Raw genomic sequence first — 111,035 nt, 5'->3', positions numbered from 1 at the left:
ACCCGTTCGGATCCACACTGCAGGAGAATTTGTTTCGGGACGCAGTGTGGCGAAAAGCTCCTTTCGCCATGAAGTGTTTCATTGGGGTGGGTGGCTCGGCGATACTAATCCTTCAGCGCGATAAGTATGTGAAGGGTTACGCGCTTTCGGCGATAGTGTCCACCGGACACTATCGTGCCTTTGGTTTCAGGGCTTGAGCGCAAGAAGCTTTACAACTTTACATAACTCGACAATTCCTAACTATCGCCTCATTGTGTTACAAAATGATAAGTATTTAGCTTGGAGTACGAGAGTAGGTGCTTCGATAAGAATTTTTAATGGGTTGTTGTGATTAAAAGGCCCTGAGCTTTAATAAAGGCAATATAATAATTGAAGAAAGAATATTTAGGAGATTAAAAAATTGGATGCAATTATCAATGGGAAAATAATAATTGGAAATGAACTGGAGACAGACAAGGTAATTATATTCGAAGATAAAATTATTGATATAATACCAAGATCTGAAATCCACAAATACTCAATCAATAATTTAATTGATGCTAAAGACAACTATGTTTCATCCGGTTTTATAGATATCCATACACACGGGGCTATGGGGCATGATATCATGGATGGCGATCTTCAAGGAATTAGAGCAATATGTAAAAGATTTGTCTCCTATGGTGTTACCGGATTTCTTGCAACTACCATGACTATGGATTGGGATAAAATAGAGTCTGCTCTAAGGGTAATCAAAAAAGCGATGGTCGAAACCTCAGGTTCAAATGTATTAGGGTGTCATCTGGAAGGACCCTTTATAAGTTCAAAAAATCCAGGAGCTCAAAACCCAATTTATATGCGGCATCCAGATTTTGAGCTGTTGAGAAATTATAAGAACCTTATTAAAGTGGTCACAATAGCTCCAGAGCTTGAAAATACAGAGTGTTTTATAAGAAAATGTGTGGATAGCGACATCGTTATCTCTCTAGGGCATAGTTGCGGGACCTATGAAGATGCAATAAATGCCATTGAAAACGGTGCACGAAGCATTACCCATACTTTTAATGCAATGACCCCTCTAAACCATCGGGAGCCGGGAATTGTTGGGGCAGCGATGTGTAGTTCTGAAGTATATTGTGAATTGATTGTTGACAACATCCATATACATCCTGCAGCACAGCGGATATTACTACAATCCAAAGGAATTGAGAAGATTATTCTTGTAACTGATTCAATGCGGGCCAGTGGCCTGGGAAATGGCCGCTATGAACTTGGAGGTCAATGTGTTGTAGTTGAAAATAATAGTGCTAGGTTAGAGGATGGCACACTTGCAGGCAGTATTCTAACCATTGCCAATGCGTTAAGAAATTTCAAACGAAATACAGGAATAAGTATTATTAATGCGGTTAAAACTGTAACTGAAAATCCTGCAAAGTTATTAGGAATGGAAGAAAGCATAGGACATATAGGAATAGGTAAACGATCGGATATTGTTGTTTTTGATGATAATTTTTCAATACTATACACGTTTGTTAGCGGTCATTTATGCTATATCGCTGAAAATACTTAATGAAAGTTTTTGGGAAATGCTACCGAGAAAGTGAGTCACTTTAAAAAGCCTGAAAAAAACTAAATATTTTGGTATTTTCCTCCTGTAAAGCTATAATGTAACTGGTCAGACCATCAGACGATATGGTATGATATGAGGAGACGGCTTACTTGAAATGGAGAGCTAGAGTATGGTGTGGAAGCTTAGTGAAAATATTGCTCAAAAGATAGTAGAATTTATTAATGGACAATGTGGCTATGCTGTTATTGTCTGCGATGGGACAGGGACGATTATTGCTGATTCTGCCCGAACGAGAATAGGTATGCAGCATAATGGGAGCAAACAAATATTAGCGACGACTAGTGATTCTGCTATTATTACAGATTCAGACGCTGAAGCATCCGGGGGTCGACTTAAGGAAGGGATTAGTTTAGCAATTAAAGCAGACGGTATAAAGATTGGTACATTTGGAATCGCAGGACCGTTGGCAATTGTTAAGCCAGTTGCGAAGATCGCAGCGGGCATGGTCGTTATGATGTTAAGAGATGAAGACTTGAAAGTTGTCATTCGCAAGCAGGTCGAGATTCTAAGCACTTCGCTGGAACAAGCGGTTAGTGCAGTGCAACAAACTGCTGCTTCTGCCCAAGAAGTAGTTTCTATTAGCAATTCGATCGCAGAGGAAGCTCAGGAAGGAAACAATCATCTTCAGTATACTTCGAGTATATTGGAGCTTATACGAAAAGTTGCTAAACAAACTAATCTGTTAGGATTGAATGCCGCAATTGAAGCTGCTCGAGCAGGGGAACAAGGTCGTGGTTTTTCGGTGGTCGCAGGGGAAGTGCGCAAATTGGCGGAAGAGAGTAATCGCTCAGCTAATGAGATAAGTGGGATTTTGCTGCAATTTCGAGCCATTATCAGTAAAATTACGGAGAGCTCTCAACGTAACTGTGCAGTTACTTTAGAGCAGGCCCAGGCCAATCAGGAAATTGCTTTCTTAGTTGAAGGGGTCCAACAAGTGAGTCGTGAATTACAAACTTTGGCTTCTAATTTATGACCCCAAATATATTTTTTCCAAGTGTGTTTTAGAAAAACTAGAAAAACTATAAAAACCTTGTTAATTGGGAAGAATCTTTACTTATAATAAATAATGATTAAGGAGATGTCACAATGGAAGTTAGTTTGGCTTATGGAAAAAATGGATTGAAGGTTAACGTTCCTGAAAATTCGAAGATTATTGAACCAACCCACCAGCAGCCACCAGAGGATGATCATGAAGTTGTATTGAATGCTCTGCGCAACCCTATCGGCACCAAACCTTTAAAAGAAATGGTCAAATCCAGTGATCGTGTTGTCATTGTGATTAGTGATATTACCAGACCGACGCCAAATCATAAATTGATTCCCTGGATACTTGAGGAACTTCCTCATGTCCCTATAGAGAATGTTACGATTATTAACGGGACAGCAACCCACCGTGACCAAACGAGAGAAGAATTTGTAGAGATGTTAGGGGAAACGGTTGTAGATACCGTTCGAATTATCAATCATCACTGTCACGACAAATCTGAGCTAACGCATCTCGGAACAAGTCGCTTCGGCTGCGAGGTATACCTCAATAAAGAATATGTTGAAGCCGACTTTAGAATTGTCACAGGATTCATTGAACCTCATTTTTTTGCGGGATTTTCTGGAGGGCCAAAGGGGATTATGCCAGGGATTGCGGGTATCGAAACCATTCTTACGTTTCATAACGCCAAGATGATTGGGCATCCAATGGCTACTTGGGGGGTCTTGGAGAATAATCCCCTCCAAGAGATGACTAGAGAAGTTAACACCTTTTGCAAACCGGATTTTCTCTTGAATGTTGCTTTGAATGGCAAAAAAGAGATCACGAATGTGTTTGCTGGCGAGTTAGCTGCAGCTCATGCAACAGGGTGTGCTTATGTAAAAGAACATGCTATGATTAAGTGTGATCAACGCTTTGATGTCGTCATTACGACGAATTCCGGCTATCCGCTCGATCAAAACTTATATCAAGCTGTAAAAGGTATGAATGCTGCTCAAAAGATTGTCAAACAGGGAGGGACTATTATTTGTGCAGCAGAATGTATTGAGGGTATGCCCGAACATGGCAATTTTGTTAAGATCTTAGACATGCGTGACACGCCAAGCAAACTCTTAGAAATGATTAATGAACCATCTTTTCAAATGTTTGACCAATGGGAAGCTCAAAGACTGGCAATGATTCAGGAATGGGCGGATGTCCATATCTTTTCAACGTTGCCGGATGAGTCTGTTAAAATAGCCAAACTGACACCGATTAAGAGTATTGAACAAACCCTGAAAGAACTTACAGATAAATATGGCGATAAGATGAGTATTGCAGTATTGCCTCTGGGTCCCCTGACGATTCCCTACGTAGAAGAATAACATTGTAAGGCCGTAGTCAGTTATTTTGAGGATATTCTATAGTAAGCTCTATAGGTATTTGAGCGGGTTCTATTTGTTTAAATAGAGTGCCCGCTCTTTATTTTTGGAAAATAAGTGCCAAGAGAAAACCAGTAAAGATATGATATAAAAGAAATTAAATAACCAATACAACAAACATAAAATAACAAAAAAGCCTCCACCAACATACATGAAAATAGGAAACGGGACGAACGTTTGTGTACGTTCGTCCCGTTGTGGGCATATTAGAAAAATAGGTTTTGAGTCTATAAGGTTTGGAGGGAACAAACTCGTACTTGTAAACAATTAAATTGGACGACAGTTGTCTACAAAATATAGTTAGTCCATTATATCGGCACCCTGTTCTGCCATTTCCTTTTCAGCAAAAGTAACCATCTTTTTGACCATGTTTCCGCCGATTTGACCTACTTCACGGGTAGTCATATTGGCGAACCCTTTTTCTTGAATATCATCATCTAAATGAAGTTCTTCAGCTACTTCCCACTTTAGTTTATCCAACTGTCCTTCGGATTCAGGAACTTCAGGTGTATTACGGCTCATTTAACCATCCTCCTTTTTCAGTTGTTTTAGTGAACGCATTATTATATTATCCATCTCGATGGACTCTATACACGGTTATAATACACATAATTATACAGATTTTAAGTAAAGAATACCCAGGAAGGGATACAGTATGTTTGTTACTTAGTGCCACGAATTTATAAATTTTAATGTGGGGTTCAAAGAGTGCCTGCGCTTAGTTTGATCCTCCACCTTCACAAAGGGATATTTGCTTCTCCTGTCGAATTAGACATAGTACCAATGTATCCGTTCAAAATGCTCAGAAGTTCATCTATGACCGAGAAGTACAACGGGAACAGGACACTTAGGATTGGGGATAGTTACTTCATAATACGAAGGGGTGATGATTTGCACGAGATGTCTTTAATGGGTGGAGTATTTGAGGTCATCGAACAGACCCTTTCTTTACATGAAGTTAAGCGCGTACTTCAGGTTAAACTAAAAGTTGGAGAGCTTACGAATGCAGAACCAGATGCTTTGGACATGGCGTTTGAAGCATATAGCAAGGATACCATATGTGAGGGGGCAGAGCTAATTATAGAGCGTGTTCCTGTGCGCGCTCAATGCAGGAGTTGTCAACATGTGTTTGCCGTAAAAACTATGTTTTTTCTTTGCCCGAACTGTCAAAATACGGGCATTGAAGTGATTCAGGGAGAGGAACTTTTACTTGAAAGTCTGGAGGTTGAATAGTATGGATCATACTCGCCGAGAAATTGAAGTGATGGCAAATTTACTTAGTGCTAATGATATGCAGGCTGAAGTAAACCGTACCCACTTCCGCAAGAATAATTGTCTAGCCATTAATGTCATAGGCTCACCAGGAGCAGGGAAAACGACACTGTTGGAGAAGACGTTGCCCCATTTAACCTTGGATCTCCAGGTGGGGGTTATTGAGGGAGATATCTTTACAAGTAAAGATGCTGATCGCATCGCTGTTCACGAGATTCCAGTCATTCAAATTAATACTGGCGGAGGTTGCCATCTTGATAGTAAGATGGTAAATAAAGTTTTGCCTGAATTTGATTGGCAGGCAACGGATCTCATGATTATTGAAAATGTCGGAAATTTAGTTTGTCCAGCTGATTTTGATTTAGGGGAAGCGTTTAAGATCATTGTTTTAAGTATTGTCGAGGGAGATGACAAGCCAGCAAAATACCCAGTGATCTTCCGCAATGCCAAAGCAGTTGTTCTCAATAAAATGGACCTTGAGCAGTTAACAGATGTGAATATGGCGACTATGAAACAAGATATCCTAAGCATTAATCCTGAAATTAAGATCTTCGAGGTATCTTGTCGCTCAGGGAATGGTCTTATAGCTTGGACAAGCTGGTTAAAGCAAGAAGTCAAAGTCTATCAGGAAAATATAGGGTAATTTCGATAAAGAAAACTTGGCTGGCGCCAAGCTTGCGAAGGCGGCCGCCTTAGTTGAACTTATGCTTAGACGAAGGCACTGTCTTCGCACGGATTAGCCCTACTTGCAGTATATAACGAAGTTTATACTTTCTGATAGTATACAAAAGGGCACGACGTATCGTGCCCGAAAACATTATCTATATAGGCGAATACCATGATAGATATCTAAATATCGTCAGAAACTTTTAGCTAGGGAGACAAAAGTTGAAGAAAATAAAACAGACTTATAAGGTGCATTAGTTAATGAACCTTATAAGTCTGTTTTATTCTGATTTTCTGTGAGAGGTAGGTTTTTAGACTCATCAAGTCGTCAAGGTCGAAGCAAATTTTCCTTGATGTTGAATGGAGTCAATTTCTTGGAGAACGAATTCTTTAAGACGGGGAAAGAGCGCTTGGATTTCTGGGCTGATCTCCATTCCCCATTCCAAACTTTTGGGCTGAAGGCCAAAAATTAAGGTTTGAGGAGCTTGCCCCAAGACATTGGCCATGGCAAGCACCTCAATGATCCCGATTTGATGAAATGAAACCTCGAACTTTTCCGGGAAGATTTGAATATCTTCCGGTGTGAAGCGAAACAATGCCCCGGGTTCATCTTTGGCGTCTATGGCATCAATAATAATTAGAAAATCGACTTCTTGAATGAGGTGTACCAGTTCAAGTCCGGCTGTGCCCCCTTCAAGGAGCTCCACGTTATTCGGAAGTGGCATTTTAGCCATTTCATCCAAAAAACGAACGCCTAAACCTTCATCGGATAAGAGGATGTTGCCTACCCCCATCACCATAATTTTTGGTGAATGCATGATTACATTCCCTTCTCATTTCTCATTTTGCCAAAGAACATGAATAGAAATTGTTCATAGGCTGCTGTAAAGACAAGATAAATATGAATGCCAACGACTGCTATAAACAACCACATAAAGACGTAGTGAAGGCCACGAACAGCAGCTAAACCGCCAAAATAGCCTGCGAGATTTGCCAGTTGTTCTGGCTTGTAGAGTATAGCTCCAGTAATTGCTTGGGCGACAGCCATTATTGGCAGGGCGATATAGGCCATTTTCTGAAGAGGATTATACTTCCCTACTTTTGGGTGTTTGCCGATGAACAGATAATACTTAATTTGGGGCCAGATAGTTTTAACATCTTGGGTATTGAGTAAAATATTATCATAATCCTTATGCTTTCCAAAAAAGGAATAGTAGAAACGTACAATTCCATTAATAATTAAAGAATACATAAAGATAAAGTGTAAGTTGCGAACTAGATTCATGGGCATTCCAGGATAAGGGGAGTGTATAAACCAACCTGTGAGGCCTAACATCAGAAAATTAATTAAATTTATCCAGTGGCTAACACGCTGGAATAATGGGTGGTCAAGTGGGTCAACCATGTCCTTTCCTCCTTTTCTACCAGCCAATCCGGAATTTTTTAATGTCGTTGGTTACTGGATCGATGAGGTGAATTGCACATGCTAGGCATGGGTCATAGGAACGAACTACTCGTACGATATTGACCGGATTTTCGAGGTCGGGAACTGGGACGCCGATTAAAGCTTGTTCAACCGGGCCACGGACTCCATTGTCATCACGGGGTGAGAAATTCCAGGTAGTCGGAACAACCATTTGATAGTTCTCAATCTTATGATCGGCGACCTTGACAAAGTGGCCAAGCGAGCCGCGGGGTACTTCGGTCATGCCCGCACCTTGCCCAGTTACCGGAGCTTCCCAGTGCTCTGTATCATGGATGCGGAAATCCTTGGATCCCATTTCATTCTCTAAAGCATCTAACCAAGTGAACATATCCTTGACCAGAAGGAGAGTTTCATAAGCTCGAGCTGCATGACGGGCGACAGCACCTGGTTTGATATTATTCTTGGCGATAATGTCCAGAAGACCTTTTGGTTGCATGATAAGCATTCGGGCGAGAGGCCCAACTTCGATAGGTTTAGCATCATAGCGAGGCGCTTTAACAAAGGTGTAGGCACCCTTCTTATCCAGATCGGGTATTGTATCCTCAGTATAGGGCGTTTTACCATTAGCGCTGGCTTTATACCAAGAATATTGAACATCCTCCGTAATTTTCTTTTCATCCACAGGTAAGATATTGCTTAGATCCCCATTCATGATCAAACCCGCTTTGAAGAATAAATCTTTACTCTCATTATCTCGGGCGAAACCGCCATAAGACATGTAGTTCAGAGCTCCGCCACCAACGCCTGCTTGAGCCAAGGGGAGCAACGGACCAGTACCGAAGGTTAAAACATCTTGGAGATAGATCTTTTCAATAAAATCAAGCTGCTCAGAAAGCATCGAGCGGAATTGTTCAATTACTTCAATATTGGGAAGCATAGTAACACCACCAACAACTATGGAAGATTGGTGGGGCTGTTTTCCGGCAAACAAAGCGGACATCTTCTTGGCCTTTGCTTGCATCTCCAAAGCTTTGAGGTAGTGGGCGACGGCCATTGTCACTAACTCTGGATCATTGACACTGAAGGCATCAGGTTTGTAGCGAGGGGTTAAAGGAGCAGTATCTCCGGCTACAACGAGCTTAACAATTTTATCTTTAACAGCCAGAAGTCCGGGGTCTTTTCCTTGATATTTGGCGACAGCCATGACATCTAAGTAGTCTAGCGCGCTCAGATGATAGAAATGTAGCGGATGGTCATGTAAAAACATAGCCCCAATGATCAGGTTACGGATAATCCGACCACCAGCAGGAACGTTAGCCCCAAAAGCTTTGTCTAGGGCCATTGAGGATGCCCAACCATGGGAACCTGCGCAAACTCCGCAGACACGTTCTGTAACATACGTAGCATCCCGAGGATCGCGACCGCGGAGCATAGCTTCAATCCCACGGTACATGGTCCCGATGACATGTGCTTCAACAACTTTATCATTCTCGACTTCAACTTCAATCCTTAAATGCCCTTCAATGCGTGTTAAAGGATCAACAACTACTTTCGCCATCTACATATCCTCCTTACGATCATGATCCTTACTGCTCAATCTGCCGCTAGCTGCCGTGGCGATTAAGTGGGCACCAAGGCCAACGGCTGCTGCTCCTCCGATAACGGCTCCGACGGTATCGGCATTAATCTGACCGATGCCCGGTAGCTTAAACATTTCTTGTTTTGCATATAAGGGGCTAAATTCTTTATAAAAGCTTTTCTCTGAACACCCCGAACAAGGTGATCCGGCGTTAATACAGAAGTTAGCGTTGTCATTCCACCATACTTGAGCACAGTCTGTGTAGGTTTGCGGGCCTTTGCAGCCTTTTAACATAAGACAATACTGCTTCTGGAGAGGATCATTCCAATCTGTGAGGAATTCGCCATTTTCAAAATGGCCGCGGCGTGGACAGTTATCGTGTAATAGTGTGCCATAGAATGCTAGGGGGCGATTTTGCGAATCAAGGGGAGGAGCTTTATGATAAGTTAAATAATAGACGATAGTACCAATTAAGGTTGTGGGTTTAACGGGGCAACAAGGAAGATTGATAAGCGGTGTGGAAATTCCGGCAGTACTAAGGATTTCTCCTACCCCAACGGCACCAGAAGCACAAGCGCCCGGAATACCAGCCCCTTCAGATGCGCAACTACCTATGGCGATGATCGCCTGAGCTTTGCGGGCGGCTTCAATCAGGGTTGTGCGGAATGGCTTCCCTCCAACCATACAGAAACGGTCATACTCCTCTTTAGCTGGACAAGCACCCTCTACGATGAGAACGAAGTTCTCTTTCAGAGCTGATTGGTAGGCTTCCTCGGATGTTTGACCGGATCCGGCCATGATCGTTTCATGATAGCGAATTGAGAGCATGTCTAGAACGAGTTCGGCGGGTGAAGGGTTTAAGGTGGCTATGGCTGACTCGGTACATCCTGTACAGTCCATACCTTCCAACCATATAACAGGTGGCTTCTTAAGAGCTTGTTCTAGAGCCGAGGCTGCTTGGGGAACAAAAAGTTCAGGTAAGCCAAGTGCCGCGGTCGTTGCTGCTACTAACTTCATAAAATCTCGCCGAGAAACGCCTTTTGCTTTGAGCAAATCAAAATTTCCCATAATTTTCAGAACACCTCCTGTAATATGCGTCATCGCTTGTAATCAGAAATATTTATACCTAGAATATGTATTCGACTCAAACTATTGTATTCCTCCTTATATTTTAGAAGAATCTAAAAATTTTAATTATTATTTAAAATCTATTTATTAATTCCACTGAATTTGTCGAAATTTTAATAGTCTTATCATCCTCTTGAAGAAAATAGAGTTTGGCGTGTACAATATAAGGAAGTTAATAGGATTTTTGTCATCAATTAAACGCTCATTTTCATAGAAGCAGCGTCTTAGAACAGGAAGAATCAAGAAAGCTATTGAAAGCTGGTTGTTGTATCATATGAATCTTGAAGCAAAGACTATTTACTTCAATGGGATTGTTCAAGGGGTGGGCTTTCGGCCGTTTGTTTTCAAGCTCGCGGAAGAACTAGGTATTAAAGGGTGGGTGAATAACTCAAGCCAAGGTGTGACGATCCATGCAGAAGGTGCTAAGCTGGAGTTGTTCTATCATCGTTTGCTGGAAGAGGCCCCGCCTTTGGCTAAAATTGTGACGGCGCGATCCGTTGGGGCGGAGCTGGAAAATTATGCGACGTTTGAAATTGTTGAGAGTGAGGCGGGGCAAGAAGCAGATGTTTTAATTTCGCCCGACGTTGCAACGTGTGGAGATTGTCTTAAAGAAGTAGCCGATCCTGAGAATCGGCATTACCGATATCCTTTCACAAATTGCACGAATTGTGGCCCGCGCTATACGATTATCCGTGATGTACCTTATGATCGAGCACAAACGACCATGTCAGGGTTCCCGATGTGCAAAGCCTGTGCAGTAGAGTATAGAAATCCAAGAGATCGGCGTTTCCATGCTCAACCAGTGGCCTGTAAAGAGTGTGGGCCGATGGTCGAACTCAGAAATGATGTGGGTCACGTGCTCCCTGGCATAGGTGTCGCTCAGCTGTCCCAAGGAGGGATTATTGCGGTAAAAGGATTAGGTGGTTTCCATCTTGTTTGTGATGCTCGAAATGTGCAAGCAGTACGGCGCCTGCGTGAGCGAAAAGAACGAGGAGCCAAGCCTTTTGCAGTGATGGCTCGGACGGTAGCACGAGCGCGAGACGCGGTTGTTATTTCCCCTAAGGAGGAGGAACTGTTACGAAGTTCAGCCGCTCCCATCGTTGTACTTGAACGTAAGGTTGGACTAACTAATTCTTTACCAGAGGACATAACGCCGGGTATTCATACGTTAGGAATCATGCTTCCTTATACTCCCCTTCATCATCGTTTGTTTGAAGGACCGTATGATTTTCTAGTCATGACGAGTGCCAATCTCAGCGGCCGCCCTCTTGTTTATACCAATGATGAAGCCTTCGAAGAATTACAGGGAATCGCCGATTATTTTTTGATGCATAACCGGGATATTTATCATCCCTGTGACGACTCGGTTGTTCAAGTTATCGGAGATGAAGCAGTTTTTTTGAGGCGGGCTCGCGGTCAGGTCCCTTTACCGATTTTGATGTCATCAATTCATGTCAAGACCCCATTACTAGGTGTGGGCGGAGATCTGAAAAATGCTTTTTGCCTCGCCTCCGGCCAGCGGGCTTTTGTAAGTCAGTATCTTGGAGATATGCAAGGATATGAAAATCTCCAACGTTTTCACCAGGAACTTAAATCCTTTCAGCGAGTTGTCAATATTTCGCCGTTGGCGATTGCTTACGATAAGCATCCGAACTACCAGCTGACCCGATTTGCCCTGGAACAGCCTTGGTCGAAACGTTCAGTGCAGCATCATCATGCGCATTTAGTCAGCGTGTTGGGAGAGTGGGATCGCTCAGACCCGACTCTGGGGGTTATCTGTGATGGGACTGGTCTCGGAGAAGATCAGTGTATTTGGGGATTTGAATTTATATACGGTAATGCTTCAGGATATGAACGCAAGGCACATCTGGAGTATTTGCCACTTCCATCGGGCGATGCGGCTGCAAAACGTCCTTTGCGTATCGCATATGCTTATCTTAAAACGCTTCTTACCAGTGAGACTTGGCAAAAGACAGAACCTTTTTGGACAACACTTTCGGTCAATGAACGTCAAATCTTAGATCGCCAACTTGAAACAGGGGTTCAAATCTTCCAAACATCAAGTGCAGGGAGGCTCTTTGACGCAGTGAGCGGGTTGCTTGGTGTTTGTACAAAGGTAACCTACGAAGGACAAGCGGCGATCGAGCTGGAAAGTCTGGCAACGAGGTTTTGGCAGAATCGATGTGCTGAAGTTGCAGAGCATAAGGTAGATAAGATACGATTACTATATCCTTATGAGGTTAGAGTAGAACGGGCGGTATACATCCTTGGGGTAAAACCGCTCTTTGAAGGACTAGTCCAGGACATTATTCTTGGCGTGAGTCGGGGAGAAATCGCGTATCGTTTTCACCGAACCATTGCTCAGGCTATCGTAGATCTTGTGTTACAATTAAGAGTAGCGGCAGATCCTTTGGTTTTGAGCGGAGGGGTCTTCCAAAATAAACTTTTGACAGAAATCATTCTTAATCTCTGTCAAAACCACAAAATTGAAGTCTTGCGCTCTAAAGCGCTCCCTCCCGGAGACGGCGGGCTTGCCTTCGGACAACTATTAATTGCGAATGAGGTGTTGTAAATGTGTTTAGCTATTCCTGCTAAAGTTGTTTCGATGGATGGTTCGATTGCCAAAGTGGATATGATGGGGAATGAACGGGTTGTCAGTATTGACTTGGTTCCTGAGGTCAAAATCGGTGAATATGTTTTGGTTCACGCGGGCTTTGCCATTGGAATCATCGACGATGAGAGCGCAAAAGAGACTGAAGAACTTTTGTTGGAGGTAGCCAATGCCTATGAACAAGAGTAAGGAGCTTTTGACTAAGGCGGCTGACTATCTTGCGGAAATCCAGGCCTTAGCCCAAAGTACGTTTACAATTATGGAGGTGTGTGGAACACATACCGTAGCTATCGCTAAAAATGCGCTTCGAGAGTTGTTGCCGGAGACGGTTCGCTTAATATCAGGACCAGGTTGTCCAGTTTGTGTGACAGATAGCAGTGACATTGATCGCTACCTTTATTTAGCTGCGCAACCGAATGTGATTACCGCAACGTTCGGAGACATGATTCGGGTGCCGGGGACAGAGAAAAACTTGCAAGTTTTAAGAGCAGAAGGGGCAGATGTTCGAATTGTTTATTCGACCCAAGATGCTTTAGAGTTAGCCCGAAAAAACCGGGATAAAGAGGTCGTCTTTCTGGGAATTGGGTTTGAGACGACAGTGCCTACTGTAGCCGTAAGTTTAGAAACAGCAAAACATGAAGGAATAGAAAATTATAGCGTGCTATCTATGCACAAGGTCGTTCCTCCAGTGTTAAGACTGTTAGCTGAGGACGCTGAATTGGTTGTCGATGCTTTCCTTGATCCAGGGCATGTCTGCTCGATTATTGGCATTGAACCCATTGGTTTTATGGCTAAGGATTATGGCAAACCTGGCGTTGTGACCGGATTTGAAGCCCTTGATATATTAGAAGCCATTGTTATGCTTCTTCGTCAACGTGAGGAAGGGCGTTCAGAAATTGAAATCCAATATAAACGGGTCGCCAAACCAGAAGGGAACCCTCGAGCCAGAATGTTCATCGAACAAGTCTTTGAGCCGGTTGAGGCATCCTGGAGGGGTATAGGATTAATTCCCCAAAGTGGCTTGGGTATTCGAGAAGAATACAGCTTATGGGATGCGGCCAAGAAATTCTCGTTGCCGATTTTTCATTCCGAGGAAACCCCCGGTTGCCGTTGTGGGGATGTCTTGAAAGGTCGAATTTATCCAACCCAATGTTCTTTGTTTGCCCGTTTTTGTACACCTATGAAACCGGTTGGACCTTGTATGGTGTCTTCCGAAGGGTCATGTGCCGCTTATTACCGATACGCACAAAGGAGTGGGGATTAATGGAACGTATTATGATGGCTCATGGAAGCGGTGGGCGGTTAAGCCATGAATTAATTCGTACCCTTTTCCAGAAGTATTTAGGCAATCCCTACCTAGATCAGATGAATGATGCGAGCATATTACCGGGACGAGAGCAAATTGCAGTAACCACTGACTCATTCGTGGTTTCACCCTTGTTTTTCCGCGGCGGAAATATCGGTAAACTTGCCGTATGTGGCACCGTCAATGACCTAGCAGTGAGTGGAGCGACGCCTAAGTTTTTAACGCTGGCGCTTATTTTAGAAGAAGGCTTGCCCTTGGATGACCTAGAGCGGATCATTAAGAGTATTGCCGAAACAGCATCGGAAGCAGGGGTCTCGATCGTATGTGGGGATACGAAAGTTGTCGAACGGGGAAGCGTAGATAAAATTTTCATAAACACAACGGGGATCGGGTATATTACCAATCGTTTAGTCGGCCCAGAACGAATTCGGCCCGGCGACGAAATTCTGATTACTGGGACGATTGGGGATCATGGGATTGCAATTTTGTCTGAGCGAGAAGGACTTGAATTTCAAACCCCAGTGGTGAGTGACTGCGCGCCCTTAAATGGACTTATTGATGCCTTTTATTTGCCAGGAGTTAAATGTATGAGAGACCCTACCCGTGGTGGCGTGGCGACGACGCTTAATGAATTGGCCGGGCAAGCTGGAGTAAGTATTCTCTTAGATGAGAAACTATTGCCACTTTCTCCAAGTGTTGAAGGGGCATGCGAAATGTTAGGCTTAGAGCCCCTTTATTTAGCGAATGAGGGGAAAGCCTTGGTAATTGTTTCACCAGAAGTCGCGGACGATGTTCTGCAAAAAATACAGGCCCACCCACTGGGACGCTATGCGGCACGCATCGGGCGAGTTCATGAGGAAAAGCCAGGACTCGTCTTGTTAGAAACCCCTCTTGGGGGAAAACGTATTGTTGGCATGCTTGAAGGTGAGCATCTTCCCCGGATATGTTGAGAAGGAAGGAAGAGGGTATTATGCGGATAGCAGTCATTGATGGGCAGGGCGGCGGTATTGGCAAACATATTGTTGAGCAGTTACGCAAACGAATGCCCGAGTTGGATATCCTTGCTCTGGGAACGAATGCTCTTGCTACAGGAGCAATGTTGCGTGCTGGGGCTACAGAGGGTGCTTCGGGGGAGTCCGCGATTTGTTTTAATTCTGATCGGGTAGACATTATTGTCGGATCGATTGCGGTAATGATGGTCTATGGTCTGTTGGGAGAAATTACTCCGGCTATGGCTATGGCTATTTCTGCCAGTAGGGCAGACAAATTGCTGCTCCCAATCCAACGCGGGAATATTCAACTCATAGGAGTTGTCCGAATCCCTTTACCTCACCAGATTGAAGCTTTAGTTACTGAAGTGGAGGAACGACTCAAGGGCAAATAGTTCTATTTGACAAAAGGATTAATAGTTGCTACTATTAATTCATACTAATTTGATATGAATTGGGGGAATTGAACATGAAAGTTGTTGATTCTATTGCGGATTTGATAGGGCAGACCCCTTTGATCCGTTTACAGCGAGTGGTGAAGCCTGGCATGGCTAATGTTTATGTCAAGGCTGAGGCTTTCAATCCAGGCGGAAGTATCAAAGATCGGATAGCCTTGGGAATGATACGGGATGCTGAGGAACGAGGGGTGCTTAAACCGGGGGGAACTATTGTTGAGCCGACAAGTGGGAACACGGGTATTGGACTGGCGATGATTGCAGCCGCTCGAGGTTATCGTCTAATTGTCGTTCTGCCGGATACGATGAGCGTTGAGCGGCGGATGCTAATGGTCGCCTATGGCGCTGAATTCGTCTTAACGCCTGGAGCAGCAGGAATGAACGGCGCGATTGAAGAGGCAAAACGTTTGCTCCGCGAAAACCCGGATTATTTTATGCCTCAGCAATTTGAAAATCCTGCCAACCCGGAAGCACATCGACGGAGCACGGTCTTAGAACTTCTTGATCAGTTGAGCGGTATCGATGCTTTTGTCGCCGGAATTGGTACTGGGGGGACAATAACGGGAGTGGGTGAGATTTTGAAAGCCCGTCTGCCGGAAGTAAAGATCATTGGGGTTGAGCCTGCCTCGTCGCCAGTCATCTCTGGCGGAAAACCAGGGCCGCATAAAATCCAAGGTATTGGCGCTGGGTTTGTCCCTGCAGTTTTAAACCAAACAGTTATGGATCAACTTATTCAAGTAAGTAATGAGGATGCTTTTGACACAACGCGGCGTCTAGCACGTGAAGAAGGACTTTTGGTAGGTATTTCGTCTGGGGCTGCGGTAAGTGCGGCACTTCAAGTAGCCGCAACCTTGGGAGAAGGCAAAAACGTTGTTGTCATTGCTCCCGATACAGGGGAGCGTTACTTGAGCACTGAACTTTTTACCAGCCAAAGCTGATTCGATGTTCATGGTTCGATAACCCAAAAAGCTTGGAATAAGTTTTAAAACTAAACTTTTAGTGGAGATAGTAACTCCATTAAGAGTTTAGTTTTTCTATATATTTCTTTACAAGGGAATTTACCCTATGCTAAACTGTTTAATAGTCAATTAGCACAAGGAGGAGTTTGTCATGTCGGGACATTCAAAGTGGGCAAACATTAAACATAAAAAAGGCAAGGCAGATGCCCATAAAGGGAAAATGTTTACCAAACTGGGTCGGGAGTTAGTTGTTGCCTCCCGGGCATGTGGGGGAGACGTTAACAACTTTCGATTAAAAATTGCCATTGAAAACGCTAAAGCGGAAAATGTGCCCAATGAAAATATCCAGCGAGCAATTCTGAAAGGGATCGGCGGCCTAGAAGGCGCAGCTTATGAAGAACTGCGTTATGAGGGGTACGGTCCTGGCGGTGTAGCCGTAATGATTGATATTCTAACGGACAATCGCAACCGTTCGGCTGGTGAGGTCCGCCATATTTTTTCTAAGAATGGTGGCAACATGGGTGAGACCGGTTGCGTCAGCTGGATGTTTGAAGAAAAAGGTCAACTGAGAATCTTACGTGAGGGGCTTAAGTTAAACGACGATGATTTGATGATGATGGTCTTAGACGCAGGAGCTGAGGACTTAGATATAGATGAAGATGGTTTTGTAGTCTACACCGCTCCAGACGCCCTGGAAAGTGTTCGTCAGGCGCTTGTAGATCAAAAAATTTCAGTGGAAGAGTCTGTGATTAGCCCTATTCCTCAAAACACCATCGAAATAACGGATGCAGACCAGGCACGGAAGATTGTACGTTTGATGGATATCCTTGAGGATCATGACGATACTCAAGGGGTGTATTCTAATTTTGAATTGGCGGAAGCCTTGTCGGGTGAAGATTTTTAGACAAGACTAAGTTTCGAACATCATAACGATTAAACCATGCCCTCCTGGCAAGACTAGAGGTAAGAAGACATGTCAGGAGGGTTTTTCATTATGTCCAGATGTATTGTAATGAGTCTCGTCCTTATTATTGGTTTAGGAATTGGCAGCATTGTACCTACAGCAATGTCTTGGTGGGACAATATAAATCGTGCTTATGCCTTAAATTCAATCAGCTCAGAAACTACCTCATCGATGGATACCTTGGCTAATGGTGCTTCGCGTAGGGTTACCTATCATTTTGGCTTGGAGGATGGGGTGCTATCTGTAATCGAAGGGACTCCGGGAGCGAACGGCAGGGTCATCGTGACTGGACTAAATGTCCAAGCTTGGCCAAAGGAAATGCTGGATATTGCTCCTAAGGTGGAATTCTATTCCTTTGATGAGGTTCAGTCATTTATCGATACGGTCAACGAACCTCTGTGGCGAGAGTAGAAAGGTATTTTATAGGAGAAAGGGTATCGTCCGTCTTCTGTCGAAATCTACTATGTTGAAAGGAAGACGCGAGTATGATTATTTTAGGGATTGACCCTGGAACAGCGATTATGGGGTATGGATTAATTGAACAAAAAGGAAATCATTTAAGCCCACTTGCTTATTCTTGCTGGCGAACGCCTGCTCACACACCTCTGGCGGAGCGTTTGTTAATGTTATATCAACAAATTGACCCTTTTCTTCGGGAGTTCCCTCCAGATCACATGGCGGTTGAAGAGCTTTTCTTTAATCGCAATACCACAACCGCCCTAGCAGTGGGACATGCTCGAGGTGTCGTCTTACTGGCCGGTGCCCAGCATGGCATCCCGATTTATGAATATACTCCGCTACAGGTTAAGCAAGCGGTTGTAGGATATGGAAAGGCCGAGAAAACGCAGGTGCAACAAATGGTCAAGGGATTATTAAAGTTGGACGAAATTCCCAAACCAGACGATACAGCTGATGCTTTAGCCATTGCAATCTGTCATGCCCATAGTTTTGCATTGAATCGTAGAATGGAGGAATTCCGATGATTGGGATGTTGCGAGGCAAGGTCTGGGAAATCCAATCAGAACGTTTGGTGCTTGATGTGCAAGGGGTTGGGTATTTACTTACAGTGCCCTATGGACTCTTGGCGAAGTCTTCGCTGGGGCAGGAACTTGTTGTGTACACTCATGTGGTGATGCGCGAAGATGATTTATCCTTATATGGTTTCTCTTCCTTAGAAGAAAAACAACTCTTTCTGGAAATGTTGAGTGTTTCAGGCATTGGCCCTAAAGCGGCCATCTCACTACTTTCAACCTTTGGAGCTGTTCAAATTCAAAGTGCAATCGCAAGTGAAAATCTTAATTTATTAACTAAAGTTCCAGGAATCGGTAAGAAAACAGCTCAACGACTTATTTTGGAACTGAAAGAAAAATTCAAAGGGCATGTTTCTCTTCCCAGTGGTGGGGAATCATTTTCAGACACCTCTCCCCATACACACTCTGAAGCACTACAAACATTGTTAGCTCTGGGTTTTGGCTTGGAAGAGGCGAGACAAGCCCTGGGACATGCCGTTAAAGACAGTGGGGAATTAACAACGGAAGAGCAGGTGAAAAAAGCTCTGCGTTTGCTTGCGGGCGGTTAAGTCAAACAGAGAGTTTTAATATTTAAAGACAGACGAGAGGAGAGCTGGAAATGGAAGAGCGTCTGGTTGCTCCCCAAGAACAACCTGCAGATCATGAAGGGGAAGCGCTTCGACCCAATCGGATGGGTGATTATATTGGGCAGAGAAAAATTAAAGAAAATCTGAGTATCTTTATCCAAGCTGCATCCACCCGTGGAGAAGCGCTGGATCACGTCTTATTATATGGACCGCCCGGTTTAGGAAAGACGACGCTGGCGAATATTATTGCGGCAGAAATGGGCGTGAGTATTCGCACCACTTCTGGTCCGGCGATTGAACGACCAGGCGATTTAGCGGCTATTCTAACGGCCTTAGAGCCTCGTGATGTGCTTTTTATCGATGAAATCCACCGCTTAAACTCGACGACAGAAGAAATCCTTTATTCAGCCATGGAAGATGGGTGTCTAGACATCATGATCGGAAAAGGGCCCAGTGCCCGTTCAATTCGCTTGTCCCTGCCTCCGTTTACGTTGGTAGGAGCCACAACAAGAGCCGGACAGTTAACATCTCCCTTGCGTGATCGTTTTGGGGTTATTAGTCGTCTGGAATTCTATGAGGTTAAGGATTTAAAAGAAATTGTGCTTCGGGCAGCAAGTATCTTGAGATTGGACATAACGGATGATGGTGCGGAAGAAATTGCCTGTCGTTCTCGTGGTACACCGAGAATTGGTAATCGCTTGTTGAAACGAGTTAGGGATTTTGCCTTGGTCTGGGAAGATGGCGTCGTCACCCAATCAATAGCCCGAGAAGCGCTCAATCGCTTGGAGGTTGACCCGTTAGGATTGGATCAGATTGACCAAAAAGCATTAAAGACGATCATTGAAACCTTTACTGGAGGCCCAGTTGGTTTAGATACGCTCGCGGCAACCATCGGAGAAGAATCAGTAACGCTTGAAGATGTTGTCGAACCATTTTTACTCCAAATGGGATTTCTCCAACGTACTCCTCGTGGACGCGTGGCCACAGTAAGAGCCTATCAGCATTTTGGATATTCACTTCCCCAGAATCGGTCTGACAGCGGACTTTTCCCAGAGGATAAAGGACTATAAGGAAGTTTCTTAGCTTAGAGAACACTTTAGTGGAATTGCGTGATGAGCGCAGAGGATAAAGCGTTAAGAAACGCAACGGGACTTGTCCATGACTCGGACAGGACGTTCGAGGTTAGAGCATCGCCCGAAGACACTGTCTTCGCACGTATTAGCCTTCTTGCAGGATGGCTAGATGCCGTGATGGACTGATGGCGCGGTGCCAAGGATGCAAGGTGCGACGCACATGCGACGGAACAGGATGTATATCGCCGAAGGCGCAGAGCTATTAACGTACACTCTCGCGCCGTAGGATGACTATCGCCGAAGGCGCTGACCCACAACGAACACTTATCGCCGTAGGATGCTAAGACACTTCCTCTCGCGAGAGAGGAATGCAACTGAGAACCATCCCATCTCCTGTGGAAGTCGAAGAATTCTAACCACATTATCCCAAAGGAATCACGACATATAAGCCAAGGAAAAAGGGCAATCTGAACATGAAGGTGGTGTTGAGCATGCTTCAGATTGTTTATCGGTTCCTCTTTTTGTGTATGGCTTTATTCATACTCGTGTTGAGTCCAGCCACTCCGTGTCAAGCAAACGAGATTTCAGTTGAGCTTGTTTGGAAGTTAGGCCAGGCTTCATGGGTTGAAATAGATGTTGAACAAGGTGACTATCAACTCATTGTGGATACAACGACTCGTAAGTTTCCAACAGGTTCTACCATCCAGTTAGGTTGGGGTGGCTGGACTCCTATTTTGCGAATTAACCAGGAAGATTATCAAGTTTCCCAAGGATCTGTCTTAGAGCTGAGGGGGAACAACTTGGGCTGTCTGCGTGTTAAAACTCCGGAGGGCAATGATGTTGTTTATCGCGGAGGATTACAAATGAATTGGGAAAATGGTCATTGGCGGTTAATTAATCGAGTGGACAGTGAAGACTACCTTAAAGGGGTTGTGCCTATCGAAATGAGCAATGAATGGGCTCATGGAGGGATAGAAGCGCTCAAGGCTCAAGCCGTGGCTGCCCGAACCTTTCTTGTTAGACATACAGAGAATGGCCAAAAGACAATTACCGACTCTCCTGATATTGATCAGGCCTATGCGGGTAAGTTCGTGGAAGGAGAAGCTTCGGCAGCAGTCGACGCTACTCGAGGGCAAATTTTAGTGGACACCCAGAGCAAGCAACCAATCGAAGCGCTTTATTCGTCACATAGCGGGGGATATACCGAAGACGCTAAAAATGTTTGGGGAACTACGGATATTCACAATGTATCTCATCCAGATCCTTATTCAGAAGGAGTTGGCGGTGCGGTTGCTCATTGGCGATTTATTGTCTCTGCACCGCTCCTAGGTTCAACGTTTGGGGTAGGACCAGTCCGAAATGTTGAGCTTGACAAGTTTCCCTCGGGTAGGGTAAAAAGTGTAAGGATGGAAGATGGATTTGGACATTCCCAGACGGTTACCGGGCGTACATTTGTCAAAGCTTTTTACCCTTTTGGGCAACCGATTAGAACAGCCGCCTTTTTAGGAAGTTTGTTTGAAGCCCAGACAATTGCGCCCCAACTTGATTTGTACGGAAAATCAGGCTTATCTGTGTTTCTAAGCGCTGAAGCAGCTTCCTTAGTTTCAGGGACTAGTTCGGCTCAAAAGGAGCAAGGCCCCTTGCTTACTAAGGTTCTCAGTTCATCGTTAGGAACGAGTGCCACGTCCCAGCCGTTCGGGGTCTTTATCTTTGAAGGCCAAGGTTGGGGGCACGGTGTGGGGATGTCTCAATGGGGAGCTTATCATATGGCTCAAATAGGGTATACTTATAAAGAAATACTTTCGTTTTACTACAATAATACCCTTATTCAATGAATGAAATTCATGATCAGATAACCACGTGCTGATTTAAAGGAGAAGGATATATTGAACCTTTCGGAGTTTGACTTTGATTTGCCAGAAACGTTGATTGCCCAACATCCGGTGGAGCCTAGAGATGCTTCACGTTTAATGGTAGTCAAGCGTGATGGAGGAGTGATAGAACATCATACGTTCCGGGAGCTGGTGTCCTTTCTAAAAACGGGCGATGTGCTTGTGCTTAATAACACTCGCGTCATTCCCGCCCGTTTGATAGGAGAAAAAGAAGGTACTGAGGCCAAGATTGAGGTCCTACTTTTAAGAAGACTTGAACTTGATGTTTGGGAGGCTTTAGTGAAGCCTGGAAAACGTCTTAAGGTGGGGCAGAAAGTGTCCTTTGGTCAAGGAATTCTGACAGGTGTTCTTCAAGATATTCTAGAGAATGGAAACCGCAGGATCCATTTTTCCTATTCTGGTCTTTTTGAAACAATACTCGACCAGCTGGGCCAGATGCCTCTGCCACCGTATATTACAGCTCAGTTGGAGGATCAAGAACGTTACCAGACAGTGTATGCTAAAGAGCGGGGTTCAGTAGCTGCGCCGACAGCGGGGCTACATTTCACGCCGGAACTTTTAGGCGAACTGCAAAAAATGGGTGTCCAACTTGTGGAGATCCTACTTCACGTGGGCTTAGGAACGTTCCGTCCGGTTAAAGTGGACGATATCCGTGAACATGCCATGCATTCAGAGTATTATCGTGTGGACGTGGAAGCTGCCGAGCGAATTAATCAAGCAAAACAAGAAGGCCGCCGAGTCATCGCTGTAGGGACAACAGCAGCCCGAACCTTAGAATCCGCGGTTGATCAAGGGCAGGTTGTTCCTGGAGATGGGTGGACGGATATCTTTATCTACCCGGGTTATTCCTTTAAAGTTGTAGATGCTCTCCTGACAAACTTCCACTTCCCAAAGTCAACCTTAGTCATGTTGGTAAGTGCTTTGGCAGGGCGCGAACTTATTTTACAAGCCTATGAGGTTGCCGTAAGGGAGAGGTATCGGTTCTATAGCTTTGGAGATGCCATGCTCATTCTTTGAGCTGCTCGATAAAAAGAAGGAAGTGAAGGGTTTGAACGCAGTTCATTTGGAAATAATTAAGGAAGATTCTCGGACAAAAGCACGTTTAGGAAAGTTGCATACACCGCATGGTGTGATTGAGACACCTGTGTTCATGCCCGTTGGGACACAAGCGACTGTTAAAACAATTACGCCAGAGGAGATCAAAGAGATTGGGGCCGGGATCATCTTAAGTAACACATACCATCTTTTCTTAAGACCAGGGCAGGAGTTAATTCGCGAAGCAGGTGGGCTGCATCGTTTTATGAACTGGGACGGAGCAATCTTGACGGACAGTGGTGGATTTCAAGTGTTTAGCTTAGGAGATCTGCGGAAGATTAAAGAGAGCGGCGTAGAATTCAGATCTCATATCGACGGTTCACTCCAATTTTTAAGCCCGGAAATTGCGACTCAGGTCCAGATGGCTCTGGGATCCGATATTGTGATGGCCTTTGATGAGTGTGCACCGTATCCTTGTACCCACGAGTACGCTAAAGATTCTTTAGAACGGACTACGCGTTGGCTCAAACGATGTAAGGAGACTTTGACCACGACGGACACCCAAGCCTTGTTTGGAATTGTGCAGGGAGGTATGTATGAAGACCTGCGCCGTCAAAGTGCTGCCGAGGTTACAGAACTAGATTTACCAGGTTATGCTGTCGGTGGGTTAAGCGTTGGAGAACCGAAAGAAATGATGTTTGAAGTCTTAGATTATACTGTACCCTTGCTCCCCAGAGAAAAACCCCGTTATCTTATGGGAGTAGGTTCACCAGACGCTCTCATTGAAGGGGTAATGCGAGGAATTGATATGTTTGACTGCGTGCTTCCGACACGGATTGCTCGCAATGGGACAGCGATGACCCGTTATGGCAAGGTGACGGTTCGCAATGCTGGGTCTGCACATGATTTTGGTCCGATTGATGCAACCTGCGATTGCTATACGTGTCGCAATTATTCGCGGGCGTATATCCGGCATTTGATCAAAGCTGACGAGATTTTAGGTCTTCGTTTGATGACTATCCATAACTTGCGTTATCTCCAGAACTTAATGCGAGAAATCCGAGAGGCAATCAAAGAAAATCGTTTGCCAGAGTACCGTAAAAAGTGTTTTGAAGATTACGGGTACATGTAACAGAGGTCGGGAGTCAGATGCCAGAGGCCAGATATAAGAGTTTCTTCAGCAGAAAAGTAAGTGGCCTAGAAGGATTTTTGCCATAATGTGAGGAATAGTTTAGGTATAAAAAAAGGGGGATTTAATTATGAATCAAACGACAATGTCCATGGTCCTATATTTTGCGGTTTTTTTTGGTATTATGTATTTTCTCATGATCCGGCCGCAACAGAAGCAAGCAAAACAACGGAAGGCTTTGCTCAGCAGTCTTCGTGCCAAGGATCGGGTAATCACTGCCGGCGGAATCTATGGTAAAATCACAAAAGTGAAAGATAACTCTGTTATGTTACTAATTGCTGATAAAGTCGAGATTGAAGTGGCTAAGTCAGGAATTGTCAGCGTGGAAAATCGTGATGTTGTCGTCGAAAAGGATAAGAAGAATGATAAAGTAAAACTCGATAAAGATGAAAATGAAGTCTCAGCAGAGTCTTAACCTAAAGCTTAGAATCCCCAAAAACTTTAGTGATATCTTTCAAAGATTCAGTAGGTAGCTACATAGGTGACAAGGAGGATAATTCTTCTTAAAAGCAAGTGGTACAGTCCACTTGCTTTTAAGATTATCTTACCGTGAGAAGGAAAAAGAGCTGGGGGTGATCGCCTGTGCCCTTGTATAAAGATCCAATTTCTGAAGATCAGGCCTATGATCAGCATGTGCGAGCTGAATTGAACCGCTGGGTAAGAAGATTATTGCGACGACCGGGATTAATAGAACGAGCTTCGAAAGCGATGCAAAATAAATTCAATGATACGATAGTTCCTAAGAGAGTTCATACAGTGCTCACAGTAGCTGTCAAAGGGTTAATTAAAGCTGTCGTTATCGGACTTGATTTTATTCCTAAAAGTCCACCGCTTGATGAGGTTTCTCTACAAAAGCGTGATCAGTTGGCCGAGAGAGCCCTTGCAAAATATAAGAAGATTGCTGCTGCAGAGGGAGCAGGGACAGGCCTAGGCGGTTTTACACTGGGCGTAGCCGATTTTCCGGCGCTCATTGTAATTAAAATGAAATTTCTCTTTGAATTGGCGCATATTTATGGATTTTCTACTAAAGATTATCGAGAGCGTTTGTTTTTGCTCTATGTGTTTCAGTTAGCCTTTTCTAGTCAAGAGAAACGGCCTGAATTATTTAAGGTTATCCTAAACTGGGAAGAGAACATTGGCAGTTGGTCAGTTGAGGAAAGGTATGAACAACAGATTGATTGGGACCAGTTTCAACGAGAGTACCGAGATGCCATTGATTTTCGAAAAACACTTCAACTTATACCAGGTTTAGGAGCCATTATTGGCGCATGGGCGAATTACGGGCTGGTGGATGACTTAGGGACCGTTGGAATGAATTGCTTTCGGTTACGAATTGCAGGAGGAGTTTATCTTGAAAACGATCACCCTAAACGCTATTAAAACAGATCCTTATGTTCAGGCACTCATTGAAGCAGGGAATCGTCATTTGGCAGCAATCGGTTATACAGAGCATGGATTTCGGCATGTGGGTCTGGTAGCCCATATCGCTTCAAATATCTTAGAAAAAATGGGCCATCCCGTAAAGGAGTGTGAGTTGGCCTCGATTGCAGGTTATCTACATGACATTGGAAATGCCGTTAATCGTATTTCTCATGCTCAGACAGGAGCGATTCTTGCTGCAGGAATTTTAGAACGGCTAGGTATGTTTCCGGAGGATATTGCCAGCGTTATTGGCGCTATCGGGAATCATGACGAGCTTGATGGTAATCCGGTCAATAACATTTCGGCGGCCTTGATCTTGGCTGACAAATCTGACGTTCATCGCTCACGAGTCCGTAATTCTGATCTAGCAACGTTTGATATTCATGACCGGGTCAATTATGCGGTCAAACGTTCCTTTCTTAGAGTCTATCCTAAAGAACGGGTTGCTTTGGAGCTCACGATTGACACTGAGATCTGCCCAGTTATGGAGTACTTCGAGATCTTTCTAGCGCGCATGCTGCTATGCCGAAAGGCGGCGGAATTCTTGCAGACTAAATTTGAACTGAAGATAAATGACGTTAAATTACTCTGATAGATGGTTAGATTGACATTATAATCCTGAAAGTTTTATAATGAGGATTGGCATGGGCAAGTCCCAGCATAATAAAAGGGAGGAAAGCAGATGAGACGGGCAAACATCATCAAACTTGTGACGCTTGTGCTACTTGTGGCGGCAGCCGTAGCACTATCGATTAAACCCCTTGTGGATCCCGTGAAAGGTATCCCGTTGGGCCTTGACTTACGCGGTGGAGTACACTTAGTGTTACAAGCCGAGCCTAATAAAAACGGCACTCCGATCACGACTGATGACATGGACAAAGCTAAAGCGATTATCTCGAAGCGGGTCAATGATCTGGGGGTATCGGAACCTATAGTTCAGGCTGACTATGATAAGAAACGAATGGTTATTGATTTAGCGGGGGTAACGGATCCTGATAAAGCTGTGGATATCCTGAAAACTACCGCAAAGTTAACGTTTAGAGACCCCCAAGGAACAGTTGTGTTACAAGGGGATGAACTAAAAGACGCCAAGGGCGGGCAAGGCCAGGACCAAGGCTACGTTGTTAATTTAACCTTTTCATCTGACGGGGCCAAGAAGTTTGGTGATTTGACGACTAAATATATCGGTCAAAGAATTGGTATCTATCTAGATGATAAACTTTTGACGAATCCAACGGTTAACACACCCATTCTCAACGGACAAGCTGAGATCACGGGGTATGCAACTTTAGAAGAAGCAGCCAATAGTGCTGTCCTCATGCGTTCTGGTTCCTTACCTGTGAGCATGACGATCGCTGAAAAGCGTCAGGTGGGAGCATCGTTGGGGATTGACTCCTTACATAAAAGCATTAAGGCTGGACTTTACGGTCTAATCTTTATCTTTCTTTTTATGCTGGTTTTCTATCGATTACCCGGTGTTGTGGCAGATTTTTCGCTGATCGTCTATGGCTTAATTGTTCTTTGGATTTTCTGGATGTTCCGAGTTGTCCTAACCCTTCCAGGCATCGCTGGTTTCATCCTCTCTATTGGGATGGCTGTGGACTTTAATATAATTATCTACGAGCGGGTTAAAGAAGAAGTTCGAGCAGGAAAATCCCTGAGGGCTGGTGTGGAAGCTGGATTTAGCAGGGCTTTCATTACAGTTATTGATGCTCATGTGACGACGTTTATTGCCGCAATGACTCTCTATTACTTTGGAAGTGGTTCCATCAGAGGATTTGCGCTGACCTTAGGTGTTGGAATCATTGCCAGCTTGTTTACCGCGATTACGTTTACGCGACTTGTGTTACGTCTAATTGTGGGAACGAGTTCAAAAATAAAGACAACCTGGTTTGGTGTAAGGAGGGAGGTATAATGGAAAAAGGACATCCAGCCACTTATGAAGAAGTGCAAAAAATACATCCGCTCTATTTTAATATTGTGAAGAAACGGTATTGGTGGTTTGCCATTTCCTTATTGGTTATTGTTCCAGGCATTATTTCGCTCTTTATGCAGGGGTTGAATTTAGGGATTGATTTCAAAGGCGGCACGATGCTTGATGTCACGTTCCAAAAGGCAGTGACCCAGACTGCGATTACGGATACTATGAAATCGGTTGGACTTGATGGCCCGGTGCAATTGTCCAATGGGAATACTAATGCTTTGATCCGAACAGAGGCACTTGAAGAAACAAAACGAAATGAATTGTTAACGGCTTTGCAAACCAAGGTCGGAGAGTATGATAAAACGACTCTCAAAGAGGATAAAGTAGGCCCGGCGATGGGACAAGAACTTACGAGAAATGCCTTTTTGGCCTTAATCATTGCTATGGGTTTAATGATCGCCTATATTTCGTTTAGATTTCAGTTTGTCTTTGCTATTTCCGGGATTATTGCGTTATTACACGATGTCTTAGTCGTTGTCGGCCTTTTTTCAATCTTTCAGTGGCAGATAGACTCGTCGTTTGTGGCGGCAGTATTAACAATCTTCGGATACTCTATTAACGACACGGTGGTTATCTTTGACCGGATTCGTGAGAATGAGGCAAAGATGAGGCGTGGAGACAGTTATGAGGACATGGTGGATAAGTCTGTTTGGCAGACGATGCGCCGATCCGTTAATACCGTTGTTACGGTATTGATTGCCTTGTTCTCGGTCTATATATTAGGTGGAGAATCGACTAAGGTCTTCTCTTTGGCAATGTTACTTGGGGTATTCAGTGGAGCTTACTCATCGATTTTTAATGCTAGTCAAATCCTAGTGGAAATCAAAAAGCACATGAAAAACCCTCGTAGAGGTGGAAAAACGGTTCGTGCTTAAGGTCCAAATATTAGCTTTGGTTTATTTAGAGAGATCTCGAGATTTATTCTTGGGGTCTCTATTTTTTAGCCCTCTCTGTTTACTCAGAGAGGGCTTTGTGTGAAACCACTTAATTTAATTATCTGTGCAGCAAAATTATTAAGCAAAAAATATTTCTAAATATTAACATTTTTACCATTTTTACATATCTTACAGTGAGCCCAACAAATTACAATATTTTGGAAATGGGAGGTTGTTTTATATGGCATATGGCGTAGGTGCTGTTGACGGTGTTGACGGAGCTGGATGCGGATGTGGACCGAACTTTTTACCAGGAATTGCAGTAGTGGTTGTGATTATACTTCTGTTAATCGCAATGGGAATAGTTTTTTAACTAAGGTTAATTGCATTCTTATGCTTAGAGATGTAAAGGAGGAAATAACATGTACGGATATGGAGTAGGGAATGTCGGTGGTTATGGAGCAGGTTGTTGCCCACCAGTATGTGCACCGGTTGCACCAGTCGGTGTGGGTTGTGGCGTAGGCGTTGGAATTATTGCCATCGCGATTCTGATCTTAATTGCTTTAGGAGTTATATTTTAAGCTGCGAAGAAGAGTTGAATAAAGGGAGGGCAAAACTATGTTTAGTGGAGCAGGAACCGGAGTTGGCGCAGGAATCGCAATTGTTGTCGTGATTATTCTTTTGCTCATCGCATTGGGAATCGTATTCTAAATTCTAAGACAGTGCAAAATCAGTTAGCCCTTAAAATTATATTATCTTAAAATTTTAAGTAGGAGGTTGTTTAGTATGGCATATGGCATGGGTGCTGTTGACGGAGCAGGGTGTGGATGTGGACCAAATTTTCTACCAGGAATTGCAGTGGTTGTTGTGATTATACTTCTGTTAATCGCAATGGGAATAGTTTTTTAACCAAGACCTTTCATGACGCAAGATTAAAAATCTAAAGGAGGGTATACCATGTACGGATACGGATATGGAGCTGGGAATGTTGGCGGCTATGGCGCAGCTTGTTGTGTACCTGCACCAGTTGCACCGGTTGGCGCTGGCTGCTGCGTAGGCGTTGGCATTATCGCTATCGCAATTCTGATCTTAATTGCATTAGGAGTTATATTCTAAGTTGCTACGAAATGTAGAATAGAGGGAGGTCAAAGCTATGTTTGGAGCAGGTGGAGCTGGAGTTGGCGCAGGAATTGCGATTGTCGTTGTGATTATTCTGTTGCTCATAGCCTTGGGCATCGTATTTTAAGGGATGCATTTAAAAGGAGTATTTGGAGGTGAGTTTATGTACGGATATGGTGCAGGATTTGGCGGAGGATGTGCTGGCGTCGGGGTTATTGCTATTGCAGTGTTGATTCTGATCGCCTTGGGAGTTATCTTCTAAATCACTTTTATAAATTCACTCGTTAGAGGATCCTTTGCCGGATCCTCTTTATGTGTCCGGACCCAAAGAAATGTAGACCTTACTCCGTAAATAGTCATTCTCTAGTAATATAGATAAGGGACGCTGGGATGAAAAATCCAGCGACCCTTGTATGCTATAATGACAAAATATCGACCAATATTCTAGAATTGAGATTAAGATTAAATGGAAGTTCAGAATAAAAAGATTTAACACTTAGTGCGTATTGGCTTACCACCACCAGCGGCGAAAACCCCATCCTGGGCCAAAACCCCACCAGGGACCGAATCCAAAACCACCCCACCAAGGGAAACCCCAACGACCCCACCACATAGAGAAAACCTCCTTTAATTATGATCCTTCGATTTTTAGTTTTAGAGCGTTCATTAACTGATATAGAGTATGAGCTTAATAGTCATATTGATACAGTTATGTAAATATAATCCAGTAATAAACTTAATATTTTTCCTTTGTAAGCGGACCATATAAATAAAAGGTCAAAGTGTCATCATCGAGGATACAACGGATGAGCAGAAAGTTACCCGAATCATTTATGAACTTGAAGTCCAGGTTGGGATAAGCCACTGTTGCATCCTGGCCTGGCGGGACGTAAGTGACTGCCAAACTATGGCGTGAACGTTCGCTAACACTTAGAGCAGCAAGCTGAACGGCATTATAAAGGGTGCTGGAAACTTGACATATGCCCCCACCTAGACCGGGTACGAATTCATTTCCTTCAATGATTACAGCCTTTTGATACCCTGCCTCGGTGGTTCTCGGTCCAACGATCTGGTTAAAAGAGAACTCCTGCTTTGGTTTTAACACTTTGCCATCAATGGCTTTGGCTGCGAGCTTGATATTTTCTGTTCGCCCTGTCTGGTTTGGGTTAAAGTGGGTAGCATATTTAGATAGGAGAGCTGTCATTTTCAAGCTCTCAAGTTCCCTTTTTGTGATGGTTGGTGAGATCTCGTTAAAAGGGATAGAGATCGACTCAGTCCGGTTAAGGGTAAACTTTTTTACACTCGCGCTGAGCGAAGCGATATCCACTGATCTACCGCTCTTTTCGGGAATTATTTCCAAGGTATTATCTGATTTAATCCTAAACCGGGCATCTTCGGCGGGAGTGTTCAAGGCCGAGAGGTATTTATTTAAAGCTTCCGCAAGTAATGGATCATTCCATTGATACTCTGGATTAAGTGTGATCCCCCTGCTCGCTTTGAATTTGCTGATTGCTTTCTCAAAGATGCTTCCCTTTCGGCCAATGAGATAGGCCTGTTGAAGTGCCGTATCGCAGGTGTAGTTTAGACCAAGTTCTTTTATGTTAATTGAAATGTTAGTCCCTGTCGTTGTGAAATGGACGGGCGAGTCAAGAATTTCCTTTCTCCTTTGCTCAAGTTTTGATTGGGCATCTTCAATATTGAGCTTCCCCAAGGGGATTTCTAATACGACACCATTGGCGATTTCCCCGCTGTCCTTAGTGTAAATAGCGAGGGCAATGGTAAGGCCTCCAAGTAGGATGATCACTACCCCTAAAGTAAGTATCAGTGCTTTATACCGTTTTAGCAGATTCGGGTTACTTGAATTTACTGCTAGGCTAGCGTCTTCTTCCACGCTAAAGTCTCCCTTCTAACTTAGTAACGTTTAACTATATGCGAGAAGGAGAGAATTTTTCGTACGGATTAGATTGGAAATTTTGGGCTATACTAGCAAAAGAGTACTGGCGGGGGAGAGAGGTCGATTGGGATTCGTTCAACTGGTTTTACTTGAAGGGGTGCTTCTTCTTTCCGCAGGTATGATTTTCTTTGGAGGAATTTGGGGAACCGTTGCGGCAACCGTTGCTTTAAGTGGGATCAATCTTTTTGTGCATGATCTTACTCAGTTTTGGAGCTGGGAAATACCTCTCTTGTTTTGGGGAATGGGAGGAATGATACTCCTACTTATAGTAGGACGAATTGCCAATAAGAGCCAAGTTGTGACCGGCTTGGTCGGAGGGCTGATCAGTTTGGTTCTCTTTGGCGCATTTATCACGCCAATTGTAGCTATTATCCTTTGGGCTTTGGTAATTGGAACTGGTATTATTCCTAAAACCAAAAAAAGTCAGGTGCTATGGAGCTTTGCGCCGACAATTTTGCGTTTAATATTAGGGCTCGTGTGGATTATCTACGGAAACATCTTAACGCTCTAGACGGAATAAAAACCTTGCTTTCAGGAGCAATATTTGGTATCTTATACATAAACTATCATTGTCAGGCTGGATAGCTGGGCCTCATTGAACTGAGGCAGCGGAGAGATCCGTGGGACTTCCTTTTAACGAGGAGTCCTATTTTTGTGTACATTAGACAAAGTTTCTATGGAAGGTGAAGGAGGGGTAAAATCGTGGATGAAAAGGCGAGAGTGGCTTCATTATCTGTCACATCCAATATTTTTTTGACGTTAATCAAAGTTGCGATTGGATTAGTCAGTGGTTCAGTTAGTATCTTGTCAGAGGGGATTCATTCCGGTATTGACCTGATAGCCGCTTTCATTGCATTTTTTGCGGTGAGGGAGTCGGGGAAACCTGCGGATTCTTGTCATGCCTATGGGCATGGAAAAATAGAAAATGTTTCGGGCACAATCGAAGCTGCCTTGATATTCGTTGCTGCCATTATGATTATTGTTGAAGCGATTCAGAAGATCCAGAAGATCTTTGATGGTGAAGGAGCTTACGTCGGAGATTTAGGCTTGGGCTTAATCGTTATGGGGTTTTCGGCGATCATGAACTTGATTGTCTCGACCCGTCTAATGAAGGTCGCGAAAAAAACCGACTCTGTAGCACTTAAGGCAGATGCCTTACATTTACGGACAGACGTTTATACATCAGCGGGAGTTTTTATTGGTCTTCTTTTGATCCAAATTACTGGTTGGGCCATCTTAGACCCGATCATTGCACTCTGTGTCGCTTTAATGATCATCAAGGCTTCGTTTGACCTAACGAAGCAAGCATTTGCGCCATTGGTTGATGTTAGTTTACCCGAGGAGGAACTTGAAATTATTGCCAGAATCCTACTGCTCCATGAGGCTGAATTTGTCGAATTCCATAAACTTCGGACTCGGAAGGCTGGAGCGGAGAGGCATGTTGATTTACATCTAGTTGTTGCGAAATACACTCCTGTCCTTGATGTTCATGAACTATGTGACATGATCGAGCAGGAAATTGAAGAGGAACTGCAGGGGACTCATGTTTTGATTCATGCGGAACCCTGCAGCAACCGCGATGTTGAATGTCCCGTTGAGGCAGGGCTAGCTTCTTCCTGTCAGCGCTGTCGAGTACAGAAGTCAGAATTCAGAAGCCAGAGGTCAGATGACAAGTAAGATATCGAATATCGAGTAAGGGTTGCTGCTGTTTTCACTCTGCCTTATAATGAAAGTCTGGGGGAATATAAGTGAAACGAATATGGTCAATGCAACAACCTTTCGGACAAACATCAGAAACTCTCCGCGAAACCTTGGGAATTTCTCCGGTCGTCGCGGATATTTTGGCTCAAAGAGGTTTCCGCCAGCCTGAAGAGGCTATCGAGTTTTTGCGTCCTACTCTTTTGAACCTGTGCTCACCGTTTTGTTTTCGCGATATGTTTCGAGTTATCGATCGCTTGTCTTTAGCCCTGGAACAAAAAGAAAAGGTACTAGTCTATGGAGATTACGATGTAGACGGAGTGACAAGTACCGCTCTATTATACAAAGTTCTGACTGATCTGGGTTTTCAAGCAGTAACCTATATTCCTCATCGTCAAGATGAAGGATATGGATTACATTCCGAAGCTATTGAACGTGCTGCTAAGGCGGGTGTGAAGGTTCTTATTACAGTCGATTGCGGGGTTACCTCAGTTTCTGAGGTAGGATTTGCCCGAACACTCGGGATCGATGTGATCATTACAGATCACCATGAAGCGCCTGAAATATTACCTGAAGCTTTTGCCATATTAAATCCTAAGATCCGAGATTCGGGCTATCCGTTTCGTGATTTAGCGGGAGTAGGCGTGGCGTTCAAGTTAGCCCAGGCCTTATTACAATCGCTAGGAAATAGTGAAGTAGGTATCCATTCTGAAATCGAGTTATTGGATTTGGTAGCCTTGGGGACGATTGCAGATTTAGTTCCTCTGATTGGCGAAAATCGGATTTTTGTCCATCATGGGCTCTATCAGATGAAGGAGACCCATCACCCTGGACTAAGTGCTCTTTTGGAGGAGTGCGGGCTAAAGCACAAACCTCTCAAAGCGGGTCAAATCGGTTTTCTGGTCGCGCCACGGATTAACGCAGTTGGACGTATGGACAGTGCTCGAGTAGGCCTGGAGCTTCTCCTGACGGAGGACTCTGAGCGAGCGAGTGAACTGGCCCGTCTCTTAACTAAGGAAAACCTGTCGCGTCAGGAAACAGAGAAAGAGATTCTGGCTGAAGCGATTTCTTTAGTGGAGAGAGAACCTATACCGAAAGTTATTGTGCTTTCGTCAAACCATTGGCACCATGGGGTAATTGGGATTGTGGCGTCTCGCCTTGTAGAACGTTATTATCGTCCTGTCTTTATGATTGCCGAAGAAGGGGAAGAAGCAAAGGGTTCGGCCCGAGGAATTTCTGGTTATCCTGTCTTAGAGCAGCTAAGTACTCAAGCACATCTCTTAACCAAGTTTGGAGGGCATAAGGCGGCTGCAGGATTTTCTCTTCGGACAGAAGCTATTGAAAAGTTTAGAGTAGGGCTGAATGAACAAGCCTTGGTTTTTGAGGAAACTCTTTTTCTAGAAGAGTTAAAGATTGATCGTCACGTTTCTCTGGAAATGGTTACAGGACGTTTGCTCCACGAACTTGAACAGATGGCTCCGTTTGGTTTTGGAAACCCTGGGCCTATTCTGGCCTGTAAAGGGATTCCGGTTCACTCCGTCAACGTTGTCGGTAAAGAACGCAGTCATATCAAATTTCGTTTCGGATCTCGGGGAGAAAAGGAAGGAATTGCCTTTCGCCTAGGAGAACGTTTGCAAGAATTAAATAGTGAAGCTAGATTAGATGCCGCGTTCAGTTTAGATTGGAACACCTTTAGAGGGCCAGAAGACGTTCAATTAATGATCAAAGATATCCAAGTTGAAGCGGATTGGCGCGAACGCCCTATAACTGAAGGAGAAAAAAGCAGGGACGTTTATCAGGAGGTTGCGGCTACCTTGGATGAGCCGGAGCTGGAGTGGTTGGACTGGCGTAAATTACAGCCTGAAGAGTGGCCCTTACCTAGTAATAAAGGACGAATTTGGGTTTGGAATACGACTGGGTGCGAGCCATGCCTTCAGCGTTGGAGCGACTTTCTGGATAAGGAATGTCCCGAGGAGGAAAATCCTGGGGAAGGGCTAGCAACGTTGAATGTGATTCCGAATAAGATTCAGGATGAGGAAGAAAGCCTGGGTTTAATTCTTGGCCTCCCACTTACAGAAGAGGATTTGAGGGAGGGGCTCGAGAAACTGCGACAAATAGGCGTATACCGTATTGCATTTGCAGGATTTCATACTGTACATGAAGAAAGGGTTCGTCAGCGATGTGGGTCCTTAGCGCGTGAAGAGCTTATTCAGATATACAGGGATCTGTCAACCCAGGCTAAAAAGGGTAACCCTTTTCGTTTTGGGTCTGATTCGAAGATTACAGGTAACAGGCAAATTGCCCTTAAAATTTTTGAGGAATTGGGACTCATCCGTTGCCTTGGAGGAACGGATGAGTTCGCCTTAGAATGGATTCCTGCACAGAGTAAGTTAGATCTGGATACTTCTTTGCGCTATCGGAATGCGAAGGAGTGGCTGGGCAGGGCAATAAAATTTCAACGCAAACTATTAGAGGTACCGTTGGATAAAAATGGATTATAATGGAAAGAAGTATAGAGAAGGGCGGAACGATCAATGGACTTGAAAGATCATATTCGCGTGATTTCTGGTTTTCCCAAGGAAGGGATTTCGTACAAAGATATAACGACTTTGCTCAAAAATGGCGAGATCTATCGTGCAACTATAGATGCTCTGGTAGAAAAGATTAAACCCTGGCAGCCGGACGTGATCGTCGGTCCGGAAGCCCGTGGCTTTTTACTGGGTGCCCCGGTCGCCTATGCCTTGGGAATCGGTTTTGTTCCAGTTCGCAAACCGGGTAAGTTACCTGCTAAAACCATCAGTGAAACCTATGCTTTAGAATATGGTACAGATACATTAGAAGTCCATGCGGATGCCATTGGCCCTGGGGAACGGGTAGTTGTCGTTGATGACTTGTTGGCCACTGGCGGAACGATGCTAGCGACTGCTAATCTAATAAGAAAGATCGGAGCAGAAATGCTGGGGATTGGCTTTTTAATTGAATTGACATCCTTAAATGGAAGAGAAAAGCTGAACGATTACTCTGTTTTTTCTTTGGTTCAATATTAAGCATAAATCAAGCGTTATACTGCGTATGAGAGGAGTTCGGCAATGTCCTTCGCGGAGTTAAGGGTAAAACTGCAAAAGACATTCCCACAGGCAAGTTTAGCCATTGTGGACAAGGCCTATCAATTTGCTGAAGTGGCACATAGGAACCAACTACGCAACTCAGGGGAGGATTATATTCTACATCCTCTGGAAGTCGCGCAAATTTTGGTCGAACTGGAAATGGATGAGGCAACCATTGCGGCCGCTCTGCTTCATGATGTTGTGGAAGATACTGATTTCACCATTGTGGATATTGAGAAGGAATTTGGTTCAGAAATCGCTTTGCTTGTTGATGGAGTGACCAAGCTCGGACGGCTTGAGTACAAGAGTAAGATGGAGCAACAGGTGGAGAATTTGCGCAAGATGTTCTTAGCCATGGCCAAGGATATCCGTGTTATTCTTATTAAACTGGCTGATCGTCTCCACAACATGCGAACTTTGAAATATCATTCGGTCCAAAAACAAAAGGAGATCGCTCAGGAAACTCTGGAGATTTTCGCCCCTCTGGCTAACCGTCTCGGAATATTTCGAATTAAATGGGAGTTGGAAGATCTTTCATTTCGGTATCTTAAGCCTCAGGAGTACTACGATTTAGTTGAAGGTATTGCCCTGAAACGGCGAGAACGTGAAGCCTATATCAACGAAGTTATTGTGCAAATGCGTGAACGCTTGAATGAAGTAGAGATTTACGCAGAAATTGCTGGACGGCCCAAGCACTTTTACAGTATTTATCGTAAAATGACCACTCAGCACAAAGAACTGAGTGAAATTTATGACCTGATGGCGATTCGAGTGGTTGTTGAATCAGTTAATGATTGTTATGGAGCCTTAGGAATTATACACACGATGTGGAAGCCAATACCGGGGCGTTTTAAAGACTATATTGCTATGCCTAAACCCAATATGTATCAATCTCTCCATACTACGTTGATTGGAGTTCATGCAGAACCTTTTGAAATTCAAATCCGGACCTGTGATATGAACAGAACGTCGGAGTACGGTATTGCTGCGCATTGGAAGTACAAAGAAGGTGGCAACAAAGAAGGTGGTAACAAAGCAGCAGAAGTAAACTTCGATAAAAAACTTGCTTGGCTGCGTCAACTGCTGGAATGGCAACATGATTCCCGGGATGCCGGAGAATTTATGGAATCGTTAAAAATTGACTTATTTGCCGATACCGTCTTTGTGTTTACCCCTAAAGGGGATGTGGTTGAACTACCAGCAGGTTCCTGTCCAATTGACTTTGCTTATCGTGTCCATACAGATGTAGGGCACCGTTGTATTGGTGCCAAGATTAACGCCCGGATAGTTCCACTTGATACAAAACTGAACAACGGTGACATTCTTGAAATTCTTACCTCGAAGCAAGGCGGCGGGCCCAGCAGGGATTGGTTGTCCTTTGTCCAAACGTCACAAGCCAAGAACAGGATTCGGCAATGGTTTAAGAAAGAGCAGCGGGAGGATAACATCGCTCGTGGTCGTGAAAGTTTGGAACGGGAGGTCCGTAAGCTCGGACTCGACCCGGCAAGTGTCTTGAGATCGGAAAGCCTTTACGCCTTCGGCAAGAGTCAAAACTTCGCTGGTGTGGAGGACTTATATGCTGCCATAGGAGATGGCGTAATAACCTCAAATAAAGTCCTCATGCGCTTGCGTGAGGATCTAACGAAAGAAGAACGAGAGAAGGTGCAGCTTGCGGCCCTTCAACAGCAAGGGGAAGGGAAAACATCATCACCGAGCTCTTATGGCAAAGCCTCTCACGGGGTGCGAGTTAAAGGGGTTGATAACGTGTTGGTGCGTTTTGCCCAGTGTTGTAATCCGCTTCCGGGTGATGCTATTATTGGATATATTACCAGAGGGCGTGGAGTTTCTATTCATCGCGGGGACTGTAGTAATATCCTTAGTCACTTTCAAGAAGAGGGTGATCGGATCGTAGAGGTTATGTGGGCCGAACAGATGGATTCGACCTATCCTGTTGATATTCAAATCTATGGGAGGGATAAGCCGCGCTTGGTAACGGAGGTCATGAATACCGTCTTGGATACTCGTACACATATTTTGGGAATCAACGCCAAGGTAGGAAAAGATAGTATCGCCCATATTCAGCTGCGGATCGAAATACGGAACCTTGAACAACTTAAAATGGTGATGCATAAAATTCGTAGGGTCAAAGACATTACAGAGGTCAAGCGGATTTACTCAGGAGGAAAGTAAAATGCGCAGTGTGGTTCAACGCGTTAAAAGCGCATCGGTCAGCGTCAATGGAGCAAGAGTAGGGGAAATTTCTGCCGGGTTGTTGATCCTCTTAGGTGTCGGACAAGAAGACGGTGAGAGCGATATAAACTGGATGGTTGATAAACTCGTAGGCCTGCGGATTTTCGAAGATCAAGAAGGGAAAATGAACCGTTCCGTACAGGATGTGAGTGGAGAAATCCTTATGGTTTCCCAATTTACCCTCTATGGTGATTGTCGGAGTGGAAAACGCCCCAGTTTTACGACTGCTGCAGCGCCGGAACAGGCCAAGGCCTTGTATGAACGGACCGTGGAAAAGATTCGCAGCCATGGCTTGAAGGTGGAAACGGGGATTTTTCAAGCGCAGATGGATGTGGAGTTGATTAACGATGGACCGGTGACGTTACTAATAGACAGTGAGAAAAAGTTCTAGGAGGGAATGTAGAATGATTGAGGGGCGAGCTATGGGAGCCATGGGAGCGAATTGTTACCTGTACGCCTGTATGGAAAGTAAGCAAGCCGTGATCATTGATCCCGGAGCTGATGGAAAAAGGATTTACAACTGGGTGTTAGAAAAGGGACTTAAGGTAAACTATATTCTGCTTACCCACGGGCATGTGGATCACATCGGTGCTGTGGACGAACTTAGAGGCCTTTTAGGAGAGGTCTCAGTGGGGATTCATGCTGGTGATGAGGAAATGCTTACCGATGCAAAGAAAAACCTTTCTAGTTATCTGGGTTCGAATGTTGTACTGCAAAGTGCAGATTTCTTGCTTCAGGATGGACAAGAACTGTCCATTGGACAACAACGCTTAAAAGTGATCTCAACTCCTGGTCACTCTCCAGGGTGTGTATGTTTTCTAAGCGCCGAAGGGCTATTTAGCGGAGACACTCTTTTTGCTGGGTCGATAGGTCGGACAGATTTTCCGGGAGGATCGCTGGATCAATTGCTTAAAGGAGTGAAGGAAAAACTTCTGGTACTTCCCGAAAATACTAAGGTTTATCCGGGTCATGGTGAGGCGACGACTATCGCAGAGGAAAAAAGGGATAATCCCTTTTTGCTCTAAATGTTGGATTTGCGCGAGGAAAAGATGGTTTTGTTGACAAATGGTTTTTAGATTTGATAATATGTTAGGTAAATATTAATAAGTATGTAAAATATTCGCGATACCTTTTGGAAAATTCCGCGTTACTCTTTCTTCAGGGAGGGCTAGCAAGACTGGAACTAGCCTGAGAGAGACTCGGAAAGAACACCCTAAAGGGAGTACTTTTGCAACGGATAGTCTCGTTAACGACTGGAAAGTGGGCGGAAAATTCCGTCAATTAGGGTGGCACCACGAGAAGTTCTCGTCCCTTGCGAAGCAAGGAACGAGAGCTTTTTTTCGAGAAAAAATTAGGCTCAGAGAACGAGAGTGATTGCAGCGTCTCAAGGGATGAAGAATCTGTTGCCAAGTATAGTTGAGCAATGACAGCCTAAGGAAAAATTCAGTATGACTTGTTGATGGATTTGTGGTAATGAAAAAGAAGTATCTAGAGAGGTGTTTTAGCATGACGATATTTTCAGAACGTGTTGAAAATGGAGAATTAGGGTTAGGTAAGGTTGGAGAGGTTGTTCGGTTGCTGGGCTGGGTTCAGCGGCGCCGTGACCACGGTGGGTTGATATTTGTCGATCTGCGGGATCGTTCCGGTATTGTTCAGGTTGTCTTTGATCCGGAGAAAATGGGAGAAGGGTTTCCCGTTGCGGAAAGCCTTCGTTCTGAGTATGTCGTTTCTATCTTAGGTCAAGTAATCGCGCGGCCGCAAGGGATGATTAATCCAAACTTAGCAACTGGAGAGATCGAAATCATTGCGGAGTCTCTTGAGATATTAAATGGAGCTAAAACTCCTCCGTACTACATTGTCGATCAAGTCGATGTAGACGAAACAGTGCGCCTAAAACACCGCTATTTAGATTTACGCCGACCTGAGATGCAGGCTGTGTTCAAAATTCGGCATCAGGTTATGCAAATTATGCGTACCTTTTTCGATAGCCAAGGGTTCTATGAAATTGAAACGCCAATGCTGATTAAATCCTCACCTGAAGGGGCTCGAGATTATCTCGTCCCAAGTCGTGTTCATCCAGGTGAATTTTATGCCTTGCCCCAATCACCTCAAATATTTAAACAGCTCCTCATGGTCGGGGGCATGGAAAAGTATTTTCAAATTGCTCGGTGTTTCCGAGATGAAGACCTCAGAGCGGATCGGCAACCGGAATTTACCCAACTTGATGTCGAGATGTCCTTTGTCGAAGTGGAAGACATCCTACCTATGATGGAACAATTGATGGCGCGGATTTTCTCAGAAACGATTGGAAAGTCTTTAGCCCTTCCCTTTCCCCGTTTAACTTACAAGGAAGCGTTAGAACGTTATGGGTCCGATAAACCGGATACGCGCTTTGGTATGGAACTCGTCGATGTGGGAGACCTGGTTGGTAACGCTGGATTTAAAGTGTTTGCCAATGCGGTAGCAAGTGGCGGAAGTGTGAAATGTATCTGTGCCAAAGGGTGTGCTGGATTGCCGCGGCGTGAGATTGACGACTTAGGAAAGTTCGTTAGTACTTATCGGGCGAAGGGCTTGGCTTGGATCGTTTTAGGTGAGGAGGGCATAAAGTCTCCTATTGCTAAATTCTTTACAGAACAGGAAATGAAGGCGATTATTGAACGCATGCGTGCAGAAACGGGTGACATAATGTTCTTTGTCGCTGACACGAGCGCAATCGTCTCTGATGCACTGGGACACCTGCGATTGGAATTGGCAAAACGCTTGGGACTTATTCCAGAGGATGCGCTTAACTTCTTGTGGGTCACGGAATTCCCGCTGTTGGAATATGATGAGGAGGAAAAACGTCATATTGCCATTCACCATCCATTTACGGCACCAATGGATGAAGATTTGCAGCTTCTGGAGACGGAACCCCTTAAAGTTCGGGCTAAAGCGTATGATATGGTACTTAACGGCACTGAGCTTGGAGGCGGAAGTATCCGGATTCACCGTCGTAGGGTTCAGGAACAGATCTTTAGTTTGCTGGGACTATCCAAAGAGGAATCAATTGCCAAATTCGGATATCTCTTGGAAGCCTTTGAATACGGTACCCCGCCTCATGGTGGAGTTGCTTTCGGACTTGACCGCATGATAATGCTTTTAACAGGTAAAGATAACATTCGAGACGTGATTGCGTTTCCAAAAACACAAAGCGCGTCAGATTTGATGGCTCAGGCTCCTTCAACCGTAGAGAGCAAGCAATTAAAGGAATTGCACATCAAGACGAATATCGAGATCAATTAGGATTTTTTCCAGAACCGTTTGACAGGGGAGGGTGTTATTAGCTATAATAACACTATAGCTACCCCCTTAGGGTATCGGAGGAATATATGGCATGACTAATTCGACCCCTTATTCAGAATCCAAAGAAGATCTCATTCGCAGGTTGAAAAAAATCGAAGGCCAAGTCAAAGGGATTCAACGCATGGTAGAAAGCGACAAGTATTGTGTTGACGTATTAATTCAAGTAGCAGCAGTCCGTGCCGCGATTAACAAAGTTGGCACTATTGTCTTTGAACACCATTCACGGGGATGTATGCGAAATGCCGTTGAAAGCCGTGACCAAGAAGCCGCGATTGAAGAGCTTATCGGGGTGCTTACCAAATTCATTAAGTAGATCAAATTCGATTAATTAGGAGGAATTTTAATGGCAGGTGCAAATGTTAAGACCTTTACTACTGCAAACTTTGAGTCGGATGTTCTGAAGTCTGAGCAAGCGGTTTTGGTGGATTTTTGGGCTCCGTGGTGCAGTCCATGTCGTATGGTTGCTCCCGTTGTCGATGAACTTGCTGATGAGTATGTCGGTCGAATTGTTATAGGGAAAGTTAATGTTGATGAGAATGGCCCAATCGCTGCCCAATATTCGGTCATGAGTATTCCGACACTTGCAATTTTCAAAGGCGGCAAAGTGGTTGACATAATCACTGGTTTCCGTGGCAAAGCAGATCTAGTAAAAATGATCGAAGGACAGCTTTAAAAGTTCATTACGATGGGTCATCTGATACCCGTCCGTTCATTCAAGCCATTTGCGGTAAAAATAGAACAAAAAGCGATGCCCCAAAATGTGGGCATCGCTTTCTTATACGTGCGCCACGCATGGCGATTATCTGAAAGTATAAGGGCAACTAGGCAGCTGCCTTCACTAAGGCTAACAAGAAGGCTAATACGTGCGAAGACAGTGTCTTCGAGTGGGCACTAACCAAGTTTCTTTATATATATTGTTTTAAAAATAGGCAAAAGAGAAAGGGAGAAGGATGTGGACCATTTATACAAAAGATTCGATTTTCGCAGTGACACGGTAACCGTGCCAACTCAGGAAATGCGCGAAGCTATGTACAAGGCTGAAGTGGGGGATGATGTTCTAGGAGAAGATCCATCCATACAGCATCTGGAGCATTTAGCAGCGGAGAAAGTGGGTAAAGAGGCGGCTCTTTTCGTGACAAGTGGTACTCAAGGAAACCTAGTTGCTGTCTTAACGCATACTAAACGTGGGGACGAAGTGCTCATGGAGTCAGAAGCACACATTTATTATTACGAAGTTGGAGGAATCGCGGCTTTAGGTGGTGTGATTCCCCGTCTCATTCAAGGGAGTGCTGGGGTAATAACTCCTGATGCCCTGCGCACTGCGTTGAGAGAGGAAAACATCCATTTTCCAACCCCCTCATTGTTGTGTATTGAAAACTCTCATAATCGAGCAGGGGGAGCGATTTGGACTCCTGAGCAAATAGTAGCTGTTGCTGAGGTTGCCAAAGAACGTGGGCTTCATGTCCATATGGATGGTGCCCGTGTGTTCAATGCGGCGATTGCTCAAAACTGTAGCGTTTCCGAACTGGTGGCTTCGGTTGATTCTGTAATGTTTTGCCTATCCAAAGGACTGGGAGCCCCAGTCGGGTCCATCCTTGCCGGCAACGCAGAACTCATTAATCGAGCCAGAAAGTATCGTAAAATGTTGGGTGGAGGGATGCGTCAAGCGGGAGTTTTGGCAGCTGCGGGGATTGTTGCTCTGGAAAATATGACTGAGCGATTGGCAGACGATCATACGTTAGCTTTAAAAATCGGGCAGGCACTTTCGAATATAGAGACTTTAAGCATTGATTTGGATCGTTTAAAGACAAACATTATCCTTGTCAAGGTTGACCCGGCTTGGGGCACAGCGGAAAAGCTTATACAGGCATTAGAAAAAGAAGAGATTTTGGCTGGAGCTTCCGGCCCTCAGACTGTGCGGTTTGTGACTCATAAGGACGTTGGGGAACTTGATGCTGCCAAACTTATTGATACACTGAAGCGAATCATGGAGGGCTAATCTTACCTTCCTTCCCCATTTTCGAGGGGATGTAAAAGGTTTCCCCTTGCACGCTTTGGGGGAGATAAGCTTGTTCGACCCAGTGGTTGGGATAAGCGTGAGGGTAGAGGTACCCCTGTCCGTGTCCTAGCTTTTCTGCATCAGGGTAGTGGGCGTCTTTTAGGTGGGCAGGGACTTCCCCAGTTGGTCGTTTCTTTACATAAGCCAAGGCGCGGTCGATGCTCGCGACGGCGCTATTGCTTTTTGGAGCAGTTGTGATGGCCAAAACAGCTTGGGCAATGGGGATTCGTGCTTCAGGAAGGCCAAGCCATTCGAGGGCATTAGCGGCAGCATGAGCTTGAAGCATGACCGTTGGATCAGCAAGGCCAACATCTTCAGATGCATGGACGATAATCCGGCGCATGATGAAACGAGGGTCCTCTCCAGCCTCTAATAGGACGGCTAACCAATAAAGTGCGGCATCCGGGTCTGAGCCGCGCATGCTCTTGATAAATGCGGAAATGATGTCATAGTGATTATCTCCTGCTTTATCGAATCGAATGGCTCGTTGTTGTATCGATTCTTCTGCAATTTCGAGAGAAATATGGCGAATCCCATTTTCAGGCGGGGTAGTGAGAACAGCCAACTCTAAGGCATTAAGGGCGCGTCGTAGATCTCCGTTGGCATAATTAATCCAGTGCTCCCATGCTTCAGAGGTGATATACACCTGATAACGGCCAAGGCCGCGTTCTGAGTCCTTCAGGGCGTGTTCAAGTCCAAGACGAATCTCTGAAGGGATGAGAAGCTCTAAACGGAAAAGTGTGGAACGGCTAAGAAGCGCGGAATTAAGTTCAAAGAAGGGATTCTCTGTCGTCGCTCCAATAAAAGTAATGGTACCATCTTCAACCGCAGGAAGGAGTGCGTCTTGTTGCCCTTTATTAAAGCGGTGAACCTCATCACAGAAAACCACGGTACGTTTCCCATATAAATGTAGGTCATCCGAGGCTTGTTTAATAATTTCACGAATGTCTTTGACACCTGATGTAACGGCATTAATGCGGACGAAGCGTGAAGTGGTTTTGGTTGCGATGACTTGCGCCAAAGAAGTCTTACCTGTTCCTGGCGGGCCATAGAGAATTAGGGAAGAAATACGGTCTGCTTCAATGGCCCGTCTGAGGAGTTTTCCACGACCGAGAATATGACTTTGGCCAATATATTCATCAAGAGTTCTTGGACGCATACGCTCTGCTAGAGGTGCCACTTGATGTTGATCGTAGGTTGCAGAAAAAAGATCCATAGCTATTGTTCCTTTCTAGGGGGAGAAAGTGTCTTAGCCCTTTCGCACACGCTGCATTGCTATTCGCTTGACGCTAAGGCTAAAACTCAAAACCTCCGGGCTTTCTGGTCGAATGCTATGCCATCCTTGGCGCATTCGACACTAGGAACATCCCTGTTCCGTCGCAAGTGCGCCGCTCTTTGCCATCCTGCAAGAAGGCTAATTTGTGCGAAGACAGTGTCTTCGGGCGATGCTCTAACCCGAACGTCCTGTTCGAGTCATGGACAAGTCCCGTTGAGTTTCTTAACGCCTTATCGACTGCGCTCATTGACGCAACTCCACTAAAGTGCTCTCTAAGCTAAGAAACTTGCTCCTGGCTGAGGTCCACGGGGTTGGGATGAAGGAAGTTTAATTTTGTGCTTTGATTATAACATGTAAGCCTTATCACTGCTTGAAGATAAACACTAGTTAAATAAAAATGGAAATAATGCACATAATATTGAGGACAATAGTTTAGTGCTCAAAACAATAGTAAATTAGTTGGATATATACTTGACAAATCCCGACTGTTTTAATAAGATATGAATGAAAGATCTTTAGAAAATTTAATAAGAATTTTTAGTCTTGGAAAAGAGGTGAGGGTGTTGAAGCTCTCGACCAAAGGTCGATATGGCGTGAGAGCCATGTTTGATTTAGCTCAACATGTGGGTGAGGGTCCGACTTCTTTGAAAAGTATTGCAGAGAGGCAGGGCATCTCCGAACATTATCTGGAGCAACTAATTTCTGGTTTGCGCAAATCGGGGCTTGTAAAGAGTGTTCGAGGTGCGCAGGGCGGCTATATATTGGGAAGAGAACCAGGTAAAATAAAAATTGGAGATATCATCCGCGTGTTAGAAGGCCCCATTGCTCCGGTGGATTGTGTATCTGAGGAAGACCCGGAATGTTGTGCTAAAGCAGAATTTTGCGTGACCAGGACAATCTGGGAGAAAGTCAGAGACTCCATTGCAGATGTTCTTGACTCTATCACCCTTGAAACGATGCTCGAAGACGCTAATAAGCTTGAATCGGAGCGTAGCTTATATATGTATTATATTTAACCATTCGAGCGCAATGAAGAGTTTCTCAAGGATAAAAACCTAAGATATCTATTTAAAAAAATCATAAGGGAGGGAGCCTCATGAGGCGAGTTTATTTAGACCATAGTGCAACGACTCCAGTTGATGTAGAAGTTGCTACCTTAATGATGACGTATTATACCGAGAAATACGGAAACCCGTCAAGTGTTCACAGTTTTGGTAGAGAGGCTAAACAAGCCTTAGAGGAAGCTCGAAAACAAGTAGCCGAGTTGATCGGTGCCACTCCTTCGGAGGTGACCTTTACCAGCGGAGGAACAGAAGCAGATAATTTGGCGATTATAGGAACTGCAGAAGCACTGCGCAAAAAAGGCAAGCATATTATTACCTCGAGTATTGAACACCATGCCGTCCTTGAAACCTGTGAATACTTAGAAAAAAATGGATTAGATCTAACAGTAATACCCGTTGATGAAGAAGGTATTCTCTCAGTTGAAGACGTTCGTAAGGCCATTCGGCCAGATACTATTTTGATTAGCGTAATGCACGCCAACAATGAGGTCGGGTCGATCCAGCCAATTGCTGAAATTGGCAAATTAGCGAAGGAACACGGCATTACATTCCATGTTGACGCAGTTCAGTCTCTTGGAAAGATCCCCATTGATGTTAACGAGATGAATGTAGACCTGTTGACAGTATCTAGCCATAAAATTTACGGACCAAAAGGGGTTGGAGCACTTTACGTTCGTAAAGGAGTGCGAGTTGTGCCTTTGGTTCACGGCGGAGGCCAAGAAAAGAAGCGACGTTCGGGTACGGAAAATACACCGGGAATTATTGGATTTGGCAAGGCCTGTCAACTAGCCGGGCAACGGATGGCTGAAGATGCTGAACACCATACGAAACTACGCGATAAACTTATCAATGGAATTCTGCAGAGCATTGATCACGTGAAAGTAAATGGGCCTATGGGAGATAAGCGCTTACCGAATAATGTGAATGTCAGTATCCGATTCGTCGAAGGGGAATCCCTGTTACTATCCTTGGATATGCTTGGAATCTCCGCTTCAAGTGGCTCAGCTTGCACTTCAGGATCTCTTGATCCCTCTCATGTGTTGCTGGCCATGGGGCTTGTCCATGAGATTGCCCACGGATCACTTCGCTTTACCTTAGGGCGCCAAAATACTGAAGAAGAAATTGATTATGTCCTTGAACAATTACCGAAGATTGTAGAGCGTTTGCGAATGATGTCTCCGCTTTATGATCAAGTTATGCATATTAAAGAAGCGCAATAAAAAGGAGTGGAATTAGAGATGTATACAGAAAAAGTAATGGATCATTTTACGAATCCGCGTAATGTTGGTGAAATTGAAAACCCAGATGGGGTTGGTGAAGTCGGGAACGCTAAATGCGGGGATATTATGCGTATTTATTTAGATGTCGAGGGAGACATTATTAAAGATGTTAAGTTCAAAACGTTTGGTTGTGGTGCGGCCGTCGCCACCAGCAGTATGGTTACGGAAATGGTCAAAGGCAAAACCCTTGACGAAGCTATGGTCATTTCGAATGCTGCTGTAGCCGAGGCTTTGGGGGGCCTCCCTCCAGCAAAAATGCACTGTTCAAACTTAGCTGCGGATGCACTCCATGCAGCAATTGTAAATTATCGCGAAAAACAGGAGAAAAAGGAATAGGTGAGTATGGCTCAGATAACAAAACCTAAAGTAGTGGTGGGTATGAGCGGCGGTGTGGATAGTTCCATGGCCGCCGCTTTACTTCAAGAACAAGGGTATGATGTGATCGGGGTTACCTTGCAGATTTGGGAATCAGCGGGTCCAGAGGTGGAAGGGGGCTGTTGCTCTATTTCGGCCATTGATGACGCCAGGCGGGTTGCCTTTTTGTTAGGGATCCCTCATTATGTTTTGAATTTTCGTTCCTATTTTGAGGAGACTGTGGTAGATTATTTCACCCAGTCCTATTTAACAGGAGAAACACCAAATCCGTGTTTAGCCTGTAACAAGTATGTTAAATTTGGTGAGATGCTTCGTAAAGCCCGCGGTCTGGGGGCCGATTACATAGCAACGGGTCATTACGCGCAAGTGCTACGGGATCCCGATAGTGACAGGTTTCTTTTAAGTAAGGGTGCCGATGAACGCAAAGATCAAACCTATGCGTTGTACATGTTAACCCAGGAACAGCTTGCCCATACCCTTTTTCCTTTGGCAGACTATCCGAAGGAGCAAATTCGAAAAATGGCGAGAGAACGGGGCTTAGGGGTAGGTGATAAGCCGGATAGCCAGGAGATTTGTTTTATTCCCAATGATGACTATGCGACCTTTGTCCAGAAACGGTCAGAAGAGTCTATTAAACCGGGGAATTTTGTGGACTTAGCAGGAAATAGTTTGGGCAAGCACCGAGGGATTATTCACTACACTGTCGGGCAGCGTAAGGGCCTTGGGGTTACCTTTGGTAAACCAATGTTTGTAGTGGGTTTGAATCCAGTTAGCAATGAGGTCGTTTTAGGAGAAGACCCAGATGTGTATACGGATACTCTGTGGGCAATTGATTTGAACTGGATATCCATTTCGGAATTAAAAGAACCAATAAAAATCGAGGCCAAAATCCGTTATAACTCATCAGGAGCTCACGCAACGATTTACCCTGGTGAAATCGGAGTGGACGATAGCGTTATGGTTCGTTTTGACGAACCGCAGCGTGCGGTGACTCCAGGACAAGCCGTTGTTTTTTATCAAGGAAACATAGTAGTTGGAGGAGGAAAGATTATTTCTGATCCTCGAGGGCGACGATAACAGAGGCTCCAACATCTGGATTTTGCAGCTTATTTACACCCAGAACACATACGCATTAAACTGATTTTCGAAGGAGTAAAACTTTTGCTGAACTAAAGTAAGTTTCCTTTTTAGGTGAAGTGATATATTTTATTGCATAAATCATAGAACTTCAGGGCATAGTACAAAAAGGAATTATTTTAGCAAGGTGGCAGGTTAAATGCGACGCACTCGAGAGATTATTGGGCTTCCTGTTTTGGACTTAAAAAGTGGGGACTCGATTGGTTGGGTACAGGATCTGATCCTTGACAATGACCGAGACGAGGTTGTTGGAATTCTCTTAGAAGGTGGGCGTTTCTTCCAGTCGTCAAAAGGAATTCCTAGGCAGGCAATTGTTGCGATTGGTAAGGATGCTATAACCGTTAAAGAAAAAACGATAGAAGAACTTAAGGGGACAAGGTGGTCTGACAAAGTAGGGAACGAAGTTTATACCCAGGGTGGAGACGCAAGAGGCACGATTGAAGATGTTTTCCTCGATGATTCCGTCGAAGAAATTGTGGGATTCGAGGTTTCTGATGGACTTTTTGCTGACCTTCTGCATGGCCGGGGAACTATTCTTAGACCGCATGTCATGATCAATGGGAAAGATATTTTAATTGTTGATAACCAAGTATCCCCCTTGGATCAAGCAAATGAAGGGGGTTTACGATCATGAATTGTCCGGTATGCTCAGGACGTGCTATTGGGAAAGTGGGCGTAGAGCAATTCTATTGTTGGGATTGTTGCGTCGAATTTACGACCCAAACAGACAAAGTCGTCATATATGATTTAGCAGAAGATGGTTCTCTGGTGGCTTGGGATGATCTAAGTCTGGATGCGAGTGATGGAGGTGCTTCCAGCGCTGAAGGACTTGTATGACACAGCGCTCGGTGCTTACGACGCAGAGCAAACTAACCGTTCAAGCTCCTGGCTTTGGGGAGCGGGGTTCATCCTTCGGCGATAGTATTCTTTTAAAGGACCGCCTACGGCGATAATCTCCACTGGAGACTATCGTGCCAAAAGCGCCATCCGCAGGCCCGAAGACACTGTCTTCGCACGAATTAGCCTTCTTGCAGGATGGCCGAGTGTCCCTGAAGCCCACGAAAACACTGTTTTCGCACGGATTACCCTTCTTGCAGACACGGTCTTCGCACGTATTAACCTTCTTGCAGGATGGCGAGAAGGAACCTTGTGCACTGCCCCGTGTTTTGGGTCGGTCGCTTTCACGGAGTTTGCTATTGTGCTTACGTAAAGACGTCGCGCCTGTGTCATACTGCGTCCTAGGCTTGGGCCTGGGGAAACGGACGGGAGAAGGGACGGTTCATGAGCTGCATCCTTGGTTTGAATCGGGAGACGGCACATTCCATGTGCATCGTCTTGAATTTTGGGTCGGTCGCTTTAACGGAAGTTTGCTAGGCTGCTTACGTAAAGACGTTTGCATCTGTGTGACACTGCGTCCCAGGCTTAGTAGGTAACTGAAAACACTAAAATGTTTATATTACCGAAAAAAGCGCGCATTGTGCGCTTTTCTTTATGATCAATCTAATAGTATAAAATTCACGGGTTTTATTAGACCCAAAGGGCCTTGGGAAGGGGGATGAGGATGAAATACAAGTATTGGAAATGGATTTTCACGGGAATTTGTCTACTCTTAGGGGTTTTGCTCCTTTTCAAGGTGAGGACAATACTGGGCCCGTTTTTCCTAGCTTTTGTACTTGCTTATCTCTTGAATCCTCTAGTTGATGGGTTAGAACGGCACCGAATTAGTCGAAATAAGTCGATCGCAATTGTTTTCACTGGAATAATCGCTGTTTTGGCGATCATTATTTTTATCATTCTCCCAATAATCTATAATGAACTTAGCAAATTAGCGGTGATCTTACCGAATACAATTCAGTCGGTCACAGAGAGGATAGAAGGTTTCCGAGAGCAGTTTAAGGCTACAGGTTTGCCCAGTCGTGTTGCCCTTGTCTTGGATCAACATTTAGGGCAGGGGGAAGTAATTATTGCCGAGCGGCTTAACTTATTTTTAGCGAATTTACCCAATGCCTTGTCGACAGTCACTCTTTACATATTATCTCCGGTTATCACCCTCTATCTGTTAGCTGATTGGAAAGGTTTGGAGGATAGCTTTTTTCGAATTATCCCTCAACGCTGGCGGATGGAATGGCGACGGTTGTGGCAAGACATTAACCATGTAATTCGACAATTTGTGCGAGGTGATTTGGTCATCGCGGTGATCGTAGGAGTGTTAATTGGGGTTGGTGTAAAAATAGTAGGCATGGAGTATGCACTGCTAATAGGTTTGATATGCGGAATTTTTGACCTCATTCCTTACTTCGGACCTGTGATTGGGGCGGTGCCATCTCTATTGCTAGCACTTACCAAGTCCCCGGGCATGGCCCTTAAAGTTGCTCTGGTTATTTTTATTGTGCAACAGCTTGAAGGAAATATTATTTCGCCTAAACTTATGGGGGAAAGTGTAGGGCTGCATCCTCTTTGGGTTGTGTTTGCCCTATTGGCATGTGGAGAAATTGCTGGATTTTGGGGTATGCTCTTCGCTGTGCCTTTGGCTGCAGTGATACGAGTTATTTTTAAGCATATTTATTTTAGGCTTGTTTCGACAAAGGTCTAAGGTGGTTGACAAAAAAGACATTCCCTGTATATACTCTAGAAACAATGGGAATTTTGTCTAGCTAGAAAGCAAGACATAGCTCGGTTTTCCATAGGAAATAAACTAATAAGAATAAGTATCGATAGCCCGTAAGATAAGCAGGGTGGAACCGCGAAGAAATCTCGTCCCTGATAATAATGTAGGGTGGGATTATTTTTTTACTAAATTATTAAGTCAAGTTTTGCTAGGAGAAGCAAAGCTTTCTTTATGAATTTTAAAGGAGTGTTCGTACATGTATACAGGCAATGAATTGAGGGACATGTTTCTTAAGTATTTTGAGGCTAAAGGTCATAAAATTTTGCCGAGTGCTTCGCTCATTCCCAAGGATGATCCAACTCTTTTATTAACGGTCGCCGGAATGGTTCCCTTTAAACCGTATTTTCAACGTCGGGTTGAACCTCCCTTTCCACGAGCCACGACTGCCCAAAAATGCGTTCGTACCCCTGACCTTGAAGAAGTAGGCAAAACAGCCCGACATCATACCTATTTCGAAATGTTGGGAAACTTTTCGTTTGGGGACTACTTTAAAAATGAGGCGATTCCTTGGGCTTGGGAGTATATCACTGAAGTATTAAAAATCCCTGTCGAAAAACTTTGGGTGACGATTTACCCAGAAGATGAGGAAGCAAAAAGAATATGGGTGGAGCAAGCCGGTGTCAAGGCTGAACGAATCATAGGAGACCCGGAAAACTTTTGGGCGGCGGGACCAACAGGTCCTTGTGGCCCCTGTTCAGAAATTTATGTGGATCTCGGAGAAGCGAGAGGGTGTGGCAAGCCGGACTGCGGTGCTGGTAGTTGCGATTGTGATCGTTACTTGGAAATCTGGAATTTGGTTTTCATGCAATTCAATCGTGATGAGGCGGGCGTACTAACTCCTCTCCCGAAACAAAACATTGATACGGGTATGGGTCTAGAGCGGATTGCCTCGGTCATGCAAGGGGTGGAGACTAATTTTGATACCGATTTATTCCGACCCATTATTGACTATGTGGCCGAACTGGGGGGAATTAAGTATAAGGATAACCCTAAAAGTGATCTGGCGTTGAAGGTGGTAGCAGACCACGTTCGATCAGTATCGTTTATGCTAGCAGATGGAATTCGGCCGAATAATGAGGGGAGAGGATATGTTCTCCGTCGGATTTTGCGCCGTGCTATTCGGTATGCCAAACTCTTGGGAATTGAGAAATCGTTCTTGGAATCCGTTTTTCGGATTATTCAAAGGGATTATTCTCATGCCTATCCAGAACTCAAGGAAAACGAGAATTTTATCCTTAACCATTTGAATTTAGAAGAAAAGAATTTTCAAGCAACGCTGGAGCAAGGTACTCAGCTATTGCAAGAAAAAATCAAAGAGATCGTCAAACAGGGCGAGACCGTGTTAACTGGACAGGATGCTTTTTATCTTTACGAAACTTACGGTTTCCCAGCGGAATTGACCGAAGAAATTCTTGAAGAACATGGGCTGTCGATTGATATGGAGTCTTACAAAACGGCTGCCGAGGAGCATCGTCTCCAGGCTAAAGAACAATCTCAACAAATGCGTGCTGTGGCTGAAAGCCCAGAACTCATTGAAAAAGCAAAGCAATTAGGAGCTACACCCTTTGTTGGGTATGAACAGGTTTCGGCAGTGACTCGGATTGCAGGACTGTTTGTTGACGGCACGGAGATGCAGGATGCAGGAGCAGGAGAAGAGGTCATGGTCTTCCTTGCTGAGACTCCGTTTTATGCAGAAAGCGGAGGTCAGGTGTCAGACAGTGGAGTACTAAAAACCCCTCGGGCTGAGGCCAGAGTGCTGGAAGTGAAAAAGGGTGTAACAGGTACTATCTATCACCGCGTAAAGGTTACGACAGGGGTTTTACATGTTGGAGAAACAGTGGAAGCTGAAGTCGACAACTTTTCTCACCAGGCTACGACACGTCATCATAGTGCGACTCACCTCTTACAAGCTGCTCTACGCTCCGTTTTAGGGGAACATGTACAGCAAGCTGGTTCATTGGTTACGCCGGAACGCTTGCGCTTTGACTTTACTCATTTTTCACCGTTGACACCGGATGGACTTAAAGCTGTAGAGGGTCTTATTAACGAAGCCGTGTTAAAGAATATGCCAGTAGAAGCAACTGAGATGTCGTTAAATGAAGCAAAAAATAGCGGAGCAACGGCTCTATTTGGGGAAAAATATGGCGAGACCGTTCGCGTTGTTCGAATGGGAAGGTTCAGTCAAGAGTTGTGCGGGGGAACCCATGTCAAAAACACAGGGGAGATTGGATTAGTTAAAATTTTAAGTGAGGGTGGAATTGGGGCAGGCCTACGCCGGATTGAAGCGGTGGCTGGATTAGAAGCTTTAGCCTATCTCCGTGCCCTTGATGAGCAGGTAATGGAAGTTGCCCAAATCCTCAAAGCTCAACCTTTAGAAGTGGGTAAGCGTGTCAATGGGCTGGCGAGCCAAGTGAAAGACCTTGAGCGGGAAATCGCACAACTTCAGGCAAAACTCGGTAAGAATGAAGCTGAGGGGTTATTAAAGCGTGTTGTGGATATTGAAGGAATTCAGGTAATAGCTGCCCAAGTCCATGTCTCAGACATGGAGGGCCTTCGTCAAATGGTGGATTTATTACGAGTTAAGCTCAAAGCCGGGGTCATTGTCTTGGGTGCGGTAAGCGAAGGAAAGGTTAACTTCGTAACCGTTGTCACTCCAACAGGTTTAAGTGGGCTTCATGCCGGACACATTATAAAAGAAGTGGCTAAAATAACGGGTGGCAGTGGTGGTGGTCGTCCAGATATGGCCCAAGCTGGTGGGAAAGATCCCAGCAAATTAGGCGAAGCCATTGATCGAGTCCCAACAATTCTCCGAGGATTTTTAAAAAAATAGAGGAGAAGCCTCGAGAAACTTAGAATCTCTTTAACGAAGGTAAGACAGTGGAAGTCGAAAGGGGGATAGGCAAATGGATCGAATGGAAGAAACCATGATGTTTAAGGCCGTAGGAGAAGAAGTTGTTTCTGCTCACGATGTTTTACAGAAGGTGTATGCTGCTTTGCAGGAAAAAGGGTACGACCCGATAAACCAGATGGTTGGCTATCTCATGTCCGGAGACCCTGTTTATATTACCAGTCATAATCAGGCGAGAGCGATGATTCGTAAACTTGAACGTTTTGAGCTGATTGAAGAGCTGGTCAGAACCTATTTGAATGCCAAATGATCGAGATAGATTAAACCCTCACTGGACGTGGTGAGGGTTTCGCCTTTAGCGATGCACGAGGTTCGATATCGAAGGGCGATGCACGATACGTCGTGTGAAGCACGTTGCGCGATGGGTAATATCTGCCTTTGGCCTGGAATTTCTGACTTGAATTCGATGTTCGAGCCTCGCGACTCAAGCTTCAAACTGGCCTTGAAAAGGAGAGTGGATATGCGCCAAGTTAAACTAGGTTTATGGGGGCCGCAAGTTTCGGAGGTGTGCTTCGGAAGCTTAGCCATATCCCCGCTACAAGGACGTGTGACGCATGAAGAAGGGACTTTAGTTCTGAAGTATGCCCTTGAGCATGGGGTAAATTGGATTGATACGGCGGAAATTTATGATAACTATGAGCAAATTGCTGCAGCGACAAAGGGTTATCCCGATGTGCGCATTATTAGTAAATCATACTCCGTCACTGCCGTAGAAATGCGCCAGAGCCTGGAAAAGGCGCGAACTGCTCTCAAGCGGGAAACACTTGATTATTTTTTGCTTCACGAACAAGAAAGCGCCCATACCCTCAAAGGGCATTCAGGCGCTTGGGAAGAACTTCTGAGGGCCAAGGAAAAGGGCATCGTCCGCTGGATCGGCATTTCGACGCATGCTGTTGCCGGAGTCCGGGCTGGAGCGCTCCAACCAGGTCTTGATGTAATTCATCCAATCTTGAATTACCAAGGGTTAGGGATTATCGATGGGAATTTAAGCGATATGCTCGAGGCCATTTCGTTTGCGGCAGATTTAGGTATTGGAATATATGCCATGAAGGTTTTTGGGGGTGGGCATTTAGCCCATGACCCGGAAAAAGCTGTGGCCTTTGTTCGAAGTATTAAGGGTGTACAGGCCATGGCTTTAGGAATGTCTAGCCGGGAAGAGGTGGATTATAACCTTCTTTTGTTGGCAGAGAAGGTTATTCCGCAAGACTTGCAGGAAAAAGTCAAACATAGAGAGCGGAAACTTTATATTGCTGATTGGTGCCAAGGGTGTGGGCGTTGTTTGGAAGCCTGCCCGCAGGGTGCATTGCACCTTGAAGACATGGTCGCAGTGGTAGATACTGAGGCGTGTGTGCTTTGTGGGTATTGTGGGAGAGTTTGCTCGCATTTTTGCCTTAAGATCGTATAATAACTTAATGATTTCTTATACTAGGGGTAGGTTTGCTGGGAGGGGATATTATGCGAATTATGGGGTTGGATTTTGGGTCGAAGACGATTGGCGTGGCGGTGAGCGATGCTTTTTTTTGGACGGCTCAGGGGGTTAAGACGATTAGGCGCTCGAAGAAGGAGATCGATGAGTTGCGTGAACTCATCCGTGAGTATGAGGTTAATGAGATCGTCATAGGCTATCCGAAGAATATGAATGGAACACTGGGGCCGCGTTGTGAAGCAACCTCTGAGTTTGCTGAACTTTTACGTTCGGAGTTTGGGCTTCTAGTGGAGTTATGGGATGAGCGTCTAAGCACGGTAGCTGCGCAGCGGACCCTTCTGGAAGCGGATGTGTCGCGCTCGAAACGGAAGCTTGTGATTGATAAGATGGCAGCTGTTTTTATACTTCAGGGCTATCTGGATCGTAGGCAGAGCAAAAATATTCCGGTGTGAGTATTTGACAATCATTACCTACAATAGTACAATGACCATATCTTTGATAAGAGGTGAATTATATGACTGAACATGATCATGACCATGAGCATGACGCTGAGGAATTTGACACAGTTGTGCTAACAGATGATGAGGGAAAAGACCATGAGTTTCTCCATCTTGATACCTTGGAACTTGAAGGCTCGACATATTTTGTCCTGATGCCTATTTCGGAGGATGAATCCGAAGATGAGGAAGCCGATGAGGCTATTATCCTTAAACTAGGCAAAGATGCTGAAGGTGGCGAAATGCTGCTTGACATCGAAGACGATGAAGAGTGGGAAAAAGTGGCGGATGCTTGGGAAAACCTAGTAGAATCCGAAGAAGAATAATCCTAACATCTACATAGGAAAACAAATAACTCGTTGAGATCATCATCTCAGCGAGTTCTTCTTGTTTATTGAAGAAAAAGGGAAAAAATTCAACGATAAACCTGCAATTCTACGGAGATACTAACGTTGACAAAAGTGGAGGTGTTGGTTATGAAGCACATAAGACAAACATTGACTTTGGCTCTTTATAAAGCTCTGGCTCTTTTTTTTTCGACATTGCTTATTGGAGGATGCTTCCCTACAAACCACATGATTGAGCCGAATAACCCTTCCACTCAAACTTCAGAGAATTCAGGTGTTGGAGCTACAAATCAGATCATTGGTGAGGGAACAAAAGTTGAAAGTTTGGATTTAAGTGGCACGCCCGTCTCTGAAGCACCAATAAAAATAGAGGAATGGGCAAAGGACAAGCTGGAAGAAACGCGTGTACTGTTGTACAATGAAACCGAGATTCCGATAACCTTAAAAGACATAGGTATTGATTTGGATACGCAGAAGACAATAGAAGGGACTCAGGTTGCCCCCGGAACGGTTCTGCCGACTGTACTTAAAGTCGATTCATTGAAAGCAAAGAAGGCGCTTAATGAGAAACTAACGAAATTTAACCAACCGGCAAAAGACGCTTCGTATAAAATCGCTAATGACAAGGTTGTTATAACTTCTGCGCAGAGTGGTCGGACAGTTGACCTTGATCGACTGATTAGCAATATTCAAAAGATACCTCTATCTAAGGTACCGGAACGGATAGATATTCCGATGAAAGAAGTGCCCGCTGCAGTTACCGCTGAGACTGTAAAAAACTTAGCTTTTGATACCGTTATTGGAGAGTATACGACTAAATTCTCAGTTAATGAGAAAAATCGTTCTGCGAATTTGACTGTTGCGGCTAAAGCTATCGATCGAAAAATTCTACGTCCAGGAGAGACATTTTCCTTCAATGATACAGTTGGTCCTCGTGAACCAAGTACTGGGTATAAAGATGCTTACATTATAATTAACGGCGAATATGTCAAAGGTACTGGTGGAGGTATATGCCAAGTTTCCTCAACCCTCTATAATGCTGTGCTTCTAAGTAATTTAGGAGTTGTGGAAAGGGCTCCCCATGAGGTAGCTGTAAGTTATGTTCCTGCCGGTCAAGATGCAACGGTCAACTATCCTAATACTGATTTTAAATTTAAGAATGATACCACTTCATTGGTATATATACGGGCAGATGTTAAACCAGGTGCTCTGACCCTTCGGATCTGGGGTAAGAAGACGGACAAATCCGTACGCATTGAAAGACAAGTGGTAAAGACAATAGCCTATAAGACGGAAAGACGGCTGGATTCTAAACTACCCGCGGGTCGTACTATTCAGGAGCAATTCGGTTCAAAGGGGATTATTGTTAACACTTGGAAGATCATTCGTGATGCTAGCGGAACCGAAACTAAGCAGTTCCTCGGTCGCGACTCGTATGCCCCAGCTAATCGTATTCTGCGCGTTGGAAGTTAGAGTGGGTTCGTGAAAAGTAAGTGGAAAGAGAGAGTGGGAATATGTCCCCAAAAAGAAAAAAAGACGGTGGAAGAGCTTTAGGGGTGTTATTCTTGTTCTCTTAGTCGGGGGCTTTGGATTCTTGTCCTGGTGGTCATGGGCGACAAAGCCTTACGCTCCTACAGGTAATAGAGAGAAGGTCACAATTGCTCCTGGAACAACAGCAGATCAACTCGGAGGGGAATTGCAACAGCGTCATCTCATCCGCAGTGCTTGGGTGTTTAGATGGTTAGCAAAGTCACGAGAAGCTAATTTCAAGCTTTATGTTGGGGATTATAAATTGGCGCCAACAATGTCTCCTGACGAAATAATTAATGAATTGCTTAATGGCCCCGAACTTACAGGTATTAGTCATGTGACTATTCCGGAAGGGTACAATACGGAACAAATTATCTCACTTCTAGTCCAAAAGGGGATTGGGAGTCAAGAAGAATTTACGAAGGTTATTACGGACGATACGTTCTCATATCCCTTTTTACAGGGTGCCCCCAAAGGGATTCACCACTTAGAAGGGTATTTATTTCCGGACACCTATTATATCGATTTGAAAGCAAAACCACATGCTGTGATTGATATGTTTCTTCAACAGTTTGCCAAGGAGCTAACGCCAGAGGTACAGAAGCAACTTGTTTCAAAGAAGCTCTCGATTTCTGACTGGGTTACCTTGGGCTCTTTGATTGAAAAAGAGGCGGTAAAAGCAACGGATCGACCTCTAATTGCTTCAGTGCTAATGAATCGATTAAAGATTAACCAACCCCTTCAAGTGGATGCCACTATCCAATTTATACTGGGCACCCCAAAACCGAAACTTTATAACAAGGATCTGCAGATTCCTTCACCGTATAATACTTATCTTCACCAAGGGCTACCGCCGGGGCCGATTGCCAACCCTGGAGATGCCTCCCTACAAGCGGCATTGCATCCGGCCCAAACGGATTTTTTATACTATGTGGCCAAAAAAGATGGTTATCATGCATTTGCTAAGACGTATGCTGAACATTTGAGAAATATTAAACTTTATCAGTGAGGGTGTGGGAGCAAGATGGTTCTGCACGTTCACCCGAAACTCCGCCGCTGCGCACTGGACATTAAAGCGAAAAAGCTAAACCCTTGTGCTTTCTGCATGTCAACCGCTAACTTTTTCAGGCTTTAACGTCGGCGTGCGCTCGACGCGACTCCGTTTAACGGGATTCACTTTGCAAAATCCATCTCTGCTTTGTTGAATAGAGGCTAGGTATGGGGTCTTTGGAGATGGATTTGCATTGCAGGAATAAGGACCATTATTGGGGTTGTTTAGACATCTCTTGAATTTGTTGAACGTCTTTGTCCCCGCGGCCGGAAAGATTGATGATGATGATTTGGTCTGAGGTCATACTAGGAGCAAGTTTAAGCGCATAGGCGACAGCGTGGGCGCTTTCCAGTGCTGGGATGATGCCTTCGCATTTAGAGAGCCTGTGGAATGCTGCAAGGGATTCTTCATCGGTTACACTTACATATTCGGCACGACCGATGTCTTTCAGGTAGCTGTGTTCGGGTCCAACACCGGGATAGTCTAAGCCTGCTGAAATAGAATGAGTGGCGAGAGGCTCACCTTTTTCATCCGCCATGACGTAACATTTGAAACCGTGTACGATTCCAGGTGCGCCGGCAGTGAGGGGAGCGGCATGCTTTCCTGTTTCTAAACCTAAACCCGCTGGTTCGACTCCTATAAGTTTGACACTCGAGTCAGGAATGAAGTTAGCAAACATGCCGATCGCATTGCTTCCGCCGCCGACGCAGGCCATGACTACATCAGGGAGTTTACCTTCAGCTTCCAGTATTTGTTGGCGTGCTTCTCGAGAGATGATTGCCTGGAAGTGTTTGACCAGTGTTGGGAAGGGATGAGGACCAACAGCAGAACCCAGCATATAAAATGTGTTTTCGAAGTTGGTGGCGAAGTCTCCAAGGGCTGCATCCACGGCATCTTTAAGCGTGCGTGTTCCGGATGTGACGGAGATTACTTTAGCTCCTAACAGTTCCATGCGGAAGACATTTAGGGATTGGCGTCTAGTATCTTCTTCTCCCATATAAATAACACATTCCATGTCAAAGAGTGCACAGGCCGTTGCTGTAGCTACGCCGTGTTGACCGGCTCCAGTTTCGGCGATTACTCGTTTGACTCCCATACGCTTGGCAAGTAGGGTTTGCCCTAGGACATTGTTGATCTTATGAGCGCCAGTATGATTTAGATCTTCGCGCTTAAGGTAGATCTTTGCGCCCCCTAATTGTTTAGAAAGTTTTTCTGCATAGTAGAGAGGGTTTGGGCGCCCAACATATTGGCGAAGATAATAGTCAAGTTCGTCATTGAAAGCAGGATCATCCTTATACTTTTCGAAGGCATCATCCAATTGATCGAGTGCATTTTGTAATTGAGGTGGGACAAAACTTCCGCCGTATTCACCAAAATAACCTTTTTCCATAATAAGATTCCTCCATTTTTATAGTTTTAAAAATAAAAAAACTTTCCGCCCTTAGAAAGGACGGAAAGTTAATTTCCATTATGCCACCTTTTTTGTACAGATCTACATAGTAGATTCTTATACCTCAAGCTTAGATACGGAGTAGGATGTATTCTCATGCATAATTATAAGCAGATGCGGAGAGTCGACCTCTCGATATCCGTGTTTCTGTAACGGGAAACCCCCGGTAGCACCTACTGACGCTAAAGCGTTCGGATTACGACTCTGAGATCCATTCGATCTACGGGAAGTGTATCAGACTTTCACCTTCTCTGACTCGCTTAAACATTCCGCAAAGACTTACTATTTCTCATCATTGTCTTGTAATATTTTTCTGTATTGTAATATGGCAGAGGCTGGACGTCAAGGGGTAATTTGTTAAAAACTACGGGTCGTTGGAGCGAGATGCTTTTGCACGTTCACCCGAAACTCCGTCGCTGCGCACTAGACGCGACTCCTGTGATGGGATTCATTTAGCAAAGCCAAAGCTTTAATTATAATTTTGACTTAAAAATTTAAGAGTCATAAACAACTTATTAATATTCCTTTGTTTATGGTAAACTATATAGATAAGCTTAATTGGATGGGCTTAGAGTAAACGTTAGGGGAATTTTCATGAGAAAACCTGAGTTGTTGGCTCCTGCGGGAGACTGGGAAAAGTTAACGTATGCGCTGGCTTATGGTGCAGATGCGATTTATATGGGTGGTCAAGCTTTTGGGTTGCGAGCTTATGCCGGGAATTTCGGCTTGGATGAAATGGAGAAGGCTGTTCGCTGGACGCATGAGTTGGGGAAGAAGATTTATGTAACTGTTAATATCTTTGCTCACGAAACGGATTTTGAAGAGCTTCCAGATTATCTAAGACAACTAGAAGCACTTGGCGTGGATGGTGCTATAGTCTCTGATCCAGGTATTATTGGGATGGCTCAGGAAGTCGCTCCTCGTCTACCACTGCATTTAAGCACTCAAGCGAATAACACGAATTCGTATTCTGTACGATTTTGGCTGAAGCAAGGAATCGAGCGGGTCGTGCTTGCTCGGGAGTTGACACTTGAGGAACTAAGGGAGATGCGTGCTAAAGTCGAGGGAGGTCTGGAGATCTTTATCCATGGAGCGATGTGTATGTCTTATTCTGGCCGGTGTTTACTGAGTAACTATTTGACAGGTAGGGATGCCAACCGGGGGGAATGTACGCAGCCTTGTCGTTGGGGATACGCCTTGGTGGAAGAAAAACGACCAGGAGTTGTTTTTCCGATTGAGGAAGATGAACGAGGGACTTATGTCTTTAACTCTCATGATTTATGTCTCTTGCCGTACCTGCCTTTGTTAAAACCGATCAATATTGACAGTTTTAAGATCGAAGGTCGGATGAAGAGCGTTCAATATGTTGCCAGTACAGTAAAGGTTTATCGAGAGGCAATCGATACGTTGTGGGAAGAAGGGGAAGAAGTTTTTCAAGCTAAGCTCCCTGAGTGGCTGGCAGAGATGGATAAAGTGAGTCACCGGGACTACTCTGCAGGATTCCTGTTTGGTAAACCGGGAGCTAAATCGCATAACTTAGAGTCTTCTCATTATGTTCGAGATTATGATTTTGTTGGGGTGACCTTAAGTAAGGAAGAAATTGAAACTCTCCCAATATCATCAGATGAAAGTATGGTCTGGATCGAACAAAGGAACCATTTTAAGTTGGGAGAAATTTTAGAGGTTTTGACTCCGCATGAGGTTTCCTGGTCATTCGAGGTTAAGGAAATGTGGGATATTGAGGGGACACCGATAGAAGTGGCTCGCCATGCCCAACAAACGATCAGAATGACCGTACCGAAAGAGATACAAGAGTATAGTATTCTTCGACGGGCGAAAAGAGAGAAAAAATAAGTTGATTAAGGGGACGATGAAATGAATCCCTTAGAGCAAGCAAGTTCTGAGTTTGCGGAAGCAGGTGTTATTGTTAGTGCGCGCTTAGAACGAGTAGAAATGCAGATGTTAGATAAGCTGGTCGAAGGTTTAGGCCATCTCGGCATTGTAACGACTACGAATAAAGCATTGGGAGAAGTTATGATTCAAACGACGAAACAATGTTGGCCGGATCTAAAGAAAGCCATAGAAAACATGCCGTTTGAGATAGAGTTCATTTGACTAATTTATTTGCTTAATTATCTGTTTTTAATGAAAGAACTTTGTTTGATTCTATTTGTTTAAGCTTTGAAAATTTTAATATAGGGAGAATAGCTGATGAACAATCTTGAACTACATAAGGACCCTCAAGTGAACTCTAAGCATACCAATACTGACCTTATCATTAAAGCACACATAAACCGTTCGGAAATTCAAATGTTATGTAAACTGGTTGAGGGTTTAGGGCATCTTGGTATAGTAACGACAACGAACAAAGAGTTAGGAGAAGTAATGCTCCAAACGACCAAGGATTGTTGGCCGGAGTTGAAGACAGCCGTAGAGAATATGCCATTGGAGATAGAATTTTTACCATGTAGTGAACATTGAACTTCAACTGGAAGTACACTCTTAAAATCTAATAACTCATAAAAGAGTAGTAGAGTTTGATCTTTTCTCTTCAAAAAGATGCACAACGAATTAGACTGATAAAATTGAACATGATTTCCTTTGAAAAGGGGCTTACAAAGTCGCTTTTCTTTTTTTGTCAGGATATAGTCTGAGCTGAAGTATAAAATATACAGTATGAAGAAAAAGATCAAGAATCATATATTCTATTGACTATTTTTAGATTAACGGATACGATAAATGTGTTTAAATAGAGCCTAAAGTCCCTGAGAGATAGGCCATAGGTCATAAGGCGATGTTTTGTAAAAATATTGTGTTGAAAATGAGATTTATGTTAAGTGAAAGTAAAGTTTTGGACTCAGTTAATACCGTAGTTTTAGGTTATTGAGATTTGCTTGTGTTTTGTCCGCTCTATAATAGTGTTTTTGATTGCATAAGGAAGTTGGGTAATTGGTAATATAAAGAAATTTAAGTATATTTTGGTTTCTTTGGGTGTTTTTTATCATATGCTTGCAAAAGAAAGGTGTCATTAAGGGAGTATGGAAAAACAACCTAAGCAGAAAATGAGGCTGGGCGAGCTCCTGATGGGAGCAGGAATGATTACGCAAGCGCAGCTTGATGAGGTGTTAGCTGAACAAGGAAAGTCCAGAAAACGGATGGGACAGATCCTTATTGAGCGCAACATTTTAACAGAAGAAGAAATCATGGATACCCTAGCAGTGCAGCTTTCTCTTGAACGGTTTGATATCGCGAAAGCCTTTATTGACCCTGAAGTTGCTCGGAGTATACCTAAAGAAGTTGCTAAGAAATATAATTTAATTCCTTTTGCTGAAAAAGAGGGCAAATTACTGGTGGCGATGAGTGACCCGCTTAACATCTTTGCCATTGATGATATTTCGTTCATTACACATAAACTAATTCAGCCGTGTATAGCTGGCTATGAAGCCATAGAAAAGGCCATTGAGCTATATTTTAGTAAACAATCAACGGATAAAGCCTTAGAAGATTTGAAAAAAGAATACAAGATTGAATTAGATGGAAAATTCGATCAAGCAATTATTGACGAAGTCCAGAGTGCTCCGGCTGTAAGGCTTACGAATTCAATTCTTAATCAGGCTATTACCACTGGTGCCAGCGACATACATATTGAACCTTTTGAAAAAGAAGTGAAAGTCCGATATAGAATTGATGGGGTTTTAGTGGCAAGTATGGCTATACCTAAGAGTCTATACTCATCCGTGTGCACTCGGATCAAAATCATGGCTGGAATGAATATTGCAGAAAACAGAATCCCTCAAGATGGAAGAAATGAAATGGAGGTTGGAGGTCAAAGCTATGATTTTCGCGTTTCCTCGTTGCCTACCGTGTACGGGGAAAAAATTGTCGTCAGAATTCTGGATAGAAATAACTTCCAATTAAATAGAAGCATGCTCGGCTTCACCAGCCATGAGAATGTTCTGCTTAATCGAATACTAAGTCTGCCTTATGGAATTATCTTATTAACGGGACCAACGGGAAGTGGAAAGTCCACAACTCTTTACACGATCTTGAAGGAACTAAACACAGTTGATAAGAATATTGTGACGGTTGAAGATCCGGTAGAGTATACTTTGTTAGGGATTAATCAAGTTCAAGTTAATACCAAAGCCGGACTAACTTTTGCATCCAGCTTGAGAAGTATTCTCAGACAAGACCCTGATATTATCATGATTGGAGAGATGCGGGATGAAGAAACTGCTCATATCGCTGTACGAGCTGCCATCACTGGTCACGTAGTCTTTTCGACTCTGCACACCAATGATGCACCTAGCTCGTTGACGCGCTTAGTCGACATGGGGGTTGCTCCTTACTTAGTAGCAGAAGCTATCATCGGAATCATTAGCCAAAGACTTCTGCGCAAACTTTGTCCCTCCTGTAAGCGAGGGTATCTGGCTGAAGAACGAGAAAAGAAGATTCTGCGAGATCCACACGTTCATAAATTGTACAAAGCGACAGGTTGCCCTGCTTGCAATAATACGGGCTATAAAGGTCGTACCGCGATTCATGAGGTTTTATACTTAGATAATAAAATGCGCAGCATTATAGAAAAAGGTGCTAATGCGGACGAATTAAGGACGTTAGCCCTCAAAGACGGCATGGTGCCGCTTTATGAAAACTGTAGACAACTTGTTTTGAATGGAGTAACCAGCGTCAACGAAATGATACGCACAGTCTATACTAGAGACTGATTCATAATAAGCACAAGAACACTCTGTATCGGCGAAGGTGGTAAGAGTAAAACGATGCCTATCTATACCTTTAGAGCTAAAAACTTAATCGGTGAAGAACTCTCGGGCACTCAGGAATTTAAGTCTCTTGAGGTTCTCAAGGCTATGTTGACAGACCAAGGATATTTTTTAATTGATGCTCAAGTTAAAGGTAAAGAGTATAGCTTTGGCGAATTGCTCACCCGGGTTGATATGAAGGATATTTCTCTTTTCTGTCGTCAGTTTTCAGTTATCTTGAACGCAGGTATTCCGATTGTCGAGGCCCTAGCCATATTGAGAGATCAGGTGGAAAAGAAGAAGTTTCGCGAGACATTAGAAGATGTTCATGACCAACTCCAACGAGGTAACTTATTTTCTAGCACTTTGCAAGCCCATCCGAAGGTCTTTCCAGACTTCATGCGAAACATGGTTGAAGTGGGCGAAGCGAGTGGAACCTTGGATACCATTATGATTAGTTTGGCCGAGTATTATGAAAAAGAGAACAAGCTGCGCCGCAAAATCAAAAGCGCCATGACCTATCCTACTATTTTATTGGTTCTCATGGTCGGTGTAGTCACTTTGTTAATGGTTAAGGTCTTGCCGACATTTGCCAACATATTGCAATCCATGGGAGGCGAACTTCCCGCCTTGACTAAAATCCTCATGGGGATGAGCGGTTTTATGGTCAAGAATATGGAGTTTATATTTGGCATAGTTATTATTGGAGGTGTTGCTGGTAATATTTTGTCTAAAAACGACGAGTTTAGACTTTGGCTTGATGCTCTAAAATTAAAGATTCCCATTGTCAAAGTAACTATTGTAAAGGTCATTACCGCACGATTTGCTCGAAGTATGGGGATTTTACTCAAAAGCGGCATTCCGATTATCCGTTCTTTTGAGATTATGAGTGATTTACTGGGGAATCGGGTGGTAGCCCATAGATTTACTGAATGCCGAGATGAAGTCATGGAGGGCAAGGGGATTTCAGGCTCCATTAAAAAAATGGGAGTTTTCCCTCCGATGCTGATACATATGATAGAAGTAGGGGAAGCCACGGGGCAATTGGATGAGATGCTCACTCGAACAGCTGGATTCTTCGATGAGGAGGTGGAGGAAGCAATCGACAAACTGACGGCGATGCTTGAACCTGCCATGATCGTGATCATGGCAGTCGTCGTGGGCACAGTTGTTATGGCAATGATGTTACCTATGGTCAATATTATGCAGTCGGTTCATTAATATAGGGAGGTTAAAAAGAATGGAACTAAGACAACGTATAGAAAAGTTTAAACAAAGGCAAAAAGGCTTTACTCTTGTAGAGTTGATTGTCGTAATAGCCATTATTGGAATCTTGGCTGGGGTTATGTTACCAAAGTATTTTTCATTTACAGATGATGCTAGAAAGGGAGTGGCGATATCCGAAGCTAAATCCATTAGGACTATAGCTGAAACCTATTACGCTACTTTTGGTCACTGGCCGATAGTGTCTGGTACAAGTAATTTCACAGTTCAAACTGGAGGGGCAGCAGCAGCTAGTGCTACGTATGACAATTCACCGAGATTTACTGGAGATATATCGGGTATTGATGCTACAGATAAAACTATCACCAATGGTTCTTTTACCTATAAAAAAGATAAACAAAGCGCAACTTGTGATGCTAGTGGCGTCGTAAACTAACACAAGCCCCCTTTATGTGGGTATGTCCTTTTGTTCACACTTTTATGCTTGACTTAGTCATTTTCATTAGACAAAACCTCAGCCCTAGACAAGCCAGTATATGCTATCAAAGCCACGACCCCCATATCATAAACACTAACATCATTTCTTATAAAGTGAGGTGTGTATCCTCATAACTAAAAATCGATATTTTTAAAGAATCGTTATTGCTACCCCATACGATTCTTCAAAAAGAAGTCATTAGCATTGTCAAAGGTAATACTCCAAACCATCTCGCTAAAAGGGTCGTCGACCAATGTTTTGGATTTCAATATGAAAGTCATTGTGGTTATAGATATAATTGAAAGGAGTAGAAAAGAAATGGATCATAAAAAACGTTTGAAGAAGCTTAAACGAAAGCAAACGGGCTTTACTCTTGTAGAGTTAATCGTCGTTATCGCCATTATTGGTATCCTGGCTGGTGTTATGTTGCCTAGGTATTTTTCATTCACAGATGATGCTAGAAAGGGCGTCGCGATTTCCGAAGCTAAATCTATTAGGACAATAGCAGAAACCTATTATGCAAAAAATGGAGATTGGCCGAAGATTAAGTATGTGAGTGGTACTTCCGGTCCTTTCACAGTAGGGGATGATACAACAAAATTTGCTGGAACTATTGATCCTGATGATTCTGCTTTTGTTGATGGTGCTTTTGTGTATACTAAAAACGAAATGGAAGCTACATGTGCAGATGACGGTACCATTACTGATACAACGCCATGATGTATTGCTGCTCGTGTATTCTTCGCATTTTGTAATACTAGCAGGAACTTCACTGGAAGTCACCAATTTTCTGGAGAATCGTTATAGACACCCGCCTATAACGATTCTTTCTAAAGGAGTCATTGGTATTGTCCAACAATAGAGGCTTCACGTTAATCGAAATGATGATAGTGCTCGTGATTATCGGACTCATGGCTACAGTGACATATCCTAGCCTGTCAGGGGCTGCAGGTATGTCTAATGAAAATGATCGCGCTAAAAATGAATATGTGGTAAATAAAGCGTTAAGAGAGCACTATGCTTTGACGGGAATTTACCCGAATCAAGGGGTACACGACAGTAGTACTCCAAATCTCACAGAAACAGAGTTGATAACCCTAGCTTCGGATTTAGTTCAGCAAACTGGTGTAAGCTTGAATACTACAAAATACAAATACACTTACGTACTTAATGGAAGTGGAACCTATGATGTCAGCGTGCTCCATGTTGATTTAAATTAATACTGGAGGAATCAATATGGAGGAGAAAAACGCAAATTGCACAAAAAGAACACATGGGTATACGCTGGTTGAACTCATCACAGTATTGGCAATCATGGGTATTTTGGGCACAATGCTAGTGTCAATGTTAAACACTGGGATTCAATTCTATCGCACAGCGGATACGGCTATGGATAATCAAAATAATGCTCGCTTGGCTATGGCTTATATCACAGTGAAAATCAGACAAAATGACGTAGCTAATAAGATATCAGTTATGAGTACAACAGACAATTCAGATAATCCGATTCAGGTATTAAAGATTAATGATGCGAGTAATGTAGCAGGGAATACTTATTTTTGGATTTACGTTGATACCAACACGCATAAGTTGCGGGAACAAACTGGTACAACTTTTAACAAAGTACTGGAAAATGGTAAGGAAATTGCGGATTTATCCTCCGTTGACATTGAGCAACCGGGGGCCAATATTATTAACATCGAAGTCAAATCGATTGACCGTTCTGTTGATTTATCACAGGTTATCACTTTGCGCTCTTCACCTTAGTATCAATCAAGACGCTGTCATGGTAGACGTTTAAAGCTCTTTTATTTATTTGACTAATTTCGAAGTGCCAGGAGGAACATCCATGTTTGGGGAGAACAAAGTTCTAGGAATGGATATTGGAACACGACTAACGAAGTTTGCGCTAGTGAAACAAGGAACTAAACCGGAACTAAAAGCCTGGGGAATTGTTCCCACGCCGTTAGGAAGTGTCTCAGATGGTCTGATTAGAGACAAAGAAGCGGTGCTGGATATGCTGAAGAGCGCCATCAGCGAGTATAAGCTGATGGCCAAAAAAGTCGCTGTCACGCTTCATTCCTCAACCATTATGCTCCGAGAGCTTAATATGACTGCTCTAAAAGATGATGAGATTGAACCAGCTGTTCAATTTGAATTAGCTCAGAGCTTTCCCGATATGGTGCAAACGCATTCGACTGCTTTCAAGATTTATACCAGAACCAGTGAGCTCCTTAATGGGATTACGACATCGTGCCCGAAAAAAATTGTAGATAGCTACGTAGAGCTTTTTGATAATTCGGGTATTGGTCTAAAATATGTGGATGTCAATGCCAACAGTTTGGCTAAAGCTTATAATTGTTTTATTCAGTCCCCCGTGCCAGGGGATTCGGTTCTATTAGTTGATCTCAGTTACACCATGTCTCAAGTTAATGTTTTAGTGGATGGAAAGTTAATCTTAAGTCGCAGTGTTTCTGGCGGAGGTTCTTTCGTCGATAGTTTGATTGTCAACCGGTTTGAGATCACGATGGAGGAAGCGGAAACAGCCAGACAGAGCGGATATAAAAATCTGTCAATTAGCCAGGAGGAACTCGATTCTTGCCTTCGACTTGGGTATTCAGCTGTGGAGGAGCAGATTCGACAAACCCTGGATTATATACGTTATAGTAAGCTCCAAGATGGGATTAAGACTATTCGTCTTTCGGGTGGGGGTAGTAGTTTTCCGGGTTTAGAGGCGTATTTTAGTGGGATGTTCAGAACCCCTGTTTATATAGCACAATCGGATAGTACCCCCCTTGAAGTCTCCGATAAATTTTTTCTACTGATGCCAGCGATTGGCGCGGCTTTAAGGGAGGACTAGTGCTTTGAAGGATATTAACCTAATTTCACAGTCCCAGCAGCAAAAGAAGGACCGTCAGAATTCAGGGATTAGCCTACAGTTGGGGATAGCCTTTTTAGTTGTTCTCGCATTAGGAATGGTGGGATATGGAATTTTGACCTTTCTAGAGGTTAGGTTAGCTGCGAAAGAAATGGCCATCGAACAGCAGATCAAGGCCGCCTCTCCGATTGTTACAGTGAAGAAAGAGATCCAAGGCAAGCAGGATAAGATTAATCAGCTCTCCGGAATAGTCGATTTAGTGTCAGCCCGCTCTACATTGAACACAAGAGTATTAGATGGCATTTCCAGTGTGATGCCGGAGAACGTTTTTATCGTCAACTATGCCCTCGATCAAACTGGCAACTTGAACATCATCGGCAAATCAAAGGATATGGACAGCATCGCCTATTTTATAGCCAAGCTGAAGGGAAGCGGGTTGTTTAGTAATGTTTATTTAGGTAATGTGGGTGGCAGCACTAACAGTGGCAATACAGATCCGAATGCTGAAACAACTGAGTATAATTTCGCAGCGATTTTAACCTTGGAGAAGTGAGGAAAAGTCATGAAGCTGAAGATTGATTTATCTAAACTTAAGAATCTTGACTTATCGCTCAAGTCGCTTAAGTCACTCAAGCTGACCAAGAAGATGCCAAACTTCGTGCAAAAAGCAAAAACCAAACGTTTCAATTCATCCTCACTTAGTCTTTCCAAAAGGGACTTTATTCTTTTAGGTCTATTGGTGATAGGGTTGGAAGGGTATGGATTATATAATTATCTCCTAAGTCCTAAGTGGCAGGAATACAATAGTTTGCAGACGCGCTACGCAGCAGAACAGGTCATCGCTGCTAATTTTGAAAAAGACATGGTCCAGAAAAATCAATACATTGAGAATCTCAATTTATTGAACTATAAGCTGAGCGGCTTGAAACGGCAAGTCCCTACCGAAATTCCGCAGGAGGAGATTGTCCTAACGCTTAACAAATTAGCTAAAGCCAGAAAACTGGATATTAATGGGATGAATCTAAGCGCTATTTCCGCAGTGAGCAAGCAAGATTTTGCGGCTGGGAAAACATCGTCTGTTCAGTCTCGGGACACCGGCAAAGTAACTACGCCAACGAGTGTTGACAGCGAGATTCAAAATAGTAGTCAAGGAACTATGTCAACCAGTACTGCGAATGACAGCAAAGCTAGTAAGTCAAAAGCAAAGGTAGTTGCTAATATGGTTTTGGTGGAGGATGTAGATGTTTCCTTTTCTGGTAATTATGGGGCTTTATATAATTTTATTAGTGATTTGGAACAGAGCGAACGCAAAATCATTGTCAAAGAAGTCAGCATGACCCGAGGGAGTGGTGGCTTATTGAAAGGAGAACTCAAGGTTCAGTATGTAGGATACACAACTCCGGAGGATGAGAGCACCTATTCTTTAGCTATTCCCCCAATAAATGGTAAAGATAGCCCGTTTATAGCTTATCCAGGATTTATGGAGAAGGTTGCTTCAGCTACCGATTCCGATGCTCAAACATCAGTTGCTAGTACGACCGCCCCCGTAAAGACTATCAATCCTAGTTTCTATCTCATTCTCAATACCGTGGAGGATAATGCTCCGAAGGTGATCCTGGGTGATTACACCAAGAATGGCACGGAACTTTATAGTAATGTGAATGATAGAATAACCGGTAAAATTTCAGTTAGCGGAGACATAGATAAAATGACCTATTCCTATGCGCTGGGCAACTCGACCCAAACAAAAGAAGGAAAGCTGATAATAGATGGAGGAAAATTAAGACTGGATGTCATATCGCAACAGCGCACGAAGGTTACGGACAAGGCGGGAATAACATTGGACGTAGATAATAAAACAAACTATCCGTTGGAGATTAATGTTATTAACGATGACAAGAATAATCCACGCTTTAGGATTGGCAATAAAACCGGCATCGTTGAAATGAAGTAGGTGGTCAATTTGCATAATGATAAGGGCTTTACGCTGGTCGAAGTTGTTGTGGCAGTGGCTATAGTCGCCATTGTTTCAACAGCACTCTTCCAGATGTTTGTGACATCGAGCTATGTAAACGCAGATGCCCAGCTTATGGATATGGCTAATACTGTTGCTGTTAAACAAGTTGAAAGTTTTAAAGCTAATCCAGATGCCTATGATCCTTCTGCAAAGTATTACAATAGATCAGGAAACGAGTGTAGTCGTACTGATTCAGCTATTATGATTGAGAGTAAGATGGATACCGATTTAAATGATAATAATAATGCTGCATATGGTTATCCGGATTTTGTTAATTCCGCCGGTTCGTTCACTCTAACAACTGACATTGATGTAACGATAACCCAGTCCTATGAGGTTTATGTAGGTACTTTAAAACTATGCGACTATGCAACGTCTAAATCAAAAGTAGTTAATAATACTCTGCCTATAAGAGTGGATTTCCCGGCTGAAGAATCTCCACATACTATAAATTTAACAAATGAATCTGATGTAATGGCAAGCTTCTATATTTTTGATGCAAATGTTAGTAATGCAAATTTCGAAAATGTAAATACCAATGTCATCATTAATGCTCTTCAAGGAGCTTATAGTATATCGTTTGTTCCCGCTACCAGTTCTAGTTCGAGTAATAATGGGTACGTTTTGACACTTACTGTCTCTAGAATAAACAAGGGCGTTAGTGAAGAGATGTTCAAATATTCAACAAAAAAGTATCATTGATCTATAAGTTTTTCAGAATGGAGCTAAACATATGAAATTCTGGACAGGCAACAATCTGAAAAGTGAAAATGGCAGCGCCTTGATTATGGCTTTGTTTGTAATTCTCACCTTAGGCACCTTTGCTACAGTATCCCTAATGACGAGCGTAGCCAATATCCAAATGAGCTCAAAATATAGGAACTGGTCAAAGGATTATTATACCCTTGACAAGGATGCGGAGAATAAGGTCAATGATGTCAACGAGCAGCTGGAAAATGCTGAAACGAATGCGCAAAAATATATGGCTGGACATTATTATACCTCAGAAAACAATCCCTCGGACCCATCATTAAACATTAACAATTTTCAGGATACTGTATATGCCCAATGGCTAAATATCATGGAATTGTCGGCTTCGGACACTGTTTCGGACACTGAATTGGATGCTGCAAAGAAGGCGTTTATGGCTAACACGTTAACAAGCCTTTATTATTATTACAGTGCTGATCTACTTCAAGATAATTTGTCTCAAGCGGATGGGTTTTCAATACCTCAGAAGAACCTGGCAGGGTTGTTTTCCAATAACCTAGATAATTTAAAGCTTGCAGTAAACATCGATACAATAGATCCTTCAGTAGAGGGAAAGGCTGTGTCGGTTACACTCAATGTACAGTTTCCGACCTATAAAATGATTCAACAAACTCAAAAAGTAATTTTTAAAGGAAATCCGATCTGGACAAATGCGATTACAGCTGCTGGAAGCATAGGCTTTACAAGTGGAACAAGTTCCAACCCGATCAAGATCTATGGAGATTTGTTTTCGGCAGACACGGATGAGTTTCCCGGAGATACGGATTATTTTTATAATCAAAAAGATCAAACGCCCCTTCTTAATGACAATTATGTTTTAGCTTTTGGCGTATATAGTAAGGGGGGGGCTAATGCTGAAATATACGGCAATGTCAATTCCAGGGGAAATCTCCATGTTATTGGAAGTGATTCCCAAATAAATGTTCATAAATATCGTGATACTAATACTACTTTGAAGAACAACGTGTATTCCAATAGTAATACTGATAACCTTAACGACAAATTGTTTTTTGATTATGCAGCACTGAAAGCTGATAATCTTATGACTGATTCCTCTGATAGTTATATTGAAGGACGCCCTTCTTGCACAACTTCTTTTCCCTTAATTAATGAAGATATATCCGGCGGAAATGTTTATTGCTATAGCTTGTCTGTGGATGGAAACTATGCAGATCAAGATGTTAACAATGGTGCTATTAACGTAGACGGGAATGTGACCACTTTTAATGATATAAAGATGGATGGTTTGCAATCCGAAATTACAGTGGCCGGAAATTACATTGGGATTAATTCGGAAACTATTCATGGGGATCCCAATGCCAGCAGCACAGTGATTAATAATACAGCTCTTTCAGCGGATGGAAGTGCTAATGGGAGCGAAATAACCTTGAATGGGAAATTCATAGTGCCGGGGACTGCGTATGCTCAATATGCAGGAGTTAAGAAAAATGAAATGTTAAGTTTTATTTGGCCATCCTCTGATCAGAATGATCCCTGGTTAAATAAACAGTACTATCAAACTGGGGAAAGTATAACTGCCCGTAGCGCTGATATCTATGGTGCCTACATGGCGCCGATTACCCACCCGCTATCAGGGTATACTTATTCCTTCGAACCATTCACAAATGATCATAAACCCCAGTCTGATGAAGCGCTGAATGAATCGGAAATTAATCCCTACTACTTAATGAGGGGGCAAGGAGATACATCTGAAACTGAAGATAGTCCAATACCAAAGATGAATCAATTGGCTAATTATCTTAACGAAAATTATTCAGATTCTGTTGTCACGAACATTTTTTCAGGGTTTCCTAACGGGTACTCCTTCGGCGAAGCATTACTCCATATTAAAGGAACTGATAACGAAGATCACGCGTCTTTATATGGACCGTTCGGCAATTCGATCGACAATAATGCAGTAAATTACAGTGCTTACTCGGCCTTTAGAAGTTCCTTATATAATACATTTGTCTCAAAAACATGGAATCTTGGAACCGTAAATAAACTGGCCTCCAGTTTTGGCGATGTTTTCGTAGATAAGTCTGTAATTTTCGATGAAGACGGTAATTTGAAAATAAGCACCGGCATAGATCAATTGGATGATCCAAGTTCTTTTGCCTATATCAATCAGGAGGATACTAGTCCTCGCACCTTGAATCTCAATATAACTTATAATGGAATGCTTTATTGTGACGGCGATCTTAATATAAGTGGAGATGGAATGTTTAATGGAATTATCTATTGCGTGGGGAACCTTAAGATAACGGGCAGCGGCAAGTTCAATGGGGCAATTATCTGCGAAGGTAATGTAGAAGTATCAGATAATCCAACTATCTCCTATGATGAAAAGGTGATCGAATCGGTCATGGTATCCGACGGAAAGGCAAGGCAGTTTTTTGCTCCGGGGGCTATGGGAGTGGATAATAAACCTACTTCCACTATGTATGACGGGGCGGTTCGAACTGATGTGAATGTTAAACGCTTCCAGATTGTTGAGTGGAGGGAGGAACAGCAGCCGTAATCATATTATTCTCGAATAATAATTGAAGTGATGGATGTTTATTTAATGCATTTGCAGTCAGTAAATAGATTCCAGGGAGAAGTTACTAATTACGATCCAAACTGGTGTTTACATAAGCAATTTACTACGACTACTATAATGAAATTACCTCGACTTCATTACGCACAAGCAGTAAAAAAATGATGCCGTACATTATAAATTCTTGTATGGAAGGAGATACAGCAGTAGTCGGCCTGGTGAAATTAGCATAAAATGGAATTCAAGATGGTATTTATAATAACCTTGGAAGAATTAAGAGAAGCTTTTTCATTTTGGAAAGGGGGTGGGCTTGTAGTTATGAAAAACTACAAGCCAGACGTATGATGAATAAGATGAGCGCATTAATTAAAGTCTTTACGGGTTTGTTATTTATACGTATGAGTAAATCGTTTATCCAAGGCCCATCCGTACTTAAGAAAAGCCAAGTATTAAAGACAGTAAGTACTCTGTTTAGCTTGATGATTCTTATAATTGCAGCGTTTCCAGCCCCGGCACATGCCACTGCAGTTCCTATTTATGTTGAGCTTAACCAATTCACTTCAGCTAATGTGGATGGAGACGGTGGTACAAGCCTGTTATGGAAGAAGGCGAATGCGAATACGACTACTTCAGGTGTACTACGGATCGTGCCTAATACTGGTAATCAAAGGGGCGTAGTGGTCCGACGCAACAAAGTAAAGCTTAATGGCGGTTTCAGTACGTATTTTGTGATGAATATGAATAGTAGTACTTCGAGCTCTCCGGCAGATGGACTGACCTTTGTTATTCAGAGTAACTCAGAACCTGAGGTAGGAAACTGGGGTGCAGGACTTGGTTATCAGAGCGTTGAGAAATCTCTGGGGGTTGAGTTCGATATTTGGAAAAATACGGGATGGGACATTGCTACGTCAACCGGTCAGTACTATTATGATCCGAATGCGAACCATGTGGCGATTGTAGAAAATGGTAATAACATGCATGCACCAGCAAATAATGATGCGATCGATGATGGTACGTTAACAACAGGAACTCTGGTAACTACTGGAGCGGGTACTGCGTTAACTCCGCAAAAACCAGGAACTCTTTCTCTTTACAGAAAGGACGGAACTCTCGATGTCAACGTCTGGATTGACTACGATGGATCTACCCTGACAGCAACGTATGGACCAGATACGACCAAAAACTCAATAAACAATCGTGTCATTTCCAAATATGTTGGTAATTTCTTGAATAACCAAGATGTTTATGTGGGCTTTTCTGGATCCACCGGAGCGGCGAACGCTAATATAGATATAAAAAAATGGTGTTTCACTGACACTTATGACCCTGATCCTGTTGTTCCTCCAACACAAGGGGCAAATAGTGTGGAAATAACCTTAATTCCAGGATCAATTAATCCAACTACAGCAAAGTTCCGAGTCAAGGATATCAACAATATTGATATGCTAAATCAGGACGTTGATATTTATCTCGACGATAGTACAACTCCCACCTCCACTATCAATACTGGCGCTGACGGTGCCAGAGCTAACTACAGTATTGGAACATTGTCAGCGGGCAGTCATACTATTAAAGGAGTTGCCACCAACGGCGGAGCTTCAAATTCCGCGTCTTTTAATGTAATAGTACCGATCACAGCCATAGGCGCAATAAACGGAACAGCTCAAGTCGGGTCGATATTGACAGCAGGGGCATTGACACCCGTAGGAGCCACCGCGAGTTATCAGTGGCAAATAGCTTCTACAGTAAATGGTAGTTATTCAAACATTACGGGAGCAACAGAAACCACATATACCCCAGTTGCAGAAGATTTAGCTAAGTTCATTAAAGTAGTGGCAACAGGTATCGGCAGTTACTCGGGTACAGTAACAAGTGCACCAACCCAAGCCGTAGCAGCTCCGCCTGCACTTTATGTCAGCCCTGTAGCAGCAACGATTCCATTTGGTTCTGCGCAACAGTTCGAAGCTCTTTTCACTAACGGTACTCCAGACGCATTTGATTATGCGATTTTCTCGGGGAGTTCGAGTGATTTGTTGGGCGTATATGGAAGCAATTTAACTATTAATGGAGATATTCATACAAATAATGCTTTTCAATCTAGTTCTTCTATCTTTAATATGACCGGAACTTGCGAGGCTGTAAAAACAGTGAATGTATGGGGTAGCATCATACATATGAAAACACCTGTTGAAAATGCTGCCTATATAGACATGCCTGACTTTAGTGAGATTATTAAAACTCAGGCTAATGCAGCCGGACAATCATATGTAGGAAATAAAAACTATAGCGGTACTAACATCAATCTTTCATCTCCGATTTATGTAAATGGTGATCTTACAATAAGTGGTAGCCGAGTTTCCGGAAAAGGTACAATTGTGGCAACTGGAGACATAACTATCAGTGGCAGTGGTATATCTTTGGCGAATGGTGCATCTGTCTGTATTTATTCTAAGACTGGTAATATAACTGTGAGTAGTTCTGTTGCAACACTAAATGGCATTTTTTACGCTCCAAAGGGTAGAATTGGTGTGTACGCATCTAATGAGACTATTAATGGTCGCCTTGTCGGAAATACCGTCCAATTATCCTGTAGCACATTAAATATTACTAGTAGTGCTAACGATTTATCAAGTTTACCTTTAAGTGGACCAATATCTGTAACGCCGGTTTGGTCAAGTAGTAATCCAAATGTGGCAACGATTAATTCAGCAGGAGTGGCCACTGGTAATGGTTTGGGAACTTGTACAATTACGGCTACGTATAATGCTACCTACCAAGCTTCGGCTCAGCTCACAGTAGTCTCCCTAACCGCGATCAATCCAACGACGGCAACGTTTGATAAAAACAGTGCGAATACGAGCGCGGGTCACTATGCGGATGTAGCCACAACCATGACCTTAAGCGGAACGACATTAAGCAGTATAAAGAACGGGAACACAACATTAAGTACCACTAGTGGTTATACAGTAAGCGGCAGCACCGTCAGGATTAAGAAAGAGTATTTAGGTACACAAAGTGTGGGGATCACGAATCTAACGTTCACCTTCAGTGACGGAAGCACGCGGACCTTGGCCGTAACGGTGAGCGACAGCACGCCGCCAACGATCAGCCCAACGACGGCAACGTTTGATAAAAACAGCGCAAATACAAGCGCGGGTCACTATGGGGATGTAACCACAAGCATGACCTTATATTCAGCGAGCTTAATCAGTATCAAAAACGGCGGCGTACCCTTAACTGTAGGCAATGACTATACAGTAAGTGGCAACACCGTCACGATTAAGAAAGAATATTTAGGTGCACAAAGTGTGGGGATCACGAACCTGACGTTCACCTTTAGTGACGGAAGCACGAAGAGCTTGGAAGTCACGGTGAGCGATAGCACGCTGACAAAGTTGATCTCAGATCTCAGTATTTCAACGCAAAATGGATCTCATAGGATTACTATATTGCCAAATGTTCCAATTCAAGCGATCGTAACACTTAAACTGAGTAGGCCAGCAACGTATTTAAAAATGGATTTTAGTAAAAGCAACTTGAATGTAGCGCTTTCTAATGGATATTGTGATTATATTAATTCGGGTGTTCATACACAAATTAACTACACGGTTGATGATACCGACCTGAAGACGTTAGTTCTACATCCAATTGATTCAAATGGTCAAAACACTACTTTCCCAGGCGGTGCCAACACAACCTATACGTTCAATGCTTTAATCACAGAAGATGGCACAAGCTTAATCATGGAAGCTACTGTGACTGCACAGGATGCCAATGACCTAACATTTATTGATTCCACTGACGCTCAATCTGATTTATCATTGAATATTACTGTAGGAACAGCTCCACCGTTACACTAATTGAGGCTCACTATTTCTGAAAAAAGACCTCCTTAAGTTTGAGTTGAGCATACCTGAGAAAGCAAACCTCAAACAGCAGGAGGTCTTTGATGATCCCACCTATTTATTTTCTCATCGACATGTAGTAAGGGTGATATTATGACTATGTACAGCTTTGTTTTTATATTCGGACTTATCATAGGTTCGTTCCTCAATGTTTGCATCTACCGAATTCCCCGGGAGGAGTCCATCGTATCCCCGCCGTCGCACTGTCCGAACTGTGGGACTAGACTGAAATCATTTGATCTCATTCCACTCTTAAGCTACCTGTTTTACCGAGGAAGATGTCGATATTGCGACCTGAAAATATCCCCTAGGTATTTCTTAGTCGAAATGCTTACAGGGGTATTATCGGTAACCTTGTTCTTCAAGTATGGCCTAACAATCGACTTCGCCACCTTTCTCTTTTTAACCTACATTTTGATAGCAGTATTTTTCATTGATCTTGACCACCAGATCATTCCGAATGAACTGGTGATTGTCGGACTCATTGGGGGGGCTGTACTCTTCGTCTATAATCTTTTTCTACCGTTTCAAATTCTTTCTGATCGTCTTTGGTGGAATCCCTTAGTAGGATTAGTCACTGGCTCGGGTTTATTGTTAAGTGTTGCCTTCATTGGATACTTCCTTTACCATAACGATGAAGTCATGGGAATGGGGGATGTGAAACTATTTTTGCCGATTGGATTGTTTCTTGGTTGGAGAATGACTTTGCTCGCGCTATATATCTCAATCCTTCTCGGAGGAACGTCAAGCCTAATGTTAATTTTTCTGGGCAAAGCAAATAGAAAAAGTATGATTCCGTTCGGACCTTTTATCGTCATCGGGGTTTTTGTTACCATTATGTGGGGTTGGGATATAGTCCATTGGTATGTACGCACCTTCTTTTAGTATTAGGGCCAATAATGACGGTTTGACCAAGAAAACAGCGAGGTCAAGCTTATAACGTATGGTTCGCTCATTAAGCGGAGGGATAATCATGGCAATAATCATTGGTTTTATTATGAGTTTAGTAGGATTTGCCTATTTAGCTTATGGAAAGAAAACTGTTGATGTACTCTTTATAGTATTTGGTTTGTTATTGATGATTTATCCTTATTTCACCCAAAACCTGGTTACTTCTGTGATTATTGGAATGCTCTTAGTGATAGTACCATTTGTTCTTAAGTCAGTAAGATAGAGCAATCTAGAATCCGCCTTTCATAAAATATGGGAGAGCGGATTTTTAAATTTATGTGGATAAGCAAAATCTCTCTCTTTTCAGCATAGTTATTAGAACATACAACACGGTGCGAAAGGGGTTGAGATAATGTTTACAGAACTATTTTTTGTTAGTATTGCACTCTCTGTTCTTAAGGGAGTTTCATTACTGGTCTCGTATATTAACAACAATGCCTTTCCCCAGCCTTTGAGTGAGCAGGATGAAGCTCGTTACTTGAGAATCCTTAGCGAAAGTAAAACAGAACCATTTACCCTTACCCGTGAGGTCGAGCAAGCGCGCAATACCTTAGTAGAGCATAATTTGCGGTTGGTGGCCCATCTCGTAAAGAAATTCGACGGAACTGGAGAAGACGGCGACGATTTAATTTCGATCGGCACAATTGGTTTAATCAAAGGGATCAATACGTTTGATCCCAATAAAGGCACTAAGCTGGCAACCTATGCAGCGCGCTGTATTGAAAATGAGATTCTGATGCATTTAAGGTCATTGAAAAAATCGAGGGGAGAAGTTTCGATATATGATCCAATTGGGATGGACAAAGAAGGCAATGAGATTTCACTTATTGATGTGCTTGGTTCGAACGAGGAGGATATCTCTGTAAAAGTTGAAAACGAGTCTGAGCAAAAGGCTTTGCTCGAACTTGTAAAAAAATTAAATCGGAGGGAAAAGCTGGTTTTGCAGTTGCGTTATGGATTAATGAACAGTCCGAAACGAACGCAACGCGAGATCGCGAAGGCTTTGGCGATTTCACGATCATATGTCTCGCGGATTGAGAAGAAAGCAATCCAAAAATTGATGGAAGAGATGGGGAAGATTAATTCAAATAAGTAATTCCATTATTTGCTCTTATGGTGTCCTCTAAAGGTATAACTAGTTAAAGGTCTTGCCTTACTCTCTGGAACTAAACCAAAGTACATTGGTGATTTTGAGCATGGGAACCGTCAGGTATTTAAGTTGCTAGTAAATTGGCTAGGGCACTCGACGTAACGCTTGAAGCTATCTGGGTAAAACGAAAACAATTAACCCTTTTGCGCTTCTTAAAGCATCATGGAAATTAGACTTGGGGGTTTAGAATATGGCAGCTAAAGAATTAAGAGTGGAAATATTATCACCGGATCTCCCGAATGAATTAGATATGCTATCGATTTTCGACAAGAGTATCCAATCAGAAGATGTATTTACTGCGGGGATTATTAGTAATGGTTTGGTTGAGAATCAAACTGCTGAGCATGTATCCTTTAAAGGCTGCCTCGGTCTGGGTCTGCCGATGCTTCAAGCAAAGTTCTTTGAGTAAAAGTCCTTCACTCAGAGCATTCGGGCTTTGCTTAAGTGACGACAAGAGCAAAGCTAGGCTGGTTGCTTCCGGTGCTTGTAAGCGTTCCATCACCACCCGCCCGGACTGTATTTTGTCGCATCCTCGTCAGGACCATTCGTTCGCATTAACCCGCTATGACGTGGTGATGCCTCAGTTTTCCGGACAAGAACAATCCTTCTTATTTCACCAGCCATGTCAATTCGTTTGAATTTTTTGGTGGAGTACCTAGGCGTTGTATCTATGACAACCTACGTAGTGCTGTTGCTAAAAACTCCGGAACCACCGCCGTCAAACAGGAGGAGTTTCGTGTACAGCATCATCGAAAGTGCTAAGGCAAATAGGTCTTAATCCGTATAAAGAGCTTCATTTTATCTTTAGCTAATTGCCGGGAGTACAGTTTGAGCAATATCCAGAATACCTTCCGTGGGATTCAGAAGTTCGAGAAGCTTGTCCAAAAGAGCAAAAACTCAGTTTAGAAGAGTTTTTGCTCTTTTTGTATCACCGAGTTACTTGGCGCTTACGTTAAAAGGAATAAGGCTGCTGTAATTATGGGAGCTTATTATGTCGTAATCCAATATATAATATTTGGTCCAATAATTCTTGAACCCGTCAGTATAATGCCGTCCGAAGTTCAGGGAGGATAATGGGAAGCTTGGATTGAATTAATAAGCAGTGCTAAGATAAGAATATTACTTCACGTGCACGTTAAAAGAAAGGTATTAATGAGAATAGAACTTTAACTAATACTATTGCCCATATTTTCAACATTGCAGATTTCGTTTATACATGATGCCATTGTGGTAGAAAAATGTGACTTATGAATTATTTATAAACTACCCGAAAAATCGAAATTCTTTAGGAGGATATATGAGAACAGATGAATTTTTTATGAAGAAAGCAATAGAATTGGCTGTATCAGCGGTAGAACATGGCAATGAACCTTTTGGGGCGGTTCTTGTAAAAGATAATAAAATAGTTTATACAAATGAAAATCAGATATATACTGCAACTGACCCGACATTTCATCTGAAGCTGGATTAATTCGGAATTTTTGCAATGAAACACATATTGTGGATTTGCATGAATTTACGTTGTATTCAAGCTGTGAGCCATGTTTCATGTGCTGTGGTGCAATGGTTTGGACAAAGCTAGGAAGACTGGTTTATGGAGCCAGTGATATTGACTTATGTAATTTATTGGGGGAAAATGGCAGTCATTGCTGCCAAATTGTATTTGAAAACTCGTCATTCAAGCCAGAGGTGACAGCGGGAATATTGCGGGATGAAAGTCTTCAAGTATTGGCGAGCTATTTTTATCATAATATAAAGGTTAAATTCTAAATTTGTTATGTATCCTCTGATCAATAATGTTTGATCATCTAGATAAACACTATACAAGAGTTGTCCTTTTCAATAATAGGAGTTTCCATCACTTTGGTTGAGTGTGGAAGTTGTACGAGATAATAAGCTGGAACGATATTGATGTTCTAGTTTTTTTTGTAAAAGGTAATTTTGGCAGGAAAATCTAGGCGAATTATTGAATTCTATTATTCTTATTGATGAGAGTAATTTAATAATCATTGTAAGTTCCTATCTGCAAATATAAAGCCACTTCTAAAAAGAAATAAAGTTTTTGGTAATCCCTTAGTTCTGCGAAATAGGCTGTTACGCCATCCATAGCATAACATTAGTTATAGGGCCTTGATGGTTTATTTTCATAACAAAGCTAATTTCATTTTAGGGGGAGACGATTAGGGTTTGAATGCAAATATAACCAGAGAACAAAGTAAAGTTAGGGTTGAATTAATTCCCTTAAAAGGGATTCAAATAGGTACTGAAGATAAAGTGCAGTTTGGACAGAGTAAAGAGGCTGTAAAAGGTATTCTTGGGAACCCGAATACTGAGTATGATAATAAGTTGTATTACGATGATTTGGAGATAAGAATTGATTTCGATGTAAATGGTTGCGTAGAATTTATGGAAGTCTTATCAGGCCCTTATTGTGAAAAAATTGAGCCTTTTATGTACGGAAAGAACCCATTTGAATTAGTGGACACCCAACTATTGCAATTCCTTGCAGAAATGAATAATGGTAGTATTGATGACCATGAGGCTGTATATGGTTATAGCTTTTTGAATATTTCCGTAGGAATTTGGAGAGACATGACAAGCAAGAATATTGAGGAAATGATACATGAGGTGAAAGAAGCTGGTAATTATGATTTGTGGAAGGAAGAGTTAGAAATGGATTTAGAACGTACTAAATATTTTCGCGATTGGAATAGGCGTTAAAGGATATTATGAAAAGTAACAAAACTATCGCCAATGATTTAATTAAACGGTAATGACTGCGAAAACGTAAGCCAAATACTAAACCATAAATAATCGGTGTATGCTACCAGACCATTCGATATATATTCCAGGCGAAGAGGAATATAAATATTCAGATAATTCTTTGGCGATTTCACGATCATATGTCTCGCGGATTGAGAAGAAGGCAATCCAAAAATTGATGGAAGAGATGGGGAAGATTAATTCAAATAAGTAAGCGCGTTACATGCTCTTATGGTGTCCTCTAAAGGTATAACTAGTGAAAGATCTGCACTTATTACGCCCGGGTGTGCTCCGCTAGCACTATTCAGAGTTGTCTCTAATTTTGTATGATTGGCCTTTTTTCTGCGCAGTCTTATTGTAAACCATGAGGCCATGTTTTCCATCATGAGTTTGAATTTTGGCCTATCAGTTGTTCCACCTGAATATCCCTCGTCTTCATAGACATTCTCATCTTTTAGCTGGGCACCGAAATTTCTAGACGAATAAATCTTTTCCCATTTCGATCTGATTACCGATGGATTCAAAAATCAAAAGAATTTTCTTCTTAGTCCAGCTATTCAGAGCTAAGCTTTATGGAGTATACTTTCTAGTTGGCGATTAACAATTTCAACTGGCATTTCCTCAAGAGTCCTAAGAAAATTACCAGTTGAAATTCTGCGATCTAATTATTAACTTCGGGAGGCATCGAAATGATTTCTGAGAACACTTCAATTATTGCAGATGATATATGCATAAGGAGGTTTAACATATAACCCTATTCCAGAGGCTTTTGGTGAAAAAGACGTAGAATTAAAATCAACAAGGTGTTTAGAAAGAGGCATCAGAAAAAGGCGCCTTTAAATAATTTTACATGGAGCCGATGGCAGGACTCGAACCTGTAACCTGCTGATTACAAATCAACTGCTCTACCAATTGCTTTTATTCAAGGAAAAGTATATTTACAGGTAAGAGTGATGTTGTTATTCCCGATAGAATTGATTATGTTCATGATACTGAATATTATGGCACAATATTATTTGGTGGAAAGAGACCACTTAATGTGATAACCAGCAGGTGTGATAAAGTTAAACGGGGAAGTGGATAAATTAATCCTAGCCGTTTTTCAATAGCATTATAGATATAGTTAACTGAGCTACATTGGATTATGACATCAAAATCCTTTTATCAAAATTTAGGTTTATCGTCAACGACTTGTACATGGTAATTTAACGCCCTAGGGTAATATCTCTTTATCGTTTAGTAGACTCGCTCAGCGGACTCACTCAGTACATATTAAAGGTGCCTTTTTCTGATGCCTCTCAGTTCTAGGTGATTTTTTTAATATTTGAGTAAGTTTCATAATTTGAATCCAAATGTGAAAAATACTCGGTATTTTAATGACATTGACCTTAGTTTTAGGATTAATCCCCGTAAGCGTTTTGGCGGCTCCACCGCAAAAACTCTCTAATGAACAAGTTAAGCAGTTTGAGCAATTAGGTTTTTCGGATGATGAAATAGCAAACTTGAGCGATGTAGAAATTAATCGTCTCTCTGAAAAACATGGTAAGTTAGTTTCAAAAGTCATGAAATATTACAGGGTAGCCAATTCAAACAACCATACGATGACAGAAATTACAAAAGATCAAGCTCTTAAAGAAGTTCAGGAAGATAATAAAAAATCAAATAAGAATTCGGACGTTGGTACAATGGGTAACCCTAATTCTTCGGGTAATTCATGGCTTTCTATGACTACATCCGTTTCTGATCTGGGTAATAAAGACTTTTATTACAAAAATAGCTTTAAATGGTTGACTGATCCCTTGATGCATTTTAGTGATGTAATCGGTATGACTCATAACGACTCATTAAGTACTATTTCAGATTCTGATTATCTAAAAGTAATGTATACCAAATACAACGTAACTACTCCATCTGGAAATCAAACTGATTATTACTATACTGCTACTAAAAAGGATGTAACTGGTTATGCTTATAAATTCCCTTTAAGGGGTACTTCGGGTGATTATTCCTATAAATATCCTAACGGTTATTTAATTTACGAATGTCTAGCGACTCCAAGTAATTTTGTTGGTGCTTCAAACGTTTATGGTCACTATGATCATCAACAAATTGCAGCTGCATTATCGATAGGTTTGACAAAAGGGTCTCAGGTTGTTACTCCAGCTATAGCGATTGATTCAGCACCTGATACCGATGCTTCATTTCAAATTGAATAATTAATTGTTTTTAGGCCGTACATATGTGCGGCCTGAAAAATATTAATTATATATCACGAAATTCTGAGGGTTTTGTTCGAGAATAATTTTAAAAGCAAAAAGTTTTTAGAAAGAGGAATATTATGAAAAAAAATATATGTATACTTTGTGGTATTTTGCTTATCGGTTTTTTGATAATAGTAATTAATTATAATTGTATATATTCTATTGGTAATAATAATATGGAATATAATATTAAAGGCTTTATAAATAGGCCGAAAGTAATTACTAACAATATCTATATTAAACAAACTATAGATATAGAGAACAGAAGGTATGTTTTATTCACATTTAATGATTATCTTGGGAATGCTGAGTTAGTTAGGGGTCTAAATGGTAAATATAAAATAGAATCAACAATCAGTGGAAGTAATCTTTTTGAGTATCGCGTTCGAGAAATAAATAAATCGAAATATTTTGTAGTAGCTGGTAAAAATTTTGATTTAAAAATTGATTATGCAAAAGTAAGTTTAGATAACAATGAATATAAGATTATAATTCCTTGTCAAGAATACTTCATAGCCTATTGTGCCGTTTCAAACAATACACTAAACATATTTCCTGTAGATAGTGGTTTGAAATTATTTGAAAAAAACAATATTGAAATCACCAACGATATATATATAAAATTTTCGCATTAGTTATATAAGTTATTATAGAACTTTCGAGAAGGCCATAATATTTCTTTTTCCCAACGTAAAATAGTCTTTCTATGAACCCCTATAAGCATTGCAAACTGTAGTTCAAAAGCTCTTCTTCTAATAACTTGGTATGCTTTGTAAGAGTCTTGTTGCCAGAATCAAGGACTAACTTTAAATCATCATCTTTAACGAAGCTGTGTAAAAGATTGGTAACAAATATGACGTTATATCTTTGCATCAAATGATTCCAGAGATGGTAAACCTCACTTACGTTTATGGTTTTTTGTTTTTCGCTGAGAGACTTGTTCATTTCAGAGATTTTTTCAATGTACTTTAATATCTCCATGATATCACCTCAAATTTATTATTTTATGGACGATAGACAGGCGGTTGATTTAAAAAACCTTTTAATTTACCGTATTCAACCAGCATTTCCTGTAATTCTATAGTCAAGAGTAATGATTTTTTAAACCTTTTCTGATGTCAGGGGTGGTACTTTGCAGAAAACCGATGCCAAGAATAGGAAAAAATGCGGCAATAACTTCATAGAACATTTGAAAAATGTCTCTGTCGTTAACAACGTCTATATGAACTGTCGAACTTACGTCAGCAGGCGGCCTCATAGGAAAAGGCAAATCATACTCACGCATTATTGCTTCCATATCATCAATTCCTACAAGTAGCCCTTCTTTAACCTTATTTTTTATAATTACTAAATCATTATCTTCAATCATATGTTCAAATATCTGGACAGTTTCTAAGGCATCCAATTTGGTGACTAAAACATCCCAAATATAAAAAACTTCTACTACATTAATAATTCTTTGTTTTTCCCTGATTGACTTCCCAGTATTAGTTAGCTCCTGCAATTTATCCATTATATCTACCATCATTTTTTCCCCTTTTCGTTTATACTTTTATACTTCCTCCTGTATTTTTTCTTATACTTTAACGGGTTTGTTAAGTTAAATAGTCTCAAATATAAGAACGCCCTCCTACATGTTAAAGAATGTTAGGAGGGCATGTCTTCACTCGCAAATTTCCATGGAATATTAGGTTATTTTAAGTCCTGTCTACATTTAAATCATTAGCACTCAGTCTTTCCGCATTATTTGCCAACATAGCAATTGGATCGAATTGTTTGTCTTGTTCCCATCCTGGTTTTTGGCTGGATTCTACTCCCATACATGTTCTGATTAACTGGATCATATCCTCCAGAGTAGCTTGTCTTGGATTTGCCGAACCAGATATATCTTTTAATGCCATCTCGGCGTAGTATTTAATATCTTCATCTTTTGCACCCAGCTCACTGAGGTCAGTAGGAATACCTAAGGTTTCATTAAATTTTCTAATAGCGGTTAAGACGGTTTCGACTGCATTAAAGCCTGTAACTCCCGTTTCGCCCATGGCTATAGCCATATCTATAAATCTTTGTACAGGTATGGACGGAGCGTTAAATTCCAAGACGTAAGGAAGCAATGCTCCTGTTGTTAAACCATGGTGTCTATAAGAAGCTCCGTCTATTTGATGAGCTATGGTATGAGTATGTCCTAGCCCGGCATTGTTAAAGGCCGTTGCCGCCATATCCGTAGCATACGCCATGTTTTCACGAGTTTCTAAGTCATTGCCATTTACAGCAACTCGTTTTAGATTATTAAAAACTAATTTTATTGCTCCCAAAGCTAACGCATCTGTAAACGGGGTGGCGTTCAGAGCAACATAAGCTTCCACAGCATGAGCTAATACATCAATGCCTGAACTTATTGTTACTTCCCTTGGCATGGAAAGTTGTAATTCCGGGTCATCAACTGTTAGAGTAGCTAATAGTTTTGGATCGCTTATGGTCATTGCCGTTTTCCGCGAATCATCAGTAATAATGTTAAACATAGTAACATGAGCCCCAGATCCAGCAGTAGTATTTACCGCGACCCAAGGCAGAATAGGTTTAGTAAACTTATTGGAACCTTCATAATTAACAATCGAGCCTCCATTGGTCGCCAACGCAGCAATGGAACGTGCAGTATCGTGATTAGAGCCTCCCCCGACTGAGATCACAAAATCATAAGTTGGACTAATCGCTTTATTTCTCTCATCCTGTATGTATTTATAGCCATTTTCGACAAATGTAACGTTTGGATTCGGACGTTCTACTCCGTCAAAAATTGTATAGGCAATATTATTATCCTTTAAGATTTGTTCTACTTTTCCAACATGACCTAATTTGACTAAGTTTTTATCCGTGACAATTAACGCTTTTTTATATCCTAGTGCTACTAATTCTTTACCTAGATTACTAAGACTTCCGACCCCCATAAGGTTAGTATTGGGTAGATGAAAACAGGTTGATTTTCCCAAAAAAATACCTCCTCTATTAATGTTCATCTTATTTTAGCCTTTGATAATAATTTTATACTTACTTATTTTTCTGGTTTAAATAGTTCATGTTTGTTTTTTCTCTAGTGGTTTCTTAACCGCACCAGCCTTAGCGTTTGCCAACTCTTGGGCTAAAGCTTTATTTTCTTGTCTTAGTTCCTCGACTTTAGCAAAGTACTGATCCTTTTCCTTGCCCAACTCATCTTTAAGTGCCTGGGTAACCTGTAATACTGTCTTTTCAGCATCAGTCTGAATCTTTTCTATCTGAAGCTGGTGCAACTTTTCATTTTGCTCTAGCTGCAGTAAGACATGAGCCTATAATTGATGAAAAACAATTCAAGAGAGCACAGAATATCTTGAAAAATCACCTTACCCCACAGACCAAAACGAAAACACCTAGAAATCCCTTAGCAGGACTCATCGAATGTGGGGGATGTGGGCATAAAATGATCATGCAAACCTCAACAGGAAAAAGATATGCACATATACCAATGGAACAAAGGTTAAGGATGATTAAGTGCATTACTCCAAGTTGTACTGTGCCATCTTCCAGTTTCAAGTATGTTGAGGAAAAGTTGCTTAGGGGGCTAGAAAAGTATTTGGAGTCATTAATATTAGAGGAAGAAAGAATTAGTGAGGGTTTACAAAGAGAAACGGTAGAAATCCGTATCCAAAAATGATTGCTCAAATCGAGAAGGAGTTAGGAGATTTACAAAAACAAATTGATTCATTAGATAATTTGCTTGAACAAGGGGTTTATAGTATTGAAAAATATACTGCGAGAAGTAGTAAGCTAAATGAAGCAATATCTAAGCAAGAAGAAGTATTAAAACAATTAGAGAAAGCTAATGAGCAAATTATAAGACAGTCAGTAGGATTACCAATAAAAATTAAGTTGGTTACTCATGTTATTCAAGGGTATAAAGAGACTGATGACATCACAATAAAAAATAAGCTTCTAAAGGAAATCTTAAAAAAAGCTGTTTATTACAGAGAAACACGTTCAAACAAGGGAATTTTCAAATTGAAGCTTGACCTTCATCAGATGTAGATACAATGAATGAGGCAATGAGATATCTCTTATCGATGTGCTCGGTTCGAACGAGGAGGATATTTCGAAAAAGATCGAAAACGAGTCGGAACAAAAGGCTTTGCTCGAACTTGTAAAAAAGCTAAACCGCAGGGAAAAAATGGTCCTGCAGCTGCGCTACGGACTAATGAACAGTCCGAAACGAACGCAACGTGAGATTGCAAAAAGGCATTGGAGATTTCACGCTCATATGTGTCGCGTATTGAGAAGAAAGCAATCCGAAAATTGATGGAAGAGATGGAGAAGATTAATTCAAATAAGTAAGTGCGTTACTTGCTCTTATGGTGTCCTCTAAGGTATAATTATCAAAAGTTCTGCACTTTGGAGGGTTCAATGTTTGAGTATTTTCGACCGACACTTCAAGCGCCTTCACTAGATCTTATTTCGGTTGAACAACTTGTTCAGGACGGGATCAGAGGGCTCATTATCGATTTGGATAATACTATGACCCCATGGAATGCTGTCGAAGTGGGTCCTAAAGTGGCAGAGTGGTTTATCAAAGTTAAGACCGCTGGAATTCGTGCGTGTGTTGTGTCAAACAATAAAAAGCGCCAGCGTGTAGCCGTTGTTGCTGAACGATTAGGAATTCCTTTTGTTTTTCGAGCGACTAAGCCACGAGGCAGGGCGTTTCGAGCAGGAATGAATCGTTTGGGAACAGGGCACAAGGATACTGCTGTCATTGGAGATCAGTTGTTTACAGATATCCTGGGTGGAAATAGACTTGGTCTCTATACGATTTTAGTCACCCCGATTAATGAAAATGAGTTTATAGGAACCCGTATTTTGCGCCAAATGGAGAAGTTGCTTGTTTGGCTAATGAAGCGGTTTGCTCCGGCAAAACCCTTTAGCCCAAAAATACATTAAGCTTTAAGGGAATGGCCTGCCATTCCTTTTTCTCTATTCTAAAAAAGTCAGAAGTCCCCTCTCGCCATTACGGCATTTTGGCATCCTGCAAGAAGGCTAATACGTGCGAAGACAGCGTCTTCGGGCCAGCGGACGAACATGTAAAGGAATGGTATAAAATGGAGAAACATTATGCCGTTATTGGGCATCCAATCGAGCATTCGCTCTCTCCTGCGATGCATAATGCAGGGTATCAAGCTTTGGAGCTTGACATAGAGTACCAGCGATTTCATGTGGAGCCTGATCGTTTGACTGAGGCGGTAGAAGGCCTTTGGGCGTTAGGCTTTTCTGGTTGGAACGTGACTCTTCCGCATAAGGAAAAAATTATTTCTCTCCTCGATACTCTTACGCCTCAGGCTAGGCGCGCTGGTGCAGTCAATACGGTGAAAATCTATGAAGGACAGAAAATTGGCCATAATACCGATGGCGATGGGTTTGTTCGTTCGATAGAGGGCGAACTTAATGGGTTTATGGGAAAAAAAGCGGTTCTTCTTGGAGCGGGTGGAGCCGCCAAAGGGATTGCCATAGCACTGGCTGAGCAGGGGATGCACTTGCATATTCTTAACCGAACGACGGATAAGGCGGAGGCTCTTGTTCAAGTGATCCAACGAGAGGGAGGAACGGCCACTTCGGGAGTGTTTGCTCCGGGAGATTGGCTTGGGGATGTCGACCTTTTGGTGCAGACGACCTCGGCGGGATTACACGGTGAACCGTTTCCGTTTTCAGTGCAAGGGATTTCTGAGCAAGCGCTCGTAGTCGATATAATCTTTAACCCTTGGGAAACATCTTTTCTACAAGAAGCGAAGCAACAGGGGTGTCGTACGCTTAATGGACTGGGTATGCTTCTTTACCAAGGGGCATTGGCTTGGGAGTTCTGGCTCGGTGGACAAGCTCCTGTCGAGGCGATGCACAAAGCCTTGCAAGAACAACTCTCACCGAGGATGTCATCTAAAGCATAGGTGAAAAGGAAGAGAGACATGAGCGAGGCAAGAAACGACGAAAGAGGATTTACGCTCCTGGAAATATTGTTGGTGTTGATTCTTTTGTCTGGTGCAGGTTTTGTGCTCCTCATTAAGCTTCCTATCCACTTTGAGAAGGAAAACCTTGCTTTTGCAGCTACTCAATTACTGGAGGAAATTCGAGATGCCCGGCAGGCCGCTTTGGCGGAGAATTGTTGGTATGAGGTCAAATTTTATCCTCAGAAAGGGGATCATCATTATCAGGTTTTCTGTCAAGGTACAAGGGTAAAAGATGTTCATTTGAAAGATGGGATCCAGTTCGCAGATAAACCTGGTAATTTAACCTTTAATGCTTCAGGGCGAAGCGTGGGAACAACCATTGCTTTAAAGAATTCAGCGGGTGAGCTAAAGAGCGTTGTTGTTGCCCCAGTGGGAATGCGTATTAGAGAAAAGTAAGCTTCAAAAGGTTACATATTAGAAAAAAATTCTCTTAATAATCTCTTGATAAGTTGACTGTAATAATATTCATATTTCATTTCCTAAAAATTACTATGTGTCAGAGAGAAGGGACAAAAAGTGCGTTTTTTGACGGCAGGGGAATCACATGGTCAGAAATTAGTGGGCATTATTGAAGGCCTTCCTTCAGGAATGAAGATTTCCAAAGAAAGTATTGATAAGGCCTTAAGACAGCGTCAACAAGGTCCTGGGCGCGGAGGACGAATGGCTATAGAACAAGATGAGGTTCAGCTTATTTCTGGAGTAAGGGCAGGGTTAAGTACGGGAGCTCCAGTCGCCTTGGAAATTGTTAATCGTGATTGGGAAAACTGGGAAAAAATCATGGCCTCGGGAGAAGGGGCTGATTTAGAGAGTCGTAAAGTAATGACGCCTCGACCAGGGCATGCTGACTTGACTGGGGCTCTTAAATATCGTACTGAAGTCCGGAATATCCTCGAACGAGCAAGTGCCCGAGAAACGGCTATGCGAGTCGCGATCGGCAGTATTGTTAGACAAGGGTTGTCTGCCCTAGGGGTGGAGATTAGAGGGCATGTCCGCGCGGTAGGCGGTGTTCATGCAGTCTATACTGACGGAGAGGACTATTGGCAACGTGTAAAACAATCGGAGTGGTCCGTAGGGGATCCCGTTGCCGAAGAGCGAATGGGAGAACGACTCGTTTCAGCTCGGGAGCAGGGTGAATCCCTAGGGGGACTATTAGAAGTGCAAGTTCTTAGTGTTCCTGCAGGCTTAGGATCTCATGTTCAGTGGGATCGTAAGCTAGATGGAAAACTAGCTCAAGCGGTTCTTTCGGTGCAAGCGATTAAAGGGGTCTCCTTTGGCTTAGGGTTTGAAGCGGGCGAACGAATGGGCTCGCTGGTTCATGATCCGATCCATTATAGTCAGGGTCAAGGCTTTAAAAGAGGTTCTAACCATGCTGGAGGGATCGAAGGGGGTATGAGTAACGGAGAACCTATAGTCCTTCAAGCGGTCATGAAACCCATTCCTACGCTGTACCAACCTCTAGACACAGTGCATCTAGAAACTAAAGAAGTGGTTAAGGCAAGTGTAGAGCGTTCCGATGTTTGTGCCGTGCCGGCCGCCTTAGTTGTTTTAGAACATGTGGTGGCTTGGGTGATCGCTGAAGCAGTGCTTGAGAAATTCCCTGCGGATAGTTTTATAGAATTACAAACAGCTTGGGAAGCTTATCGAGCGTATTTAAGACTTTAACATAGAGAGGTGATCTCCATGCGAAACATAGTTCTCATTGGATTTATGGGAACAGGCAAAAGTACAGTTGGTAAGCGCCTGGCTCAGTCGCTCGCTTGGGACTTTGTCGATACAGACTGTGAAATTGGAGAAGTTACAAACTTGAGTGTGACTGAGATTTTCCGACGTCATGGGGAGACTCGTTTTCGTTCAGAGGAAAGGATAGTGGTCGCACGGCTCAGTCAGCAGGAGCAAATCGTGATCGCAACGGGCGGAGGGACCGTGTTAAACCCGCTTAACTGGGAAGCTTTAGCCCAGAATGGGATTGTGATCGCTCTTCATGCCTCGCTTGAAGCGATTATCAGCCGAATCGGACATAAAACTGACCGTCCGCTGCTCAAGGGCTCCAAAGAAGCGATTGAGAAATTATGGTCTGAACGCCAGGAATGTTACGCGCAAGCTGATTTCACAGTGGACACGACTGAAAAAAATATAGACGAAGTAGTAAACGAGATTTTGGCACGGCTGGGGAGGCGAAATAATAATGAGTTTAGCGGAGTTGCAAAAGATTGAAGTAACGGCGGGGAGACCGTATCCAGTGTTGTTAGGTGCGCCGCTTGAAGAGTTAGGAAAATATGTCCAGGCTCATCTTAAAGATGTGGAGCATATTCTAATTATCACCAATCAGGCAATCGCGGATCTTTATGCTGAGCGGCTTAAGAAAGGCCTGCTTGACTATCGCGTGAATTTATTAACGGTCCCTGCTGGAGAAACAGAAAAGTCATTGGAGCGCTTAAGTCAGCTCACGACAGCAGCTCTGCGCTGCGGTGCAGACCGCCATTCCCTTGTAATTGCTCTGGGAGGTGGTGTTATTGGGGATTTGTCTGGTTTTTTTGCCAGTGTCTTCATGCGGGGGATTCGTTTAATCCAAGTCCCTACTACCTTATTAGCGCAAGTGGACAGCAGCATAGGCGGGAAAGTTGCCGTGAATCATCCAGCTGGTAAGAATATTATTGGTGCCTTTTATCCTCCACTCGCGGTTTGGACAGATTTCACAACATTAGAAAGTTTGCCGTGGGAAGAAGTTGAAAACGGTTTAGCTGAAAGTGTTAAGCACGCCTTAATTGCCGACGCGAGCCTCTTTGATTTTTTTGAAACTCAGCAAGAAAGCATTAAGCAACGAGATACAATGATCTGGCGTGAAATGGTGACGCGGTCGTCAACGGTCAAAGTGAAGATTGTTTCCCAGGATGAACGAGAACAGGGTTTGCGTGCCTTGCTGAATCTAGGACATAGTTTCGGGCATGCTTTAGAAACAGTGATGAACTATCATGGGGTGACCCATGGGCAAGGGGTCAGCATTGGCCTGGTAGCTGCCGCGAATCTGGCGAACGCCAAAGGGCTCATAACCACGGCAGAGGTTGAGCGAATCAAACATTTGTTAAACACCTTTGGTTTGCTGACTGAGATTAAAGACCAAGACCCACAGGTTTTGTTGCAACTTATGCAAGCAGATAAGAAAAACCAGGGGGGACGGAAGATCCTAATTCTCCCTCAAGGGATTGGGCAAGCAGTTATTTCCAGGGATTGCGCAGATTCGGAGATCTTGGACGCCTGGAAACAAGTTATTAAATAGTTAAGGACATTTGCGAAGTGAAGAATGAATTACAAACGGAGTCTGACGACGATGAGGGACTTTATTAAAGAGTAAGGGCACGATGCAACGTGCCCTTATTTTTTTAATTCAGTACTTTTCGTTTAATGCTTTTTGAAGGGTCCCTCTCGCCATCACGGCACCTAGCCATCCATGGCGGCGCTCTAATCTCGAAGGTTCTGTTCAAATTTTATCTACAAGGACACTCATCCGTGGAGCGCAAAAGTATAATTTTGGTGCCGACTCTGTCGAGGTTAGGCACTAGCAAGTTTTCTGTGGACATCAAATTATAGCATAAATAGGAAAAATCTGAGATTTCCTTAGAGAGAATAGCTAAAGATTGTATTTCTAATAAAGATACGTCGACGAAGCAGGAGTTTCAGAGGGAATAGAGAAGATGAAAAAGGAAAAATGAGGTAATAAAACTATATCTTAGACATGGTGGTGAAGATTATTGAAAGTAGGAGCAAGGGGTTGCTGATAGAGAGAAATTTGCAATCTGGTTTTACATTATGGGAACTCCTGCTGGTTCTCTTTCTGATGGGGGTTCTTCTGACTGCAGTTATTCCTCATTTCGGTTCAGCGTCAAGCCAAGTTCTAGTCCAAGTCGATCTAGCTAACATACAGAAGATTGAGGGAGCTGCCCAACTTTACAGGATAGATGTCGGAGCCTATCCGCCGAGTGTTCAGGATTTGGCCCAAGCCCCTAGGGGAGTGAGTGGATGGCGTGGTCCTTACTTAAGTGAGATTCCAATAGACCCTTTCGATTCTACTGAAGGCTACCAGATTGATGCTTTTGGGCAAGTCAAATAGACGTAAGGGCACGGGTCATAGGCACTGAGAAAAGAGGATTTCGTGGAGTACTTGCATCGTGCCTATGATAGGAAAAAAATATAAGGGAGGAGAGATTACGAAAAAGAACATACAAGGCTATGTACTGCTAGATGTGTTGCTTGCTGTGTTCCTTTTTTCTTTAGGGTTTGCTGTTCTCTTTGGTTTAACAGAGGGAGCGGTTTCCGAAGCTCGGCAAGCGGCGACACTCATGGAGGGAGCGAACCTTGCCCAGAAAAAAATAGACCAACTAGCAGTTCATGCTTGGGATGACAACATTGCTCGGCAGGTTTGTATTCCCGGTGGAACAGTAGAAGGAAATGAAGGGAATTTTCATTGGCTAATAGTGTCGAATTGGGATGATCTGCCCCAGCTTCTAAGAGTCAGGGTGGAAGTGCGTTGGAGCGAACAAGGATACCCTGCTAATTACAAACTAGAGAGCCTTTATGCGGTTGAATAGGGGTGTGTTTTATGCTGAACGTGGTCTAACGCTCCTAGAAGTTTTAATTGCCTTGTTAATCTCCGGAATTTTTCTGATCATAGCGATGCGCTTTTTAACGGATCAGTGGCGAGGCGCGCGTAGCCTTAAAAATCATTTGGAAGCTCACTATGCAGTGATGACGTCAGGAAAAACAATCTCAGATGTGATTCGCATGGCGAAAACCGTGGAATGGGTTAACGATACAGCAGTACTTAAAGTTTTACCGATGCCCGATGAAACCAATCTAGTACCAACTCTCGATTCTTATTTCGTCAATGACTTAGATCGGGATGGAATAAAGGATCTGTATTGGAGACACTTGGGCGTTTCTCAGCCAGTTGCGAGCTATATCACAAGATGGGAATGCGTGGAGGTGGAACAGGGGTTGTGGGACGTTTTCTTAGAAGCCAATGTCGATGGTCAAATTGTGACGTGGAGAGGGAGCGTTCGGAGGCGGACCTATTCTCCAGTATCTCAAATAGGCGAAGGTCAATGGGTTATGTCAGCCTGCTCATCCTCGTTCTTTTGACGACCTTGTCAGGATTGGGAATGGAAGAATATCTGAAGGCCAACGTGGAGAATCGAATGGTGAGACGTGTCACCCAAAGCCAACAGGCCCTTTACGTGGCTGAAGGAGGAATTGAGTGGGCGAAGGCCCATCTGCTTGTCAACCCCGAACTGCGGCAGGGAAGTTTATCGTTGGCTACTGGGCGTGTTAACGTCGTAATTGAGCCTATAGAAGGAGGATATAAGGTGACTGCTCAGGGACATACCGGTTTAGCCATTCGAAAAATTGAGGAATTACTTCAATTAAATGATGGAAAGTGGGTTATGACCAGCTATCAGGAACTGCATAGATGAACAAAAATGAATTAGGTCAGTTTTTACTCACTAATAGCTATATCACTGCTGAGGAATTGGCAGAGGGATTGGAAGTTGCTCTGGAAAGTGGCGAATCAATCGGTGAGGTTCTGGTGCGGATGGGAGTGGTGCCCAAAGCCAGGTTAGCGGAAGCTGTTCGCAGATATCTAGGTATCCCTGAGATTTCTCTGACCCAAGTCATTATTGACTCTGAGGTAGCAGGGTTAATTCCTGAAGAAATAGCTCTTCGCTATACCCTCATTCCCTTTGAACGAAGTCTGGGGATTTTAAGAGTCGCCATGTTAGACCCTACCAATGAACGTGCTCTCCGAGATGTACGAATGTTCACTGGGTTAGAGATCGAGCCAGTCTTTGCCAAAGCTGAGGAAATCCAAACCGCAATTAGACAGTTTTTAACGGTCGAACAATCGGTTGCTCAACTTGCTCATCTTGAAGACAGAACCCTCGAAGACCGAGCTGTTTGGTCGATCAAGTCTACAGAGGTCGATTCTCAGGAAGAAGATGCGCCCACACTTAAGTTGGTCCATTCTGTGTTACACGAGGCGGTCATGCAAGGGGTAAGCGATATTCATTGGGAACCTCGCAAAAACGATTTTGTGGTTCGCTATCGCATAGACGGTAAACTTATTAGGAAGCATGTTCTCTCTTCGAATGCTGTGCGAAGTATCATCTCCTGTTTAAAAGTTATGGCGCAAATGGATGTTGCGGAACGCCGGATTCCTCAAGATGGTCGAATGACCTTGAGTGCTGGGCTTCGGCGTGTAGACGTTCGGATGTCCTCAATGCCTACTGTTTATGGCGAAAAAATTGTGATGCGCATTCTAGACCCCCAGATGGCTCAGCATCCGCTCAATGGACTTGGTATGCGCTCAGAGGTTGAATCAGGGGTACAAATCTTGTTAAAACGAGCGAACGGTTTAATCTTAGTTGTAGGGCCAACGGGTAGTGGTAAAACCACAACCCTTTATGCATTGCTCAGAGAACTTAATGCCGAAGAGCAAAACGTCATTTCGATTGAAGAGCCAGTAGAATACCAACTTCCAGGGGTAAACCAGGTTCAAGTCAATCTTCCTGCTGGACTTAGTTTTGCTGTGGGATTGAGGCATATTTTGCGACAAGATCCCGATGTGATCATGATCGGCGAAATTCGTGATCAAGAAACAGCCAGAATTGCTATCACGGCTTCGCTCACAGGACATTTGGTTTTATCGACGCTCCATACTAATACGGCTGCTGAAGCATTAGCCCGACTTATGGATATGGGGATTGAACCATATCTCCTGGCATCTGCTGTTAGTGGGGTTTTATCTCAACGCTTGGTTCGCCGCTTATGTGAACATTGTAAGACATCATTTAGAGTATCTGAGGCGGAGAAAAGAGCATTCCGGTTGCCAGCATCTATTACCCTGCTCTATCGTTCTACCGGATGTCCACAATGTCTTGGAACTGGGTTTCGTGGCAGGATTGGGATTCACGAGTTTTTAATATATAATCAAGAGATCAAGAAACTCGTACTTTCCCGGCATAATGCTAAAGACATTGAGCAACAGGCGATGGTTTCAGGAATGCTCACAGTCTTTGAAGATGGGCTGTTGAAGGTGGTTCAAGGGCTGACGACAGTAGAAGAGGTACTACATGCTGTTTCTGGAATCGAAGGGTAAGAGGAGAGAAAAGAGATGGTTTCACTTGAAAAACTTTTACATTTAGCAGGAGAACAGAAGGCTTCGGATATCCATTTGACCGTTGAGAGTCCGCCAGTTCTGCGTATTGATGGCTCAATGGTTCAAGTTAAAACGGAAAAACTTTCTCAGGGTGATTTAGAAACATTTGTCCATTCCCTTTTGACGGATCAACAAGCTAAACGATTTGCCGAATATGGGGAACTTGATTTATCGTATAGCTTGCCAGGAGTTGGGAGATATCGAGTTAACGCTTTTCGCCAGAGGGGATCCATTGGAGTTGTAATTCGTTTGATTCCCTTTGTCATTCCTACTCCAGAAAGCTTAGGACTTCCGCCGGTGAGTATTGAATTAGCTAAGCTACACAAAGGGTTAGTCTTGGTGACCGGCCCAACTGGCAGCGGTAAATCAACAACCTTGGCTTCGTTAATAAACTACATTAACACTACGCGGGCTTGTCATATAGTAACAATCGAAGACCCCATTGAATATTTGCATCGACATAAATTGAGCTTGGTAAATCAGCGGGAAGTAGGAAACGATACCCAGTCATTTTCTAATGCGTTACGCGCTGTACTTCGGCAAGATCCTGATGTGATTTTAGTGGGAGAGATGCGAGATTTAGAAACGATAGCTACCGCTGTGACTGCCGCTGAAACGGGGCATTTAGTTTTAAGTACGCTACATACGAATGATGCAACCCAATCAGTGGATCGAATGATTGATGTTTTTCCAACGCATCAACAACAGCAAATTCGCGTGCAGTTGGCTGCTGTTTTACAAGGGATATTGTCCCAGCAATTGTTCCCTAGAGCCGATCGCAAAGGGCGTGTAGCAGCTATTGAAGTTATGTTAGCTACCCCTGCAGTTCGTAGTCTAATTCGTGAGGGAAAAACGCATCAACTGCCTACCGTTATCCAGACCAATGCTAAACTAGGCATGCAAACCATGGACAAAGCTATCATGGACTTAGTTCAAAAGGGTCTTATTTCGTACGATGTTGCCCAGGAAAAGTTGCAGAGCCCCGATAGTTTAAGGAGATGAGCAGGCAACGTTTTGGATGGAAAGCTGTCGACGCGAATGGCATAATTCAGCGTGGAGTTTGGGTAGGAAATGGACTTTCAGAGATCCAAACGCGCCTCAGGAATGCAGGGTACTTTCCGGTGGTTATCCGCCCAAGTCGAAATTGGCAAAGCTTTTCTTTACCACACAGTAGGAATTTCCAGTGGAGCCAATTCGCCCGGAGGTTAGCGACTCTTCTTGAAGCCGGAATTCCCCTGCTTCAAGCTCTGGAGATAATGACCTTTCACGAAGAAAAATTAACGTTTCAATTGGAACAGTGGAAGAGTATCAAGGAACGGGTGGAAGAAGGTAGCGACCTATCGGAAGCAATGTCCCTTCTCAGCCCATCCCCTAATGCGTTTGTTCTCTCCATGATCAAAGCCGGGGAACATACTGGAACTATGGGGAAAGTTCTCAGCGAAGTGGCCGATGAGTCAGATCAAGAATACGTCTATCAGAAAAAAATTAAGGCTGCTCTAGCTTATCCGTTACTTTTGTTTCTTGCCGTGGTAATTGTACTCTACGTCCTCTCTGTTTGGGTGCTTCCCATGTACCAAAAACTTTTTATCGGTATGGGCGTGGAGTTGCCTTTTTTGACTAGAGTCATTTTTGCCTGTGGTCGCAAACTACCTGTAGTTTTGTGGAGCGGACTTGGGTTGCTCACCACCTGTTTGATCGTTCTAAGATTTACGAGTCCTGATCTTTGGAAAATGCGCCTTGAATATTTATTTGGTCGCCTTCCCCTTCTCGGAAAAATTTATCTTCTTCGAGATTTGGTTCAATTCAACCATATTTTAGCGCGCTTGCTATCTGCCGGAATTCCCTTGCTGGAAGCGTTGCGTTTAACAGTGGGCACGTTGCGTAGCCGGGAGATGCTGGAGTTAACGAGTCAGCTCGTGCTATCTGTTCGGCAGGGAAAACGTATGGCCCCGTTGTTGCGTGCAAGTCGGGTTTTTCCTAAGGAGGGTGCGGAAATGGTCGCGGTCGCTGAGGAAGCAGGACAGTTGGAACGGATGTTACAGTATATCACGCAAATGTGTCGCCAGGAACTCGAGAATCAGCTTGACCGTTTAACACGGATGATTGAACCTGCACTAATTCTCGCTGTAGCAGGACTGATCGGTCTAGTAGCAGCAGGAGTGATGCTTCCTATTTTTGATCTCAGTTCACATCTTGAATAACTACAATTATTTAAGGATATGGAGGTTGAATGGGATGAATAATATCAAGGGAGAAAATGGATTTACATTAATTGAAGTTCTTGCGGTGATCATTATTATCGGCGTCTTGGGCGCTATAGTAATTCCTAAATTGGGTTCAAGCACTGCAAACGCGCGGCGAAAAGCGGATGTTGCGACAGCACACGAGGTCAAAGCGGCGCTTGATCGTTTTCAGCTCGAGACAGGAATGTATCCTAAGGACGATGATTTGACTGTGACTGAAGGAACGGTGACTAGTCCGAAACTCATTCCCAAATACATTAGTACGTTGGACAAATCGACGACTCAACAAATTGTCCCTGAGGAGAACAAGGGATTTGGTGTAGTTAAGATCGAGGCCGATGCTACAGATCCTACAGATATTGTTATTCCTGACACTAAGACTAATACGATAATGATTTATTTATTTAGCGATGGCTTCGCAGCCGAGGTCCGAGCGTATGATGAAAGCTTAGACAATGTTCTTTGGACGTCGGCTAATTAACCTTGATTTTAAGTAAGCATTGTTTGAAGCATAGATCTCACCGGAAATGAGGACAGTCATTGTATTTATTAAATATAACAATTGGGCTTTTCGGACTCCTGATTGGTAGCTTTTTGAACGTAGTCATTTTTCGTGTCCCTCGTGGGGAATCCATTGTTACACCCGGTTCCCACTGTCCCACTTGCAGACATGCCCTTCGGTTCTGGGAGCTCATTCCAGTGCTTAGTTTTATGCTCCAGAAGGGAGTTTGCCGTAATTGCCAAGCGGAAATTTCTTGGCGGTATCCCCTTGTAGAACTTCTCACAGGGATTCTTTTCTACATTACCGCTACATTAAAATTGAGCACGGAGATTAATCCGGCAAGACTTCTCTTAAATTTAATCTTTGTAGCCGTACTAGTGGCTTTATCTTTAATTGATTTGGACACGTTTCGTTTGCCGGATGCCCTGACGCTTCCCCTATTAGGAATCGGAATACTAGGAGCATTTTTCATACCGGGAAATCCGGGCGGATGGGAGAGTGTGTTCAGCGCCTTGGGTGCTGGGGGAATATTCTGGGGTATTGCCAGAATTTATCCACAAGGAATGGGGCTTGGAGATGTAAAGCTGGTTGCTGCGCTGGGCGCCTTCTTAGGTTTTCCTGCTATCTTTCTTGCAGTGTTTATAGGAAGCTTTGTAGGAGCGTTCACCGGAATTTTTCTTCTCTTGCTAGGTCGACAGCGCTTTCGTCAACAGATTCCCTTTGGACCCTTTCTTGCCGTGGGAGCATACTTAACGTTATTATGGGGAACACAGATTTTTACTTGGTACTGGGGCTAATCGATTTTCGATATTCGAATAACAGACTACGAATCGATACCCATGAACCACGAATAACGAACAGTGTATTCATTCGTTGTTCGAACCACGAACTACGAACATCGAACACGATAAGGGGTGCTCCTATGCGAAAAAGATCAGTGGTCTTTGAATTGACGGATGAGGAAATTCGAGCTTTTTGGTTTTCGGCCCCTTCGTTTCGAAAACCGGGTCATAGTTCTGCTAACGTCAAGTTCGACTGCATCCCAATACCGGCTGGAGTCATCGAACAGGGAAATGTGCGGAATGAAAATGTTTTAAGCGATATTTTGACATCGTATAGGGCACAGCACTTGGGTGATAGTCAGATCGCGTATTTGGCAATCCCGCTGCAACAAGGATTTATTCGTTCATATTCGTTGCCTTGGATTCCTAAGCGCGACAGGAAATCGGCAATCTCTTTGCTGATCGATGAAGAAATTTCCATTGTCAGATCGGATTTACTCTTTGATTTCCTTGTGCTATCCGAAGAAAAACACAAGAGCCTACAAGTGTTGCTGGGCGCAACCCGACAAAGTTTACTGGAACGATATGTTTTTATTTTGGATCAAGCGGGTTTTAAGGTTAAGGGCGTTGATTTTGCTTTTTCTATCTTAGGGCAAGCCTTAGGATTTGAACCAAACGAAGGCGTCCTATACCTTCAGGGAGCGTTTGATTCTGTGCAAATGGCATTGTTTCGTGGAACGGTCCCGGAAAACGTACGTTCTTTGCCTCCTCTACAGCGAACGCTTTCCCCTTCTTCAACTGAGAAAAATGAGGGAAGGGTGGACGTGCAGACAGAAGAGTGGGCAAAGGAGATTCGACGTTTTCTTTTGTATTACAGAACTCAACACCAGGACCTCGATTTGGGACGCTTGGTTTGGAGTGGGGACTCTGGAGTAGAGTTCCTGGCGCAAGGTTTACTGGCCTCAAATCATGTCTCAACTGTAGAGAAGGCCAAGCTAAGGAACGTCCCTGGTTCCTGGCAAGAGGTTTTTGAGGGAATTAGTTCGTGGGGCGAGGTGGCTGTTGGCTATGGGATACGGATTTCAGCACATCATCCGGTGCTTAATCTTTGGCGTCAACCGAGTAGAGCTCAGAAAGTCCAACGCTGGTACCAGAGGATGGCGTTGCTCTTATTGGCGCTTTTTATGAGTGGAACAATAAGTTGGTTTTCACTTTATCAAATGGCACTGCCCCTCCAAGAAGAGGTTCAATTACTTTCTCGCGAAGGTACTAAAATCGTGGCCCAGGGTAAAGGTCAGAAAGATCTCGAAATCGCTTGGAATAAGGTAATGCGCTCTCCAAGAGTAGGAGAGGGCTTAGCTCAGATTCAAGGCCTGCAAGTTTTGGCGGGGACGGAACTGAAAATTGAACAAGTGGTTTACAAACAAGGTAGCATGTCTTTAAGTGGAAGTGCCAAGGAAGCCAGTAGTGTCGAAACCCTGATCCGTACCTTACGGACTATGGGCTGGGAACAACCTACTTTAACGAGGTATAAATTGACAACAGTTAACAACGTCGAGTTTTCTCTTAGTGCTAAACGGGGGCAAGTTGGTACGAAACCAGTCAAAACGATCGAGAACTCAGCGGAGAATACGCTGACAAACACAGGCGCGTCCTTAGAAGAGGAAGGGTAAAATATGGCTTATTCTCCCAGTGAAATTAATTTTCAACGTTTGGTAAAACCTACAGCGAGCCCCTTTCTTCAGAGACTTTCAGTGCGTAGGGTAAAGGCAATCACTGGAGTATTTTTGTTCTGCACTGTCTTGGGATTTCTTTTGTTCTGGCAACCGGCTTATCTGCACTTGCGCTCGTTACAAAAGGAGAGAACTTATTGGCAACAGGTATTGAGGACGGGTAGTGTGACTACCAAACCGCAAATCAAAGCCGACATCATGCCCACAATGGACCAGTTGCCTGATATTATAGAGAGGTGTCGAGGTGAGTTTGATAAAGAGAGGGTGGACGTTGTTACCTTAAATGTTGAGCGATTTGGCGAGCGGCGAGAAACAGGCAATGGAGTCGGCTTAGATTATAGTCTCGTTCGCTTCCACTTACGGGGCAACTGGGAGGGGATTGTCACGTCACTCAAACTACTTGAGGAAACACCAGTGGGCAACATACATCTTCAAGAAGTAGTTTTAGATGCTGAGGGTGGGGAGGCCCTTCTCCAGATCTATTTCTGTACGGGAGGGTAAATTATATTTTGGGGCAAAAGACATTGGTCTGACCTTAACGGCCAACGGAGGGATGATTAAATAATTAACCAATTATTGGTAATCATTGGAACCGGACATTCCCTTTCTTTCATAGGTTAGGGAGAGGAGGGGATGTAGGGTGGGTATGGTATACAGCATTCAACCCGGGGATAATTTTCATTGTTTGGCACAACGCTGGGGAGGGACTTGTGACGATTTCCTCCAGGTCAATCCAAGTGTTGATCCGCTGAAACTTCAAATTGGACAAAAAATTGTTCTGCCAGAATTTAAGGGACTACCTAAAGGGCAAGAACAATATGCAGATATTAGTGCGAATCGCGGACAAGAGTTTGTGGGTGATTATCTTGATGATGTTGAAATGGAAGTTGAAGGAGTTCGTCTTCGTTTGCGACGCGTCGGTGAACCTAAAACTCCCCACGAGATTCACTTCATTCTTCCGCGTACTGAGATCCGGAAAATACAACCAGCAGGGGAAGGTGGGCCGTGTGAAGTGCAAATTATGCTCAGTAATTTAGACGTGGTGCTCTCCCCTCGTTTAGTGAGCGGTAATGGGGATACCATAGAGCAGGGAAAACTTGCACAGGCAACCCAAACTCAAGCCCCAGCCCAAGGGCAGCAAATGTCTCAACAGCAGCAGTTTCCAACACAACAAACTCCGCAAGCTCAAATGCAAGAAACGCCATTCAACGCAGCTCCGCAATATGGCCAGGGAATGCAACCTGCATCAGAGCTGTCACAAGGCTTTGGGCAGATGCCGGAACAACAGCGCTGGCGGATGACGTTTCCATTTAATCAGCGTTGATAACTTATGCTTTCTGAGTAACTGTACAAAACCTCCGTTTCAACGGAGGTTTTGCGTTTGAGATGGTCTTCAATTGAAAATACTATGCTACAGTACGAAATTGTGATAAAATTTTGGGTAAGTGATGAGGAAGTGATAAATTGGCAAGTATATGGGTATTTCATGGGCCTAATTTGAATTTATTAGGGTTACGTGAACCGGAACATTACGGGTCGCGCACCTTGGCAGAGATTAATCAGGAAGTGTTAGCTGTAGCGAATCAGGTGGGAATTGCCGCGGAATGTCGGCAAACGAATCATGAGGGAGATCTCTTGGATTGGATTCAAGCTTTAACCCCTGCCGATTTTTTAATTCTAAATCCTGGTGCTTGGACGCATACAAGTTATGCGATCCGGGATGCCATTCGTGCAGTAAGGGTTCCTACGCTCGAAGTTCATCTTTCCAACATTCATGCGCGTGAAGCATTTCGAGCCAATTCCGTTATTGCTCCGGTTTGTATCGGACAAGTTTCAGGTTTGGGAGCAGATGGTTATGTTTTAGCGATGCGTTATGCCCTCGACTACCAAGGTCGTCGAGAAAAAGAATAAAAAGGGGATTTTCATCATGAGTCGGTTAGAACGGATGCGCCAACAGATGCTCGAAGACAAAATCGATGCTTATGTGGTTATCCGCCCTGAGAATGGACGGTATCTTAGCGGGTTTTCCGGTGGAGAGGCAACCCTCTATATTACTCTAGAAAAGGCTTTTTTGCTGACTGATTTTCGTTACATAGAACAGGCCAAGGCCCAGGCTCCTGAGTTCGAAGTTATTAAGACGGGCCAAGACCATTTTGCTTTCTTAGAAGAAATTGGGCTTAATGCTCAACGGGTTGGCTTTGAAGGGGATTTTATTACCTATGTTGACTATGGACAACTGAACGATGCCTTTAGACAAGCTGAACTTCTGTCTTTACCGAACCTTGTTAGTCATTTGCGTTCGGTGAAAGATAAATCAGAGATTGAGTTGATTCGTCAAGCCGTACGAATTGCAGATGGTGCTTTTGCTGAAACATTAAAGACCATCGAAATTGGGCAGACGGAAGAAGAAATTGGCCTAAACTTAGAATTTTCTATGCGCCGCGCTGGGGCAAGCGGAGGTTCTTTTGATTTTATTATCGCTTCTGGCGTTCGTTCGGCGATGCCTCACGGGACGGCCAGTTCGAAGCGGATTCAATTGGGTGAGTTCTTGACGATGGATTTTGGGGCGATTTATCAGGGTTACTGTTCAGATATCACACGAACGATTTTTTTAGGCGATCCTGGAGACAAGCACCGAAAAGTTTACGAGACTGTCTTGGCGGCTCAACGGGCAGGGATTAAGGCGGTTGAACCAGGGCGGACCGGAAAAGAAGTGGATGCGGTAGCTCGCAAACTAATTGACGAGGCTGGTTATGGTGATTACTTTGGACACGGCTTAGGACACTCCGTGGGGTTGGCCATCCATGAAGGGCCCAATCTCAATATTCGGGAAGAACGGGTGCTTGAACCGGGCATGGTCGTTACCGTCGAACCGGGTATTTATATCCCGGATTGGGGCGGCGTCCGGATTGAAGATATTGTTTTAGTGACTGAAAACGGGTGCGAAGTATTGACACAGGCACCGAAAGAATTCATTATCTTAGAGTAAAGTTTGTGGACTTTCTAAGTATTTAACTTTAGAAAGGGACAAACTAACTATATAAGAATTTTTAGGGGGAAAAAGACATTTATGATTTCAACAAATGATTTTAAAACAGGTCTTACCATTGAATTAGATGGTGACGTATTCGCAGTAGTTGAGTTCCAACATGTTAAGCCAGGAAAAGGAGCAGCTTTTGTTCGAACCAAATTGAAGAACGTCAAGACGGGTGGAGTCGTAGAGCGGAGATTTAATGCCGGAGAAAAAGTGGAGAAGGCCCACGTTGAACGTCGTGAAATGGATTATCTTTATAAAGACGGAGAACATTTTGTGGTTATGGACAAAGAAACATATGAGCAAACTTCTCTAACGGAGGGGCAAATCGGGGACGGTGTCAAATGGCTTAAAGAGAACATGACTCTAGGGGTACTTTTCTATGATGTAGAGGTTATTGGAGTTGATGTGCCAAATTCTGTCCAGCTTCTCGTTGCCGCCACTGAACCGGGAGTAAAAGGAGATACAGCGACCGGAGGCACAAAACCAGCAACCTTGGAGACTGGTGCGGTGGTCCAAGTTCCGTTCTTTGTTAATGAAGGGGATATGCTGATCATCGACACTCGGACGGGAAGTTATGTTCAACGGGCATAATTAATTCTTGACGACATGATATCACCTCTTGTGGGGCAAACTAGTTTTAGTTGCTACCATAGGAGGTGATTTTTTTTATGTTATACCAAAAAACGTCAAAGCTCAGTGTGATTCCTCTTGGGGGAACTGGAGAAATCGGGAAGAACTTGCTAGTCTTTGAATACGAAGATTCGATTGTGGTCATTGATGGGGGTGTGAAGTTCCCTGATGAAGAGCTATTAGGCATCGACTTGGTGATACCCGATATATCATATTTGGAAAAAAATCGGGAGCGCATTAAAGGGATTTTTATTACACATGGGCATGAAGACCATATTGGGGGTCTCCCTTTTATTTTGCCCAAATTAAATGTCCCGATTTATGGAACAAAATTGACCTTAGGATTAGTTCAAGTTAAGTTCCAGGAAAGAACTCCTTACCCTGAATCCTTAGTGCATATTATAGAGCCGGGCGAACGCATCCAGGCAGGGGCTTTTGAAATAGAAGCGTTTCGCGTAACTCATAGTATTCCTGATGCTGTGGGATATTCCTTGCTCACCCCGGTTGGTCGAGTTGTCTATACTGGGGACTTTAAGGTCGACTATACGCCCATCGACGGTCAAAATATGGAGCTTGGAAAACTAGCGGCTTGGGGAGAGGAAGGGATATTGGCCTTGCTCTGCGACTCTACGAATGCTGAGCGCCCAGGTGTTACAATGTCAGAAATGGCTGTAGGGAAAACTCTGCGGGAGTGGTTTGAGCGAGCCGAAGGGAAAATTATAATGGCGTCTTTCGCGTCAAACATCCATCGGATTCAACAAGCGATCAATGCAGCAGCAGATATCGGGCGTAAGGTTTGTGTAGTGGGAAGAAGTATGGAAAATGTGGTGCGTACAGCCATTGAGTTAGGATATTTGAAGCTGCCTCATGAGGACATCCTCATCGAAAGCTCTGAAGTTGGAAATATTCCTCCGAAACAGTTGTTGGTACTTACCACTGGGAGTCAAGGTGAGCCGTTAGCCGCCTTAACACGGATGGCTACAAGCAGTCATCGACAAATTAATGTTCTCGTGGGGGATATGGTTATTATTGCGGCCACGCCTATACCTGGAAACGAGAAATTGGTCGGGAAGACGATAAATCATCTTTATCAAATTGGGGCGGAAGTTGTCACTAAAGAAATGGGACAAGTTCACGTGTCAGGACACGCTAACCAAGAAGAGATCAAGCTCGTGATTCGTCTCGCCCGCCCTCGTTTTCTCATACCGCATCACGGAGAAATACGACATCAGGCTGCTTTACGAAGGATTGGGCATACGTTAGGCTATTCAGATCAGGACATCGCCTTAACCCAACTAGGGTCTCGCGTCGAGCTTACCCCGGATCGAATGGAGTTTGGAGAGCGTGTGGAAGCAGGAAGCGTTTACATTGATGGACTGGGTGTTGGAGATGTAGGACATATTGTCCTGCGCGATCGTCAACAATTGGCACAAGATGGTGTGGTCGTGGTTATTGCGGCACTTTCCAAAACAAAGCCCTACCGGCTTTTATCTGGGCCAGATATTATTTCGAGAGGATTTACGTTTATGAAAGAGGCAGGAGAATTGGTCGATGGAGCTAAGAAAGTCGTAGGGAGCACTTTGGAAATTCAGCTGAAAAGAGATCAAATTGAATGGAGCGTCCTGAAGTCTGCTCTTCGTGAAAGCCTAAACAACTATCTGTGGGAAAAAACTCGACGTCGGCCGATGATATTGCCAGTGTTATTGCAATATTAGATCGAATTTAGGGACTAATTTAGAGATCGAGTGCTACGGATGTTCTAACTTGACACCGTGGCACTACCCACAATTCTACAAAAAACGACGCTATAATATAATTTATTATTTTCTTATGAAAATCTTCTAAAATCATAAAGGAATATAAAGATTGTTGGAGAATACACCTGCAAGGGAGGAGGCCTTGCAAAATGGAGTATAAAATGAAATTGAATTTAAGACGGGTCACTCCAATGCGGATGGTCATTCTTTACGCACTGATTAGCGGAGTATGGATCCTCTTCTCAGATCGTTTATTAGGCGCCATCGTGACGGATCATCAGTTGCTCCTCCAGTTATCGATAGTTAAAGGGTGGTTCTATGTTACTGTGATGGCGATCGTGCTCTACTTTCTGTTTCAATGGGGATATAACTCCCTTCTCCATTCTGAGGAAATTCTGCAAAAGGAACAAGAATACTTAGAGCGCTATCGTCTTTTGGCGGAGAAT

General features: G+C 43.3%; 116 protein-coding genes and 3 pseudogenes. 107 read left to right on the top strand and 12 right to left on the bottom strand.

The window, feature by feature from the left end; translation table 11 throughout:
• From DOT_RS31380 to larA, 4 genes are all read left to right on the top strand, one after another.
• A partial coding sequence (locus DOT_RS31380; RefSeq protein WP_207637033.1) for a hypothetical protein occupies positions 1-197 on the top strand: 197 nt, incomplete at its 5' end.
• 203 nt (positions 198-400) lie between these two features.
• Positions 401-1,549 (top strand): N-acetylglucosamine-6-phosphate deacetylase, encoded by a 1,149-nt coding sequence (gene nagA / locus DOT_RS07490; protein ID WP_009616501.1) that lies wholly within the window; start codon positions 401-403, stop codon positions 1,547-1,549.
• Positions 1,550-1,718: 169 nt separating this feature from the next.
• Entirely contained in the window at positions 1,719-2,582 is an 864-nt protein-coding gene (locus tag DOT_RS07485; protein WP_009616499.1) for a sugar diacid recognition domain-containing protein, read from the top strand.
• Between the two features lie 113 nt (positions 2,583-2,695).
• Positions 2,696-3,958 (top strand): nickel-dependent lactate racemase, encoded by a 1,263-nt coding sequence (gene larA / locus DOT_RS07480; RefSeq protein ID WP_009616497.1) that lies wholly within the window; start codon positions 2,696-2,698, stop codon positions 3,956-3,958.
• A 357-nt stretch (positions 3,959-4,315) separates the two neighbouring features.
• Here larA and DOT_RS07475 read toward each other — a convergent pair whose 3' ends face one another.
• The gene (locus tag DOT_RS07475; RefSeq protein ID WP_009616494.1) at positions 4,316-4,537 is read right to left on the bottom strand and encodes an alpha/beta-type small acid-soluble spore protein; all 222 of its coding nucleotides are present in this window, start codon (positions 4,535-4,537) and stop codon (positions 4,316-4,318) included.
• A 369-nt stretch (positions 4,538-4,906) separates the two neighbouring features.
• On the opposite strand from DOT_RS07475, the gene hypA reads away from it, so the two are divergent.
• Both hypA and hypB read left to right on the top strand, forming a co-directional pair.
• Positions 4,907-5,248 carry a hydrogenase maturation nickel metallochaperone HypA gene (gene hypA / locus DOT_RS07470; RefSeq protein WP_009616492.1) on the top strand — a complete coding sequence of 114 codons (342 nt, stop codon included), beginning with the start codon at positions 4,907-4,909 and terminating at the stop codon, positions 5,246-5,248.
• Position 5,249: 1 nt separating this feature from the next.
• Entirely contained in the window at positions 5,250-5,930 is a 681-nt protein-coding gene (gene hypB / locus DOT_RS07465) for a hydrogenase nickel incorporation protein HypB (protein ID WP_009616490.1), read from the top strand.
• 343 nt (positions 5,931-6,273) lie between these two features.
• On the opposite strand, the gene DOT_RS07460 is transcribed toward hypB, so the two are convergent.
• The 4 genes from DOT_RS07460 to DOT_RS07445 are packed head-to-tail and all read right to left on the bottom strand — an operon-like array spanning position 6,274 to position 10,026.
• Complete coding sequence (locus DOT_RS07460) at positions 6,274-6,771, bottom strand: HyaD/HybD family hydrogenase maturation endopeptidase (protein ID WP_009616488.1); 498 nt, start codon at positions 6,769-6,771, stop codon at positions 6,274-6,276.
• Between the two features lie 2 nt (positions 6,772-6,773).
• Positions 6,774-7,358, bottom strand: coding sequence for a Ni/Fe-hydrogenase, b-type cytochrome subunit (gene cybH, locus DOT_RS07455; RefSeq protein ID WP_009616486.1), 585 nt, complete (start codon positions 7,356-7,358; stop codon positions 6,774-6,776).
• Between the two features lie 16 nt (positions 7,359-7,374).
• Positions 7,375-8,937 (bottom strand): nickel-dependent hydrogenase large subunit, encoded by a 1,563-nt coding sequence (locus tag DOT_RS07450; RefSeq protein WP_009616484.1) that lies wholly within the window; start codon positions 8,935-8,937, stop codon positions 7,375-7,377.
• The gene (locus DOT_RS07445) at positions 8,938-10,026 is read right to left on the bottom strand and encodes a hydrogenase small subunit (RefSeq protein WP_009616482.1); all 1,089 of its coding nucleotides are present in this window, start codon (positions 10,024-10,026) and stop codon (positions 8,938-8,940) included.
• Between the two features lie 334 nt (positions 10,027-10,360).
• On the opposite strand from DOT_RS07445, the gene hypF reads away from it, so the two are divergent.
• The 24 genes from hypF (at position 10,361) to DOT_RS31010 (ending at position 29,553) form a co-directional block, all read left to right on the top strand.
• Positions 10,361-12,658 (top strand): carbamoyltransferase HypF, encoded by a 2,298-nt coding sequence (hypF, locus tag DOT_RS07440; RefSeq protein WP_009616480.1) that lies wholly within the window; start codon positions 10,361-10,363, stop codon positions 12,656-12,658.
• Positions 12,659-12,886 (top strand): HypC/HybG/HupF family hydrogenase formation chaperone, encoded by a 228-nt coding sequence (locus DOT_RS07435; protein ID WP_009616478.1) that lies wholly within the window; start codon positions 12,659-12,661, stop codon positions 12,884-12,886.
• Positions 12,867-13,961 (top strand): hydrogenase formation protein HypD, encoded by a 1,095-nt coding sequence (gene hypD, locus DOT_RS07430; protein WP_040411507.1) that lies wholly within the window; start codon positions 12,867-12,869, stop codon positions 13,959-13,961. The genes DOT_RS07435 and hypD overlap by 20 nt, the downstream gene beginning before the upstream one ends.
• Complete coding sequence (hypE, locus tag DOT_RS07425; protein WP_009616475.1) at positions 13,961-14,953, top strand: hydrogenase expression/formation protein HypE; 993 nt, start codon at positions 13,961-13,963, stop codon at positions 14,951-14,953. Before hypD ends, hypE begins: the two co-directional genes overlap by 1 nt.
• A gap of 20 nt (positions 14,954-14,973) precedes the next feature.
• Positions 14,974-15,387 (top strand): DUF3842 family protein, encoded by a 414-nt coding sequence (locus DOT_RS07420; protein WP_009616473.1) that lies wholly within the window; start codon positions 14,974-14,976, stop codon positions 15,385-15,387.
• Positions 15,388-15,461: 74 nt separating this feature from the next.
• A complete protein-coding gene (cysK, locus tag DOT_RS07415) occupies positions 15,462-16,385 on the top strand; it encodes a cysteine synthase A (RefSeq protein ID WP_009616471.1) in 924 nt (307 codons plus the stop codon).
• A 172-nt stretch (positions 16,386-16,557) separates the two neighbouring features.
• Positions 16,558-17,310, top strand: coding sequence for a YebC/PmpR family DNA-binding transcriptional regulator (locus DOT_RS07410; protein ID WP_009616469.1), 753 nt, complete (start codon positions 16,558-16,560; stop codon positions 17,308-17,310).
• Positions 17,311-17,400: 90 nt separating this feature from the next.
• Positions 17,401-17,781 carry a hypothetical protein gene (locus DOT_RS07405; RefSeq protein ID WP_009616467.1) on the top strand — a complete coding sequence of 127 codons (381 nt, stop codon included), beginning with the start codon at positions 17,401-17,403 and terminating at the stop codon, positions 17,779-17,781.
• A gap of 74 nt (positions 17,782-17,855) precedes the next feature.
• Positions 17,856-18,353 carry a crossover junction endodeoxyribonuclease RuvC gene (gene ruvC / locus DOT_RS07400; protein WP_009616465.1) on the top strand — a complete coding sequence of 166 codons (498 nt, stop codon included), beginning with the start codon at positions 17,856-17,858 and terminating at the stop codon, positions 18,351-18,353.
• Positions 18,350-18,949, top strand: coding sequence for a Holliday junction branch migration protein RuvA (ruvA, locus tag DOT_RS07395; protein ID WP_009616463.1), 600 nt, complete (start codon positions 18,350-18,352; stop codon positions 18,947-18,949). Before ruvC ends, ruvA begins: the two co-directional genes overlap by 4 nt.
• Before the next feature lie 50 nt (positions 18,950-18,999).
• Complete coding sequence (gene ruvB, locus DOT_RS07390; RefSeq protein WP_009616461.1) at positions 19,000-20,037, top strand: Holliday junction branch migration DNA helicase RuvB; 1,038 nt, start codon at positions 19,000-19,002, stop codon at positions 20,035-20,037.
• Between the two features lie 42 nt (positions 20,038-20,079).
• Positions 20,080-20,226 (top strand): hypothetical protein, encoded by a 147-nt coding sequence (locus DOT_RS30345; RefSeq protein ID WP_009616459.1) that lies wholly within the window; start codon positions 20,080-20,082, stop codon positions 20,224-20,226.
• A gap of 305 nt (positions 20,227-20,531) precedes the next feature.
• Positions 20,532-21,875, top strand: coding sequence for a SpoIID/LytB domain-containing protein (locus DOT_RS07385; protein WP_009616457.1), 1,344 nt, complete (start codon positions 20,532-20,534; stop codon positions 21,873-21,875).
• 51 nt (positions 21,876-21,926) lie between these two features.
• Complete coding sequence (gene queA, locus DOT_RS07380) at positions 21,927-22,949, top strand: tRNA preQ1(34) S-adenosylmethionine ribosyltransferase-isomerase QueA (protein WP_009616455.1); 1,023 nt, start codon at positions 21,927-21,929, stop codon at positions 22,947-22,949.
• Positions 22,950-22,980: 31 nt separating this feature from the next.
• Positions 22,981-24,099: a tRNA guanosine(34) transglycosylase Tgt gene (gene tgt / locus DOT_RS07375; protein WP_040411522.1), complete on the top strand. Its 1,119-nt coding sequence runs from the start codon at positions 22,981-22,983 to the stop codon at positions 24,097-24,099.
• Positions 24,100-24,226: 127 nt separating this feature from the next.
• Positions 24,227-24,571: a preprotein translocase subunit YajC gene (yajC, locus tag DOT_RS07370; RefSeq protein WP_009616450.1), complete on the top strand. Its 345-nt coding sequence runs from the start codon at positions 24,227-24,229 to the stop codon at positions 24,569-24,571.
• Positions 24,572-24,738: 167 nt separating this feature from the next.
• Positions 24,739-25,536 carry an EcsC family protein gene (locus tag DOT_RS07365; protein WP_009616448.1) on the top strand — a complete coding sequence of 266 codons (798 nt, stop codon included), beginning with the start codon at positions 24,739-24,741 and terminating at the stop codon, positions 25,534-25,536.
• Positions 25,508-26,170: an HD domain-containing protein gene (locus DOT_RS07360; protein WP_009616446.1), complete on the top strand. Its 663-nt coding sequence runs from the start codon at positions 25,508-25,510 to the stop codon at positions 26,168-26,170. The genes DOT_RS07365 and DOT_RS07360 overlap by 29 nt, the downstream gene beginning before the upstream one ends.
• A 90-nt stretch (positions 26,171-26,260) precedes the next feature.
• Positions 26,261-27,493, top strand: coding sequence for a protein translocase subunit SecD (gene secD, locus DOT_RS07355; protein ID WP_009616444.1), 1,233 nt, complete (start codon positions 26,261-26,263; stop codon positions 27,491-27,493).
• Positions 27,493-28,437, top strand: coding sequence for a protein translocase subunit SecF (gene secF, locus DOT_RS07350; RefSeq protein WP_009616443.1), 945 nt, complete (start codon positions 27,493-27,495; stop codon positions 28,435-28,437). Before secD ends, secF begins: the two co-directional genes overlap by 1 nt.
• A gap of 241 nt (positions 28,438-28,678) precedes the next feature.
• Positions 28,679-28,810, top strand: a complete 132-nt coding sequence (locus DOT_RS32300) for a hypothetical protein (RefSeq protein WP_009616440.1) — start codon at positions 28,679-28,681, stop codon at positions 28,808-28,810.
• A gap of 49 nt (positions 28,811-28,859) precedes the next feature.
• A complete protein-coding gene (locus DOT_RS31015; RefSeq protein ID WP_009616438.1) occupies positions 28,860-29,018 on the top strand; it encodes a hypothetical protein in 159 nt (52 codons plus the stop codon).
• Between the two features lie 205 nt (positions 29,019-29,223).
• Positions 29,224-29,346, top strand: coding sequence for a hypothetical protein (locus tag DOT_RS32295; RefSeq protein ID WP_009616436.1), 123 nt, complete (start codon positions 29,224-29,226; stop codon positions 29,344-29,346).
• Positions 29,347-29,394: 48 nt separating this feature from the next.
• Positions 29,395-29,553: a hypothetical protein gene (locus tag DOT_RS31010; protein WP_009616434.1), complete on the top strand. Its 159-nt coding sequence runs from the start codon at positions 29,395-29,397 to the stop codon at positions 29,551-29,553.
• A gap of 739 nt (positions 29,554-30,292) precedes the next feature.
• On the opposite strand, the gene DOT_RS07320 is transcribed toward DOT_RS31010, so the two are convergent.
• Positions 30,293-31,447: a VanW family protein gene (locus DOT_RS07320; protein WP_009616429.1), complete on the bottom strand. Its 1,155-nt coding sequence runs from the start codon at positions 31,445-31,447 to the stop codon at positions 30,293-30,295.
• A gap of 127 nt (positions 31,448-31,574) precedes the next feature.
• Here DOT_RS07320 and DOT_RS07315 point away from each other — a divergent pair, with 127 nt between their 5' ends.
• The 11 genes from DOT_RS07315 to ltaE all read left to right on the top strand — a co-directional run bounded on the left by DOT_RS07315 (position 31,575) and on the right by ltaE (position 43,906).
• Entirely contained in the window at positions 31,575-32,021 is a 447-nt protein-coding gene (locus DOT_RS07315) for a hypothetical protein (protein WP_009616427.1), read from the top strand.
• 191 nt (positions 32,022-32,212) lie between these two features.
• Positions 32,213-33,187 carry a cation diffusion facilitator family transporter gene (locus tag DOT_RS07310; RefSeq protein ID WP_009616426.1) on the top strand — a complete coding sequence of 325 codons (975 nt, stop codon included), beginning with the start codon at positions 32,213-32,215 and terminating at the stop codon, positions 33,185-33,187.
• A 71-nt stretch (positions 33,188-33,258) separates the two neighbouring features.
• On the top strand, positions 33,259-35,709 hold the full coding sequence (gene recJ / locus DOT_RS07305) for a single-stranded-DNA-specific exonuclease RecJ (protein WP_009616425.1): 2,451 nt from the start codon (positions 33,259-33,261) through the stop codon (positions 35,707-35,709).
• A 33-nt stretch (positions 35,710-35,742) separates the two neighbouring features.
• Entirely contained in the window at positions 35,743-36,255 is a 513-nt protein-coding gene (locus DOT_RS07300) for an adenine phosphoribosyltransferase (RefSeq protein WP_009616424.1), read from the top strand.
• A gap of 42 nt (positions 36,256-36,297) precedes the next feature.
• On the top strand, positions 36,298-38,505 hold the full coding sequence (locus DOT_RS07295) for a bifunctional (p)ppGpp synthetase/guanosine-3',5'-bis(diphosphate) 3'-pyrophosphohydrolase (RefSeq protein WP_009616423.1): 2,208 nt from the start codon (positions 36,298-36,300) through the stop codon (positions 38,503-38,505).
• Between the two features lies 1 nt (position 38,506).
• Entirely contained in the window at positions 38,507-38,956 is a 450-nt protein-coding gene (gene dtd, locus DOT_RS07290; RefSeq protein WP_009616422.1) for a D-aminoacyl-tRNA deacylase, read from the top strand.
• Positions 38,957-38,969: 13 nt separating this feature from the next.
• Entirely contained in the window at positions 38,970-39,590 is a 621-nt protein-coding gene (locus tag DOT_RS07285) for an MBL fold metallo-hydrolase (protein ID WP_009616416.1), read from the top strand.
• A 481-nt stretch (positions 39,591-40,071) separates the two neighbouring features.
• Entirely contained in the window at positions 40,072-41,847 is a 1,776-nt protein-coding gene (gene aspS, locus DOT_RS07280) for an aspartate--tRNA ligase (RefSeq protein ID WP_009616415.1), read from the top strand.
• Positions 41,848-41,938: 91 nt separating this feature from the next.
• Positions 41,939-42,220, top strand: a complete 282-nt coding sequence (locus DOT_RS07275) for a metal-sensitive transcriptional regulator (protein ID WP_009616414.1) — start codon at positions 41,939-41,941, stop codon at positions 42,218-42,220.
• A gap of 30 nt (positions 42,221-42,250) precedes the next feature.
• Positions 42,251-42,580: a thioredoxin gene (trxA, locus tag DOT_RS07270; protein ID WP_009616413.1), complete on the top strand. Its 330-nt coding sequence runs from the start codon at positions 42,251-42,253 to the stop codon at positions 42,578-42,580.
• A gap of 279 nt (positions 42,581-42,859) precedes the next feature.
• Entirely contained in the window at positions 42,860-43,906 is a 1,047-nt protein-coding gene (gene ltaE, locus DOT_RS07265; RefSeq protein WP_009616412.1) for a low-specificity L-threonine aldolase, read from the top strand.
• On the opposite strand, the gene DOT_RS07260 is transcribed toward ltaE, so the two are convergent.
• Both DOT_RS07260 and DOT_RS29635 read right to left on the bottom strand, forming a co-directional pair.
• Positions 43,893-45,182, bottom strand: coding sequence for a replication-associated recombination protein A (locus DOT_RS07260; protein ID WP_040411502.1), 1,290 nt, complete (start codon positions 45,180-45,182; stop codon positions 43,893-43,895). The two genes, ltaE and DOT_RS07260, sit on opposite strands and share 14 nt — an antisense overlap.
• 115 nt (positions 45,183-45,297) lie before the next feature.
• Positions 45,298-45,489, bottom strand: coding sequence for a hypothetical protein (locus DOT_RS29635; RefSeq protein WP_139024156.1), 192 nt, complete (start codon positions 45,487-45,489; stop codon positions 45,298-45,300).
• Positions 45,490-45,805: 316 nt separating this feature from the next.
• On the opposite strand from DOT_RS29635, the gene DOT_RS07255 reads away from it, so the two are divergent.
• The 15 genes from DOT_RS07255 to mltG all read left to right on the top strand — a co-directional run bounded on the left by DOT_RS07255 (position 45,806) and on the right by mltG (position 59,483).
• Complete coding sequence (locus tag DOT_RS07255; RefSeq protein ID WP_009616410.1) at positions 45,806-46,258, top strand: Rrf2 family transcriptional regulator; 453 nt, start codon at positions 45,806-45,808, stop codon at positions 46,256-46,258.
• Between the two features lie 80 nt (positions 46,259-46,338).
• The gene (gene nifS / locus DOT_RS07250; protein ID WP_009616409.1) at positions 46,339-47,526 is read left to right on the top strand and encodes a cysteine desulfurase NifS; all 1,188 of its coding nucleotides are present in this window, start codon (positions 46,339-46,341) and stop codon (positions 47,524-47,526) included.
• An 18-nt stretch (positions 47,527-47,544) separates the two neighbouring features.
• Positions 47,545-47,922 (top strand): Fe-S cluster assembly scaffold protein NifU, encoded by a 378-nt coding sequence (gene nifU / locus DOT_RS07245; RefSeq protein WP_009616408.1) that lies wholly within the window; start codon positions 47,545-47,547, stop codon positions 47,920-47,922.
• Between the two features lie 6 nt (positions 47,923-47,928).
• Positions 47,929-49,038 (top strand): tRNA 2-thiouridine(34) synthase MnmA, encoded by a 1,110-nt coding sequence (gene mnmA / locus DOT_RS07240; RefSeq protein ID WP_009616406.1) that lies wholly within the window; start codon positions 47,929-47,931, stop codon positions 49,036-49,038.
• A gap of 199 nt (positions 49,039-49,237) precedes the next feature.
• Entirely contained in the window at positions 49,238-49,732 is a 495-nt protein-coding gene (locus DOT_RS07235) for a PRC-barrel domain-containing protein (RefSeq protein WP_009616405.1), read from the top strand.
• Positions 49,729-49,935, top strand: coding sequence for a hypothetical protein (locus DOT_RS07230; RefSeq protein ID WP_009616404.1), 207 nt, complete (start codon positions 49,729-49,731; stop codon positions 49,933-49,935). Before DOT_RS07235 ends, DOT_RS07230 begins: the two co-directional genes overlap by 4 nt.
• Before the next feature lie 134 nt (positions 49,936-50,069).
• Positions 50,070-50,531, top strand: a complete 462-nt coding sequence (locus tag DOT_RS29630) for a hypothetical protein (protein ID WP_139024155.1) — start codon at positions 50,070-50,072, stop codon at positions 50,529-50,531.
• A gap of 128 nt (positions 50,532-50,659) precedes the next feature.
• A complete protein-coding gene (locus DOT_RS07225) occupies positions 50,660-51,691 on the top strand; it encodes an AI-2E family transporter (RefSeq protein ID WP_009616402.1) in 1,032 nt (343 codons plus the stop codon).
• Positions 51,692-51,962: 271 nt separating this feature from the next.
• A complete protein-coding gene (gene alaS, locus DOT_RS07220) occupies positions 51,963-54,596 on the top strand; it encodes an alanine--tRNA ligase (protein ID WP_009616401.1) in 2,634 nt (877 codons plus the stop codon).
• A 73-nt stretch (positions 54,597-54,669) separates the two neighbouring features.
• Complete coding sequence (locus tag DOT_RS07215; RefSeq protein ID WP_009616400.1) at positions 54,670-54,924, top strand: IreB family regulatory phosphoprotein; 255 nt, start codon at positions 54,670-54,672, stop codon at positions 54,922-54,924.
• A 210-nt stretch (positions 54,925-55,134) separates the two neighbouring features.
• Positions 55,135-56,079 carry an aldo/keto reductase gene (locus tag DOT_RS07210; RefSeq protein WP_009616399.1) on the top strand — a complete coding sequence of 315 codons (945 nt, stop codon included), beginning with the start codon at positions 55,135-55,137 and terminating at the stop codon, positions 56,077-56,079.
• A gap of 50 nt (positions 56,080-56,129) precedes the next feature.
• Complete coding sequence (gene ruvX / locus DOT_RS07205; protein ID WP_009616397.1) at positions 56,130-56,552, top strand: Holliday junction resolvase RuvX; 423 nt, start codon at positions 56,130-56,132, stop codon at positions 56,550-56,552.
• A 62-nt stretch (positions 56,553-56,614) separates the two neighbouring features.
• Positions 56,615-56,923: a DUF1292 domain-containing protein gene (locus tag DOT_RS07200; protein WP_009616394.1), complete on the top strand. Its 309-nt coding sequence runs from the start codon at positions 56,615-56,617 to the stop codon at positions 56,921-56,923.
• A 150-nt stretch (positions 56,924-57,073) separates the two neighbouring features.
• A complete protein-coding gene (locus DOT_RS07195) occupies positions 57,074-58,417 on the top strand; it encodes a VanW family protein (RefSeq protein ID WP_009616390.1) in 1,344 nt (447 codons plus the stop codon).
• Positions 58,418-58,505: 88 nt separating this feature from the next.
• Complete coding sequence (gene mltG / locus DOT_RS07190) at positions 58,506-59,483, top strand: endolytic transglycosylase MltG (RefSeq protein ID WP_040411498.1); 978 nt, start codon at positions 58,506-58,508, stop codon at positions 59,481-59,483.
• 253 nt (positions 59,484-59,736) lie between these two features.
• Here the strand turns inward: mltG and trpB are convergent, their stop codons facing one another.
• Complete coding sequence (gene trpB, locus DOT_RS07185; RefSeq protein ID WP_009616382.1) at positions 59,737-60,915, bottom strand: tryptophan synthase subunit beta; 1,179 nt, start codon at positions 60,913-60,915, stop codon at positions 59,737-59,739.
• A gap of 654 nt (positions 60,916-61,569) precedes the next feature.
• Here trpB and DOT_RS07180 point away from each other — a divergent pair.
• From DOT_RS07180 to DOT_RS07065, 25 genes and pseudogenes are all read left to right on the top strand, one after another.
• Positions 61,570-62,829 carry a U32 family peptidase gene (locus DOT_RS07180; protein ID WP_009616380.1) on the top strand — a complete coding sequence of 420 codons (1,260 nt, stop codon included), beginning with the start codon at positions 61,570-61,572 and terminating at the stop codon, positions 62,827-62,829.
• Positions 62,830-62,850: 21 nt separating this feature from the next.
• Entirely contained in the window at positions 62,851-63,090 is a 240-nt protein-coding gene (locus DOT_RS07175) for a DUF4911 domain-containing protein (RefSeq protein WP_009616378.1), read from the top strand.
• Between the two features lie 96 nt (positions 63,091-63,186).
• The gene (locus DOT_RS07170) at positions 63,187-63,456 is read left to right on the top strand and encodes a DUF4911 domain-containing protein (RefSeq protein WP_009616377.1); all 270 of its coding nucleotides are present in this window, start codon (positions 63,187-63,189) and stop codon (positions 63,454-63,456) included.
• Between the two features lie 557 nt (positions 63,457-64,013).
• Positions 64,014-65,702, top strand: coding sequence for an ATPase, T2SS/T4P/T4SS family (locus DOT_RS07165; RefSeq protein ID WP_040411496.1), 1,689 nt, complete (start codon positions 64,014-64,016; stop codon positions 65,700-65,702).
• Between the two features lie 54 nt (positions 65,703-65,756).
• Positions 65,757-66,959 (top strand): type II secretion system F family protein, encoded by a 1,203-nt coding sequence (locus tag DOT_RS07160; protein WP_009616373.1) that lies wholly within the window; start codon positions 65,757-65,759, stop codon positions 66,957-66,959.
• 19 nt (positions 66,960-66,978) lie between these two features.
• A complete protein-coding gene (locus DOT_RS07155) occupies positions 66,979-67,398 on the top strand; it encodes a prepilin-type N-terminal cleavage/methylation domain-containing protein (protein WP_009616371.1) in 420 nt (139 codons plus the stop codon).
• Positions 67,399-67,758: 360 nt separating this feature from the next.
• A complete protein-coding gene (locus DOT_RS07150) occupies positions 67,759-68,160 on the top strand; it encodes a prepilin-type N-terminal cleavage/methylation domain-containing protein (RefSeq protein WP_009616367.1) in 402 nt (133 codons plus the stop codon).
• Between the two features lie 128 nt (positions 68,161-68,288).
• Positions 68,289-68,660, top strand: a complete 372-nt coding sequence (locus DOT_RS07145) for a prepilin-type N-terminal cleavage/methylation domain-containing protein (RefSeq protein ID WP_009616366.1) — start codon at positions 68,289-68,291, stop codon at positions 68,658-68,660.
• A gap of 16 nt (positions 68,661-68,676) precedes the next feature.
• Positions 68,677-69,207 (top strand): DUF4860 domain-containing protein, encoded by a 531-nt coding sequence (locus tag DOT_RS07140; RefSeq protein WP_009616365.1) that lies wholly within the window; start codon positions 68,677-68,679, stop codon positions 69,205-69,207.
• Between the two features lie 82 nt (positions 69,208-69,289).
• Positions 69,290-70,300, top strand: coding sequence for a pilus assembly protein PilM (pilM, locus tag DOT_RS07135; RefSeq protein WP_009616364.1), 1,011 nt, complete (start codon positions 69,290-69,292; stop codon positions 70,298-70,300).
• A 4-nt stretch (positions 70,301-70,304) separates the two neighbouring features.
• Positions 70,305-70,871: a PilN domain-containing protein gene (locus DOT_RS07130; protein ID WP_009616362.1), complete on the top strand. Its 567-nt coding sequence runs from the start codon at positions 70,305-70,307 to the stop codon at positions 70,869-70,871.
• Positions 70,872-70,880: 9 nt separating this feature from the next.
• A complete protein-coding gene (locus DOT_RS07125; protein ID WP_009616360.1) occupies positions 70,881-72,272 on the top strand; it encodes a hypothetical protein in 1,392 nt (463 codons plus the stop codon).
• Positions 72,273-72,281: 9 nt separating this feature from the next.
• Entirely contained in the window at positions 72,282-73,037 is a 756-nt protein-coding gene (locus DOT_RS07120) for a prepilin-type N-terminal cleavage/methylation domain-containing protein (RefSeq protein WP_009616359.1), read from the top strand.
• A 31-nt stretch (positions 73,038-73,068) separates the two neighbouring features.
• Positions 73,069-75,627: a DUF2572 family protein gene (locus DOT_RS07115; protein ID WP_009616358.1), complete on the top strand. Its 2,559-nt coding sequence runs from the start codon at positions 73,069-73,071 to the stop codon at positions 75,625-75,627.
• A 359-nt stretch (positions 75,628-75,986) separates the two neighbouring features.
• Entirely contained in the window at positions 75,987-79,505 is a 3,519-nt protein-coding gene (locus tag DOT_RS07110; protein ID WP_242833788.1) for a X2-like carbohydrate binding domain-containing protein, read from the top strand.
• 138 nt (positions 79,506-79,643) lie between these two features.
• On the top strand, positions 79,644-80,435 hold the full coding sequence (locus tag DOT_RS07105; protein ID WP_009616356.1) for an A24 family peptidase: 792 nt from the start codon (positions 79,644-79,646) through the stop codon (positions 80,433-80,435).
• Positions 80,436-80,523: 88 nt separating this feature from the next.
• Positions 80,524-80,724 carry a hypothetical protein gene (locus tag DOT_RS07100; protein ID WP_009616355.1) on the top strand — a complete coding sequence of 67 codons (201 nt, stop codon included), beginning with the start codon at positions 80,524-80,526 and terminating at the stop codon, positions 80,722-80,724.
• A 129-nt stretch (positions 80,725-80,853) separates the two neighbouring features.
• The gene (gene sigK, locus DOT_RS07095) at positions 80,854-81,597 is read left to right on the top strand and encodes an RNA polymerase sporulation sigma factor SigK (RefSeq protein ID WP_009616354.1); all 744 of its coding nucleotides are present in this window, start codon (positions 80,854-80,856) and stop codon (positions 81,595-81,597) included.
• Between the two features lie 244 nt (positions 81,598-81,841).
• A complete protein-coding gene (locus tag DOT_RS07090; protein WP_009616353.1) occupies positions 81,842-82,060 on the top strand; it encodes a hypothetical protein in 219 nt (72 codons plus the stop codon).
• An 888-nt stretch (positions 82,061-82,948) separates the two neighbouring features.
• Positions 82,949-83,122, top strand: a complete 174-nt coding sequence (locus DOT_RS31720; RefSeq protein ID WP_009616352.1) for a deaminase — start codon at positions 82,949-82,951, stop codon at positions 83,120-83,122.
• Positions 83,123-83,151: 29 nt separating this feature from the next.
• Positions 83,152-83,421: a deaminase gene (locus tag DOT_RS31715; protein ID WP_282433439.1), complete on the top strand. Its 270-nt coding sequence runs from the start codon at positions 83,152-83,154 to the stop codon at positions 83,419-83,421.
• A 417-nt stretch (positions 83,422-83,838) separates the two neighbouring features.
• Positions 83,839-84,372 (top strand): hypothetical protein, encoded by a 534-nt coding sequence (locus DOT_RS07080; protein WP_009616350.1) that lies wholly within the window; start codon positions 83,839-83,841, stop codon positions 84,370-84,372.
• Positions 84,373-84,535: 163 nt separating this feature from the next.
• A pseudogene (locus DOT_RS31710) lies at positions 84,536-84,628 on the top strand (RNA polymerase subunit sigma-70); the annotation flags it as partial.
• Between the two features lie 1,168 nt (positions 84,629-85,796).
• On the top strand, positions 85,797-86,630 hold the full coding sequence (locus DOT_RS07070; protein WP_139024154.1) for a hypothetical protein: 834 nt from the start codon (positions 85,797-85,799) through the stop codon (positions 86,628-86,630).
• 122 nt (positions 86,631-86,752) lie between these two features.
• The gene (locus DOT_RS07065) at positions 86,753-87,310 is read left to right on the top strand and encodes a hypothetical protein (protein ID WP_009616343.1); all 558 of its coding nucleotides are present in this window, start codon (positions 86,753-86,755) and stop codon (positions 87,308-87,310) included.
• A gap of 449 nt (positions 87,311-87,759) precedes the next feature.
• Here the strand turns inward: DOT_RS07065 and DOT_RS07055 are convergent, their stop codons facing one another.
• The 3 genes from DOT_RS07055 to DOT_RS07045 form a co-directional block, all read right to left on the bottom strand.
• Positions 87,760-88,200, bottom strand: coding sequence for a hypothetical protein (locus tag DOT_RS07055; protein WP_242833787.1), 441 nt, complete (start codon positions 88,198-88,200; stop codon positions 87,760-87,762).
• 172 nt (positions 88,201-88,372) lie between these two features.
• Complete coding sequence (locus DOT_RS07050) at positions 88,373-89,665, bottom strand: iron-containing alcohol dehydrogenase (protein ID WP_009616336.1); 1,293 nt, start codon at positions 89,663-89,665, stop codon at positions 88,373-88,375.
• An 84-nt stretch (positions 89,666-89,749) separates the two neighbouring features.
• Positions 89,750-89,962 carry a hypothetical protein gene (locus DOT_RS07045; protein WP_009616335.1) on the bottom strand — a complete coding sequence of 71 codons (213 nt, stop codon included), beginning with the start codon at positions 89,960-89,962 and terminating at the stop codon, positions 89,750-89,752.
• 77 nt (positions 89,963-90,039) lie between these two features.
• Between DOT_RS07045 and DOT_RS07040 the strand changes: the two genes are divergently transcribed.
• The 26 genes and pseudogenes from DOT_RS07040 to DOT_RS06915 form a co-directional block, all read left to right on the top strand.
• Positions 90,040-90,363 (top strand): zinc ribbon domain-containing protein, encoded by a 324-nt coding sequence (locus tag DOT_RS07040; RefSeq protein WP_009616334.1) that lies wholly within the window; start codon positions 90,040-90,042, stop codon positions 90,361-90,363.
• Positions 90,360-90,734 carry a hypothetical protein gene (locus tag DOT_RS07035; protein ID WP_009616333.1) on the top strand — a complete coding sequence of 125 codons (375 nt, stop codon included), beginning with the start codon at positions 90,360-90,362 and terminating at the stop codon, positions 90,732-90,734. The genes DOT_RS07040 and DOT_RS07035 overlap by 4 nt, the downstream gene beginning before the upstream one ends.
• A 13-nt stretch (positions 90,735-90,747) precedes the next feature.
• Positions 90,748-91,037 (top strand): annotated as a pseudogene (locus DOT_RS31705) (sigma-70 family RNA polymerase sigma factor); the annotation flags it as partial.
• A gap of 69 nt (positions 91,038-91,106) precedes the next feature.
• Positions 91,107-91,637, top strand: a complete 531-nt coding sequence (locus tag DOT_RS07025) for a YqeG family HAD IIIA-type phosphatase (RefSeq protein ID WP_009616331.1) — start codon at positions 91,107-91,109, stop codon at positions 91,635-91,637.
• Positions 91,638-91,795: 158 nt separating this feature from the next.
• Positions 91,796-92,635: a shikimate dehydrogenase gene (gene aroE / locus DOT_RS07020; RefSeq protein ID WP_009616330.1), complete on the top strand. Its 840-nt coding sequence runs from the start codon at positions 91,796-91,798 to the stop codon at positions 92,633-92,635.
• A gap of 18 nt (positions 92,636-92,653) precedes the next feature.
• Positions 92,654-93,091 (top strand): prepilin-type N-terminal cleavage/methylation domain-containing protein, encoded by a 438-nt coding sequence (locus DOT_RS07015; protein WP_009616329.1) that lies wholly within the window; start codon positions 92,654-92,656, stop codon positions 93,089-93,091.
• A gap of 120 nt (positions 93,092-93,211) precedes the next feature.
• Positions 93,212-94,357: a chorismate synthase gene (gene aroC / locus DOT_RS07010; protein ID WP_009616328.1), complete on the top strand. Its 1,146-nt coding sequence runs from the start codon at positions 93,212-93,214 to the stop codon at positions 94,355-94,357.
• Between the two features lie 18 nt (positions 94,358-94,375).
• Positions 94,376-94,909: a shikimate kinase gene (locus DOT_RS07005; RefSeq protein WP_009616326.1), complete on the top strand. Its 534-nt coding sequence runs from the start codon at positions 94,376-94,378 to the stop codon at positions 94,907-94,909.
• Entirely contained in the window at positions 94,881-95,972 is a 1,092-nt protein-coding gene (gene aroB / locus DOT_RS07000; protein ID WP_009616324.1) for a 3-dehydroquinate synthase, read from the top strand. The genes DOT_RS07005 and aroB overlap by 29 nt, the downstream gene beginning before the upstream one ends.
• Positions 95,973-96,464: 492 nt before the next feature.
• Entirely contained in the window at positions 96,465-96,803 is a 339-nt protein-coding gene (locus tag DOT_RS06995) for a type II secretion system protein GspG (RefSeq protein WP_242833786.1), read from the top strand.
• Between the two features lie 64 nt (positions 96,804-96,867).
• Positions 96,868-97,281, top strand: coding sequence for a hypothetical protein (locus DOT_RS06990; RefSeq protein ID WP_009616319.1), 414 nt, complete (start codon positions 96,868-96,870; stop codon positions 97,279-97,281).
• The gene (locus DOT_RS06985) at positions 97,268-97,831 is read left to right on the top strand and encodes a prepilin-type N-terminal cleavage/methylation domain-containing protein (protein WP_040411486.1); all 564 of its coding nucleotides are present in this window, start codon (positions 97,268-97,270) and stop codon (positions 97,829-97,831) included. Before DOT_RS06990 ends, DOT_RS06985 begins: the two co-directional genes overlap by 14 nt.
• Positions 97,795-98,163, top strand: a complete 369-nt coding sequence (locus DOT_RS06980; RefSeq protein ID WP_009616316.1) for a hypothetical protein — start codon at positions 97,795-97,797, stop codon at positions 98,161-98,163. Before DOT_RS06985 ends, DOT_RS06980 begins: the two co-directional genes overlap by 37 nt.
• Positions 98,160-99,845, top strand: a complete 1,686-nt coding sequence (locus DOT_RS06975) for a GspE/PulE family protein (RefSeq protein WP_009616315.1) — start codon at positions 98,160-98,162, stop codon at positions 99,843-99,845. The genes DOT_RS06980 and DOT_RS06975 overlap by 4 nt, the downstream gene beginning before the upstream one ends.
• Positions 99,846-99,860: 15 nt before the next feature.
• On the top strand, positions 99,861-100,907 hold the full coding sequence (locus tag DOT_RS06970; RefSeq protein ID WP_009616314.1) for a type IV pilus twitching motility protein PilT: 1,047 nt from the start codon (positions 99,861-99,863) through the stop codon (positions 100,905-100,907).
• Positions 100,904-102,106 carry a type II secretion system F family protein gene (locus DOT_RS06965; RefSeq protein WP_009616313.1) on the top strand — a complete coding sequence of 401 codons (1,203 nt, stop codon included), beginning with the start codon at positions 100,904-100,906 and terminating at the stop codon, positions 102,104-102,106. Before DOT_RS06970 ends, DOT_RS06965 begins: the two co-directional genes overlap by 4 nt.
• Positions 102,107-102,140: 34 nt before the next feature.
• Positions 102,141-102,629 carry a prepilin-type N-terminal cleavage/methylation domain-containing protein gene (locus DOT_RS06960; protein WP_009616311.1) on the top strand — a complete coding sequence of 163 codons (489 nt, stop codon included), beginning with the start codon at positions 102,141-102,143 and terminating at the stop codon, positions 102,627-102,629.
• A 59-nt stretch (positions 102,630-102,688) separates the two neighbouring features.
• A complete protein-coding gene (locus DOT_RS06955; protein ID WP_009616309.1) occupies positions 102,689-103,447 on the top strand; it encodes an A24 family peptidase in 759 nt (252 codons plus the stop codon).
• A 125-nt stretch (positions 103,448-103,572) separates the two neighbouring features.
• A complete protein-coding gene (locus DOT_RS06950; RefSeq protein WP_009616308.1) occupies positions 103,573-105,105 on the top strand; it encodes a competence protein ComA in 1,533 nt (510 codons plus the stop codon).
• Positions 105,106-105,108: 3 nt separating this feature from the next.
• Positions 105,109-105,666, top strand: a complete 558-nt coding sequence (locus tag DOT_RS06945; RefSeq protein ID WP_009616307.1) for a hypothetical protein — start codon at positions 105,109-105,111, stop codon at positions 105,664-105,666.
• A gap of 145 nt (positions 105,667-105,811) precedes the next feature.
• Entirely contained in the window at positions 105,812-106,489 is a 678-nt protein-coding gene (locus DOT_RS06940) for a LysM domain-containing protein (RefSeq protein ID WP_083823999.1), read from the top strand.
• A gap of 140 nt (positions 106,490-106,629) precedes the next feature.
• Positions 106,630-107,076, top strand: coding sequence for a type II 3-dehydroquinate dehydratase (gene aroQ / locus DOT_RS06935; RefSeq protein WP_009616304.1), 447 nt, complete (start codon positions 106,630-106,632; stop codon positions 107,074-107,076).
• 16 nt (positions 107,077-107,092) lie between these two features.
• Positions 107,093-108,154 (top strand): Xaa-Pro peptidase family protein, encoded by a 1,062-nt coding sequence (locus DOT_RS06930; RefSeq protein WP_009616302.1) that lies wholly within the window; start codon positions 107,093-107,095, stop codon positions 108,152-108,154.
• 81 nt (positions 108,155-108,235) lie between these two features.
• On the top strand, positions 108,236-108,793 hold the full coding sequence (efp, locus tag DOT_RS06925) for an elongation factor P (protein ID WP_009616300.1): 558 nt from the start codon (positions 108,236-108,238) through the stop codon (positions 108,791-108,793).
• 77 nt (positions 108,794-108,870) lie between these two features.
• Positions 108,871-110,547 carry a ribonuclease J gene (locus tag DOT_RS06920; RefSeq protein ID WP_009616298.1) on the top strand — a complete coding sequence of 559 codons (1,677 nt, stop codon included), beginning with the start codon at positions 108,871-108,873 and terminating at the stop codon, positions 110,545-110,547.
• A 191-nt stretch (positions 110,548-110,738) separates the two neighbouring features.
• Positions 110,739-111,035, top strand: a pseudogene (locus DOT_RS06915) (GGDEF domain-containing protein); the annotation flags it as partial.

The organism is Desulfosporosinus sp. OT, from assembly GCF_000224515.1.
Classification (GTDB): domain Bacteria; phylum Bacillota; class Desulfitobacteriia; order Desulfitobacteriales; family Desulfitobacteriaceae; genus Desulfosporosinus.
Note: the sequence above shows the minus strand (reverse complement) of the source record. Positions and strands in the feature narration are given on the sequence as shown.

What these genes read in the sequence shown, in the direction of transcription:
- DOT_RS31010 (WP_009616434.1), top strand. Translation starts at nt 29,395, where the DNA reads ATGTACGGATACGGATATGGAGCTGGGAATGTTGGCGGCTATGGCGCA.
- DOT_RS07405 (WP_009616467.1), top strand. Translation starts at nt 17,401, where the DNA reads ATGTCCAGATGTATTGTAATGAGTCTCGTCCTTATTATTGGTTTAGGA.
- DOT_RS07160 (WP_009616373.1), top strand. Translation starts at nt 65,757, where the DNA reads ATGCCTATCTATACCTTTAGAGCTAAAAACTTAATCGGTGAAGAACTC.
- hypE (WP_009616475.1), top strand. Translation starts at nt 13,961, where the DNA reads ATGGAACGTATTATGATGGCTCATGGAAGCGGTGGGCGGTTAAGCCAT.
- efp (WP_009616300.1), top strand. Translation starts at nt 108,236, where the DNA reads ATGATTTCAACAAATGATTTTAAAACAGGTCTTACCATTGAATTAGAT.
- aroE (WP_009616330.1), top strand. Translation starts at nt 91,796, where the DNA reads ATGGAGAAACATTATGCCGTTATTGGGCATCCAATCGAGCATTCGCTC.
- DOT_RS07235 (WP_009616405.1), top strand. Translation starts at nt 49,238, where the DNA reads ATGCGACGCACTCGAGAGATTATTGGGCTTCCTGTTTTGGACTTAAAA.
- DOT_RS07210 (WP_009616399.1), top strand. Translation starts at nt 55,135, where the DNA reads ATGCGCCAAGTTAAACTAGGTTTATGGGGGCCGCAAGTTTCGGAGGTG.
- DOT_RS07420 (WP_009616473.1), top strand. Translation starts at nt 14,974, where the DNA reads ATGCGGATAGCAGTCATTGATGGGCAGGGCGGCGGTATTGGCAAACAT.
- DOT_RS07180 (WP_009616380.1), top strand. Translation starts at nt 61,570, where the DNA reads ATGAGAAAACCTGAGTTGTTGGCTCCTGCGGGAGACTGGGAAAAGTTA.
- aspS (WP_009616415.1), top strand. Translation starts at nt 40,072, where the DNA reads ATGACGATATTTTCAGAACGTGTTGAAAATGGAGAATTAGGGTTAGGT.
- hypB (WP_009616490.1), top strand. Translation starts at nt 5,250, where the DNA reads ATGGATCATACTCGCCGAGAAATTGAAGTGATGGCAAATTTACTTAGT.
- DOT_RS07295 (WP_009616423.1), top strand. Translation starts at nt 36,298, where the DNA reads ATGTCCTTCGCGGAGTTAAGGGTAAAACTGCAAAAGACATTCCCACAG.
- DOT_RS07300 (WP_009616424.1), top strand. Translation starts at nt 35,743, where the DNA reads ATGGACTTGAAAGATCATATTCGCGTGATTTCTGGTTTTCCCAAGGAA.
- aroB (WP_009616324.1), top strand. Translation starts at nt 94,881, where the DNA reads ATGAGTTTAGCGGAGTTGCAAAAGATTGAAGTAACGGCGGGGAGACCG.
- DOT_RS07385 (WP_009616457.1), top strand. Translation starts at nt 20,532, where the DNA reads ATGCTTCAGATTGTTTATCGGTTCCTCTTTTTGTGTATGGCTTTATTC.
- ruvC (WP_009616465.1), top strand. Translation starts at nt 17,856, where the DNA reads ATGATTATTTTAGGGATTGACCCTGGAACAGCGATTATGGGGTATGGA.
- DOT_RS07230 (WP_009616404.1), top strand. Translation starts at nt 49,729, where the DNA reads ATGAATTGTCCGGTATGCTCAGGACGTGCTATTGGGAAAGTGGGCGTA.
- hypF (WP_009616480.1), top strand. Translation starts at nt 10,361, where the DNA reads ATGAATCTTGAAGCAAAGACTATTTACTTCAATGGGATTGTTCAAGGG.
- alaS (WP_009616401.1), top strand. Translation starts at nt 51,963, where the DNA reads ATGTATACAGGCAATGAATTGAGGGACATGTTTCTTAAGTATTTTGAG.
- DOT_RS07035 (WP_009616333.1), top strand. Translation starts at nt 90,360, where the DNA reads ATGATTGCTCAAATCGAGAAGGAGTTAGGAGATTTACAAAAACAAATT.
- DOT_RS06985 (WP_040411486.1), top strand. Translation starts at nt 97,268, where the DNA reads ATGCGGTTGAATAGGGGTGTGTTTTATGCTGAACGTGGTCTAACGCTC.
- DOT_RS07450 (WP_009616484.1), bottom strand. Translation starts at nt 8,937, where the DNA reads ATGGCGAAAGTAGTTGTTGATCCTTTAACACGCATTGAAGGGCATTTA.
- DOT_RS07105 (WP_009616356.1), top strand. Translation starts at nt 79,644, where the DNA reads ATGACTATGTACAGCTTTGTTTTTATATTCGGACTTATCATAGGTTCG.
- DOT_RS32300 (WP_009616440.1), top strand. Translation starts at nt 28,679, where the DNA reads ATGGCATATGGCGTAGGTGCTGTTGACGGTGTTGACGGAGCTGGATGC.
- DOT_RS07170 (WP_009616377.1), top strand. Translation starts at nt 63,187, where the DNA reads ATGAACAATCTTGAACTACATAAGGACCCTCAAGTGAACTCTAAGCAT.
- DOT_RS07055 (WP_242833787.1), bottom strand. Translation starts at nt 88,200, where the DNA reads ATGGTAGATATAATGGATAAATTGCAGGAGCTAACTAATACTGGGAAG.
- DOT_RS07260 (WP_040411502.1), bottom strand. Translation starts at nt 45,182, where the DNA reads ATGGATCTTTTTTCTGCAACCTACGATCAACATCAAGTGGCACCTCTA.
- DOT_RS07225 (WP_009616402.1), top strand. Translation starts at nt 50,660, where the DNA reads ATGAAATACAAGTATTGGAAATGGATTTTCACGGGAATTTGTCTACTC.
- DOT_RS06975 (WP_009616315.1), top strand. Translation starts at nt 98,160, where the DNA reads ATGAACAAAAATGAATTAGGTCAGTTTTTACTCACTAATAGCTATATC.
- DOT_RS07195 (WP_009616390.1), top strand. Translation starts at nt 57,074, where the DNA reads ATGAAGCACATAAGACAAACATTGACTTTGGCTCTTTATAAAGCTCTG.
- DOT_RS06950 (WP_009616308.1), top strand. Translation starts at nt 103,573, where the DNA reads ATGCGAAAAAGATCAGTGGTCTTTGAATTGACGGATGAGGAAATTCGA.
- larA (WP_009616497.1), top strand. Translation starts at nt 2,696, where the DNA reads ATGGAAGTTAGTTTGGCTTATGGAAAAAATGGATTGAAGGTTAACGTT.
- dtd (WP_009616422.1), top strand. Translation starts at nt 38,507, where the DNA reads ATGCGCAGTGTGGTTCAACGCGTTAAAAGCGCATCGGTCAGCGTCAAT.
- pilM (WP_009616364.1), top strand. Translation starts at nt 69,290, where the DNA reads ATGTTTGGGGAGAACAAAGTTCTAGGAATGGATATTGGAACACGACTA.
- DOT_RS06940 (WP_083823999.1), top strand. Translation starts at nt 105,812, where the DNA reads ATGGTATACAGCATTCAACCCGGGGATAATTTTCATTGTTTGGCACAA.
- DOT_RS07090 (WP_009616353.1), top strand. Translation starts at nt 81,842, where the DNA reads ATGGCAGCTAAAGAATTAAGAGTGGAAATATTATCACCGGATCTCCCG.
- trxA (WP_009616413.1), top strand. Translation starts at nt 42,251, where the DNA reads ATGGCAGGTGCAAATGTTAAGACCTTTACTACTGCAAACTTTGAGTCG.
- DOT_RS07100 (WP_009616355.1), top strand. Translation starts at nt 80,524, where the DNA reads ATGGCAATAATCATTGGTTTTATTATGAGTTTAGTAGGATTTGCCTAT.
- DOT_RS07285 (WP_009616416.1), top strand. Translation starts at nt 38,970, where the DNA reads ATGATTGAGGGGCGAGCTATGGGAGCCATGGGAGCGAATTGTTACCTG.
- secF (WP_009616443.1), top strand. Translation starts at nt 27,493, where the DNA reads ATGGAAAAAGGACATCCAGCCACTTATGAAGAAGTGCAAAAAATACAT.
- DOT_RS07125 (WP_009616360.1), top strand. Translation starts at nt 70,881, where the DNA reads ATGAAGCTGAAGATTGATTTATCTAAACTTAAGAATCTTGACTTATCG.
- DOT_RS31015 (WP_009616438.1), top strand. Translation starts at nt 28,860, where the DNA reads ATGTACGGATATGGAGTAGGGAATGTCGGTGGTTATGGAGCAGGTTGT.
- DOT_RS07485 (WP_009616499.1), top strand. Translation starts at nt 1,719, where the DNA reads ATGGTGTGGAAGCTTAGTGAAAATATTGCTCAAAAGATAGTAGAATTT.
- DOT_RS07200 (WP_009616394.1), top strand. Translation starts at nt 56,615, where the DNA reads ATGACTGAACATGATCATGACCATGAGCATGACGCTGAGGAATTTGAC.
- cybH (WP_009616486.1), bottom strand. Translation starts at nt 7,358, where the DNA reads ATGGTTGACCCACTTGACCACCCATTATTCCAGCGTGTTAGCCACTGG.
- DOT_RS07435 (WP_009616478.1), top strand. Translation starts at nt 12,659, where the DNA reads ATGTGTTTAGCTATTCCTGCTAAAGTTGTTTCGATGGATGGTTCGATT.
- DOT_RS06960 (WP_009616311.1), top strand. Translation starts at nt 102,141, where the DNA reads ATGAATAATATCAAGGGAGAAAATGGATTTACATTAATTGAAGTTCTT.
- DOT_RS06930 (WP_009616302.1), top strand. Translation starts at nt 107,093, where the DNA reads ATGAGTCGGTTAGAACGGATGCGCCAACAGATGCTCGAAGACAAAATC.
- DOT_RS07445 (WP_009616482.1), bottom strand. Translation starts at nt 10,026, where the DNA reads ATGGGAAATTTTGATTTGCTCAAAGCAAAAGGCGTTTCTCGGCGAGAT.
- DOT_RS07410 (WP_009616469.1), top strand. Translation starts at nt 16,558, where the DNA reads ATGTCGGGACATTCAAAGTGGGCAAACATTAAACATAAAAAAGGCAAG.
- DOT_RS31720 (WP_009616352.1), top strand. Translation starts at nt 82,949, where the DNA reads ATGAGAACAGATGAATTTTTTATGAAGAAAGCAATAGAATTGGCTGTA.
- DOT_RS07175 (WP_009616378.1), top strand. Translation starts at nt 62,851, where the DNA reads ATGAATCCCTTAGAGCAAGCAAGTTCTGAGTTTGCGGAAGCAGGTGTT.
- yajC (WP_009616450.1), top strand. Translation starts at nt 24,227, where the DNA reads ATGAATCAAACGACAATGTCCATGGTCCTATATTTTGCGGTTTTTTTT.
- DOT_RS06945 (WP_009616307.1), top strand. Translation starts at nt 105,109, where the DNA reads ATGGCTTATTCTCCCAGTGAAATTAATTTTCAACGTTTGGTAAAACCT.
- DOT_RS07025 (WP_009616331.1), top strand. Translation starts at nt 91,107, where the DNA reads ATGTTTGAGTATTTTCGACCGACACTTCAAGCGCCTTCACTAGATCTT.
- ruvX (WP_009616397.1), top strand. Translation starts at nt 56,130, where the DNA reads ATGCGAATTATGGGGTTGGATTTTGGGTCGAAGACGATTGGCGTGGCG.
- cysK (WP_009616471.1), top strand. Translation starts at nt 15,462, where the DNA reads ATGAAAGTTGTTGATTCTATTGCGGATTTGATAGGGCAGACCCCTTTG.
- DOT_RS07475 (WP_009616494.1), bottom strand. Translation starts at nt 4,537, where the DNA reads ATGAGCCGTAATACACCTGAAGTTCCTGAATCCGAAGGACAGTTGGAT.
- mnmA (WP_009616406.1), top strand. Translation starts at nt 47,929, where the DNA reads ATGGCTCAGATAACAAAACCTAAAGTAGTGGTGGGTATGAGCGGCGGT.
- DOT_RS07460 (WP_009616488.1), bottom strand. Translation starts at nt 6,771, where the DNA reads ATGCATTCACCAAAAATTATGGTGATGGGGGTAGGCAACATCCTCTTA.
- DOT_RS07065 (WP_009616343.1), top strand. Translation starts at nt 86,753, where the DNA reads ATGAAAAAAAATATATGTATACTTTGTGGTATTTTGCTTATCGGTTTT.
- DOT_RS29635 (WP_139024156.1), bottom strand. Translation starts at nt 45,489, where the DNA reads ATGAGCGCAGTCGATAAGGCGTTAAGAAACTCAACGGGACTTGTCCAT.
- DOT_RS07150 (WP_009616367.1), top strand. Translation starts at nt 67,759, where the DNA reads ATGGATCATAAAAAACGTTTGAAGAAGCTTAAACGAAAGCAAACGGGC.
- DOT_RS07015 (WP_009616329.1), top strand. Translation starts at nt 92,654, where the DNA reads ATGAGCGAGGCAAGAAACGACGAAAGAGGATTTACGCTCCTGGAAATA.
- DOT_RS07140 (WP_009616365.1), top strand. Translation starts at nt 68,677, where the DNA reads ATGGAGGAGAAAAACGCAAATTGCACAAAAAGAACACATGGGTATACG.
- DOT_RS07110 (WP_242833788.1), top strand. Translation starts at nt 75,987, where the DNA reads ATGATGAATAAGATGAGCGCATTAATTAAAGTCTTTACGGGTTTGTTA.
- DOT_RS07165 (WP_040411496.1), top strand. Translation starts at nt 64,014, where the DNA reads ATGGAAAAACAACCTAAGCAGAAAATGAGGCTGGGCGAGCTCCTGATG.
- DOT_RS06965 (WP_009616313.1), top strand. Translation starts at nt 100,904, where the DNA reads ATGAGCAGGCAACGTTTTGGATGGAAAGCTGTCGACGCGAATGGCATA.
- nifS (WP_009616409.1), top strand. Translation starts at nt 46,339, where the DNA reads ATGAGGCGAGTTTATTTAGACCATAGTGCAACGACTCCAGTTGATGTA.
- secD (WP_009616444.1), top strand. Translation starts at nt 26,261, where the DNA reads ATGAGACGGGCAAACATCATCAAACTTGTGACGCTTGTGCTACTTGTG.
- DOT_RS07115 (WP_009616358.1), top strand. Translation starts at nt 73,069, where the DNA reads ATGAAATTCTGGACAGGCAACAATCTGAAAAGTGAAAATGGCAGCGCC.
- ruvA (WP_009616463.1), top strand. Translation starts at nt 18,350, where the DNA reads ATGATTGGGATGTTGCGAGGCAAGGTCTGGGAAATCCAATCAGAACGT.
- DOT_RS06920 (WP_009616298.1), top strand. Translation starts at nt 108,871, where the DNA reads ATGTTATACCAAAAAACGTCAAAGCTCAGTGTGATTCCTCTTGGGGGA.
- DOT_RS06990 (WP_009616319.1), top strand. Translation starts at nt 96,868, where the DNA reads ATGATAGGAAAAAAATATAAGGGAGGAGAGATTACGAAAAAGAACATA.
- sigK (WP_009616354.1), top strand. Translation starts at nt 80,854, where the DNA reads ATGTTTACAGAACTATTTTTTGTTAGTATTGCACTCTCTGTTCTTAAG.
- hypD (WP_040411507.1), top strand. Translation starts at nt 12,867, where the DNA reads ATGCCTATGAACAAGAGTAAGGAGCTTTTGACTAAGGCGGCTGACTAT.
- trpB (WP_009616382.1), bottom strand. Translation starts at nt 60,915, where the DNA reads ATGGAAAAAGGTTATTTTGGTGAATACGGCGGAAGTTTTGTCCCACCT.
- DOT_RS06970 (WP_009616314.1), top strand. Translation starts at nt 99,861, where the DNA reads ATGGTTTCACTTGAAAAACTTTTACATTTAGCAGGAGAACAGAAGGCT.
- DOT_RS06980 (WP_009616316.1), top strand. Translation starts at nt 97,795, where the DNA reads ATGGGTTATGTCAGCCTGCTCATCCTCGTTCTTTTGACGACCTTGTCA.
- ruvB (WP_009616461.1), top strand. Translation starts at nt 19,000, where the DNA reads ATGGAAGAGCGTCTGGTTGCTCCCCAAGAACAACCTGCAGATCATGAA.
- DOT_RS07275 (WP_009616414.1), top strand. Translation starts at nt 41,939, where the DNA reads ATGACTAATTCGACCCCTTATTCAGAATCCAAAGAAGATCTCATTCGC.
- DOT_RS07005 (WP_009616326.1), top strand. Translation starts at nt 94,376, where the DNA reads ATGCGAAACATAGTTCTCATTGGATTTATGGGAACAGGCAAAAGTACA.
- nifU (WP_009616408.1), top strand. Translation starts at nt 47,545, where the DNA reads ATGTATACAGAAAAAGTAATGGATCATTTTACGAATCCGCGTAATGTT.
- DOT_RS07155 (WP_009616371.1), top strand. Translation starts at nt 66,979, where the DNA reads ATGGAACTAAGACAACGTATAGAAAAGTTTAAACAAAGGCAAAAAGGC.
- DOT_RS07215 (WP_009616400.1), top strand. Translation starts at nt 54,670, where the DNA reads ATGGATCGAATGGAAGAAACCATGATGTTTAAGGCCGTAGGAGAAGAA.
- DOT_RS30345 (WP_009616459.1), top strand. Translation starts at nt 20,080, where the DNA reads ATGAGCGCAGAGGATAAAGCGTTAAGAAACGCAACGGGACTTGTCCAT.
- DOT_RS32295 (WP_009616436.1), top strand. Translation starts at nt 29,224, where the DNA reads ATGGCATATGGCATGGGTGCTGTTGACGGAGCAGGGTGTGGATGTGGA.